The organism is Priestia sp. Y58 (genome assembly GCF_029522095.1).
Lineage (GTDB): Bacteria > Bacillota > Bacilli > Bacillales > Bacillaceae_H > Priestia > Priestia megaterium_E.
Map to the genome: position 1 here is coordinate 680,982 of NZ_JAKWFL010000002.1, position 84,094 is coordinate 765,075.

Here is an 84,094-nt window from a genome sequence, read left to right on the forward strand (position 1 = left end):
GAAAAAGAAAAAATCGACAGCAGTCACGTGATCATAATGAAAAAGCGTGAAGTCAAGCTCCACGCTTTTTCATTATTTACGGGATTCTTTTTGCAAAGGCGATTTTTCAATGGAACGCGTAAAGCGGTAAACATCAAGTTCTTGTCCTACCTCTGAAGGCAAATACCCAAACGTTGTGAAGCTGTCCACTGATTCCGGCTCAAGCGATAGAGACAATAAATTGTTTTGAGGCTGAGATGTTAAAAAGACGTAGCTTCCTTTTGGGAACGTCACCGTTTTTTGCTTCACGATTGTTTGCACGTCTACATTTGGTTTGTTTTCGTAGGCTTCATTTTCAATGCGGCTGCTCACATTATACGCTTCTACTGAAAGAGCTGTTTCTTTCGTTAACTTGAAGCCTTTTACCCCTTGTCCCTGCAGTTTTGCTGCTAAATCTTCATGTCCTGGCTTTAAAATATAAGCAGTTGGACGTTCGCGGACAAGCGTCGGCGTTGCTTTCTTTGCACTGTAGTACGTCACAGGAATCTCTTTAACAGACGCGCTTTCCACATCAACCATTTCTAACGTGGAGTTTGGTATTTTTTTATTTTCGCTGTTCACAACAATTGGGTCATGGTCATTTACATTTTTTCCTTTTTTGACAAGCGCCGCTTTTTCTTTTTCAATCAGCGCTTTAATTTGTTTGGCATGAGCGGCTGTTTGCGTAATCAGCTTTTCTTGCGTAGCAATTTGCGCACTCACTCGCCGCGGAAAATCTTCTCGTCCAATGCCAATTCCTCTGCTTTCCACTAAAAACGAAAACGATGGATACAAGCCTAGTGAGTTTCGGCCAATTCGCGGTTCAACTGAGCCTTCTTCTACTTCAAGCTGCCCTTGTTTATTCACTTGAGACGTATAGTATACTTCTCCTGAATATCCTTGCTTTTCAATTGCTGTAAGCGTGCTGTTCACAAACAGCTCATCAGAAACGTCGCGAATGCGCTGCGGAATATTTAAGTTTCGACCGGACTGCAGTAAAATATCGTGATACTTCCACACGCCTTCTTTACCGATATTTTTAAATCCGCTGCTGTACGGCGTATATTCATGAGCGTCAATGACGACTTCTGGTGAAAAACGGTTAAATTCAGCTCGTACGCTTTGCACTTCCGGACTTTCAAGCTTTATGTAGTCGCGGTTTCCATCTAAATTATTTGCTAGCTGACGCTTGAATGCATAAGATCCGTCTGGATTAATGCGCGGCACAATCACGATGTTCACTTTATTTAACACATCTTTTCCAAAGTCTTCTGTCAAACGCGTTGCCACAGCGAGTACGGATTCACCGCTTGCCGGTTCATTACCATGAATTTGACTTTGAAGCCAAATCGTTGGCTTTTTGGATGTCTTTCCATCAGCAAACTTCTTTTCCTTTGAAAAATATAGAGCCGGAATGTCTCGTCCTTGCTGTGACTTTCCGATAATCTTCAGCTTTACGTACGGACTTTTATGAGCAAGCTTTTGGACATAGCTCATCATTTCTTCTTGAGTCGTAAATGCGTCTTGTCCTTTCATAAATGCCGGCGTTGCTTCATTCACCTTTATTTCCGGATAAAGCGCTTTAATTTTTTCCGGCTGACTATAGTCTTTTCCGTAATAAGGCATCTCAGCTTGTACCGCAAGCGGCGACAGCAATAATCCAATCGACAAAAGAGCCGGCACGGCCGTTCGTTTTACAGTTTTTTTCATTCATTTACTCCTCCCCATCCCCTTGATTATACATTTTAAATTTTTGAAATATTTAAAATGTTACATAAATAATTATACCGTTTAAGGAAATAACTTCAAGATAAGGGAGCTGAACCTTTTTGACTATTTTAATATAGGAGACGAGTTCTGTTTTATAACAAAAAGATTGGAACATAACGAAATCAACTCCATATGAAGACGACCAATCAGGGTAAATGATCTACCGCAGGAGTCTTCGCCTTGCCCTTCAATCAACTGCTAGAAGCAACTACATACATGAGACCTACGTTCACCATCTTAATAAAAAACAAGAACTATTAATCAATTTTTGATAGATAGTTCGTGTTTAAATTCACCTAAAATAATTTTTTCAGTCTCTACTCTATCACAAAATCCGTTTCTGCTTTTACCACTCCGTTTACAATAACAGAAAGCGTATGCGTGCCACTATAATGTTTTCTTGTACTTAAATCTTTAAATGCATGCTTTTTTGTGACGGTAAGCGTTTGGCCTACTTTTGCTTGAACATTTTTTAGCATAAACACTTTTTGAGTGCGGTTTCCTTTTGCTTTTACGTAATGAACTCCGTACTCTATGCGAAGCGGCATGTTTTTTTCTACCGATAGTTCAAAGGAAAAGTTAATGCTATCACCAATCGTAATGACATGCGGCTGTAAGCTAAGCCCTGTGACACTCACGCCCGGATCATCTCCATAGCCAAAAAGAGACAGAGCTTCAGGCTCTCCTTTTTTCAGCAGTGAACGGCACGCATGTTTAACAATCCAGTCGGTTTTAACGTCTTTTCCGTACCAGCTTTTCATCACATTAAGCATCCAGTCTTTTTCTATGTAAGAAATATCATTTAAATGATTGGCTACGCTTTTTCGGACATAGAGCGATTCATCGAGTTTTAACTGTTCTAAAATCGGCAGCGTTTGCTTCGGATCTTGCTTTAACGCAGGTACTGATTGTCCCCACGGAAGTCTAGGACGACTCCCTTCGCTTGCTAATCTTCGAATATGATGGTTTTCATCCCCTGCCCATTCAATCATTTGCTGGAGCATTCGGTTTTTATCTTGAATCAAAAACGGACGCACCGCAAATTCTGACGTGGAAAACGGCGTAAAAAAAGCGAGTGCTTTCATTGAAGCTTCCCAAACGTTCAATCCGTAAAGTTCAACATAATCTGGAAAAATCGTGCCTTGAAGTCCTCCTACTGTTGGAGCCACTTTATAGAGAATATGAAGCGCTTCTTCATAATCCGCCGGCAGCACTTCATGCATGGAAAGCGTAATTCTTCTCATGCGCTCTTTCAGCGCTAAGTCTTCCCAGTCCTGTTGAAAAACCAGCTCATGAAATGCTTTTTGATCAAATGAACTCATTTCACGTGAAAAAGCGTCGCTTAAGTGCGTAATCAATTCTTCATTAAACACGCTTTTACGTAATTCTTCAGCCATACTTATCCCTCTTTTCCAGGCAGTATTTTATTTTCTTTTGAATAAATCGCCCGCTCGTACATGCCTTTTTTAAAAATTTGCATAAACAGCTGCTTATTTTTGACTTCCTTGAATCCGTACTGACTGTACAAACCGTGAGCATCTTTTGTTGCCAATAAAATTTTTCGTACGTCTTGAATCGGCTGATAGCGAATCATCTCTTGTATCAGCGCTTTTCCTAGCCCGTTGCCTCGCGCGTGCGGAAGAATAAACACATCCGCCAAATAAGCAAACGTCGCAAAATCTGAAATAATTCGTCCAAACCCTACTTGTTTATCGCACTCATCATACACGCCAAAACAAACGGAGTGTTCAATAGACGTTTGAACAAGATGAAGCGGAATTCCTTTTGCCCAGTACGATTCATGATGAAGGTACGAGTAGATGACATCTATATCAAGTTTTTCTTTATTCGTATGTATGGTAAACTGTTGTTTTTCTTTCATGCTGTATCCTCCTTGCTTTTCTATCATAGCACAAATGTTCGCCATAGAAAAAAGCCTTTTATAGAGAAAAGGCTTTTTTCGTTAGTATGATATTTTTTTAGTAACGGAAGGTTTTTTTCGATAGCGTCTTCCCACTATGTAAATAAGCGGACTGCAAATAAATCCAATATGCTCTCTCCTTTTACGTCCTTCTCTTTTATCTCTTCGGTTAACATATCTGTTTTTTAACAAAATACCCCTTTTTATTTGCCAACTCTTTACTTACATGATGCATATGCTCCATATTAACAAGCGCATACTAGCTGTAGAAAAGGAGGCGAATAGTCAGTGGAAAATGCTCGAATTAGCGGATGGCAACTGTTTGTGTTAATTACGCTCTTTGAGATTGGCAGCGCCTTTTTAGTCGGCTTAGCGATGGACGCTAAGCAAGATGCTTGGGTTGCCATTTTAGTTGGTATGATCAGCAGCTATGCACTCATTTTTATTTATTATCGCTTGCACCGCTATTATCCAGATTTAGCTCTGACGGAGTACATTGAAAAAATTATTGGAAAAGTGCCGGGACGCGTACTGGCTTTTCTTTACGTATTATATTTTGCTAACGGAGCCGCGCGGGTACTGCGCGATTTCGGCGCGATGCTTCTTACTTTTGTCTATCCTGACACGCCGCTGTTTATAGTGAACGCTTTACTGATGCTCGGAATTATCTATACGGTTCGCCAAGGAATTGAAGTGATGGCACGTTCGGCGGAACTGCTGTTTTTCTTCATTTACGTACTCGCCGTCGCTGGCTTTATTCTTATCTTCGTTTCTGGCCTTCTTGATTTTTCAAGCCTAAAGCCGATGCTTGAAAACGGTATTTCTTTAGTGCTGAGAGTTGCCTACAGCCAGACGCTGTATTTTCCTTTTGGAGAAGTCATTGTATTTGCCATGATTTTTCCTTATACAAAAAATGTAAAAAAGACCGCATTCATTGTATTCAGCGCAATTACGTTAAACGGTATTAACCTTATGATTACAATGATTGTGAATATAGGTGTGCTGGGCGTTACCTTAACATCGAGATCTGCTTTTCCACTTTTAAGCACTGTTCAAAGCATTCAATTCGCAGGTTTTTTAGAACGGCTTGATGTGTTTTTTATGGTGGCTTTAATCACAGGCGGCTTCTTTAAAATCGGTCTGTTTTTCTATGCCACTGTGCTGGGGCTTTCCCACGTGTTTGAGCTTAAAAACCCGTCACCGCTTGTATTTCCAGTCGGCTTAGTCGTCTTGTTTTATTCATTGTCTCTTGCTCAAAACTATTTCGAACACGTATATGAAGGGTTAAAAATCATTCCGTTCACTTTACATCTTCCGTTTCAAATTGTCATTCCTGCTCTTTTACTCGTAATCGCATTTTTAAGAAATCGAAAAAAATACAGTCCGTCCCTGTGAAAAATACCGCAGAAAATTCATAGTATGTCCATTTCTCTATTGGATTTAATCTCCTAAAATTATACAATATAGTCAAGAAGCCAAAAGGAGAACCAATATGATTGGATTAATTCTTTCTATTTTAATATTTAATATTCTTGCTTTTAAAACAAACAAGCGCTTCACAGCAAATCAAATTGTACACATTTGGATGTTCACCATTGCTGCTCAGCATATCTTTGACGTCTTCATTAATTTCAAATTTCACGGCTACTGGTATTTTACACAAGAGACAGACTGGCAAGGTATTTTTGCCTATACTGTTCTCATTCCGCCTGTAAACATGCTTTTTCTTACCTACTATCCTTTTGCCGGGACACTCACAAAAAAAGCCGCCTATATTTTACTTTGGTCGGTTGCCGTTTTACTTTATGAAGTAGTGGCCCTTCTCCCTGCTCCATGGGGTTATTTTCACTACGGATGGTGGACGTGGTGGTATTCGCTTCTGCTAAATCCGCTGCTGTTTTGGATGGTGGTGCAGTATTACCGGTGGATGTGTAAGTTGGAGAGGAAAATAACAAAAAGCCTTTAGAAAATAAAGGCTTCTGCATCTTATTTAGCAGTAAAAATTTCTTTATCCACTAATTTATTCACGTCCACTTCTTTTGACAATACATCTTCTTCTTTAAATACATCGGCTACTTTCTGTACAGCACGTATATCCTTTTCTTCAACAGGTCTTACTTCAGCATTTACTCGTCCATTAATTGTTCTTGAAACGTCATTAGGCAACCTCGTAATATTAGAATACAGTTTAACGTACTTCTCTTTGTTTTGATTTTCCCATTCCCATGCTTTTGAAATTCGTTTAATGACGTCTTGAAGTGCTGCTTTTTTTCCAGGATCCTGTAGTGCTTTGTCTGAAGCTGTGATAAACCCTAATCCTGTATTAATACCTTTGCCATTACGCAATACTCTTCCTCCGTTTTTCTCAGCAATCGCTAAATACGGATCAAAAGTAGCCCATGCTTCTAGCTGGCCAGCTTTGAAAGCTGCTGCGGCATCAGTAGGAAGAACAAACTTGACATTAACATCTTTCGTAGACAGGCCTTCTTCTTTTAGAGCTTCAATTAATAAATATTGTGCAATGCTACCTTTTGCAGATGAAACTACGACTGTCTTTCCTTTTAAATCCTTTATCGACTTAATTGAAGAATTTTTCTTAACCAATATTCCTACAGCTTCGGGAGAAGATACGCTAGTAGCAATAATTTTTAATGGCACTTTCGAAGCTGCGGCTGCGAGTACCGGCGTATCTCCGGCAGGAGCTGTATCTACTGATCCAGCTTTTAATGCTTCAAATAAGGGAGCCGCACCTTGAAAACTCGCCCACTTTACTTTATATGGTGTACCTTCTAGCACTTTAGAAGCTTCTACTTTGGCCTTCGTCATTCCAGCTTGATCTCCTAACACAATCGTTACTTTTGACAAATCTACCGTCTTTTTTCCTGCTGTTTCCTTTGTCTCACTGCAGCCAGATAAAATAGATATAGTTCCTATAGTAAGAATGCTTGCTACTAAAATCCTCTTAGATAGGTTTTTCTTTGCACAATCTAAAGCTTTTTGAAGGATGTTCATATGTACTTATTCTCCTTTTCATCATACTTACTTAGGCATTGATATTCTTATATCAATGCCTAAGCTTTTTCTTTTATTTAGTTTAATATATCCGGTTCCTCATCAAGTAGCTTATACCATAGCTGTTGAAAGTTGAACCAGCCTCCGGACGGACTGCTTACTTGAGAGTGCGTCAAAACAGCCGTTTCATGATCGATTGGAATAGGTTTTCCTGCTGCTTCGGCAAGAAGCTGAGCATGGCAAGCTCGGTCCATAGCAATAAACCAATAGGCTGCTTCATCTACGCTATCTCCAACCGTAAGAAGCCCGTGATTTCTTAAAATAACGCCCTTATGTTGCTGAAGTGCATCAGCAATGCGTTCACCTTCACTTTTCTCTAATACTACTCCAGTAAAATCATCAAATAAGCCGTGATCTTGATAGAATACACACGAGTCTTGGGTAAGAGGATCAAGCAACCTTCCTAAAGACGACCATGCTTTACCATAAAGGGAGTGAGAGTGGGCAGCAGCAATTACATCTGGTCTTGCTTGATGAATTTGCGAGTGAATTGCGATTGCTGCTTTGTTAATTGGACGATCTCCTATGACGACATCTCCGTTGTGATTAACAAGATGCAAATCACTAACTTTCATTTGTCCAAAATGTACACCAAGTGGATTTACCCAGTAATGATCTTTTTTCTCAGGATCTCGAACTGTTATATGCCCCGCGACCCCTTCATTAAATCCAAATTGATTAAAAATTCGAAATGCACCTGCTAGTCTTTCCTTACGATGTTGGCGCTCTTCCTCTACATTTTGAAATGTTGGCTGGTTATAAATTGACGCTGCTTTCGTTGACATAATCATCCACCTTTCCGAATATTCCGTTTTTTTATTTCGAATGTATTTTTTCTACGTCACTATTTAATTCACTTGTCCAAAACTTCTTAACATCTATTTCTTCCTTTAGAAGTGACTCTGAATAAAATGTATCTGCTACATCTTGTTCCGACTTAATTTGCTCAGTATTGATAGGAGTAATAATGCTTGGACGTTGTTCTTCCCCTTCTTTCAGTGTTGTCAATGCCTGGCTAACTGGCTGATGTGTATTTATTGCGACCACTTTTGCCCATTTCTCTTCGTTTTCTCGTGTCCATTTATGAGCTTTTTGTAATCGATCTAGCAGGTCAACTAATGCTGCCTTTTTATTTTTATCCTCGAGGAGCTTAGGCGGTACGGTAATAAGGAAGTTTCCAGACAGAATGTCTTTACCACTTGCTATCGTTTTTGCTCCTTTTTCATGAGCAGATATAATAGATACGCCATAGCTTGCAAATGCGTCTACATTTCCTCCCAAAAGCGCTGTAAGCCCATCAGATGTAGAAAGTTCCACTGGCTTAATGTCTTTCCACTCTAAACCCTCTTCTTTTAGCAGCTTGAGCAGAAAATAATGAGCCGTTGTATTTTTTACATAAGCAACTTTTTTTCCTTTTAAGTCAGCTACACTTTTTACTGAAGAATTTTTGGGAACAACTACTTCTTGATTTAATGTATTACCTTCTTGTACAGCAACTACCTTGAAGTTCCCGTTTCCTTCAGATAAATTAGCAAATATAGGAGGAATTTCGCTGGATAGTGAAAAATCAATATGACCGCCTGCCATTGCCTCAAGCTGAAGGTTCCCACCTTGAAATACGCTGTAATCGATTTTATATGGTGTATTGTCTAGCCCAGCTGCCTTTAACTCCTCTTCAATACTGCTCCATCCTGTTTGCGCTACTCGTAACGTTACATCAGAGAGTTCATTTTTTTCTGGTTGACTAGCAGAGCTTTTTTGATCACAAGCAGTCATCAAGCACCCTATAAATATGGTTAGTAACAGAAGCACGAACCGAAGAAGAAAAAGTCGTTTTTTCATTTGAACACTGGTCACCCCTTTAACCTTCATACTTTATTGCACGCTCCTTTTATATTCTCTTCTCATTTTTTAGGAGACCAGTACGAATTTTGAACGTCAATTTTTTTTGTAATTAATTTCATTTCTAAAAGGTCATTTGCCTGATCTTGAAGGTCATCTGCAGCTTTTTGATTCATAAATTGAACATCAGCTGGCTTTTTCTTTAATATCTCTTGCCAAGTTTCAACTGGAATCTTGGTAGCATCGGATACTAATTCAGCTGCTTCCTTAGGATTTTTATTGATTTCTTTTCCAACTTTTTGAAGTTCTAATACAATTTGTTTTGTTGCTCTCGGATTATCTTTTACAAAATCCTCGCCAGCTACATAGAAGGAACGAAAGGAAACAAGCCCAGTAGCATCAGATAACACGCGATTTCCCTTATTTGCAGTTGTTGTAAAGTAAGGTTCCCATATAACCCACGCATCTACTTGTCCTTGAGAAAAAGCAACACTGGCTTCTGGTGGATTGAGATAGACTGGATTTATATCGCTCTCTGTCATCCCTTCCGACTTCAGCGTTTTTAACAACAAGTATTGGGAGATTGAAGCTTTATTAAAAGCAACCTTCTTACCTTTAAGATCTTTAATAGTTTTAATAGACGAATCATTCTTTACTAAAATGCCTTCGGATTCAGGCACAGAAGGTTCACTTGCAATATATACAAAATCAAGCCCTCTTGCTTTTCCAAATAAAGAAGGAGAATCACCTAAACTACCAATATCAATACTCCCTGCATTCAACGCTTCTGCTACTGCAATTCCTGTATTGAACTCATACCATTTCACTTTATATCCTAATTTCCCTAAGTTCTTTTCCAGCAGCTGCTTTTTCTTTAATAACAGCATAGGTGCAGACTTTTGATATCCTACTTTTACGACACCTTTTCCTTCTACTGATTGATTTCCTGCTGTTGTTTCTTTACCTCCTCCACATCCGGTTAAAGCTAGGAGCAACAGCACAATAATGGTTGTTGCATAAAATCTTTTTTTTGGGATCATCTTAAATCTCCTCTAGCTTTTCAGCATTTATTTTGCCTAGTGACGTACTTTTTTCTTATTATTTTGCACATATCGACCGAATCGGTCGATAAAATCTCCTTCTAGCACAGAAGCACGCGTCAGCTCATGAAAAGACTCGCCTGAATGACAAACCTCTTTTATTGTTTGAGTTGTGTACGCTGGAACATTTGCTAGGATTTTTGCCCATTTTAAAGAACTCTTTTGACCAGTTTCTTTATCCGCACACAGTTCGTGAACTAAGCCATACTCTAAAGCTGTTTGTCCATTTATCTTCTTACCTGACAATGCTAAAAAACGAGCTTTGGAAGAGCCAATTTCATTAACCAAACGCTGTGTCCCTAAAACCAATCCAAACTGCGGACCGGGAAATCGAAAGTATGCTGCTTCACTGGCAATGCGTACATCGCATGAAATGGCAAGATCAGCTCCTGCTCCAAAGGCATACCCATTTACAAAAGAGATCGTGGGAACAGATAAATGGATTAGTATATCAAATAGCTCCGATAGTTTAGTGAAAAAATTGCTTGCTTCTTCATTGCTTAACCCTTGAATAAACTGTAAATCCACGCCTGCACTAAAAGCATTAGATACTTCACTGTTTAAAATCAGTGCACCTACTGTTTTATCTTCTGAAACCTCCTCTAGGGACTGCTTAAGTTCTTCATATAATTCTTGATTAATAGCATTAAGGTTATGAGGCGCGTGTAAGGATAAAATAACAATTTTTTTAGATGATGGCTGGTGATTTACCGTTACATTGACATATCTCATAGCTTCTCCTTTTTAACCTTTACTCGTTGGGTAGTACAATTGCACTGGGCTCGATTTCAGTCAATGGTAAGTCCGTGACTAACTGAATATTTTTGTCCTTTAACAGCTGTTTAAACTCTGCAAATCCGGTATTAGCACTTACTCGGTAATAATGAAAACCTTTCGACTTGGCGCTGTCGTAAGATAATTCACAAAGCATGCTAGGAGGTGCTGCTAGAACTGTTATACCCTGACTTTCAGCCCATTTGACAACCGCGCCTCTCTTTCCTTGGCTCAAATAAATAGAGGGATTTGTAAAATCTTCCGTTTTTTCTGTTTCAGTATTGTATAACCGGATAATGTCCCCTTCCACAATAGGAACAATTTTTTCTGTCTTGCTATTAAGTACAACGGCTACTTGCATTACACTCTTCTCCTTTTATACGGTCGTAGCATCTTCTAAAAGCGACGACGTTTCTTTTTTCATAACTCTTGCTAATACTTTACTTTCTAGTTTCCCAAAGGAATGACTTCCTCTTTCACGAGGCCTTGAAAGGGGAATGCGTAAATCCATCGCAATCTTTCCTTCTTCAATTAAAATAACTCGATCAGCCAGTGTAATAGCTTCTGATACATCATGAGTTACTAAAAGAGCTGTAAAGCGCTGTTCTTGCCATATTCCTTCAATCAGTTCCTGCATCTCAATACGTGTTAACGCATCTAATGCACCCAACGGCTCATCTAGTAACAGCAGCTTAGGCTGAGTGGCTAATGCACGGGCAAGTGCGACTCGCTGGCGTTGCCCACCAGACAAAACAGATGGCCACTCATTTGCTCTGCTCTCTAGTCCTACTTGCTTAAGAGAAGTTAATGCCTTCTCTTTCCACTCGCCTTTCAACCCTAAACTAACACCTACATTGGCTACAATCTTTTCCCATGGCAATAGTCTTGAATCTTGAAACATAAACCGAGCATGGGGATTAATTGAATGTAACTTTTCCCCATTTTGAACGATCTGTCCACTTGTTTCTTTTTCTAACCCTGCAATATGCCTTAATAACGTACTTTTTCCACATCCACTTTGTCCGACGATAGCGACGAATTCGCCAGGCGCTATATCTAAATCAATGCCTTTTAAGACTTCAACATCTCCAAAGAATTTCTTTAAATGCTGTATTTGTAATTGAATTCCTCCACCTTTATATTTCATATTTGCTCGCTCCTTACTTTACGATTTTTGATAGTTTGGATTCCATTTCAATAGCTTTACTTCTAATAGCTTTGCTAAAGAATCAGCAACTTTTCCTAAAATGGCATATAGCAAGATAGCAACAATAACAATATCAATTTGCATGAATTCACGGGCATTCATCGCCATGTAACCAATGCCAGAATCAGCTGCTACGGTCTCTGCTACAATTAATGTCAGCCACATAATCCCTAAGGAATAACGGATACCAACTAAAACGGATGGAAGAGCTCCTTTAAAAATCACTCGTACTAGAAGTTTATTTTTACTTAGGCCATATACTTTTCCCATTTCAATTAGAGATTTATCAACAGAAATAATTCCATGATACGTATTCACATAGATTGGGAAAAACACACCAATTGCTACCAAAAAGATTTTTGCCTCTTCTCCAATCCCTAACCACAAAATTACTAAGGGAATAAGAGCTAAATGCGGAATATTCCGAAACATTTGAATGGTTGTATCCAAGTGTTTTTCTGCAATGGGATATACTCCGTTTACAATTCCTAAAATAAGACCAATACTTCCTCCAATGGCGACACCGATAAATGCTCGACTAAAGCTCACTTTAATATGATTAAACAGCTCTCCAGTTTGAACAAGATGAATTGCACTATATAAAATATCAAGTGGAGAAGGAAGTGTTTCTTTTGATACAATACCTGTAGTCGAAAATAATTCCCAGAGTGCAATTAATAGAATTGGTAAAACCCAAGGAGCTATTCGCTTGCTGTAAATGTTTGTTTTTTTGTTATTCACAATTAGACCTCCTTTACTTTACCATCTTACAAGCGAACGCTTGATTGCTTTTCTTTTAATCGATCGTTCACTTTTGGAATAATTTCTTTACCAATTGCTTCAATGACTTCTAAATGAGGAAACCCTCTTAGTAATACTTTTTCGAACCCTAAATCTACATACTCTACTACTCGATCAGCTATTTGATCTGGCGTACCCACTAATGCAATAGAATTACCACTTAAAACTTGGGTTAATCCAGCCCACAGATTGGGGCCAATAATAAAATCTTTTTCTTTTGCTTCTTCCATTAATTTATCTAACCTTTTATGACCGACAGATTCATCTTTTAATCTAAATTTCTTTTTACTTTCTAAGCTACTTTCACTTACTTTACTAATCAGATTGTGGGCTTTCTCCCATGCTTTTTCTTCTGTCTCTGCTGTAATAACTTGAAGAGAAACTGAATACTTCAGCGTTCTTCCTTCTTTGGCTGCTAAATGTTTCATCTCTTCGATTCGAAGCTTTGTATCTTCTAATGTTTCTCCCCACAACATATAAACATCAGCTAATTTAGCAGCCACTTGCTTACCAGCTTCAGATGCACCACCCATAAAAATTTCAGGTCTTGGTTGTTGGACGGGCTTTGGAAAAAGAGATGCATTTTTAATGGAGTAATATTCCCCTTGATGATTTACTACATCTTCGGTAAACAAACGTTTCAAAATATGAACAAATTCTTCCGTTCTTTTATAGCGTAAATGGTGTGGAAGACTATCTCCATCTCTTTCTAGATCAGCTTGTGAACCTCCAGTAACAACATTAATAATAGCTCTTCCGTTCGATAGATAATCAAGTGTAGCAAATTGTTTTGCAAAAACTGTTGGGCTAATAAAGCCTGGCCTTGCTGCATATAAAAACTTTAAATCTTTAGTTGATTGTATTAAAGAGGAAGCTACAATTGATGCATCTAGACATTCTGCTCCTACTGGAAGAAGCAGCGCTGAAAACCCGGTCTGCTCAGCCATTTGCGCAATTTGATGATTGTATTTAAAAGAGGGTTCAATGTCCCATGGAACTCCAACATATTTTCCATCTCCTGCTGTAGGAGACATAGTAAGTATTTCAACCATTTTTATTCCTCCAATATCATATTATTTATATAAGAATAGTGTGTTTTAAAATAAACTTAGACCTTTATTGATGTTTTCTTCCATTCTTGTAAAACCTCACTTGTGTGTTCGCCAAGTAAAGGAGGCTTTCGATATACGGAGAATTCGTAACCTTTAACTTTTACCGGAAATCCTACTGTTGGTATAGATGAACCATTTGGTAGTGGTAAATCTCTAACAATATTTAATGACTGTGCCATAGGGCTAGCTAATGCTTCAGAAAAATCATTTACTGGAGCTGATGGAACGCCTCTCTGGTCAAACTCGGCTATCCATGATTCAGCTGGCTTTGTGCTAAACACTTTCTGCAAAAGGGCTGCCAGTTCTTTTTGATTTTTAGCACGTGCTGTTTGATTCACAAATCTAGGATCTGTAAACAATTCTTCTAGCCCAGTTACTTCACATACTGCTTTCCAAAGTTTATTATTACCAGCCGCAATGACAAATGGTTTGTCACTTCCATAGAATCCTTGATAAGGAGCATTGCGGGGATGCGCAGTTCCTAATCGTTTTGGCGATTTCCTGTTGCCAAAGTATTCACTCGTTTGCAAAGCTGAAATACCTAATACACTTCCTAACATAGAACAATCAATTTGAGTACCTTCTCCTCCTCTTTCAACATTTAAAACGGCTGCTGTAATTGTATATGCAGCGTACAATCCTACAGCAAAATCGGCTACTGGCACACCGCATTTAACTGCTTCTCCATCTTCTTCACCAGTGACGCTCATTAATCCACTTATTGCTTGAACCGTTACATCAAAAGCACCTTTATTAGCATAAGGACCTTCTTGCCCATACCCTGAAATAGAGCAATAGATTAGCTTAGGATGAACACTAGCTAAACTCTCATAATCCAATGCAAACTTCTTTAATACTCCTGGACGAAAGTTTTCTATAATTACATCAGCTTGTAAACAAAGTTCCCTTAAAGTTGCTAATTGCTGTTTATCTTTAAAATCAATACTAATACTTCTTTTATTTCGGTTTAGTGATGAAAAGTTAGCACTGTACTCTTCTTCTTCATTTTTTACAAATGGTGGCCATAGCCTCATGCCGTCTCCTCCATTTGGATTTTCAACCTTAACAACGTCTGCCCCCAAATCAGCTAACAACATTCCTGTATATGGACCGGCTGCAATTTGGCCGAATTCGAGAACGCGTATACCAGATAGTGGTTGTTTACTAGGTAACTTCATTTCACTGTTCCTTTCTTTTCATAATTTGACTATCTCTTAATTCAACTTAATCAATCAACTTACTGTGTTTTCACAAAGTATATATTACTTTCCTGGATTTGTATAATTGATAAATTCGAATAGTTAATTCAAAAAAAATGAATTAACCAAAATAGAGCTATTAAAAATGAGTCTTTATAAGACGAATTAAATTCTCGACGGCCGTTCCATTGGTTACTGTGTTTATTTTTCTTAAGATACCTGTGGTTACACCAATTTTGAGATCAGAGATCTTTTTTATTTCTGTTCCTGGCGGTGGATTTTTCACCATAACATCAGGCACTACAGCAATCCCAAACCCCACTTGTACATATTCTTTTAATGCAGACATGCTGTTCACTTCAAGTCGAATGTCAGGACTAACACCAGCTTCCACCAACGATTTCTCCAAACTGATTCGGTAATTGCACACAAACCCGCTCAAAAGAAGGCGTTCTCCTTTGAAATCAGCAAGTTCTACTTGATTTTTCACAGCTAACGGATGGTTTTTAGGTACTAACAGGGATACTTCTTCAATAAAAAGCGGCTCAAATAATGTTGTATGATCCAAATTAGGCGTATTGCAGATAGCCAAATCAAGCTCTCCTTCTTTAATCATCTTTGTTAAGTTCTGTGTATTATCAATTTGGATACTTAATTGAACATTAGGGTATCTTTCATTAAACGGCAGTAAGATGCTCGGCAAGCGAAAAATCGCCATGGGCTCAATGGCTCCTACCCGCACTTTACCAGCTTCTCCATGAAGCCATTGCTGCATAGTATCTTGTACGTACTCCAAATCTCTTAATAAAAGGTCTGCTTTCTCATGAAAAAGCCTCCCTGCTTCTGTTAAATGTATTTTTTTCCCTCGTTCAATGAGCTTTACGCCCAAATCTGATTCGAGTTTTTGTATTTGCATCGTAACCGTTGATTGTACGTACTTTAACTCTTCTGCTGCTTTTTGAAAACTTCCTAAGCGCGCAATAGTTTGGAATGTTTTAATCGTTCGTAAATCCATTTACTTGCTACCTCCTCCTTTATAGATAGCTCAAAAACCTACAGCAACTACTTCGTTATTAGTTATCTAGTAAGTAAGTTTTATCACTTCTTTAGCTATTTACTTTATAAGTCAAACCCCTTTGATGTCTACAAAAATCACGTTTGAATTAGGTATTAAAATAAAACAATTCATTTTTATTGAATAATCAATTCTTTTTTTTCAATTATACAAAAGGTTCTTTTCCCTTTATCATGTTAACTAAGTTTTTGGTTTTATATGACATATCTCTACTCAATTAAAGCTTAAGGAGGAATAACATATGCCAATTCATTCCCCTATGAAAAGATCAATACAAGAACAAGCTTATCTATTAGCAGCTGAATTTCAGAAAACGGCCATTCAGCGCGACAGGGAAGGTGGAAATCCGAAATGGGAGCGAGACCTTATTCGAAAAAGTGGATTGCTGAACCTTTTAACTCCCGAAAGGCTGGGTGGAATGGGTAAAACTTGGGGAGATGTGTGTGAAGTTGTACAGATTTTTGCTCAAGCAGACAGCTCGCTAGCGCATGTATACGGCTATCATTTCCTTAACCTGACAACTCCTTACTTTTATGGAACATCGGAGCAATCAGATTTTTACTACCAACAAACAATTCAACAAAATCTCTTTTGGGGCAATGCCTTCAATCCTATTGATTTAAATCTTTTTGCTACAAAAAAGAATTCAAGCATTTTGTTAAACGGAAAAAAAACCTTTTGTTCTGGAAGTGCAGACTCTGATTATTTAATTGTATCTAGTATTTTTGAAGAGACCGAGATTCCATTAATTGCAGTCATACCAACTAACCGTCAAGGCATTGAAGTTAACGGTGACTGGGATCATTTTGGACAGAGGCAAACAGACAGTGGGTCCATTACATTTAAAAATGTGCCTGTTTACAAAGAAGATATTCTAGCAGCTGTTCCACCGAACGATGAATTTTTAAGCATCCGATCAAGCATTGCTAATTTTCTTATTTCACACATTATGTTAGGGGTTACAAAAAGCGCCATCAACGAAGCCCTACAATACGTTTCAACGAAGACGAGAGCTCGTTTTGCCCAACATTCATCTGCCATAGATGACCCTTACATTCAAAGACATCTTGGAAAATTCCACATTCAATACGAAGCAGCTGAATCGTTAATTTCCCAAACTACTGCTGCATTTCAAGAGGCTTGGGAGAAAGGTTGGAACCTTACAGAAAAAGAAAAAACCAGCATTCAAAATTCTATAGGGGTAGCTAAAGCATTTATTACTACAGCAGGATTAGATATTACCTCAAGAATCTTTGACGTCATGGGTAGCAGAGCAACGTCTAACACGTACCGCTACGATCGCTTCTGGAGGAATATTAGAACCCTATCCCTGCACGCCCCTATCGATTATGAAATTCAGCGCCTTGGCACCTGGACGCTGCAAAATTATAAAAACCACCTTGACCTGGAGGAAAATCAATGACTATTTCAACATACATTAAAAAATTAGAAGTTGCCATTCGCAACGTCTTACAGCAAACAAGCTTAGAAAAAGAAGTTGTGGAACAACTCAAACCTCACTTTGACTTATTTTTAAAAACAAAAGATTTATTGCCCGCTACATATAGACAGCCTAAGAAAAATAAATATAGCCAGTTCTTGTTATATAAACCAGAGGATGAAGCTTTTTCAATCGTTGGTTTCGTATGGGGACCTGGACAAACCGCTCCTATACACGATCATTTAGTATGGGGATTGGTTGGGATATATGAGGGAGCAATTGAGGAAACAAGGTACCAAAGAGTTAAAAGCGAACAAGACAGCTACGCCTTAAAGAAAGTGGAGGTAGTAACAGCTAAAGCTCAGGATATTTCGTATGTATATCCTCCGAATAGAGATATACACAGTGTCCGTAATCCATTTACTGAACCCGCTATTACCATTCACCTTTACGGAACAGATATTGGTTTACAGAAGAGACATATTTATGATGAATCTGCTTCTTCTAAAAATATCGTGACGGCTCATGAAAATGAAGTCCCACTGTACACGTAATATTAGTCTATAGAGCAATAAAAAAACGATAACCACAAGGGCTATCGTTTTTTTTATTATTGAGATACCATTACTTTTTGGCGAACGTGCTCTAAATGATCACGAACCGCTTCTGCTGCTTCTTCTGGCTCTCCATTTTTAATCGCTTCAAAAATACGCTCATGGTCGGCATCCGTTTGCTTACGATTTTCTTTTTGGCTTTTATTTAACGAATAAGCAAGCGCTTTTCGATACAAATGACCTAAATCTTCTACAGCATGAAGAAGGAATGAATTATGAGCTGCTTTCACGATATCATGGTGAAAACGATAGTCCGCTTCATGTCCAATTTCTTCACTGTTATGAACCGTCTTTTTAAATGCTTCTAACGATTCTTTAATTTCAATCAGTTCTTCATCTGTGCGGCGCAGCGCGGCTAAGCTTGCTGCCTGCGACTCAATGATAATACGCATTTCAATTAATTCAAGAACCTGATCTGCTTCAACCATTTCAAACGTCATTGGATCAAGCATGCCCACTAAGTTTACACGCTTTACGTAGCTTCCTCCGCCTTGTCGTGATTCAATCAATCCGCTTGCAGAAAGAACGCTTAGCGCTTCACGGATTGGTGCGCGGCTCACTCCAAACATTTTTGACAGTTCATGTTCCGACGGCAAACGAGACTCTGGCGGGAACGTTTTCTCTTTAATCATCTTTTTTAATTGATCAAGCACTTGACTAGACACTTTTTTACGCTCAATAGGTACAAACATACTTCTATTCCTCCTCCAAGTAATTATCTCTCTCTCTTTTTTTAGTTTTCATCGGACCCAGATTAACTATGTGTATTCCGATTTATGTAAACGCTTCAATCTTTGTATTACAAGTATACATTATTTCAATTCAAATGTGTTGATAAAATTTTACTATTATTGTTATTATACCATGAAAACAAGTTATAAATGAATAACGATTCATGGTTTTTTGACATAATACCACTATCTTACATATAATCCGTATACAATCATAATCGCCGCATCCGCTAGCGCATGGCTGATGATGGCCCCTTTGATACCATATCGCTCTCTTATATACGCCCACATCATACCTGCTGAAAAGACGCCTATTACCGAGATCACATTAAACGGAAATACAAAAACAGGAAGGATAATGAATACGTGACAAAGCGTATAAAAGCTTGATGTAACAGCGCTTGAAGCAAGTACAGAAACATGCTTTTTCACTTTATTTTGTATATACACCCGCCAATACATTTCTTCTAAAACAGGATTAATAAAAATCAAAATGACGGCTAAAACGGTAACTTTCCATCCGCTAAATCCCCATATTTGCAAAACCGCTTGCATATCTTCTACATGAAAGATTTTACCAGAAAAAAGCAGGCTGCTTCCAATTATAGCAGCGGCACATAGAACTCCGCTGAGAGTTCCCACATACAGAGATTTCTTTGTAAGCGATACCTTAAAGTTAATTTTATTATTCGCATATAAAATCATAAACATCCAGCCGTAAAAGCAAACAAATGTTACCAACACATTTTGGATAAGCCACAAACCGAAAAAAACAAAGATTGTAGGCATGAACAGCAAAAACAAAAATTTTATCATGTTTATGGCGCACCTTCTTTAAAAGCCGCTTTTCTTTTACCTAGTAAACCTTTCGTATTCAAAAGGTTTACTATCTTTTATCTTATAAAAGTCCGGGGGTATTTTCAATTATTTTTTAATTCCTGCTCCAACTCACGAAGACTTTCAGCAAGCTTTTTCTTTTCTTCTTCAAAGTGAGCATCGTCTTTAAAAGCAGGAGCTGGAGGTTCTAGCTCTTCATTTTCTTTTAGCCAATCCGGTGTCATTTCCTTGCGAATGAAGCGCTTTTTATTAGCGTAGGAAACCGGCTTTTCAGCCTGTTGACTCGCTAGCGTACGCTGTGATGTTACATAATGCTTATGAAAAAGATGCTGTTTAATATAAGCAAACGCTCGAATGGTATCACCGCTGTATTTAGGTACGTAGTGATCGAATGCTTCATGCAGTCCTGATAGCGCCGTTTCTATTGGTATTTCGCTTTTTGCGACTTCGTACATATGCTTTAAATCACTGGCTGAAGGATACATCCCTCGGTTTCTTCTAGCAATAAAAGCGGCTTCCAACGTTTGGACGTAAGCGTCATGCGCGTCTTCTTCTCTTTTTATTTGATTTGTATTTTTTGCTGTAGTCTCTGTTAATGAAGCCTTCACTGTGACCGGCTCCGCTGCTTCAATTTGACTTTCCCCTTCTGTCAAATTGACATCTTCGAGCTCTTCAAATTCATCGCTTGGCATAAGCTTTTCTAATTGCTCATAATCAATTCGGTACCAGACCGTGTTGTTAAATTTAGAGCGGTTGTATTTCCCTTTTATAATCAAGCCTTCTTTTTCAAGTTTTGAAATGATGCGTTGAATCGTTGAAAGCGACCAAAACGGAAACTGCTGCAGCCACTGCTGATTGGTATTGTATACCCACGTATATCCGTCCTGCACGTTTACGCTTTTTTCAAGCCAGTAGTGAAGCTGCTGAAGAAACAGCGCTCCGTTCACTCCTACTTTGACTGCAAGCGCCGGCAGTACAAGTAACGGCTGATCTTTTAATAATAATTTACTCATTACGTCATCTCCTTTGTTATGTAAAATAGCTACTATATATATACAAAGAAAACGGAAAAACGGGGATGCCACCTTTAAATTTATGTTAAAATATAGAAAAAAACGAGGTGAGCAGATGATACGTCAAGGGAGAATTGGTGATGAAGCGGGCATTACCCACGTACACGTAGAAAGCTGGAAATCGACTTATAAAGGACTTGTTCCGGATTTTTTTTTAAATTCGTTGAACGCTGAAAAGCGAAAAGCCGTCTGGAAAAAACAGCTGGAATCAAATTCTGTTTTCGTTGCAGAAGAAAACGGTCAAATTGTCGGCTTCGCTTCTTATGGTAAAGAAAGAACCAACAAGCATCCTTCCTATAACGGAGAACTGTATGCCATGTATTTACTCACAGAGCATCAGCGAAAAGGAATTGGAAAAGCGCTTATGCATAAAATAGCGCAAGAGTTGGCAAACCAACATATACATACGATGCTCACATGGGCTTTCGAAGAGAACGGCGCCTGTCAATTTTACGAAGCGCTCGGGGGAAAAAGAATCGATCAAGCGGACGTGATCATTGACGGCAGATCTCTATCTGAAGTGGCTTTTGGATGGAACACGCTTAAAAATTTGTAAGACAACTCTCTGGACAGATTTTTTTCTTCACGGTAAACTGTTTAGTTGGTATAAAAAGAAAGGATGACTTACCGTGACGAATTCTACTTATCGAAATATTATTTTGCTCGTTCTTTGTGTCACAGCGGGTATCGTCGATGTGATTGGCTACTTAAGCCTTGGCCATATCTTTACGGCAAATATGACCGGAAACATCGTGCTGCTTGGATTAGCAATTGGAAACTCGCTTGAAACAACTGTTTTTCATTCCCTCACAGCTTTAGGAGGCTTCATTGTAGGAGTTGTAGGAGCTGCAATCCTTGTTGGAAACAAAGAAAAAACGTTTTGGCCTAAAGCCGTAACGATCGCGCTTGGAATAGAAGGATTACTTTTACTTGTTTTTGCACTTTTATCTTCGTTTTCTCCTTCTTTACATGTAACTTACTTATTTATTTTCTTATTAAGCTCAGCAATGGGACTTCAAACAACGGCGGCTCGAAAGCTTGGCGTAGCCGGAATTTCAACAACTGTATTAACAGGGACGCTTGCTAACTTTTTTGAAGACGTAACGGCACGTTTGCGCAGCCCTCGCTATCGCAAAACGTTTACAACCGACGCCATTCTTCGCGCGCTGTCTCTTGTACTTTACTGCTTTGGCGCTGTTATCGCCGCACTTGCAGAGCCTGCTTATAAATTTGAAATTATTTGGCTGCCCATTGTTATTTTGTTAGCTATTATCATTTTTGTCAGCACGAAGTTTCGTTCTGATTCAGAAAAAAAATAATAATGATAAAGACCCGTTTCGATAAAGAAACGGGTCTTTTATTTTCCTGACAGTGCCGCTAAAACGCCAAGAATGATTGCCGCTGCAGGTCCTACAATGAATAGTCCAATTAAAATCGATCGTATGGCTTCCCATAATGACCGCAAAGGACCTTGCTTAGACTCTGCTTTTTCCACTCTTTCCTCTAGGTGTTCGACTCTTTGCTGAAGCTTCGCTAATTCCTGCGTAACATCTATTTGTTCGCTCATCGCTCAAGCTCCTTTTTACTCTACATTACCATATACTTCCTTACTAAAACTACTATTTATTTGTGATTACTTCAATGCCGATTTCGCGGTAAGCATTTAACACGGTTTCGTTCACATGTTCTTCTGTAATGAGCCAATCTAATGAGTTTGCTGAACTGAAGGTGTACGTTGACGATGTATTGAGTTTTTTAGCTGTTACAATAGCCGCTACTTCACTCGCACTTTTAATCATTTGGCTTTTAATGTGCATTTCTTCAAGCAAAGGAATGCTCATGCCGATTTTAGGATCGATTGCGTATACGCCTAAAAAACAAAGATCCGCTCGAATTTGTTTAAGCGTATCAACCACGCTTTGTCCTACCGTGACCATCGACTCTTTTCGAAACGTTCCTCCAAGAGAAACAACTTCTACAAAGTCATGTTCCGCTAGTGCAACGGTAATTAACGGACTGTTTGTAATGACGGTAACCTTCAAATTCTTTGGAAAAGCTTTGACAAGCTGAATATTTGTTGTACTTCCGTCCATCAAGAGCACCTGCCCGTCTTTAATTAACGGAAGCGCCGCAACGGCAAGTGAATGCTTAACATCCATCAATTCACGTTTTCGCTCCCTGTAATCAACCGCAGACGTGGAACGCGGAAGCGCTCCTCCGTGTACGCGCTGCAGCAGACCAAGCGCGTCCATTTCCCGCAGATCTCTGCGGATTGTATCTTCTGAAACATTCAGCGTTTGGCTAAGCGTGGTAGCCACAATTCGCCCTTCTTTTTCAAGCAAATTCATAATTTGTTTGCGTCTTTCTTGTTTTAACATTGCTTGTTCACCTGTTTTCTTTCTGCTTTTTACTTTATTATACTTGTTTCTTTTGTAAAAACAATGTAAAAACGCTTGATTATCAGTGTTTTTTCGTTTATTGTAGGATAAACAAGATAAAGCACGTAAAAACAAGTAACAATAGTCAAAGGGAGAGATAGTTTATGAAGATGATTTTTACAGATTTAGATGGAACGCTTTTAAATAGCAGCAGTGAAATTAGTACAATTAATGCAGAAGCAATTAAAAAAGCGCAAAAACACGGAGTTGAAGTCGTGGTTGCTACAGGGCGCGCTTATTTCGACGTGCAGGAAATTTTAAAAAAAGCTGAGCTTTCAAACCTGTGGGTGATTGCCGCAAACGGAGCGACTATTCATGACCCGAACGGACACCTCAGACATTCTGTTCCAATTGATGCACATCACGTAAAAGAGGCGCTTCAGTGGCTGGATGCAAACGAGTTTTACTATGAAGTGTTTGCAGAGCACGCGATTTATACGCCAAACTCAGGCCGTGAGCTGCTGGCCATTGAAATTGACCGAGTCAAAAGCGCCAATAAAAATGTGGATGAAGAAAGACTTCATCACGCAGCGGCTAAGCAGTACAGCCAAACGGGGTTTGCCTTTGTTGCATCCTATGAAGATATTTTAAATACAAACGCTGAGCTTTATAACGTACTAGCTTTTTCATTTGATGATGAAAAACGACAAAAAGGCTGGGATCACTTTAGCAAGCAGCATGATATGACGCTTGTCTCTTCCGCTGATCATAACTTTGAACTGGAACACAAAGACGCGTCAAAAGGAAACGCATTAACATACGTGGTAAAAGAGCTTGGCGGCTCTCTTCATGATACCATTGCCATTGGAGACAGCTTTAACGACGTATCGATGCTCCAGACGGCTGGAAAAGGAATCGCTATGGCAAATGCGCATGCGGAAATTAAAGCGTTAGCTGATGATGTTACATTAACGAACGATGAAAACGGAGTAGCTTCCGTTATTGAAAAAGTGTTAGAAGCACAGCTGGAAGCACATTAAAAAAACGCTTGGCATTTGCCAAGCGTTTTTAACTGATCATGCGGTAAATACCGACAAACCAGCTAAACAGCGCAACTAGAAACAGCAGCCATGCGCTGGTTTTTTTTCTTTTTTGCCACTCAATTGCTCCTAAAACTAGCATGGTAAACCCGAGCAGTATATTTAAAAACGAAAGGAACTGGTAGCTGTGAGTAAGCATAATATAAAGAGCCAGTCCAACGGTAATAATTGAAAAAATAAGCTGTAATGCTTTTAACAAAAAATCTCTCCTTACTTGTAATTCACGTCTTCATTCACACACGTCACTAAAGGCTTTTTTTCAAGACCTAAAAGCAGGTTCTGGACGGCTAAATCCGCCATGCGATTGCGCGTCTCGTACGTAGCACTTCCAATATGAGGTGTTACCAGCACATTTGAAAGCTGCAGCAGCTTATGATCTGCCGGAAGCGGCTCTGGGTCTGTTACGTCTAGAGCGGCATACGCAATTTCTTCATTTTCCAGCGCTTCGTACAGTGCTTCAGTATCCACTAATCCTCCGCGCGCTGCGTTCACAAAATACGCGCTGTTTTTCATGGCTTTAAACTCCGCTTCTCCAAACATCCCTTTGCTTTCATTTGAAAGCGGCACTAAGCATACGATACAGTCAGCTGTGTGAAGAAGTTCTTCAAACGAAAGGTATACGGCATCAAGCTCTTTTTCTGCTTCATGCTTGCGGCTTCGGTTGTGGTAAACGATGTTCATTCCGGACGCTTTTGCTCGTCTGGCAACGGCGCTTCCAATATCGCCCATTCCAACAATACCAAGCGTTTTTCCAAATAAATCAACGCCGAATACCGTTTCCCAGTTTCCTTGCTTCACTTTTTCATAGCCTTCATGAATGCGGCGAGCTGCTGACAGCAAGAGACCAAACGTTAAGTCTGCCGTTGCTTCTACTAGCACGCCTGGCGTATTGCTAAACGGCACCCCTTTTTTGGTGCATGCTTCGACATCTACACTGTCATACCCGACGCCCCATTGAGAAATAACGCGCAGATTCGGCGCTGCTTCTAACAGCTCTTCGTCCACTGTGATGTGGCCGATATTAAAAAAGCCGTCGGCATCACGAAGCCAGTCGCGCAGCGTTTCTTGTGGAATCTTTTCTTCTCCTTCCCACATTTGAATATCGCAGTACTCCGCTAGCTTCTCATAAGCGTTTGGCCACGTTTTTCCAGACATAACAACTTTGTATTTCCCCATGTGTATCTCTCCTTTTCCTTGTTCACTCATATGTATGAATAGTAACTAGCTATCCTATCATAAGCCTACTATAAAGATGAAACTTTTTCCATTCAGTAATCGTATTTATAGTAAGGGGGAATACGAATGTTTGAAGATGAAATGATATTTGAAGATGATCCGTCCGGAGATGACATTGTTTTTGAAGGTGATGCTGACCTCAGTGGAGGCGCTTTTTTTACAGATGACGCGTTATTTAACGGAATGCCTGCGTTTGTGATGCTATTTTTTGTTATTGTTATTGGTATTTTTCTATTTTCTATTTTTAAAGGGATCGGCACATGGAGTAAAAATGAGCAGTCTCCCCGTCTTTCCGTAAAAGCAAAAATTACGGGCAAACGTACAAACGTTCATCGCCATGGGGGTCACGCTCACGAACATCATCACTCTCACACGTCTACAACTTACTACGTAACCTTTCAGTTTGAAAGCACCGACCGCTCTGAATTTACTGTTTCAGGCCGTGAATACGGCATGCTAGCAGAAGGCGATGAAGGAATGCTGACCTTTCAAGGAACTCGTTTTTTGGATTTTCAAAGAAATCTCAGTGAAGAACATACAGATGCTTAGCCTATGATCTCTTGCTTTTAGAGGTCTTTTTTACTGTAGGAATGCATTCCGACCTATTTGTGCCCTTTTTACATGATGGAAGAACGTTATTGACCACAAAAACATACCGTGTAACACATTCATGTAAACAGGCAGGTGATTTTATGTATTCTCCTTATTCAGGCAGCGGCCTCTACTACGGACATTACGGAGAAGCCCCTCATTCGCATCCTATTCAAACAATACTGGCGCAATACTGGCATGAAACCCACTATCCAGGTCCACACAAAAAATATGTACACGTGTATTATCTTAACCCGGCTTCTCTTCATTATTATCAAACCTACTAAACTATTTTTGTAAAAAATTGGTGATTTATAAACTTTTTTATTGTAAAATTAATCCATATACTTGTTTTTTGGAAAGGAGGTTAAAAACAGTGCGTAATTCTACAGCAAAAAATAGTGTGATAGTCACCACTTTGCTTTCCGCCCTATTTTTCTGCTTCATTTTGGTTCTTGGTTCGCTTTCTCCTCTAGCAGATTCAGGTCCCAACGTTAATACGTTCGGCTCAACTGGGCTGTGGTTATCTCTTGGCATGGTTCTATTTTTATACCTATTGCCCTTAGCTTTTTATATGTTGGGAATGCATTTCTTAAAATTTGTGATGGCCGCTTTTTGCAGCATTGGCCTTTTAATCGCTGCTAGTACTCTATTACTGATGCCGGCTCTGTTTTTATTCGGATTAGAAGATTTTTCAGGAAGCTTATCTTCAATTATAGGAATAATGATTTCTTGTTTAGGCTTGCTGATCACGAATATTGTGTGGTTTGTTGCTGCGTTTAAAAGACCGTCAGCCACCGTGCAGGAAAGCGTTTAAAATGATGAAGAGGTTGAGGCATCTAAGTCCATTTTGCCTAAAGAAGAACAAATTGGAGAGATGAGCTGAACTTCTTGTTACACCGCTGCTGATTTCCGTGCAAGACTTCGCTTTCCGCGGGCGGCCGGTGAGCCTCCTCGTAGCTTCCGCTTCTGCGGGGTCTCACCTGTTCCGCTTCCCCCGCAGGAGTCTTCGTCTTGCCCTCCAATCATCAGATAGAAGCAGCCATATACATGAAACCTTCCAATAAAAAATTCCAACGAGTTGGATTCTCTACCAAGAATCTCAATTCATCGTTCTAATCTTGCTTCAACTAACATACTTTTGTCACAACCTCTTTTTATAGCTCGGTAGGCAAGTAGTGTAAATACATATCTAAGCAGTCTTCGTACTGCGACAACACGTCCATTGTTTTTTTATGAGGTTTTGTATAAATAACTGGGTAGTCAATTTCACCCCGTATAGAATTCGCTGGAAAAGCCAGTTTTTCTTTTTTTAGCGAAAAGTCGGCCTGCACTCCTTCTTTATTTCCTCTCGCGTCTAATCGAATCCATCTCTCTTCACATTTAATGTAAACTGCATTTAAGGCATGAATACAGTAGCCTGTGTCTATCGTATCTCCAAGTATCAGCCTTTGATAACAAAAGCCTGCAGGAATCCCTTCTGCACGCAGCAAAGCGGCTAATAGATTACACTTGCTGTAACAAATTCCTTCCTTTTCTTTTACAGCCTCTGAAGCGGTTTTCGTGATGATTTTGCTTTGAATATCCCAGGAATGAGATACTTCATCTCTCACAAACTCATAGGCTTTTTTTATGTACGCTAGGGGAGAATGAGGCAAGCTGCTTTTGAGTTCACGTACCTTTTGTTGAATCAAAGGATGTGTAAAGTTCACTTCTGGAAGTTCTTGCGTGTAGTCTTCTTTTTCCAACGATTCACAAATCAATTTCATTTACTTTTTCCTCCTCTTATATTCATCATGTTTTTTTATACATAATATTGAATTTTATTACATATTTTTATATAATGAAAGATCACTTAGACGGAAAATGTTAGTAGATACGAGATTGAAAGAGGTTTTGTTTTTGGTGACGTTATTTTTAGCAAATGTGCTGCTTGGTCTTTCGATTGCCCTTCCCGTTGGTACGGTGACGATTGAAATGACAAAACAAGGTTTAAAAAACGGGTTTCTTCACGGATGGGTTGTTGGACTCGGAGGAATGACGGTTGATTTATTACTAATTGTGCTTCTTTACTCTGGACTGGCTTCTGTTTTATCGGCTCCTTTTATCCAGCTTATGATGTGGCTTATAGGAGCGCTTTTTTTACTTTACATTGGCTATGACAGCATTAGACACGCGGATCATGACATAACGGCTCCTGGAGAACAGGTAAAAAAGTCCTTTGCATCTTCTTATGTGAACGGAATCTTTGTTGCGATTTCTCCTAGCAATCTCATTTTTTGGCTGAGCGTGTTTGGGACGGTGCTGACAAATTCGCTTCAATCCTCTCACTCTTTTCATTTCCTAGTAATTGCTGCGGGGATATTAACAGGGATTTTAATTCATGACTTAGGCTTAATGACGATTGTCTCTGGAACTAGAAAAGTGCTGAATCAGCTTTATATCAAATGGGTTTCTATTGCAGCTGGGTGTATCTTAATTGGTTTTTCATGCTACTTTCTTTACCGGTTTATTGGGAATCTGCGCATGTACTTTTAATGTTTCTACATATTTTATGACTTATTATGCCCCCTCTTTATCTAGTATAGAGAGGGGTTTTTATAATCTAGCAGGAACTATTAGACAAAAAGTTCACAATTTCGTCACATTTCTATTGATTTTTTTCTCTTTTTATACGAAAATATAAAAAAGGGAGGAAATATCATGAAAATCAAAAAAGCACTTCGCATCTTTATTGGATCAAACGTTCTTGTATTATTAACATTCGGCCTTCTTCCAGCACTATTGGTTAACCCTGATATTGACCTAATTCAATCATTTATTAATTATATAGGCAAGGATTAATTCCGCTTTGAATAGTCATAATTTTCAATCTATTATTTTTATAAAAAAAGACAGCGCAGGCTGTCTTTTTTAGTAGGCTTGAGAAAACTTATTTCACGTTTATTTAGTTGAAAACAGCTTTTTAACATCTACTTTTTGATCTTTAACAATCGTATATGTCGCCTGCTTTTTATCTTCAAAGTTAAACGCTTTTATGTAATCATCATCGTAAATCGTCAAACCATACGCATCTTTTCCGTTTTCAACGATTTTTACCCAGTAAGCCTGGTCAAACTTTGGGTCGAGCTCCTTGCTTTTTTTTACTTCTACTTTTGCCAAAGAATGTACGATTTGCTTTATCTCTTTTTTATCATCTACTACACGTTTTCCTTCGTCCGTATCTATTTCAATACGCGTAACGTTTGCTTCATCTACTTTTATGACGTCTTTTAACTGATAGGCTTGCCCGGTATATGTAAAATAAAATACGACGATAAATAAAAGTGCAGCTATAATAATCGTTCTTTTTTTCAAAAGGAACCTCCTTTTCTACATCACGCTGCATTCACGTGATACACCTTTTTATTCCTCCTGTTCCGCAGCCTTTTAGTAGAATGCTGCTTCCTACAAGTAAACTATACGTTAATCCCGGAACAGGAAGTACTAACGTTACCATCAACAGTAACATGCCCATACTTGTAAGAGCTACTCCGGCAGCTCGATTTTTCATTCATTTCACCACCGTTGCTCTGTAAATCTTTTATATAAAGCGATCAAACTATATTTGATTTCTTATTCGCTTATTAGCTATGTACTTTTCGCTTGTAATAAACGAGGGTCCAAAAATATACGCATATTCCTACTAGTAAAATTGTGGCTTCCCAGCCTCTTTCACCGGTTTTAATAAAATCATAGGAGGACCAAATTAACAGCGCTACCGTATAAAATAAAAAGCCGTTTCGCGCCGCTTGCTTAATTTCAAACTTTTCCATTTCATCCGCTTTTTTTACTTTCACATTATCTTCTCCTTTTCAACTAAATCATGATTTTCTAAATAAAAACAGCTCATCTACCGTTGCTCCCAGCTCCTCAGCCAGCTGAAAAGCAAGGGTCAAGCTTGGATCATACTTATTGTTTTCAATTGCATTAATCGTTTGTCTCGATACGCCGCATACTTTTGCCAGTTCGTCTTGAGACATCCGTTTGATTTTACGCAGTTCTTTAATTCGATTTTCCACCATTCATCACTCATCTCTAAAATGTAAAAAACTTTTTACATCCATATCTTATATTATTTTTCTTGTTACTGTCAAATATGTTTGACAAAGTAGAGTCTTTTACATAACTGAAATAGAGGTTAGAACAAGTAGGTTAGTTGAAGGACAATGCGAACGAGTTTGATTAAGAATTCACCTCGTGCTAATTTTTTATGGGTATGGTAAACGTAGGTTTCGTGTATGCAGGTGCTTCTAGCTGATGATTGGAGGGCAAGGCGAAGACTCCTGCGGGAAAAAGCGGAACAGGTGAGACCCCGCAGGAGCGCAAGCGACGAGGAGGCTCAGCGGCCGCCCGCGGAAAGCGAAGCCTTGCACGGAAATCATTAGCGGTGTAACAAGCAATTCATAGTAGTAACATTAAAGCTTCTTACTCATATTAAACCACTGGACGCCTGCATGCTGAGACTCGGCAACGCCTTGATTCACATATCCGTTTTTTTCGTAAAACGGAATCAATTCTTCTTTGCACGTTAAGGTAATCGTTAAGCGCTGTTTGTTCCGCGCTTGTTTTTCAAATTCTCTTAACAGCATACTGGCAATTCCTTTGTGATGATGCTTAGGATTTACAACGATACCTAAAATACTTTGATGACCGCCTGTCTCAGGGTTCGAAATCGTTTTTTCAAACAAATCATCCGTAATAAACGGAGCTGAAATGACGGGACCGTTCACATATCCGATTATTTCTTCATTTTCTTGGGCGATGATAAACGTATCAGGAATGGTTTTGATCCGCGTGATAAATGCATCTTTTGAGGCAGCTTCTTCGGGTGTAAAGCCTTTGTTTTCTAACGTAATTAATTGATTTAAATCTTTTTCATCCACTTGTCTTATAATCATTGGAACGTTTCCTCTCATTATGTATTTCTCTTTTTTCTCTAAAAGCTTCTATTACATATAACTATCTCTTTCTACTATATATAAAAACGCCCAAACAAAAAAGGATTGACCTCTGCATCATACAGAATTCAACCCTACTTCGCTTTTTAATTAACGTCTTGATTATTTGATAAATGCACCAAACGGCTTGCCCACCGGAAGCACAACTCGACCGTAGTGAGTATTTAATACAGCCGCTGCAGATCCATAGAATGAAAACAGAGCAATCAATAGCTCTGACACTGCTGCTAGTAAGTGCGTGTACTCATATGCCACACCAAATGTACTTAGCGATAATCCAATGAATAAGAAATCGATTAACACAAAAATAATAAATAATACTTTATGAGTGCCCATTGCTCCAACTGTCATAAAAACGCTGAAAATCAAGTAGCCGACAAAAGCAAATGCGAGCTGCTTCGGATCCGCTTCTTTTGCGAGCGCTTCCCCAAATGCTCCAAGCTGAATAAGCCATGTCATAGCTACACCTAGCCAAAATAACCCGAAGGCACCAAAAGCAGTTGCGCCGAAGGTATTATTATGTTTGAAATCTTGCATAGACGCGATTAACTGTCCTATTCCGCCTAAAAAAATCGCCCATGGCAATACCAATGAAACACCATCGGTTACCCCAAGCTTTTGAAACGATGCAACAAGTGTTACCATGGCAAGTCCGAATAGACCTAGCGCTGATGGATCCGCTGTTACAATTTTAACGTGCTGCGTGCTGTTGTTACTCATGTTGTACCTCCCTGATTTTAAAAACACCTTTAAAAAGATACAAAAATGTACGGGAAGTGTCAATGGATATTTTTGGCCTTTTAAAATCCCATAAGACCAAGCAGTGTAGCGGTTACACTGCTTGGTCTTTAATTTCTTATCATTAAACGTTTTGTAATAAATTTTGTCTGGTTTGTTTTGCAGACTCAACCATCACTTTTAAAGCTTCAACCGTCTCGCTGATTCCTCTTGTTTTAAGGCCGCAGTCGGGATTAATCCAAAACAATGCAGGATCAAGTACCTGCAGAGCGCGGTCAATGTTTCGCTGAAGCTCTTCAAGCTTCGGTACGCGCGGGCTGTGGATATCATACACGCCAAGTCCGATTCCTTGATTGTACGTATGTTTTTCAAACGCATAAATTAATTCACCGTGGCTTTTAGACGTTTCAATGGAAATCACGTCGGCATCAAGCGCTTTGATGGCATCAATAATCTCTTCGAATTCTGAATAGCACATATGCGTGTGAATTTGCGTCTCGTTTTGCACCGATACCGTTGCTAGCTTGAACGCATACACCGCAGCGTTTAAGTAGCTGTTCCAGTTTTCTCGTTTTAACGGCAGTCCTTCACGCAGCGCCGGTTCATCTACTTGAATCATTGAAATGCCCTGACTTTCAAGTGCTTCTACTTCTTTTCTAAGAGCAAGCGCAATTTGATTTGCGACGTCGTAGCGCGGGATATCATCACGCACAAACGACCAATTTAAAATCGTAATCGGACCCGTCAGCATTCCTTTAACCGGCTTATTTGTTAGAGACTGTGCGTAGACCGTTTCTTTGATCGTCATCGCCTGCTCATACGATACATCTCCGTAAATAAGCGGCGGCTTCACGCAGCGAGAACCGTAAGATTGCACCCAGCCAAACTTCGTAAACTGAAAGCCTCCTAATTTTTCACCGAAGTACTCAACCATGTCCGTACGCTCAAACTCTCCGTGCACAAGGACATCTAAGCCGATGTTTTCTTGAATTTCAATCCATTTTTTGATTTCATCGTTAATGTACGCTTCATATGCTTCATCGCTTAACTCGCCTTTACGCCACTTTAGACGCTCTTTTCGCACTTCTTTTGTTTGCGGGAAGCTTCCAATCGTTGTCGTGGGAAGAAGCGGCAGTTGAAAAGCTTCTTGCTGAACGCATTGACGTACGTCAAACGGCGCTTGTCGCTCTGCTTTATAGCTGTGCAGCTGCTTCAGCTCTTTTTGCACGTCTTGATGATTTCGAAAAGATGATCCATTTAATGCTTGAATCGCTTGTTTGCCTACGCTTATTTCTTCTTCTATTTTTTCTTTTCCTTGCTGCACCGCTTTTGTTAAAAGCGTGATTTCTTTTAGCTTTTCATCTGCAAAAGACAGCGCATTTTTTAACACTGGCTCAATGGTTTCTTCATTTTTTACCGTGACAGGAACATGTAATAAACTCGATGAAGGCTGCAGAATCAAACGATCTTTTGATACGGCTTCTTCAATTTCACTGATCGTTAAAAGCTGTTCGTCCAAATTTTCACGCCAAATGTTTCGTCCGTCAATCACTCCCGCTGCCAGCACTTTATCCGTTGGAAAACCATATTTATTAAGCGCAGTGAGATTTTCTCCTCGGTCATGTACAAAATCTAAGCCGATTCCTTCAACAGGAAGAGACACAACTTCTTTATAGTGATCAACGCTGTCAAAATACGTTTGCAAAATGACTTTTACATTCGGTGCCGCTTTTTTCAAAGTTTGATAGACTTCTTTGTACAGCGCCAGGTCTTCTTTTGATAGCGTTGTAGCTAAAATTGGCTCATCTATCTGCACCCACTCTACGCCTTCTGCCTGCAGCTCCGCTAAGATAGTTGCATAAAGCGGAACAAATTGTTCAACTGCTTCTTTAAACTCACTTTTTTTATATCCTTTTGACAGCTTCACAAATGTTACTGGACCTAAAATCACGGGCTTACCTTCAATATTCAGCTTCTGTTTTGCTTCTTTGTAAAATTGAAGCGGGCGATTTTCTACAAGTGCCGGCGTACATTCCTCAAGCTCCGGTACGATATAGTGATAATTTGTGTTAAACCATTTTGTCATCGTAGAGGCTACCGCACCTTTTGTTCCTCGCGCAATATCAAAATACGTTTCAAGCGATACCGGGCCTCCGTCATAATCAAAGCGCTTTGGCACTAAACCAAACATAGCGGCTGTATCTAACACGTGATCGTATAAGCTAAAATCACCGACTGGAATTAATTCAATTCCTGCATCACGCTGTTTTTTTAGATGCCCTAGACGAAGAGCTTCAATTTCCTGAAGAAAGATATCTTTTTCCAGCTTTCCTGCCCAAAACTGCTCAAGCGCTTTTTTCCATTCTCGTTTTTCACCAATTCTTGGATAACCTACGTTTGAACTTTTTACACTGCTCATTTTTTCCACTCCCTGTATATTTTTTATCGGTAAACTAAAAAATCTCTCTTTTCGAAATGAAAAGAGAGATGATACGCATACTTAACTAAGGTTGAGACAGCCTGTTTTTCTCAACACGTATTCCTCACTCCTCTCTATATCCCGTAGAGCTTAAGTGCATACAACAGGCAGGTCTCCTGACTTAGGTTCATCGCTTCCTACCCCTTCCCATTTCAACATGAAACAGTGGTTAATAAGTTGCTCCCCATTACAGTGGCGGGACCGCGCCGGCTTTTCACCGGTCTTCCCTTTTAAGCTGCGTACATTCGTTACACAGCACCTGATGCATTTTTATAAAATTGTTCATTCAAAACATATTCACATAAAATAAAAAGCCTCTCTATCATGAATAGAGAGGCATAGTATCTATGAAATCCTCTCTTATTTTTCAAAGCTGTACGCTTTGCAGGATGTAGCACCTTTTCAACAAGACTGTTAAATGGTTGCCGGGCTTCACAGGGCCAGTCCCTCCGCCTCTCTCAATAAGAGTTTTAATTATTTATAATATTTTGAATGTAGAGTCATCTTAACACCTTACATTTATGTTGTCAAAAGAAATTTCAAAAAAATTAGTTTTTAGGAGGCGTTGACGCTAATTTTTGCCTTAACAATTTGTAATCATCTTTTCGATGTGTTTCGATCAAGTCTTTTGCTCCTTGGTGATATCCTGACGAATAAATGTACTCTACCGCTGTTTCGATAAGCTTTCTCTTTTCCTCAGCACACTCACGATCCATTAAAGGGAACAGTCTACCTAAAAGGTCATTTAAATCTTCCTTAATAAAACGATCAAGTCCTTCTTGCATCTTTTCGTTTGCCATTGTAGCTCCTCCATTTGCTGTGTATGTTCTAAGCCTCTATAAACAGGCATTTCACTGTAAATTTTGAGATAAAGTTAAGTCATTAAACAGTATATCAAGTGAATGTTTTTCTTCAATTACATATGTAATACAAATATATGACAAATATAGAGAATATATCATCATTCATTATCTATTATAACGTTTGACTGAGCCTTCTGCTACAAGGTTTCGTACGGTTTCCCAAAAGAGGTTGAGACATAACGAAATGAATCTAATCTAAAGGCAAATGGGATACATGAGCTGAATCGCTTGTTGCCCCGCAGTTGATTTCCGTGCAAGGCTTCGCCTTGCTCTCCAATCAACTGCTAGAAGAAATGAAACAGCTGAAACCTGCGTTCACCATAAAAAAACGAACCACTAATCAAACACTTTGATTAGTGGTTCGTTTTTCACTTCAGCTAAAATACTTTTATCTCAGCACCTTACAATTAAAACATTTACGACAATCAAACATATTTATTACGCTCAACCGGACTTAAAGAATTTCTTTCAGAACGAGCTGCCATGTCCGTTTCAATTTGCTCTAGGCTGCGTCCTTTTGTTTCAACAACTACAAAACGTATGAAGAATAATCCGAGAATACAAATGATCCCGAACGTTGAAAAGATAACGCCCAAACTAAACTGATCAGCTAAAATTGGGAATACAAGCCCTACTGCAAGCGATCCTGTCCAGTTAAAAGCAGATGAAATCCCAGCACCGATTCCGCGTACAGAAAGCGGGAAAATTTCTCCTACAATGATCCACGTAAGCGGCGCCCAAGAAAACGCATAGCACAGGATAAAGCAGCAAAGTGCAATTAACGTAACCCAGTTCACGACGGATTCATTAACGCCTACTGCTCCAAGAATAGCCGGTGTGAAAAAGGAAAGAGCCATTCCCGCTCCGCCAATTGTAAGAATGGTACGGCGGTTGAATTTATCAACAAACTGCAGAAAAATAAGTGTTGTCACGACAAAGATTACCCCAACAATGACCGTAAAACCAGCAGCTACCTGTGGCGCTAAACCAACTTGACGGGCAATGCTTGTTGCATAATAAACAATTGAGTTTGAGCCTTGAATCTGCTGAAAAGTTGCCATTCCGACACCGATAATTAAAGCTAGACGAAACTTTTTCTGAAACAGCTGTTTAATGCCTGATTGTTCATGCACAGCTACGCTTTCAATTTCAGATACTTCAGCTTCGACTTCAGCTGCTGAGGAACGAAGCGTGCGCAGTACTTCACGCGCTTTATCTGCCATTCCGTTTTTAATTAAGTAGCGAGGTGACTCCGGAAGCTTGATCATTCCGATGCATAAAACGATCGCAAAAATACCGGCACTGCCAAGCATAAGTCGCCAGCTGTTTGGAACCGGCTCAAAAATAAAGGCTACGATATAGCTTAATAATAATCCAATTACAATCATTAGCTGATTTAAACCTGAAAGCTTTCCGCGAATATGTGCAGGTGCGATTTCTGACATATAGGCAGGAACTAACGAAGAAGCCGTTCCTACTGCTGTACCTAAAAAGACGCGCGCAATCGTTAACGTAATTTCCTCTGGTGCAATCGCGGAACCGATGGAGCCTAAAAGAAAGATGATAGACGAAATTAAAATTAACTTTCTTCGTCCAAACTTATCGCCTAATAATCCGCTTAAAATGGAACCGATAATGGCTCCTCCCATTAGCGACGAAACCACAATTCCCAGCCAGAGCGGACTTAAATGAAACGCTTCACGGATATGACCTTCTGCACCAGCAATAATTCCAATATCATAACCGAATAAAATACCGGCAAATGAGCCGAAGAAGAAGATAAACTTACTTGATACTTTACTCATGATTATAGATCCCCTTTGTATTGTCTTAGTTTTGCTCCCTACCACACAAATTTAAAACGCTTTCATTTATTCTTAAAAACGGCGTTCTTTTACTAACGCTATATTTTCACTTCCAAGGAAGCAGCGCTCCCTCGGAAATGTGAATGCTTACTTAATAATGACGTACTCTAGATCAACAAGCTTTGCATAGCTGACGATTTGATCCGTCGTCAAATTTAATGAAAGAACCGTATGATGGCCTCCTCCGTTTTCAATCCACGCTTTAACGCCGTCTTGGAAGTTCGGCTTAATGTTCCAAAGCACGCGCGCTACCGGAAGATTTGGAGCTGGAACTTCCGGCTCAAATGCCGATACTTCGTTAATTAACAGCTTGTAATGCGTACCGAAGTCAGCCATGGAAACGACTACGCCTTCTCCTTGTTTACCGTCAAACACTAAGCGGGCTGGGTCTTCGCGGTTACCAATACCTAGCGGAGAAACGATTAGTTTTGGCTTGTTTACGGCTAGCGTCGGGTCTACTTCAAGCATGTGTGATTGAAGCACTGACTCACGTCCGGGTGCTAATTCATACGTGTAGTCTTCCATAAAGCCCGTTGACTGATTACGGCTCATTACTTTAAGCAAGCGGTCAAGCGCGGCTGTTTTCCAGTCTCCTTCACCGGCAAATCCGTATCCCTGTGCCATCAAACGCTGTACGGCTAGACCAGGAAGCTGTTTCATACCGTATAGATCTTCAAAGTTAGTCGTAAAGGCGCTGTAGCCTCCTTCATCTAGAAAACGTTTAATCGCAATTTCATAGCTTGCCTGTACTTTTACGCTAGACTCCCAGTCTTCTGCAGAATAATCACCGTAGACAAATTCGTACGCGTCGGCATATTCAGCAAACAAATCATTGATTTCTTCTTCTGTAACGGCATTTACATATTGAACAAGGTCACCGATTCCGAAGTAGTCAACCGTCCAGCCAAATTGAATTTGTGCTTCAATTTTGTCTCCTTCCGTTACGCCGACGTTGCGCATATTGTCACCGAAACGCGCAACTTTAATGTTGAAGCTTTCGTTATAAGCAGCGGCCACGTCCATCCACTGTGCAATTTGCTGCTGTACGTCGGGGCGCTCCCAGTAGCCTACTACGATCTTATTTTGCTTGTTCAAACGCGCGTTGATAAAGCCATATTCACGATCACCGTGAGCGGACTGATTCAAGTTCATAAAATCCATATCAATCGTTTCCCAAGGAATGCTTTCGTTAAATTGTGTTGCCAAATGAAGCAGCGGTTTTTGCAGTAGCTTGGTACCGCGAATCCACATTTTTGCAGGCGAGAACGTATGCATCCACGTGATTACACCGGCAACTTCATCTCGGTAATTCACTTCTTTCATCATGCTTGTAATTGTATCAGCACTCACAGCTAAATCTTGCAGAACAATCGGATAAGGCAAGACACCGCTTTCATTTAAAGCATCAGTCATGCTTTGCGCGTGTGCTTTAACTTCTGCTAGTGCTTCTTTTCCGTAAAGATGCTGTGAACCAACAATAAACCAAAATTCTTTTTGAGCTGTTTTTAACATGATAATCCCCTTTTCTGTATGTAAGTCTTTTATTGTCCTTGCCCGTAATACGCATTTTGTCCGTGTTTTCGTAAATAATGTTTGTCTAATATACGCTGCGGCAGCTCTTCAGCCAGCCCGTTTAATTTTTGTGTAAAGAAGTTCATTTTGGATACTTCGTCTAGTACGACGCTGTTCATTACCGCCGATTTGGCATCTTTTCCCCACGTAAACGGCCCGTGCCCTTGAAGTAAAATACCAGGAACCGCTAACACATCTAAGCCGCGCTCTTCAAATGTTTCGATAATCACCTTGCCCGTTTCCACTTCATATCCGTCATTCACTTCTTTTTCGGTCAAAAAGCGTGCGCACGGTACGGAACCATAGAAGGTATCGGCATGAGTCGTTCCCATTGCCTGCACATCAAGCCCTGCTTGAGCCCAAATGGTCGCCCACGTTGAATGCGTATGGGCAATACCGCCAATTTGCGGATAATGTTTATAGAGTACCGCATGTGTCAGCGTATCAGATGACGGATTAAGCTCACCTTCTACCACGCGGCCATCTAAATCAACGACTACCATGTCTTGCGCCGTCATTTTCTCGTACGTCACACCGCTTGGTTTAATCACAAACAAACCGCTGTCTCGATCAATGGCACTTACATTTCCCCACGTGTACTTGACCAGTCCGTGTTTTGGCAAATCGACATTTGCTTGAAATACTTCTTCTTTTAATTTATCTAGCACACTAACTCCTCCCGTTCTTCGCTATGGTGCTCTGCGGCTGCTTTTTCAATCACTAGCCCTTTTTTATATCTTTTAATAAATGCTTCAAATCCTTTTACGTCGAGTTCGTCAGGATAAATTTCTTGTGCGGTCACTTCTTTAAAGACTTTATCATCCAAGAAATCTTCTAAACTTTCATTCTCACTTTTATTGAGCATATAAGAAGAAAGAATAGCCATTCCCCACGCGCCGCCTTCTCCAGCTGTGTCCATGACGGAAACAGGCGTGTTGATTGCCGCTGCCATCATTTTCTGACCGACTACCGGCGTTTTAAATAATCCTCCGTGCGCTAAAATACTGTGAATCTTTACGTTTTCTTCTTTGACTAAAAGATCCATCCCTATTTTTAAAGCGCCAAAAGCTGTAAAAAGATGTGTACGCATAAAGTTTGCTAGATTAAAATTGCTTTTTGCTGAACGGACAAATAGCGGACGTCCACTTTCTACTCCGGTAATATTTTCACCTGAGAAATAACCGTAGCTTAGCAAGCCCCCTCCATCAGGATCAGCTTCTAGCGCTTTATTTAACATCACTTCGAATAATTTATCCGACTCTATTTTTTGCCCCATCGCCTCCGAAAATTCACGAAACAATCCGAGCCAGGCGTTTAAGTCGCTTGAGCAGTTATTCGCATGAACCATGGCAACTGGACTGCCGCTTGGCGTAGTAACTAAATCAATTTCTGGATAAACGTTTGCAAGCTTTTTGTCTAGGACAATCATCGCAAAAACGGACGTTCCTACCGAAACATTTCCCGTGCGTTTTCTTACGCTGTTTGTCGCCACCATTCCCGTTCCCGCATCTCCTTCTGGAGGACAAAACGGAATGCCCGGCTGCAAATTTTTTGATTGATCTAAAATACTAGCCCCAATGGCTGTTAATGTACCTGCTTGCTCGCCTGAAGTATGAACTGCAGGCAGAATATCTGATAGTTGCCACGGATATCCTTTGTAAGAAATGAGCTCATCAAACTGCTTCATCATATCTTCACTGTAATTTTGCGTGCGTTCATCAATTGGAAACATTCCCGAAGCATCTCCAATGCCAAGCGATTTACTGCCCGTCAGCAGCCAGTGAATATAGCCGGCTAGCGTTGTTATGTAATGGATGCGCGGCAGATGTTTTTCTTGATTGATAATTGCCTGATAGAGATGCGCAATGCTCCATCGTTCAGGAATATTAAATTGGAAATGTTCAGTTAATTCTTTTGCTGCTGCGCTTGTTGTTGCATTACGCCACGTTCGAAACGGAACAAGCAGCTCACCCGTTTTATCAAACGCCATATATCCGTGCATCATAGCTGAAACGCCGATGGAGCCAACTGTTCGAATCGTGATTCCGTAGCTTCGTTCTACTTCTTGCTTCATTTCACGGTAAGCACTTTGCAAACCTGTAATAATATCGAGTAAGTTGTACGTCCAAAAACCGTCTTCTAAGAGATTTTCCCATTCATAACTTCCAGATGCGACCGTTTCAAAGTTTTCATCAATCAGCACCGCTTTAATACGAGTAGATCCAAGTTCAATTCCAAGAGACATTTTCCCTTTAACAATTGCTTGTTTTATGCTTTCTTGAGTTGTTTTCACATTTAATCTCCTTTCTGATAGCTATAACAATACCTATAGCAGCAAGGAAGCGCTTTCTATTTTGTGTAACGCTGTTTGAATTTGTTAACAACTTAAGTATATTTATTTGTACGTACATTTGTCAACATAAAAATTATATATGCACACAAATATTCAAAACACCCTACTCTTCCCTTCTTGAACTTTTAAAAAGCCGGTATCCAATCCTTAAATCGTTTCCCTTTCGATTAAAAACCAAGGAAATCTTTTCATTTATTCACGTTCATGATAAAATATGTCCATACAAATTTTACACATAAAAAAGTTGAATGTATACAACTACGAAAGAAGTGAAAACATGAAGCCAAAATATCAGGTGATTATTGAAGATATAAAAAGCAAAATTCTTTCAGGCGATTACAGCATCGGCGAACAAATCCCGACTGAATCGGCCATGCAAGAAACGTATGGTGTCAGCAGACATACGGTTCGAAAAGCCATTTTAGAGCTGTCGAATGAAGGATTTTTAAGAAGCGAAAAAGGATCTGGCACCTATGTGAGCAATCAGTATCAATCCAAATCTAGCGGGGCTTCTGCCAACAAAACAATCGGTGTAATTACCACGTATATTTCCGACTATATTTTCCCTTCTATTATTCGCGGAATTGAAAGCAGGTTAAATAAAGATAATTATTCGCTGCTGCTGGCGAGCACGAATAATGATGTGGAACAAGAAAAAAAAGCGTTAGAAATGATGCTTTCCTACGGAGTAGACGGCTTAATTGTTGAGCCTACAAAAAGTAATTTGTACAATCCAAACATCTCGTATTATTTATCATTCAAAGAACAAGACGTTCCGTTTACAATGATTAACGCTTACTACGAAGAATTGGACGTTCCGTTTTTTTGTCTAGACGACGTTCAGTCAAGCTACCTTGCCACAAATGAATTAATTTCAAAAGGACATACACAAATTGGGCTTATCGCAAAAATGGATGACCTGCAAGGAAAGTACCGAATGAAAGGCTACATAAAAGCGCTTGGTGAAGCAAAGCTCCGCTTTCAGCCTGAGCATATTTTGTCTTTTAACACCGAAACTAAGCTTGATTTGTATGCTAATTTAAAAGAATTTCTTACTGAAAATCAGGACGAAATGACGGCTCTTGTCTGCTATAACGATGAAGTCGGATTAGAAGTTGTAAATGTATGCAGACAGCTTGGCATTTCCATTCCGGACAAGTTGTCAATTATTGGTCAAGATAATTCGTACATCGCTAAAAATGCAACGATTAATTTAACAACGTTAACCCATCCGCAGGAACAATTGGGACACGATGCGGCGGATTGGATTATTAAAAAGCTGCAGGGCAAAAAAGATTTGCCAAACGAAACCTACTATCAGCCTGTGCTAGTTGAAGGAGAAACGATTAAAGAATTAACTGCGAAGCGCGATGAAGTTCGTTAAGAAAAGGCTTCTTTAGAGGTCTATAAAACTTCTTATGAGAGAAAGGGATGCACATTATTATGCATCCCTTTCTTTGTGTACTGATTCCCTTTATAACGGAGCCTGAATGTTGAGATATACTCCTTTTTCTATCCTTTGTTTTGCGTCTTTTATTACTCTTTTAGCGGTAAGTGATAACTGAGATACGGGAGTCGCTCCATCTGAACCAATAATAAGAGGATCAACCCACCGCATTTTTGTCGTTTGGTGAACATCATAACAAGAAGCAGTGCCTTTTTGTACTTTGCTGTTAAAAAGAGCAGATAACATCCCTTCAATGCTGCTATCTCCAGCATTTTTCAGCAACCGAACCACATCGTCATCCTGCTTTAAAAAATCTTCTATAGATAAAATATCTTTTTGCAAAGCGAGCTTGATAATTTCCGTCAGCTGATGATTTCCAAACATATTAAGCGGATTCATAAAAAAGCCAATCACTTCTTTGTAGTAAGCATCCACAAACCACTCTGCCGCTGCTAAATTACTGCATGCCATTTGTCCATTAAATACGACAAGCTGATCCAAAAAAGCATGCACTTCTTGTAAAGTAATCTCCCCGCATACGTACAAATCCCGCAGCGTATAATCCACGCGGTCAGCGCATAAGTGCGGAGCGTTCTGTTCGAGCAGCGTCCACTGGCTTTCATCAAGCAAGATATCTCGCCAGTTTAAACCGGCGCTTTTTAAAATAGGAGGAATAGATGACCCGGTCACAATTTGTTCGTAAATCGTTTCATGATAATTTTCTTCTTTTTGTTCCAAAACATAGTCAATCACATGAGAAAATGCCGTATGTGAAACATCATGTAATAAAGCCGCTATTTGCTCTTCCAAAGAGCCTCCTAGCCTATGTACAAGCATCATCGCACCAACGGAATGATCATATCGAGTAGTATTCCATTTTTTATTTACAAACCGGCTCGCTCCGCCTTGATAAATTCCTTTTAAACGCTGTACGGGATCACTTTGAATGAGTTCTAAAAGAACGCCGTCTGCTTCAAATTTCCCGTACAGCTCATCATAAAGTATGAGCATATTTCTCTCTCCTTTTACTAGCTATTTTGGACGTATTTTAATCTAACATGAGACATCGCAGGGTTCCATTTGCCTGTAACTGAAAACGACCTCGTCTTACCAGAGGTCGTTTTTTATTATTCACTTGACGCTTTAATTCGATCAAAATACTGCTTCGCAGGAAGCAAACCAAGATTTTTTTCTTTACGTATATATTTAATAACATCAACGTCTCTTCTGCCATTTCGAATCAAAAGATTGACTTTATTTTCAAAAGCCTCGTCTTTCTCTATTTCTAGCTGCTTCCACTCTTCATCTAAATCACGTTTAGGTGTTTTGAGCAGGAATATCACTAGTATAACAAGAACGCTACTTGTGGTGATATAAAGCCAAAGCCAATCGAGAAACCAGCTGTTAATCACATTCACTATGATAAGAATGGTGAAACAAGAGTATAGCCTTGTTTGATACTTATTAGCTTTTTTTGAATTTGTTTTGCTGAAAAATAACCCCACAGTCAGTCCCCTTTTAGCAATCTATCTGCACGTTTTGTCTATTAATTTCTCTTGTACACGAAATGAATCTACATCATACAAATTACCATTTAACCTAACAAATAGCAATCAAGTTCACCCTATCATACTCTTTATCTCATTGACTACTCATAAAAAATACAGGGCTTTTTGCAAAGCCCTGCACTTTTATATCATATTTAAATAAGATTGAATGCTTTTACCACTTGAGCAACCGCAAACGTAACCCCAATCGCAATCACTGTTGGAATCGCAAAAGCAAGAAACGTCCACTTGACATTTTTGGTTTCTTTATAAATATTCACAAGCGTCGTTCCGCATGGAAAATGCAGGAGCGAAAACAGCATCATATTAAGAGCCGTTAGCCACGTCCAGTGGTGATCAAGGAAAATTTGTTTCAGTCGAGTCGCATCTTCAATTTCAATTAATGAACCCGTTGATAAATACGCCATCAGTAGAACTGGTACAACAATTTCATTAGCTGGCAAGCCAATGATAAAAGCAGCTAGTATATACCCGTCTAGCCCCAGCGACTTAGCGAACGGATCAAGAAACTGAACGAAGTGCATTAAAATACTTGTGTCACCGATATAGATATTAGCCAATACCCACGTTAACACCGCTGCGGGTGCTGCAACAATAATTGCGCGTTTTAACACAAACAGCGATTTATCCAGCGTCGCACGCACAATTGTATCTACAAATTTTGGCTTACGGTAAGGCGGGAGCTCTAGCGTATAGTGTGTTGGTACTCCGCGCAGCGCCGTTTTAGACAGTGCCCATGATACGAACAGCGTCACAACAATTCCAAATAACACCGTTCCGACTACCACAAGCGCCGTTACGAAAGTTTTAGCGCTTCCTGTAAAGCCTGTTGCCATAAATAAAGAAGCTAACAAAATCAGCGTAGGCCATCTGCCGTTACACGGAACAAAGTTATTTGTTAAAATCGCCATCATACGTTCACGCGGCGATTCAATAATACGCGTCGACATAATCGCTGCGGCGTTACATCCAAATCCCATCGCCATCGTCAGTGACTGCTTGCCGTGTGCGCCTGCTCGTTTGAACAGACGATCCATATTAAACGCTACGCGAGGCAAGTAGCCGTAGTTTTCTAAAAGGGCAAACACCGGGAAAAAGATGGCCATTGGAGGCAGCATCACGCTAATGACCCATCCGGTACCGCGAAACAGTCCTAGTACAAGAATTCCGTGCAGCCATTCCGGCGCATGCATCGCTTGAAAGAAAGCTGTTAAATACCCTTCCGCCCAGCCAAATCCTTGTGCGATTAACCCAGAAGGAACGTTTGCGCCGGCTATGGTGATATAAAAGATGACCGATAAAATGCCAAGCATAATTGGAAATCCCCAAATTGGCGAGGTAAAGACTTTATCTAACTTTTCTGTGCGCTGAAGCTTTGAGCGGTCTTGGTACACAACTGATTTTTTACATATTTGCTGTGAAGACTGATAAATACTTGCGACCATATTTGAACGATGATCTTTTTCTTTTTCCTGCTGCGCATAGCGCGTTAATTGTTCCATTGCTAATGAGTTTTCAGGAGTTAACGGATTTCCCATATGCGCTGTTCCTCCTTTCTGTATGACTGATGTCTTGCTGACGTTGCTGAATCGTTTCTAAAAATGACGTGTCTCCATCAAGAACCCGTAAAGCAATCCAGCGCAGAGGAAATTGATTTCCCACAATAGAAGCGACTTGAGGTTCTAGCTCCTTTAGTGACGCTTCAATTTCTTTTGTGTACTGCACCTGGTAAGGATTAAGCTTTACTTGCCCTCGCACGACTCCTTCAATCGCATCTAGCAAATTTGTAATCCCTTTTTTATTGCGAGCTGATATAGGCACAACCGGTACGCCTAACGATTCAGCGAGCTTTTTTTCGTTAATTACAATTCCTTTTTTCTTTGCTTCATCCATTAAGTTCACGCAAATCACGACGTTTTCCGTCATTTCCATCACTTGCAGCGCTAGATTAAGATTTCGTTCCATCGCCGTTGCATCGACCACAACAACCGTCACGTCAGGTCTTTCAAATAAAATATAGTCACGCGCTACTTCTTCATCCGCCGAGTTTGAATAAAGTGAATACGTTCCAGGCAGATCGACGATTGTGTAGAGCTGCTGGTGATGTTCAAACGTCCCTTCTGCTTTGGCCACGGTTTTTCCCGTCCAGTTTCCCGTATGCTGCTTAAGACCGGTTAATCCATTAAATAACGTACTTTTTCCTGTGTTCGGATTTCCCGCTAATGCAATACGATACTTACTCATCGTCGTCACCTACTTTTTTTACATAAATTTTTGAGCTTTCTTCTTTTCTGAGACCAATCGTTGTATGACTGACTTGATAAGCAACAGGATCTCCTAACGGGCTTTTTTGAAGCACTTTGATAATTGCTCCTGGAATAAATCCTAAATCTAACAAGCGTCGCTTTAAGGCACCTTCGATTTCGATTCGCTCTAGCTGTACCGTTTCACCTGTCGTAAATGTAGACAATGGATAATTATTTACACTAGCCATCTATTTTTCGTCCCTTCTCATTTTTTACCTAAGGTTATGTTTTTTTCATCAGACCAACTTTTAAGGTAAAAAAATATGCTCGTTGATTTTTAATAGGGTATTCTGCTGGTGCAGAAAAATGAACATGTCAGCATCATTTATTTAAAATTTTCAGTTTTCACTTGTCATGATACCGAAAGTTTACCACAGGAAACTTTTTTAGTCTAGGATAAAATACTGTGTTTTTTCTTATTTCTACTGAAGGCATAAAGTGCGCCGATCTATTTTATTTAATCATTTAATAAGAGGAATCAAGTCGAAAAATAATTTAGTAAAAACGAATTGATAAAAGTGAAAAACTGTAAAAATATGCTATACTAGTGAATGGGTTTTTTTGAAAATAAAGTATTGATTAGTTTTAAAACCTACAAAAATCACTTTAGGGGGCTTTTATGAAAAGGTTCAAAAGGGTTAGCGCAGTTGTTTTAGGTTTGGCTTTGTTATTCTCACCGCTTGCTCCGCAAACAGTTGCAGAAGCAAAAGTCGTGTGGGGCAATCAGGAACTGGTTAAAGGGCAAATAGGACGCGTTACCGTTTTAAAGAACACGAATCTTTACAACCTTAAAAACAACAAGTTAGTAGCAGCTAGAAAAGTGACAAAAGGGCAAGTATTCCGCGTGTATTCTGAGTCCAGCAAATTTGGTGGTCTGTATGGGGTATCAAAGGGTACCTATGCTCAAAAGTCATCAAGTATTAAGTATGAAAAAGCGCCTAGTGACAAAATTCAAGCATTAGGAGTAACGGTTACGAAGAAATCTTTAGCAAGCAACATTAGCTATCCGCAGGTATCCGGCCTTATCAATAAACCATTTGAGGCTAGCTATAATCGAAAATTTTTAAACATTGCTAAGGAAGCACAAAAAGAACATAACGAACTAAAAGAACAAGAGAAGGAAGACCGCAAAAACGGTTGGGCACCAGGTCCTTATTCTCGTAATATGACATACTCTGTACCTTACAACCAAGATAATATTTTAAGTGTTGCTATTACGAATGATGCGTACGCTGGCGGCGCTCACGGCAACACTTGGATTGATACTTATAACTACGATTTGTTAAAAGCTCGACAAATCAACTTAAAGGATATTATTAACAATAACACTAAGTTAAATAAAGTTAATAACTATATTCGCAATGAAATGATCGCTCGTAATAAAAAAGGTGCTCAATTCTGGGTTAATGAATTTAAGTCTGTAAACTTAAAAGAAGATCAGTTTTACTACACAAGTGGTGGAATTGCCATTATATTTGGTGAGTATGAGTACGGCCCGTATTCTAACGGCATTCATACGTTTAAAATTCCATCCAGCGTTTATAAATAAGATCGTCGTACAAAAAAACATGAAAAAAGAAGCCTGCGAACCATCAGTTCACATGCTTCTTTTTCTTTTTTTCTGCAGAATAAGCGGAGCAAAAAAGAAAGGTGAGCCCTATTCCGCTTCTTATAGCCTAGGAAAAACCGCTTTTAGAAGTATTTTTATAGCGTTTGAAAAAGTGAAATGGTCAAAACTAACGTCAGCAAGGAGCCTGCGGATGTTAACATCATTATCTTTCGGTTACTCTGATTTTTTTCAGGTTTTAAAAACTCTTGAATGGCTACAAACCAGATAACAAAAGTGATTAAAGAAAGTATCCCCATAGACATACGAGCATCTCCATTCATATATGTATTTAAATTTTTAACGCATCTACTTAACTACCAAATTGATCGTATCTTCCTGTATTGTATACCGCCCCTTTATTTCTCCAATACCGGCGATTAAAAGGGAATCACCAGCTTCCAATGGTTTATCCTTTAATACGATGAGTAATTTATTTATCTTTTTTAACCCATCCTTACAATAGGTAAGAGATGGGTGTTGGACAAGATATTCTTGGTTATTTATCTTTACTTTTATATAATTTTTATGTAATAACCTGCCTTCAAAAGGGACAATATTCATCGGATCAAAAGATAAAGCAATTATTTCTCCTGCGATAAAAAGATGGGTTCCTATCTGTGCTTCGAATTCTTCAAGTTCTTTCTTCCTTGACTCAACCGCAAAATTTACTGCTGCTTCTGTTTCCGGGCTTATTTGAATCTCTTCAATTGCCTGTTTTCGAGGGGCAATATCAAGAAGTTTAATTAACTCAAATAGTGTTGTTTTAGTCCCCAAAAAACTTTCTTTCCAATCAGGTGACAATTCATCCAGCAGCAAACACGTAAATAAACCTGAACTATAACAACTCCGCCTTATATTAGAAGTGGATTCCAGCACGTCCATTAGATTTTTCCCATATCTTTTTAACACCAACTCAGTAGGGAGCGAAGATTTTTCTGAAAAAGCCTTTAGTTCAACGTACCACGCAGGTCCTTCAACAGATTTAATTAAATTTTCATATGTTAGATGCTCTTTTATTCCTTCTGACCTTTTTTCCCTTAGGCTGATAAACTCGTTCAAATACTGCTTCTTTTTACTGATATCAGTTTCTAACAATGCATTATAAAGATTTTTTCTTTCCCGATTTCGAATTTCTATATTCTCTTTTGTTAAGGGATAGGTTATTCCCAGCGTTTCATCAGGAAAGCGTTTTTCCCCTTTTACATATTGATTTCCGTGGAATAATTCATGAACCAATATCGAAAAAAGTCCTTCATAGTCATCGTACAGTTCCATATCAGCAATAGCAGTAGGATAGCCATCAAATAGAATAAGCGTATTTCCCACAAACTGCTCGTCCCGTTTTAAAATTTCATATGATTTAGGAGGAATGTTATTATACCTAGGATGATTGAACAGGAATACACTGTTTTCGTCGTACAATGCATAGGCAATAAGTTCAAAATTTGGCCAATACCTTTCTACGTTCGTATTAGTTAAGTCCTTGGCAATTTGATTCAGAAAATGATTCATTCTTTTCCTCCCCAATTGTTAATTCCCTAAGGAAAGAGAATATTCTTTTTTTGGAAAAAAAGGGCTTGTTCAACTTTACTTCCTAGTCAGTTGAACAAGATTACTATTATTATCCTAATTTTAACATAAGTTTCCTAACGTTTGGTTTGCTGTCTAGGAAGAAACGAAATGATTAAAAAATTAAACCATTTTGTGTCAACGGTAAAAGACATTGAAGAAGCGACCTTATGAAAAAAAAAGAGAATGCACAAGGCATTCTCTTTTTAAATGGCTATATAAGGTACTACTCTTTAGACTTGCCTACCTCTACTTTTTTCGTAAACATTTTCATGTCACCGTCTACCGTAACGTGAGCGGTAATCATATATTCGCCGTCTTCTTTAAACGTATAGTCCGTGCTGTATACACCTTTTCCTTCGTGCGGTGCTTTTGTCATTTCTTGATTGATGTAGCCTTCTTTTTCAACTTGGAACTGCACGTCATCGGCGTTTTCCACTTTTTTATCTCCTTGCGTCACAAGGACTTTAAGCTTGACTTGTTCATTTGCTTGAATGGATTCCGGTACTTCAATCGTTCCTTTTACTTCTTTTGAACGTGAATCATTTGCCTTTGAACAGCCTACTATAGCTATCATTAAAACGAATAATACGATGCTGAGTTTTTTCATTATGTTGTTCTCCTTTGTTATGTAAATGTGAAGTCTTCCTGCAATTTCATATTATACCCATTTATCCGGTAAAAAGAGAAAAAATGCTTATTGTCCACATAAAGTTCTTATTTCTACAGTAGCTTTTGCATCTTTTCATTTCTCTACTCGCCCTTCGCTTCACAAAAAAAGCTGAAGAAGCTTATTGCCTTCTCCAGCTTTGCCTTTATCTCTGCGGTTCTTCTAACGTGTACGATGAGAGTGCGTTTTCTACCCATCTTACAAAATCTTTACTTGCTCCCCAATCAATATTTAATATTCCTTCTGCGCTTCCTGAAGGAATACACTTTACTTTGTTTGGACCGGACACATTTTCTAAAATAATCGTTAGTGATCCCCTGCCGCCGGTGCGGAAAAAATAGCGTTCAAACACAAGCGTACACATCTGCTTACCGTCTCCGAGATCATAATATTCCTTGTATAATAAGTCACTTTCGGAATTATTTGCGTTCACAAGCTTCTTTGCTCCATCAAAAGGAAGCAGCGTCGTTTTAAACTCAATTACTTTTTCCATCACTCAATCCCCTTTCTATCGCAACAGATATGTACTACTTCTCTTTTTCCCACTAAAAAACCTGCCGCTTCTCTTTATGTACAATATGGTACAATAGAAGAAAAAGAATTGTTTGAACGGAAAAAGGAGCATGCAACCTCTATGAATACACGAGATCAACTTATCCAAAATGTGGTTTCCACGATGCGAAACCAAACGAAAAAAATGCAGCTATCGGTTATCCCCACTTTAAAATCATATATTCCTTTAAATGAATTTTTAGCGCTTCGCCTGCTGTATAAAGAAGGCAATCATATCGTTTCTGAGATTGCAGAGCATATGCACATCTCAAACAGCAGCATGACGTGCGTCAGCGACCGTCTCATGGAAAGAGAATTTGTCACGCGCGTACGCAGTCAAAAAGACCGCCGCGTTGTCTACTTATCCATTACGGATAAAGGAAAAGCGTTTGCAGAAGAAATGGAAAAAGTACTCACCCAAGAATATGGTGAAAAGCTTAGCCATTTTACGGATGAAGAATTACAGACGTTTCTTCGCTTGTTAAATAAAATGGATATCTAATACAAAACCAGATGCACGCTAAGCAGGCATCTGGTTTTTATTTTGGTTAGTTGTTGTTTACCTTCAAATTAAAGGCGTCTGAAGTTAAATCTTTTGACCAGCCTTTTTCATGATCACTTACATATGGAATAAATCTAAGCATAATGACGTCTTTATCATTTCGGTACTCTCCGTCCGTCTCTATCACTCTGTCTGTTCCTCCTCCACTGCCGCTTTCAGAAAGATTTCTTCCATTTTGGTCTTTTATGTCTACACCGACATCCGTTCCTCCTCGGATGCTTCCTTTTGATGCTGTAAACGTATAGTGCATTTTAATGGAAACAGGCGATACGCGAACTTCTTTGATCGACAATACGCCTTCTATTCCATTTTCGTTAATCGGAATTTCTTTATTCAACGGATACACTTTTGTATCAGCAATGATTTTTGAGCCGTTTACGCTTGTATGAACCGTCCAATTTCCTTTAATTTCTCCGTAGGAATCCCGGTAGTTCCCGCTTTTCGTCTGGCCAGGATTCTTTTCAAATTCAAGGCTCGTGAACTGAGCGCTGATTTGATAGTTTTTATTCGGATCAATATGATCTAGCACACTGTAGCCTTTCACATCGATTTTCCCGTCTCCGTTCGTGTCCGCTTGCGTTAGTTTTAAAGCGTACAGATAGTTCCAGCTTCCGTCTTTGTTTTTGATTGGTTCCTCTCTAATACTTGAAGCCGAATCAAAAAACGACATATTGCCAATTTCCACGCGAAGCTCTCCTGGTCGAATTGGCGCGTCTCGGTCAAGTCCTAGTGCAGTTCTTCTAAATTCATCTGCGCTGATCGTTAAACCAAGCAGCACCTGTCCGTCATCCAGCATCAGTTCATTTACTTTCACTTGAATGCCTTGGTCCGTTGCCGTTTCATTTACCGTTTTTTTATAACTGCTCAAACTGCCTTCAGGTTTGTTCATAAGCAGCTCGATTTGCTGACCAAGTTGCTGACTGATTCGCACAGCCGATGCCCATACCGTTTCGTTTTGCATCATCACAGGCGTCACAGCAAGCAGCAGCACCGCAGCGGCAATCAGCGGACGCGCTTTTTTTCGCGCCGGCTTTATGTCACGTTTTAAGCGCTTTTTCATTCGCTTTTTCTCGCTTGCCGTTAGCTCAATTTCTTCATATTCATCAAAATCTACAGAAGATCCGTTTAATAAGTCGTATTGATTTTTCATCTTTGTCCCTCCTTATTTCTCATTTAAAAATCGCTTTTAATTTTTTTCGTCCGCGCGACAGCCGGTTGTATAAATTGCCGATGGTGGTCTGCTGTTTTTCAGCAATTTGCTTCAGCTCGACTTCCTGTAAGTAATACGCTTTAAACAGCTCGCGGTCTCCTTCACTTAAGTGACCTAAAAGTTCTTCCACGTCGTCCCTTTGAACATTATGAACTTCTGACGTTTCACCCACTCCCGCTTCGCTAAGCGCTTCGTGCTGCGTTTTTATGTATTTGCGCTGATAGTCAATCGCTTTGTACTTAGCAACAGCCGCCACCCAATTTTCGAACGTATTTTTTTTCGAATCAAAACAATCAATATGATGCCACACCGCTAACAATACATCGTTTACACACTCTTCTTCATAGCTTTTCAGCGTGCCTAGATGCTTACGTACAATGGCCGTAATTAATCCTCCGTACTGATCGATTAACAGCTCTAATCCTTTTTCTTTTTTCTGCGTTATACACGCAACAATCCAGTCATCTTCCATGACATTGCTCCTTTCCGCTTGTTTTTACATCTATTAATACGGATTCTTTTTACAAAACCTATCAATCTTTCTAAATTAAATGAAAAATAAGCTTGTTCAGCATTTCTCTCGCTGGTAAAATAAGCTAAAACCTTTGAAGGAGGCCGCTATGATTACCTATCCTTTTCTTACATCCAACCCCACTATTGGCGTAACCGCACCTTCTTCTGGTGTACCTCAAGCTCTTCATTCCATGTTTTCTTTATCGTGTGAACGCATGAAGGAAAAAGACTTTTCTGTTATACCAAGAGAAACCGTTTGGACGCAGCATAAAGCAAAATCCGCTTCTCCTAAAAAACGTGCAAATGAGCTTCAAGCCATGATTACTGATAAAAACATTAATATCATTATCCCGCCTTGGGGAGGCGAGCTGCTGATTGAAATTCTTGAACATCTCGACTTTACGAAATGGAAAACAAAATGGGTGCTTGGTTACTCTGACACCAGCGTTCTTTTACTGGCTATTACACTTAATACCGGGATTGCAACGGCTCATGGAACCAACTTTGTGGACTTGCGAGGAGAATACTGGGACCCAACAACTGCGATGTGGCAGCAGGTGCTGACGACCAAAAAAGGAGAAAGCGTGGTTCAAGTTTCTTCTGATCGCTATCAAAAAGAATGGCAGCATGACAACCCGTCACCGTGCGTGTTTCATTTAACCGAACAAACCGCTTGGAAGCATACAGGATCGAGCGACGTTCACATCGAAGGGCGACTGCTCGGAGGATGTATTGACGTAATCAGACATTTAGCGGGCACTCCTTTTGGAGACGTAAAAGCTTTTCGAGAAAAACATATTCCTGCTGAGCCGGCCATTTGGTACTTTGACAACTGTGAACTCACGACCGCTGACCTTCGCCGTTCACTTCTTCAGCTTAAGTTAGCGGGCTGGTTTGATAACTGCTCGGGTATTTTATTTGGCAGAAGCAGCGCTAATAAGCCCGTTGATTCCTACACCGCTGCAGATGTATATCATGACCTTGCCTCTGACTTACATATTCCAGTTGTCTATGACATCGACTGCGGCCACCTCCCGCCTCAGCTCACGCTTATTAACGGCGCGTATGCGAGTGTTAACGTAGAGAAGAACAAAGGCACAGTTGTCCAATACTTTACGTAAAAAAAGAAGCTTGTATAAAAGTAGTTTGATTGAAGGAAGATCCGAACGAACTTGATTCTTAATGGAGAATACAATTCGTTCGGGTTTTTTTATGAGTATAGTGAACGTAGGCTTGTTTCATATTTCATATATGTAGGTTTTTCTAGTGCTTGATTGGAGGGCAAGACGAAGACTCCTGCGGGAAAAGCGGGACAGGTGAGACCCCGCAGGAGCACACGCGACGAGGAGGCTCACCGACCGACCGCGGAAAGCGAAGTCTTGCACGGAAATCAACAGCGGTTCATTTCGTTATCTCTGATTTACATATCTCTCATCAACACTAAAAACGAAGCAAACATGAAAAAAGTTGCACCAAGCCACGAGTGATAGTGCTCTTTTTGATTTCTGTCAAACTTCCATTCTTCGAAACCTCGAAGCACGTACAGGAGAAACAAGAAAAGAAACATAAAAACGGAGGTGTAGGCTGGAGGTATAACAAAGATCAGCACTAAAAACGAAGCAAGCATCACCATTTCAATTGTGATAAACAGCGGACGCCTTCCTTTAAAACTTCTCCAATAACTTTTTGTCATCTTTGTATGCAGCTTTTTTCGCAGGCAAAAATCCAGAAAGACATAGACGAATGCCAGAATCAGCAAATACACAAGCGTCATTTCCGTCCCTCCTTCCGACTTAAAATATCCTTATACTTCCATTTTAAAGGACTTTCCATAAATTTCAAGTCTCTAAAAAACTTTATCCAACTTATTAGTGCAAGCATTCATATATTTAAAAATCGCTAATATATTGACTAATGTACAGGTTAAATTCTCTGTATAAACTCACCTAGAGGGGGACATCAAGTTATGAGAATAAAAGAAGTGAAGCAAGGTGCACTCACAGCGCTGAAAAACCGCTGGGGATTCGCCGTACTGCTTACGTTCGTTACGTATCTAATTGCTGCCGGTATTCCAGGACTTATTGACTTTCTTGTTAACGGATTTCCAAGTGGGTCTGAAACCGAATACTCACAGTCTACCTTAGCTAATATTGTATCCCTGCTGCTCGTACCGCTCTTTTTTTCTTACTACTGGGTACTATTGCGTCTGGTGCGAGGAGAAAGTGTACGTGTAGGAAACGTGTTTGATTCATTTTCATCTGCAGGATTATACTTTAGAACCCTCGGACTTTACTTGCTAACGATTATTTATACCGTGCTATGGAGTATTTTATTAATCATTCCTGGCATCATCAAAAGTCTTGCCTATTCACAGGCTTACTACGTATTCCGCGATAACCCAGATTATTCGGTGAACCAGTCTATTACTGAAAGCAGACGGTTAATGAACGGCTACAAGTGGACCTACTTTTTACTCGTTTTAAGCTTTATCGGCTGGGGAATTTTAAGCTTGATTACGCTTGGCATCGGGTTATTATGGCTTGTTCCGTATGTAACGACTTCGCTTGGCGTCTTTTATGAAAAGCTAAAAGCAAATGAAGCAGAAGTCGCTGAATAAACGAAAAACCGTATTCGGGTTGCGAATACGGTTTTTTTATAGCTAGCTTTAAGCCGCCTGGTCTCCTCCATCAGAGGGCTTTGACTTATGATCCTTCGCTTTTTTATTCACTAAATAAATACTGACAATAATCAGCACCAAGCCTACAAAAAGGGAAGACGTAAACGGTTCATTTAAAAAGAGCGTGCCGATGATAATTGAAATAATGGGCACAAGAAAATTAAACGACGCCACTTTGCTGGCATCTCCTTGACTGATTAAATAAAAATAAATGAGCCATGCAACGGCAACAGAAAACAGTGCTAAAAATAAAAGCAGCAGCACAGATGATGAATTCCACACCATATGAGACCATCCTTCCACTCCGCTTCCGGTCGCTGTCATAACCACTCCGCCGACAAGACTTTGAATGGTAATAAGCCAAATGCCATCTACACTGTCACTAATACGTTTGATATAGACAGTTCCAATCGCCCAGCTCAGTGCCGTAAGCACAGCAAGAATAATTCCAACGGCTGAAGCATTAGCAGATAATTCTCCCATGCTGATGGTAGCTACACCTACAAAACCAAGAAGCAAGCCCCCTATCTTCACAACGTTCATGCTTTCTCCAATCCACAGCCATGCAATGATGCCGATGAGCACCGGCTGCAAGTAGACAATCACACTGAAGACGCCTGCTGGCATAAACATAAGTCCAATTGTTTGAAGGCCGTAGAATAAGATTGAATTAAATAGACCTGACACCATATATTTACGCCAGTTCTGCTTCCAGTGAAGCTGTTTAGCTCTTGGCAGTGCGACTGCTAATAAGATGATTCACGCACTTAATGACCGCAGTCCAGATAACAAAATAGGCGATGAATAGCCAAGCGCCAGCTTCGACATCGGCCACGTTAATCCCCAAATCAGTACAAGAGCAGCTAAAAGAATTCCATTAATAAAAGATGATGACTGTTTCATACAACAACCACTCCTACATATATGAATGTAAATGATTCACGCGTTCATTCCTCCTTGTATACTACGCTTCTTTTTTACTCGCTTCAACTGGATGCTTTTGATGTAATTTATGTATAGCAGTTATAGTAACTGAGTTTCTTTTATGACAGCGTATCTTTCTTCTCTAATGTGTTCATTTAGAAAAAAATAAAGTGCATGGCTAGTGGCGATATCAATTTTTGCCTATAGCTTTTATACATCCTAAAAGCCTTGAAGCCATTCAGCTGCTGGGTTTCTGCTCCCTTTTTTCATTTAGCTTACATATTTTCTAATAAATCTATGAATCTCCTAAACATTTCTACCTAGATAAATTGTCAGAATTATTACAGAGAAGGTGACAATTCTACTTATATCGCCCTTTAATATTAAAACTATGTTACAAAATGTCGTAATTTGGAATTAGATGTTTACTTTTCCTGTCAGGATTGATAGACTCACAGTTGTGAATAAAACAAGTTATGGAAAGGGAGAAAGAACATGCTAAAGAAAGCAAATCGTACAGTTATGAATATGGGGTTAGCAGCATTACTTGTTCCCGCTGCCCTAACATTTAGCACAACTTCAGCAAGTGCAAATGACGGAGGCGCTGCACCAGCACCCGTACAAGAAAAGGTAACGCCAAGCGTACCTCAACAACAAGCAACTACTACTACTAATCAAAAAGTCATCGTAAACGTGAGTGCGTTAAATATTCGTCAAGGAGCTAGCTTTTCATCTCCAGTCGTTGGAACTGCAACACAAGGCCAAGAGTTTGCTATTTTAAAAGAAGCAAACGGCTTAGTTGAAATTGCACCAAACAAATGGATTTCAAAAAGCTCAAGCTACGTAACAATTGCATCAGGTAATCCAAGTACAACAAGCCAAGTAAAAGGTGTAAGCACATCAACTCCTTCTACTTCTACAGCATCTGCATCTACATCTGCAGCAAAAGAAACAAGCACACCAGCACCTGCTCCAACAACAAGCACGGCTTCTGGAAGCACAGTAAATGTTGCACGTAGTTTAGTAGGATCACCTTACCAATGGGCAGGAAACACACCAAGCGGATTTGACTGCTCAGGCTTTATCGCATACGTGTTCAACCATAGCGGTCACAGCATTTCACGTACAAGCGTAGCAAACTACTGGAACATGGCGACAAAAATTTCGTCTCCACAACCAGGAGATCTAGTATTCTTCCAAAACACATACACAAGCGGCCCATCTCACATGGGAATCTACATCGGAAACGGCCAAATGATTCATGCTGGTTCACACGGCGTAGCAGTAGCTGACCTAGATGTTTCTTACTATCAAGATCATTTCTTAGGATACGGACGCTTCTAAGAAAAAAATGCCCTCCAATCGTTAGATACGTTCTAACGATTGGAGGGCATTTACTTTTTATCGCTGCGCGACAGAAAGAGCCTTTTCAATACGCGTTTGAAATTTATTTTTCCAGTCTTCCGCAAGTTCAGAAACTTCTAACGCCCGCTTCATCCCTTTTACATCTTTTGAATGATGGAAATATAAATCAAGCGTGAACCACACAGATACTTGATCTGGATGAGCTTGAATTAATTTCACTTCCGCGTCTTGCGTAATTGCGCCTTCTTTCAGCACGCGGCAAAGGTAGCCGGTATAGCTTGTCTCAATCATTCGTTTTAAAAGACCTTTAACGCCCGTTCTCTTTGTAATCGTGTCGCATGGATTTCGACCTTGCGTCACTTGAATAACAGCGTCCCCCACTTGATAAACGTCTCCAATGCATACGTCTTTTTCAACCATGCCCGCTAGGACAAGATTTTCTCCAAACGCAGACATCGGCAGCTCCGTATCAAATTCTTCGTTCCATTTTTTGTAGTGTTCATACGGATACACGCACACCGCACGATCCGGTCCGCCGTGATACTTTAAATTCGCAACGCCGTCGCCTTGAAACCCTTCTTTTGCTAAAAAGGTCTCGTCTACTTGCTTCTTGCATATGCCTGTGCGCATTTCTTTGTCAGGGCGGTATGCCATTTGCTCAGGCATACCGGTTGCTAAATGAATTAGCTTTCTCTCGGGTGTTGTCATTATGTTTACACCTCTTTTATCATTTTTACTAGTTTACCACATTTATAGAGCGTTTTATTTACTGGATGTACTTATGAGCTGTCTCAGCGGTTTCCACTTAAGTCCTAATGCATAATTAATAGCGGTAGCTGCGACAAATCCAAGCAGCACTCCTGAAACGGTCGGCATAAACAAAGATGGAAACAACGCTACGCACACCAGTGTTACAACAAAATTTCCAGTGTACGACCATTTTGGATGCTTTGAAAAAAAGGTTTGAATACTATTCATTGTTAACTCCTTTGTACTTTTACTTTGTCATTATTCATGAATATTCTACCATTAAAAAGGAAAAATTTCTCTTAAACAGCATATGATAAGTGATTTTGTCTCTTTTTTACTTCTCATGCTGTAATTCCAAGAACCGGAAGTATCATAAATTTTTAAAAATATTTCACAATTATATTAAAAATATCTTCATTTCCCCTTTTTCTTTTGTTCGAAATGATTTAAGATAGTAGAGGCTGTCGAAATATAAGTTATTATGTCAGCTCTGCATGTTTCTTTACATAATAGCACATAGTAAATATTATTTTACCATTACGTCATTTTTTACAATGGCCTAAAAAATTTTGCCCATTTTTAACAAAGTTGGCGTAAAAGTTCCGTTTTTGTATAAAATAGAGGCCGATTTACATAGTCATTTCTATGCACGTCCCTCTTTTATAAATATAGAATACATGTAAGGAGAAAAGTAAATGTCAATTTTAATGGGAATTATCGGGATTGTAATTATCTTAGCAGTTGCATTCCTCATGTCAAACGACAGGAAACTTATCAACTATAAAGGCATCGCAGTTATGCTTGTCATCCAGCTTGCGATCTCTGCTTTTATGATGAATACATCGATTGGTCGCAAGGTGCTTGACTTTATCACAAGTGTATTTACAAAGATCTTATCATTTGGTAACGACGGAATTTCGTTCGTGTTTGGAGATCTTGCAGGAAAAGGCATTTTCTTTATCCAAACGTTAGTTATGATTGTATTCGTTTCAGCATTATTAAGTATTTTAAACTACTCTCGTATTTTACCCTTTGGGATCAAATATATCGGAGGACTTGTTTCAAAAATTACCGGACTTCCCCAAATTGAAAGCTTCACAGCCGTGAACGCGATGATTTTTGGTGATACAACGGCATTAATTGCGGTGAAAAACCACATCGGAGGTTTAACGCCAAACCGTTTATTTATCGTTACTACAACGTCTTTAGTATCCGTTTCTTGTTCGATTTTAGGCGCATACATGCAGATGATTCCTGCTGAATACGTATTAATTGCCCTTCCGCTAAACGTATTCTCTGGCTTAATCGTTTCTTCTATCGTTGCACCTGTAAAAGTGGAAGATGAAAACGAAGTCGATATTAAAGCGCCTGCTAAGCAAGGCACGCTGTTTGAAGCAATCGGTGACGGTGCCCTAGACGGCGGACGCGTTGCGTTAATCGTAGCAGCTATGCTTGTAACGTACGTTGGTCTTTTAGCATTAGTGAACTACGTATTAAACGGCGTAATCGGATTAACGGTTCAAGACATTTTAGGCTATATCTTCTACCCAATTGCCTTTATCATGGGTATCCCGGCAGACGAACTGATGAGAGCCGGTGGCGTAATGGGAACAAAAGTAGTGGCAAACGAATTCGTTGCGATGCTTGACTTCCAAAAAATGATGCCTCACCTTTCTGAAAAAACAGTCGGTATCGTATCAGCTTACTTAATCTCATTTGCAAACTTCAGCTCAATTGGTATCGTTCTTGGTACGATCCAAGCAATCAACGGCGAACAAGCTTCACGCGTTGCGAAGTTCGGCTTGAAGATGCTGTTAGTCGCTACAATGGGATCGATTTTAACAGGTATTATGGTTGGATTGTTTATTTAATGGAAAAGCACTCACTTTTAGTGAGTGCTTTTTTGTTGGGGGTGGTTCTTTTTGGGTTATATCTGGAGCGTTTCTACAATGTTGAAATTTATTAAATATCTCTGTTGACATACTCCGAGTTATCGGCACTATTATCAAATGCTTTTCTTATCTTTATTCTAATAACATTTAAATTAGTTTTACATAATGGATTAAAGCAATATCTCTTATCCAATAAAAAGACAGCTTGCTTTATCAGCAAACTGCCTTTTTTGTAATGACCCGTCCGGGATTCGAACCCGTGTTACCTTTTTAAAAGGATAATCTCTTGACCACTTGGCCAACGGACCAGATAAAATTATAAAATGGCAGAGAAGAAGGGATTCGAACCCTCGCACCGCGTTAACGATCTACTCCCTTAGCAGGGGAGCCCCTTGAGCCACTTGGGTACTTCTCTGTATGGATCTCCCACTGAGATACTGTGGAATAATGGTAGGCCTAAGTGGACTTGAACCCCCGACCTCACGCTTATCAGACTTGAGCTCTACCAAAATGAGCTGCTTCTTGTTTATGGCGCGCCCGAGAGGAGTCGAACCCCTAACCTTTTGATCCGTAGTCAAACGCTCTATCCAATTGAGCTACGGGCGCTTCCTAAAATGGTGCGGATGAAGGGACTTGAACCCCCACGTCATAAGACACTAGATCCTAAGTCTAGCGCGTCTGCCAATTCCGCCACATCCGCATGTGAAAAATGGTTGCGGGGACAGGATTTGAACCTGCGACCTTCGGGTTATGAGCCCGACGAGCTACCGAACTGCTCCACCCCGCGATAATAACAAAGATATAATGGAAGAGGAAGAGGGATTCGAACCCCCGCGGGCTTTGACACCCCTGTCGGTTTTCAAGACCGATCCCTTCAGCCAGACTTGGGTATTCCTCCATATGTCAGGTTCAATGGTGGACCTTGTAGGACTCGAACCTACGACCGGACGGTTATGAGCCGTCTGCTCTAACCAGCTGAGCTAATGGTCCTTTCTAAACTCTCTATTAGAATGTGGATACGGCAATCGGATTTGAACCGGTGACAAAGGTATTGCAGACCTTGACTATGCCACCAATAAGTATGGAAATTATTTATAGTCAGTTACATTTATCCGTATGCTACCCCTTCATATGAAACATGGACTAGTCATTTAATAACTAATATCTGTTTCGCTACCAACAAAAATTATTTTACCTTATAATTTCGTAGAAGTCAACATCTATGTAAGTGGTGTTTTAATACTTAATTTTGCAATTATTAAGTAGGAACATACACCTAAATAAAAAAACTCTGTAACAAGAATCATGATTCTTGTTACAGAGCTTATTTTTATAAAAAGGTTTGCGTAATCGCACTTTCTAAATCTCTTGTAGAAGATTTTAGGTATCGTTTTGTAACATTCACATCAGAATGGCCTGCTAGTTCGGCAACTGTTGCAATATCTATCCCTTTCTTAACTAACTCATGACAGAAAGTGTGGCGTAATTTATGAGGATTTACATTATATTTTTTTAACATGTACTGAACCGTACGTGCAGACATTCTTCTATCAAAATTAGAGACAAATAAAGCTTCATGATTAGAATCAAGTGAATCAATATATTTCTTCAAACTATTCCTTGCTTCTGTAGAAAGAGGAACAAATCGTTTTTTACATCCTTTAGCATTACGGATAATTAAAAAACCGTCAGATTTGTTAATCTCTACGTCTTTACGATTCAAAGCACAAATCTCTGATACCCGAATCCCTGTATGTAATAAAGTATATACAATAGCAATATCACGAAGGTTTCCCTGTTGCTTTACTTCAGATAAAAGGCGGTCACGCTCACTTGCTTCTAATGACTGTGGTACAGCCTCGTTATTTTTCTCTTTTTGTTTACGTTCAATATTTTGAACAATTTCTGATTTTTCAAGAAAGCGTGCAAAAACGCTAATTGTTACAAAAGCTTTTTCTATAGTCGACGCACTTTTATTATTAGATTCAAGGTTAATCATATAAGTTTGGACATTATTTCTTGTTACTTGATCTAAATGTTTACCTTCACTTAGAAGCCATTCATGAAATTGGTTTAGCACTGCTCGATAGGTTTTAATCGTATTATCAGATTTGCCTGATTCTATTAACCATTGGCTAAAGTCATCAATCAACGGAATAACTTCTAGGCTATTTTTTTTCACTCTAAATCCTCCTACATATACTAATAAATTACGTAAAACATAACATTTAATTTCGTAGAAATCAATTTAAACGAAATTAATATACAAAAAAACAGCCCATCATTGATATGATGGGCTGTTTTTTGCCTGACAACGTCCTACTCTCACGAGGACAAAGTCCCCACTACCATTGGCGCTAGAGAACTTAACTTCCGTGTTCGATATGGGAACGGGTGTGACCTCTCTGCTATCGCCACCAGACCTATTAAAGATAGTTTTCTTAACACTAAATAAAAATTGCTAAGTAAAAACACCGTGCACCCGTCATTGACATGATCAAATAAGCGTTACTTGTACAGTTAGCTCGACCGGGTTGTGCTGCAACACACAGAAGAATCTACTTATGGCTGCTTCCTTCCGGACCTGACCATGTTCATAGGTTTCTGTTGTGCAGGACCTAGTTGTCAACACCACTTGTCCAAGTCAGACCTTACCTGACTCATACCTCTGTTAGGAATTAAACCCTGCTAAGGCGGATTGCAGGTTACAGGGCACCGCCATCTCCCCGTCTAGCACGGTATGTATAGTTAAGGGATTCCCACCTATGTCGTCCTCCCAATCTGTTTTGTGAACCCGCGATCTCGCAGGTGGGTTTCCGCATATTAACGTTCCAGCGATCCTGTGTCAAAGACAGGCATGGCATCCGTCAACAAATGTAGGAATCCCAAATAAACAGTACGGTTCAAAACAAATAGGGCATAACGTACATCGTAGGATAAGTATTTAATGTGTTTATTGATGATATAGATTATCCTACAATAAAATTTCGTAGAAGTCAACATAAACGAAAAAACAACTTCTAACCTGCAATGTTTTCTTATTTGCTTGATTTACTGTTGTTGGGAAGGGATTTCTTTGAAAGATGGAAGTTATAAGGAGTCGTGTTTCATTATATTGAGTCCTCCATTTAAAAGTAAAGTTCATTACGGTTAGATTTTTATACATCCTTGATCTAACAACACTTTTCTAATGTGGTTATTTTTTCTTCTTATCCCCTCTCCATAAAAATGAGAGAAAAATAAAAAAAAGCCTACATAAAACGGCTTTTTTATTCTAAGAGTAAATTATTGTTCTGCTAGTTCAGTTATAGAAACACTTTGCTTATTATTTGGTTCATCCAGGTTATGGATTGTAGCTACCCCATTTTGTTGGTCTACATGCTCAATGTAAATACTTTTCCCGTTATGTATTACATTGGCCATGTCCACTGAATTGGCAATTTCTTGTGCTCTTTGTGCATCCATCTTTATCTAGCCTCCTTTTTATTTATGACAGTGAAAGTATTTGTTTTTAATTAATTTTTATGCATTTAATCCCTCTGTATAAAATCAATTTTAATTTTTCAAATGAAACATAGAGCAGTAAAAAAGCTATCTCGTTCATAATTTGAGATAGCTTTTCATTTTATTATTCAGTTTAATCTTCTTCTGGAATCTTAATTAAAATGGCTATAGCTATTGTTGACAAAAATATAACCCCTAAAGTTAGTAATAGACTCGTACTCATATGCCTCATCTACCCTTCTCTTTTCATCCCTATGATTCCATTTTAGCAGAGGAAATTAGTTAATAAAACTGGAAATGATAGCGTTTTACTAAAAATTTTATACATGTTAAAATAATGTAGTTGTTTTAACTCAACCAATGTATTCAACTTTTTGCTTGAATAGAGCAAGCTACCTCTTTCCTATTTTGGCGTAGCCCTTATTTTATCGTGATAAAATAAAATGTTGTTTTGGATCTATTTCTTCCTACCCTCGGTTTACATTCGTTATTTACGAATCTGTTCAATCTCTTCATCTGTAAGCTCCGTTAATTCAGATATTGTTTGATTATCTATATCTTTTTGTAGCATTTTTAACGCTACTCTCTTAATAGCTCTTTTTTCCCCTTGTTTTTCAGCTTTTTTTAATGTCAATATTTCATCTACTTGGAATTCCTGGTTTACTTCATAAGTCACTAACATTTGTGGATCCTAAGTTACACGTGCCCATTCATTCATCGCATTTTTCAACGTTTGATCATTCTCCATTACAACTTCCTCCAAAAATGAGTAAAATCTTCATTTCCTGACATATTAAACAACAGTAATTGTTTTACTAATTATGTGTCCTTTTTACGATCCTATTCTCACTTATTCCAAAATCAAGTTAATCCCATAAAGCTTGTTCCTCCACCCTAAAACTAAAAAAGAAAAATTACTGTATTAGGTAAGGAGTGCTCGTTTTTTATATGCTGGGGTTAGTTAGCCTAGTGACAAATAGGGCTTCAATTCAGAAGCAACTAACAAATTATTTATTTAATTTATATGTTTTTTCTTATAGTTGTACATATTAAAAACAATACTAGATGAAAGCGAGATGAGATAAGTAATGTCAAAACAAGGGATGCAGAAAAAGAATCAGACAAGAGAGCAAGTAGAGAAGCAAGATAAAAGAAATGATGTTGAATTAGGGAATGAATTTCAAGCTGGCAACACAAGTTCCCAGAGCCAGAAAAAAAGTGGAAGTCAAGTAAATAAAAAATAAATTTAACCTTTCGAGGATAATAAAAAACCTCAGTTCAAATGTATGACTTGAACTGAGGTTTCTTTTATAGAGTGAGGAAGACTTATGTGCAAAAAAGGCACCAAGCTAAAGAGAATTTGAATTCTATTATGAAAACAGAATTCAAATAAAAAAGTATCTCACATTAGATAATCGTTAAGTAATGTAACAAAATAAAAAAGTGAAACTTAACATAACCACTCTTTCCGAAACTTATAATAAAACGATTTTTTATAAATACGGTATTATCTTATATCTCTTGCTATATTTATCCTCAAATTTTCTAACCTGATTTTCTGTATAAAAATGTGCTACTTTATACCCGTCGTTATTATAGGCTTCTGCGATTCTAAGAGGTTGTTTAACATCTTTTTTTGGATAGTAAGTCGGCATTATGCTCGATATACGATTATAAGTCAGAACACCTGTATTTTTGCTTTTTTCACGATTTAATTGAAGAAAAAATTGCGCACTATAAAAAATTAGAGACAGTGGAAAACCAACAATCTTAATAAATATAAAAAAGAACTTGAAACACATTTTTCAAGTTCTTTTCATAGTACCTAGGCTAACATCAAACAGAAGGTGCTGGATTTATATATTTAATAGAGACCCACCTAATACTCTATCTATAACTTCTTGACTAGATGTATGACGCTTAACAGCCTGTAGATGTAAATATCGATCTCCATATGGAAAATCTGAACTAAATTAACGTTCTCTGAGGTATTTCTTTTATAGCCAAAGACAAGGCGTATATTGTATAAAATTGCTTTGCTATAGGACTAATATAAAATGATGTCTAGTTATTGTGTTATTACTGCTAGGCTGTTTATACACTAGTAATTTCTATTTCTTCAATATTTGGCAGTGCTTCAATTGCTCCTATCTTTGTACATACCAGCGCTCCAACTCGGTTTGCAAATGCAATAATGTCGAGTAACTGCTCGAAATCATTTTTAATGGATTTGATATTCTGTGTATTAGCTAATTTGAACAACGTTGCACCTACAAAAGCATCCCCAGCTCCTGTAGAGTCAATTGACTTAATAGGAATACTCTTCACTAGTTCCTTTTTTCTACTATTAGATATCAATGTTCCCCTTTTTCCAAGAGTAGCTGCTACAATTTTAGCTCCCATTTTATGTAGGGTATCAACACCTACTTCATGATTCTCAATGCCTGTGATAATCTCTAATTCTTCATCACTTACTTTTACAAAATCACTTAAAGCAATAGCTTTCTTTGCGATTGAGATGAAATCAATTAATCTTCCTTTCCATAAATCTCTTCGATAGTTAGGATCAAAAGAAATAAACTTTCCTTCCTCTTTAGCACTAGAGATAAGGCTTAAATAAGTTTCACGGAATGGAGAAGTTAACATTGCCGTAGCTGAACCAAAATGAAGGATTTCAGCTTTATTTATTTCATTTAGGTTAATGTCCTCCATTGTCATTAAAGCGTCAGCTCCCCTATGAAATACAAAGTCTCGCTCACCATTTTCTTGTAGGGACACAAAAGCTAGGGTAGTTGCTACCTTTTCATCCCAAGCAAGCATCGAAGTATCTACGTTTAATGAATTTAAGGTTTCTTCTAAAAAGTAGCCAAATGGGTCTTTACCTACTTTACCACTAAATGATGCATTACCCCCTAGTTTTGCTATGGTTGCGCATACATTTGCTGGTGCTCCACCGGCATTTTTTAAAAATTGGCGTCCCTCTATTAAATTGGAATTAATATTGCTACAAAAGAAATCAATTAATAATTCTCCTACACAAACAACTGGAGCATTTTCACTTATGCTATTTTGCACTTATATCACACTCATTTACTTAGATTTTTTCTCTAAATCCAAAATCATTTTATTATATATTTTTTCAGTTAAAGGATAAAAGCAGATTATTAATACAGAAAATAAAATGAAAATTCCTGGCACTAGAGCATTCATATTTTTTATAGCATTTAAGGAAGCTACGGTTTGTTCTGCATTAGCTACATAGCCTGCTATCCCCAAATAGATGGCTGAGAATGATCCAGCAAGTGCAACCCCTAACTTATTAGTAAAACTCATTAAGGAAATAACAACACCATCTGCTCGAACTCCAGTTTTCCATTCAGCATAATCTACACAATCGGCAACCATCCCCCAAGCTAGTGTGTTTAGTGGAGTAGTAAAGAATCCCGAAGCAAACAGCCAAAATAAAATTAAAGCAATTGAATCAAAAGAAGTAAATTGGAGTCCTATATATGAAATAAGAGATACTGTAGCTGATACAATCATTACACTCTTTCTACCCCATTTATCCGAGAATAAAGGAATAAATAAGTTACTAATTAGCGCAGCTCCAAAAAATAAAACAGTGCCCCAAAATACTAATTCCTTTTGATGAACATTGTAAGTAAAATAGTAAACCATTGTACTAAGTTTAATATTAAAACCAATAGCAAATGCCAAGAAAGACGAAACTAGTACTAGTAGTGGTTTGTTTTTAAACAAAACAGATAAAGTTACTTTAAGTCCATGTTTTTTACTCTTTTTAGGAGCAATGCGCTCGCGTACTGTAAAGAAGCTAAACAGATTTAAAATTATACTTACAGCAGCATAGACTAGAGCAGTCATCTGAAATCCAAATTCTTGATTTTTGCCTCCAATAGCTGTTACAAGAGGGGTTGCGCATGAAATGGAAAGGAGGATTCCTACATAAACCAATATCATACGAGTAGTTGTTAAAACTGTGCGTTCCTGAACATTATTAGTAATTCGTCCTGTTAAGCTATTAACTGGAATCGTTTGCATACTAAACGTCATCCCTAATAAGATATAGGTAATATACATATATATAATATTTCCAGTTGACCCTAAGTGAGGGTTGGTAAAACATAGGATAGTGAAGAAAGCAAAAGGAAGTGAGACCCATAACAAATATGGTCTTGCTTTTCCCCAACGTGTATTAGTTTTATCTAAAATAACTCCCATTATAGGGTCGCAAATAGCATCTAGAACTCGTACTACTAAAAATAGCGTTGCAACAGCTGCAGGATGGATACCTCCGACATCAGTATAATAAAAAAGTAGATAGGCATTAACGAATTGAAAAACAATATTATATGCCATGTCTCCCGATCCATATCCAAACCGTTCTAACCAGGATAACCTAGGAATAGAATTAGGTTTACCTTTACTTTCAGCCTCTAATATTTGTGATTGTTCTGCGTTTAACATAGGTAATACCTCCAGAATGCGTTTTCAAAAATATGTTAAGAAAGCTAGTAGAGAGTCCGTATTATAAACATTTACCTTAAAGAAAAAACAGATGCGGTTTAGTTGCAAATGTCCTATTTTAACTCCCCATCTGAAAATTAAAAGTTCAAGAATCTCGTCATAAATATCAACTAGAAATCTAGCTTTCAAGTATAATGTTTTTATTCGTTTGGATACACTATAATTTTTAAACATTCGTTTTTAAAATTTAGTGCTCTCTCCATCGCTTCACGTGTGCCGGCTAACGGATATCTATCTGTTACAAGATTCTTTGTGTCAATTGCACCGGAAGTAAGAAATTTAATTCCTTTTGGATAAGTGTTGGCATAGCGGAAAATACCATATATATCAATCTCATTATCAGCAATAAATGGTACATCGAGTGGAATATCGCTTTGAGAAGGTAAACCTACGATTGCTAATTTCCCACCACGACGAATTGAAGATAGTGAAGATTGTAATGCTTTTGGATTCCCTGCAGTCTCCCATGCAACGTCAACGCCTACGTTTTCAGTAATATTTTTAATTTCATTAAGAGGATCTTGCTCTCTGATATTAATAACGTGAGTTGCCCCCATTCGTTTTGCTGCCTCAAGACGCAATGGTTCTAAGTCTGTTGCTATTATTGTACTTGCTCCAAATGCTTTCGCTGCTGCTACAGCCATTAACCCTACCGGCCCCATTCCCATAATCGCAATCGTTGACCCAGGCTGAAGTTTTGTTCTCGTCGCTGCATGGATACCAACTGAAAAAGGCTCTATTAAGGCAGCATCTTCATAGGAAAGGGAATCCGGGATTAAAAAGACAAAATCCTGACGCATTTTTATATATTGAACAAAGGCACCATCAACTGGTGGTGTTGCTAAGAATTGAACATCTGGACAAAGGTTGTACCTTCCCTCTTTGCATGCTTCACAATGTCCACAGGTTACTCCTGGTTCAACGGCTACGCGATCCCCTACTCTAAATCTTTCAACAGTTGGTCCAATAGCTACAACCTCACCTGAGCACTCATGTCCAAGGATAAATGGTTTTTCTACTTTGTATTTACCAATTCTACCCTGGGTATAATAATGTAAGTCTGAGCCACAAATTCCTACAGCCATTACTTTAATTAAAACTTCATTTTCATCAATTTGTGGTATAGGCAATGTTTCAATACTGATTTCTCTTGTGCCGTGCATGACAGCTGCTTTCATAGTTTTAGGTAAGTTGTTATTCATCAATAATTTTCCTTTCTTTAATAGAAATTCTATATAAATCCATAACGTAAAAATAAATATGAATTTACTTTCAACTCATAAATTTCTAATGCACTTGACTGTTCCTTAAACATATTTTTATTATTATGTAAATGCATACATTTTAGAGTTTTTTATTACATGAGCTAATTTTACCTGCTAACATCACACCATTAATAGCCTTTTATACTGTCTAAAAGTACAGTAACACTGTACTTTTCTTTTTATATACATACAAAGATATAGCGTTAAAATAAAGATAATAGGAGGTGTAAGATTCTCATGGCTGAAATTGAAGATCGGAAAACATTTGCAGAACTGTTATCTTTGGGTGTTAAAGAACTAAAACTTCACCCTGATTATAAGATTAAAAGGAAAAAAGGCGAAGATAGCTTACTAGGACAATCTTATATAGCTAATATCGCAAATGAACTAGGTGTATCTCCCAATACAATTAAAAGTTGGATAGGTCAGATGGGATTAAAATATATTCCTGGTCGTATTGACGATGGAAAGCTCTTCGGCATCATATGGATAATATTTAAAAAAACGGATATAGATATCAGTTGGTTCTCAAAGCTGATGGAAACAACTTCTATACCCACTCTTAAACCTGCTTTACCAGCTTGGGTGTCTTCGTGTCTGGAAAAGGCAAAAATATTAGGGGCAGACAACTCATTTGGTGCACCCCTTAATAAAGATATTGAGGAAGTAGTAAAAAAAATATTTCATAATAAACTTCAGACTGAAGCTGCTACTCCAAAGGAACATTTTACAATACATAACTTACCAGCACGCTGGTCAGGAGTTTTTATTGGAAGACACTTTGACCTGGAGGCAATTCGTCAGTGGGTAATTTCCCCTTCTCCATTATGTTTAATTTCCGGATGGGCTGGTATTGGAAAAACAACTCTTGCTCTTGAAATAGCATATGCGTGTATTCAGAAGAATTATAGGGAAACAGAAAGCCTTGAGATGGATTGGCCAAACCTCAATTCTATAGTATGGTTTAGTGCTGACTGGAAGGGACTAACCTTTAGTGATTTTCTAAATACAATTGCTTACCAACTTGGACGGATAGAGCAAATCAACCGATCCATTGACGAGAAACGTTTTGTGGTTCGCAATGCATTAGCTAATTATGCAAAAGAAAAACCTGTATTACTTGTGATTGATAGCATCGATACAGCTGAAAGTGAAATTTATGAATTTATTACTAATCTTCCACAAGGCGTTAAAGTATTACTCACATCTCGCGAGAATCTACAGCAAAAATATAGAAACAACTTTAGAGATATAATAACCATTCAACTAAAGGGACTGGAAAAGGACGATGCTCTTAACTATCTTTCTTACGAAGTAAAACAACATATGAAAATGTCTAATTCATCGAACAAACAAGAACAAATGAAACAGTTATTAAATAGCCCTCTTGCAACTCGTGAACAACTCATTTCAGCTACTGCTGGAAATCCTAAAGCTATCGCTCTTAGTATAGCTTACATTGCAGATGATGACATTCCTGCTCAGCAACTTATTCAGGAACTAGGAAAAGCCGGTTACTCACTGTTGGAATTATTTGATTTTCTTTTCGGACGCACATGGGAGAAATGTAATGAAGATACTTTACATCTTTGGAAAGTGTTATGCTTTTTCAGCAAACCTCCTGACGAGAAAAGTTGGGCAACAGCGGCTGGACTAGACGCTCGAAAATTCCATTTTGCTGTTGATCAAATGAAATTATTTGCGCTTATCCAAGGAGAACGTATAGAAGGAAAAATCCATTATCTAGGTCATCAAACCGTAGTAACATATGGTGAACAACGATTGTTAGAAGATAAACAATTTGAAAATGTAGCACGTAAGCGTTGGAGCCAATACTATATCCAATATTTAGACAACTATTTAAAACGGGATCTTCCGGATTCGATTTATTGGAGTTATTTGCTTGGTCGTGATTTAGAGGAAATTAAGAAAGAATGGCCAAATATACTCAAGGTTATAAAATGGGCAAACGAATCCGATCAAAAAGAGCTTTTGATTGAACTGGTATTTCGCATAAGCCATTTTCTAAGTCGAATTAATTTACCGTTAAGGATTAAATATGGAAAAATAGCAGCTGATTATGCAAAACAACTTAGAAAACATACCTATGAGGCATTTTTTAGAATTGATACATTGGGTTGGGCATTGATGGAGGTCGATAACCTAGATGGTTCCCTACTACAAATAGATTCCGGTCTAAAGACACTAGATCAGTTAAGCTCAGACAGGTCTGATGTTTACGATTTGAAAGCTTGGGGACTTGCCTTAAAAGCAAGGCTCTTGTTGAAGAAAAATAATCCTAACAAAGCAGAATGTATTCTTGAAGAAGTTAGGGAGATCTTCACTACACAGGTGATTCAACATAGAATTTCATTAGTGCGAGGTGATCTATGTATGGTCTATAAAAATTATGGAGCAGCAATCCGATTATATGAAGAAGCTAATGAAATCAGTTTAATATATGGAGGAGAAAAGACCATTGAAGCTTACTTTAATTTAGGTGTAGCTTATGTCATTTGTGATATGCTTGAGGAAGCAGAAAAATGCTTTAATAGCCTTCTTTATCAGAAAGACAAAGCCAACCAAATTGAATTAATATACTATCACTATGGGATGGCCCAATTGCTATTACGAAAAGGAGAGAATATAGAGGCTTTACAATCTATCCAAGAAGCTATAAACCTTATCGATTCTTGGGGACCAACCATTAGTATTCGAAAAGAAGTAGAAGAATTCAATGAAGTTATTAAACATAATATTAGAGAGAATTAAGTAAAACAGCCACTTGTATGAAACAAGTGGCTGTTTGTTTGAATGTAGTGCTTCAATTAGGTTGAAATTTATCTGGCCTCTTATTTCTTCCAAGTTGATCACTCTTTTCTATTTGGCTTTCATTAGACTAACGCAATTACATCTATATAAAAGGATTATGTTAAAATTACTCTGGTTTCTCCACTAGTTGCATCTGAAAAATTTGAGTTGCTTGAATACCCCTTAAATTTGCTCGTGGTTATACTTATAGAATTAGTTACACTTTGATATATAGCTTAATTAATGGCTTCAAGGGCTTGTTTCAAATAATCCATTTCAGAGGTTATATCATCTATTTTTTGGTTTAACTGACTTACTTTATCAAGAGTATTCTGTGCATCCAATAAATTAATTTCTAACATCAAACGGCTTGCTTCACTCTCGAGTTCTAGTCTCTTTGCAAATAATACCTCACGCTTTTTTATAATTTCAGATTTTAAATTTTTAATATTGCTTTCTTTCATACTTCTACCTCCCTAACTTGTAATAACAGTATTTTATTGAGATGTAAATTTCCCTATATAATTTAATAATTACCTACGGAGACGGTTTATGACATAGTTAAAATTTCCTTTTTCACTTACAGGAAAACCACATTTATTTTGTATTTACATAAGATAAATAATAGATACCAATTAAAATAAATTCCATTATTCACGTTCCTTGGATGGCGTTCATAAGTTCTTGGTGTTGACATTCAGATACATACTGAGCGCTCAAAAGCTTCTCTAACTGTTAAAAACAAATGCGACATTCCAAAATAAGGGAAAATTCAAATCGTTTTGTTTTTTTGCAGGAAAAGAAAGCGCAGTATATAAAGATAACAGTATACATCAAAAAGTGTTGAGAACATTTTATTATTATTTTCTATCAGCACGAGAGCCATAATTTGAGAAAAGAGCTTATATAAGTCCGTGTTTTAAGTATGTCTATTATATAAAATAGGTTACTTAGTAAATAAGGGAAGGTGATTTATATGTTTGGGGAAGAAGATTTAAAAGTAAATTGTATATCAGCTGCTATAGGTTTACTCATCCAACATAACATTATCACTCACCAGGAACTGGACAAACTAACTAGAACAAATTATCAAGTTTTTTACGATTTTCTCATGGATAAGCTAATTGAACAAGAGTTTAATAAGGATAGAGTTGTACAAACATAAATGCTTCAACAAAGAAAGAAACGCAAAATTAAAAGAAAAGATCTCCTATTTCAAATGTAATTCTTATAGGACCCCTTACATATTAGACATATATAATATGTAAGGGCTTTCTCTTTTAGCAAATCCTCCTATAGTTTAAATGTATTTCTTCACAATCTAGCATTTGATCAAAGGAAGTCTGCCAGTATTGTTACCAAAAAGTCCTCTCCTCGTTTCAGGAAAAGAACGTATATTCAGTGAATTTTATAAGCTACTTCCAAGTCTGATCTAGTTTATCTGAATAGAAATGTAAGGCTTTTTTATAACTTAGTATTTTATTGTCATTTGTCGTATGTAGTAAGCATTTCAGTAACAGTTCCATCGCTTGACTATGTTCTTTTAAATTGTACAAGGTCATGGAATAAAACACTTTAATTACATGATTATCTGGGAATAATTCCATCCCTTTTAAAAATATATCTTTTGATTTTTCATATTCCCCCAAGGCTCTATATGTGCTGCCCAATCCCAACATTGCACCTTCCATATCCTTAGAAGGTAATCCTATCTTTATGGCATTTTCGTAAAAGGGCACTGCCTTTTCTTCTTCTCCTAATATGTCAAAGCTCCAAGCACACTGATAGTTATATAAAGCATCGTCTGGGAATTCCTTAACTAATTCACTTAGCAATTCGTTAGATTCTTTGTGATTTCCATTCTTTCGTAACGCCAATGCTTTATCTAGTTTGTTATTCAACTTAAATCTCCAACCCTTCTTTTCCCCACTACTTTTTTATCTTTTAACATCCTTTCATATCCAGAAATTCAGCGTATTCGTACACTTTATCCAGATCTATTTCTTGTTTTAACTATCCTTAATGTTCAATCTTTAAAGGCTAACCCATTGGCCTGCAAAGCTGCTCTAAGTTTAGGTAAAGAAGCAGGACCCATACCATGAAATTGTAATATCTCTTTTTCACTAAATTTTGATAACTGCTGTAAAGAAGTTATCCCGTTGCTTTCCAATGCTCGTCTTGCTGGTGCTGATAGCATGGAGAGAAATCCATTGTCAGGTTTGTTTTCTTGCTCACAGGTTGGGCAGGTCGGACAGTTACTGCTTTTATAATATTTGTGTCCTTTATGACAGATTCTTAGATTTCCCTTTTGGATTTTCATTTTTATTCTCTCCTTTTCCCAAGAATTTTTTTAGTTTTTATCCCCTGCCACTTCTTCAATGGATGGTTTATGAAGGAACAAAACATCCTACGTATAGTAAGATCATTACCATTAAATACTTATGAGTCTCGTTTCAGGTAGTGCAGCTCCATTACAAATCATGCTAACACCTTACATGTTTGCGTTTGAAACCAAGCCGTCCTCTATCTATATCCTTTTGAATGTTTTCGGAGGCAAGAAGAATACTACTTTTTTTCTTATCCTTCTTAACTTCGACTGGACCTACTGCCTTTGCAGTTTCAAGCGCCTTCTCATGAAGCGGCAAATATGAAACACCGACTGTATAGATAAAATTATTCATAGCCGATTTCGTTCGATCTGGAGAATCGTGAATCGTATTTTCCACTTGATTAAGCATACCGGCAATCTTGCTTTTGCTAAATTCATCGTCAGGACGATTACCCAAAAGCCAGCAGTAACAACTCCAACCTGCCGACATTTTAAGTTCTTCACCGCTTGCCACCCATCTATCAGCAACAGCTTGCGCAAAATCGGTTTCTGACAAAGTGACTGAAACTACATAATCGGATAGCATGTAGAAATACGCTTTATCAATCCAACGCTCAAAATCCTCCGCAGTCATCTCTGTTGGGTCTGCAATGATACCAGCAAAATACATAGCGTCGTAATTGCCAGACGCATAAAGCTGCTCAGCCAAAGCCTGATTTTTCTTGATTTTCTTTGCAATCGGCTTCATTTTTCCTGTTGCCACTCCAAAAAGCGGATCGTGTGCGCCATTATTTATGTAAGTCTTTTTAATTCGTTCCGTACCAAGCGCTTCAAGTTCTTTCATCACCATTTCAAAATTCATCGTTCTGTACCCTCCTTCTTCTCCGTTCATAATCTACTTTTTATTTTCGCCAAAAAGTTGAACAGTCTTTTTTATCTAAAATATTAAACTCGATTATTTTTTTAAGTAATTCATAGTTTACTGGCTCAGTCCATAGAATTCGAAACAGACCTTTGGTAGCGCCGTATCCAGCCTGGGCAATGTCATGCTTAAAGTGCACAATGCCTGTTTCTTCAGGTGAAACGCTCAAATGATGTTTCGCTGAGGCAAAGCCGACGATGAATGTTCCATGATCAGTAAACATTGGCGTATTCCATTTAATTTGTGGTTCCAGATTCGGGAAAGTATTAGCAACCCAATCCAAAACTTCCTCTATTCGGTCACGGTGGTCAGGGCTATCTATACGCGCTAAATATTCTGCAAAAACTTCCATAGCATTTTCTCCTAAAATAAAAAATTTTTGAACGCTGTAATTTTTTAATCTACTCTACTTTTACACAAATGGAACATCAATCAGTTCACTTAAACTTATTTAATTTTCAATTCGAAATTGGCCATGTTTTAAATAAAATGTACTAATCATTTAATCCTTTTCCATTGAGAATGTTCGGAATGCATTTTTCAATCCTTGATTCTCGAGTCTTAGATTGTTTGGCCGCAGAAAAATAAAGAATATATGCTCTTTGCCGTCCTGGAGTCAATGTAGTAAAAGCCGTTTTTAAAGCAGGTATTTCATCAAATTTATGCTGTAGCTCTTCAGGAATAATGAGTTCTTCAGGCTTTTTAGCTTTGACTTTTAATCCGGCTTTTTCCACCTCAATAGCCTCATAAATATAAGCTTTCAAGATGGCTTCCTTTTCAACTATTTCTTGCACATTGGCAAACCGAATTTGTCGCGCCCCTTGTACATTCTCCGTTTGCTGGATTAGAATACCGTGAGAATCTTGTAACAGAGCACCTTTAGGAAACAGCAGTGCACAGTATTCTTTGAATCCATGTATCAAAACAATGTTTTTTTTCTCAAACGTGTAACAAGGGTTCATCCATTTATAATCTTCGCTCAACTCACAGTCAAGAACAATCTTTCTCAACGTCTCATATTCTTCTTTCCACTTTTTAGCTTTAGTTAAAAATTCATCAACCTTAGGATTCATTTTACTATTTGTCATCAAGAAACACTCCTATTCAATTTTTTAATCTGTCGCTCTAGAAATCATACAGTCAACCTTCAATTCATTTAATGGTGTTACTATTCTTCAAATGTAGGAAATGCCCTTCTTCAATTGACTTGATAGTTATTAAAATTATAAACATTTTAAGTGAATTTGCTCACTATAAAAAACGAACATCAATTAGTTTACTTAACCGCATTTTATTCTTTAATTTACATATGTCAGCTATGAAGATAAATAAATTACTAAGAGAACCAACAAACTGAATAAATCCTGTCTTTGTTATGCATTGGCCTCTCTTATAGTATGTAAGATAGACTTGTTTATTTGTATGTTAGGCTTCAACCGATACCACTCTAGGAGTACAGTTTTAAGAATTTTTGGTGGGACAAATTATTCAGTTCAACAAAATATTCTAATTGCCATTTTTGTGTTTCTATAGCTTGTGTGCTAGTTGGTTTATCCCATATTGGATACACTCTAATAGCCATTTTACCTTTTGTGGTCTCCGTTTTAAGGATTTTTTGTTTTAAAAGAACTTCTTTTGGAAAAATGAATTGTCCAAATCTATTTGTACTAGTGAAGGTATTAATAACTAATAGATCGGTAGCTTTTCCATACGAAAAGGCCTGGTTTTTATGAGTCGCATCTTTTTCCCAAAAGGATACAAACTGCCCTACCTTGTTAGGGGTAGTTTTCGCCACCCTAAATCGTACAGATTTTGAATTTAACTGAAAGATACCAGCGCCATAAGCTGAATTCTGAGCTTCTTCTCGAATAGCTTTTATAGCGAAGGGATTGGGTTTATAAAAATTCTCATTTACATAGGTTAACGCCTCATAAAATTTCATTGTTTTTACCTCTTATGTTTATAGGCTTCTTCAATTAATAATAAGTGGTTTGTATGTCTTTCCTCGAAATTGCGTCTAAATATCTTAAATATTCCAAAATGTTATAGCAAAGCTATCCTCACCCTATAACACCTCTTGATCCCTCAAGCGTTGCTACCCTCTTAATGTAGTGAATATGCTACATATTAACTACATTTTTTTACTCTTGTTCTTGATCTCTTTGTATTACTGAAATACTTGGAGGTTCAGTTGAAACCACATCAATTATGTGATTTAAAGCATGTATCCCATAGTGTTTAAACGGGCCAGGATGTATATCGTCAGCTATGGTACCAACTTCAATAAAATCTAGATATCTGGACTTTGAATAAACTGCAAAAGCGCTTCCTTTATACATTTCATACTCATCTATTACAGTAAAACTTTCGTTTCTAACAGAGTATGCAATGTACCAATCAAATGTAAGTCGAATGATAGGAAGTGCGTAATCCACATCAATAGAGGCATATGAAGAAAAAGTGCTTTCTCCTGTTATCTCTTCAGCTGCATTTCCATTAATTTTGCAACGTTCAATATCCACTATTAACGCGTTATCCTCAGGTTCAAATATAGAGTTTAAATAAATACAGCCTTGATATTGAAGCAGTTTAGAGTAATTCATAAAGCCCTCCTTTTTTAAACTAAAGCATCGAGTGAGTTCAATAACAAGTAAAAAAGCGTTCATTCTTGGATTACATCTATTCAAAAATCCCTAACTTTAAACGAACTAGCAAAAAAATGACGCGTTATTGGTTCGCGGCAAGATTGTCTAAACTTTAGAAAATTATAGGCAGGAAGTTAGGATTTATTTTATCTTGAATATGATCTTTCTATGATCCTGCTTTATACGTTTCAAGCGCAGCTCTATTTTTCTATCTAACATTTTATGTGCGGTTTGGAAAGTTACACATATGAACAGTAAGATAATAGCAATAATTATAGCGTCTGGCACTTGAAAGCAAAAACATAATACTGCTAAAAGAAAAGATATAGTACAAGTAAAGTTGATTATCCATTTTTTATTTCTATGAGCTTGAAGACTTTTTTCAAGCAGCTGCTTTTGTCCTTCTTCCCTTTTTATATCTTCTGAATTATTGAGTGTAGAGTTCAATGTTATTTCTCCTTAGAAAACTAATTTTGTATAATTTGTATATTGGTTATCTTTTCCCTTTAAGATGATAGTATAGTTGGGGCTTCTAAAGAGAAAGCCAAATTTAATCAATCGTTTTGGCAAGCACATAGGCTTCTTTTACGCTGATTACAATATCCTCCAACAAGCTCATTTTCTCCTCTTCTTCAACGTTTGCGTTTAATAGAAAAAAATAAAGCACGGAATACCTTCATGTCGGTGCATATAATGACTCTATTTGGCAGCTACTCTTAATCGATCCAAGGAAACCATCAAAAAAGAACATTCGTTCTCTATATTATACAAGAACAAATGTTCTTTTTTCAATAAAAACTCTAAAGTTTTCCGAATTATTCCTATGAATAACGTCGAATTTATTATTTTATTAAAAAAGAAACACCTTATATATCTAGAGAAAGATATCGAGATAACGAAAACAAAAAAACATGAGAAAATGTTCTACAAAGCAAAATTTCGGAATGAAATAATCAACAAAATTTGCCATAATAAGTGAAGTAAGGAGGTGTATTATGTTTCGATTGTATGGAGCCTTAATTGGGCTTAGTTTAATTTGGGGTTTATCTTTTGTATTTATGAAGTGGCTGCTCCCCTCAGTTGGTATATGGGGAATTGTATTTTTTCGTTGTCTAGCAGGTGCAATCATCTTGCTCCCGTTTCTATGGTGGAAGCGTAGAGAAGTTAAAGAGAAACTGCCCTGGAAAGCGTTGATTGTTGTTGGTATATTTAACTGTGGTTTAGCCTGGGGATTAATTTCTTTAAGCGAAACTGAGATAAACAGTACGACTGCCTCCATTCTGAATGCAACCACTCCAATCTGGACAGGTCTTATCGGATTTATTCTTTTTTCTTATCAACTTACCGGACGTCAGTGGATCGGTATTCTTATCGGTTTTTTCGGGATACTCGTCCTTATGGATTTTCAATTTGGTCAGATTTTCGGGAAAGGGTTTGTTGGAATTGGAACAATGCTTGTTGCTTGTATCTGCTATGGGCTTGCTGGGCAGCTAACAAAACGGTTTCTGTCTGAGGTGAGCGTACTAACTATAACAACCTTCACCTTACTAACAGGTGCTATCATCGGTTTAGTTGGGATGTTGATTACCGAACCATTCAAATCAGATTTGTTGATTCATCCACTTCCGATTCTGGCAATTGTAGGTCTTGGCTGTTTTGGCTCAGGATTGGGTCAGTTAATCTATTTTTATATCAATAAAAATGGTGGCCCTGAATTAGCAGCGACGGTTACTTACCTAATCCCTGCCTCCGCCATGGTATGGGGTTATGTACTACTGGGAGAGACAATTACTCCAAACGTAATCGTTGGACTACTTATTATCTTTACTGGCGTTTATCTTTCATCTAGGAAATCAAAAAGCAAAACTTCGCATGTCACTCTCGTTGGCACTAAACCAAATTAAGTAAGTAGATTTTATAATGTGAGTCTTTAAAGTTATCTCCGAGAGAGGAATTAAGAAACTGGAGGACTACAGAATACGATATATTTTAAACGGAATTCTAGAATTCCGTTTAAAAGGCAGCCCTTTGGCTGCCTTTTTTTATTTCAAGCCATAAAATAATTTTAAAATTCACTGCTAGTTATCCCATACAACACAACATCAAACAAAAATCGCTGAATTTATAGATGTAGCAGATTCGAGATATTCCCACCTAACACTCTGTCTGCAACTTCTCCGCTAGATGTATGACGCTTAACAGCCTGTAAATTTAAATATGGATCTCCATATGGAAAATCTGAACTAAATAACGTTCTTTCAGGTATCTCTTTTATAGCCAAAGACAAGGCATATGTTGTATAAAATGCTGATATATCTAAGTAAGCATTTTTAGTATCTTTTATCATTTCTATCGTTTGTAGCCAATGAATTCCGCCCATATGCCCGTATATAACCGGCACATTTTCATATTTTTGAGTGAGAAGAAATAATTCTTGAATATCCTTTAAATTCAAAGGATGAAAAGTATGTACCCAGATAGGCGAAGACGTATAGTCACTTGCTGCTTTAAATATAGGTTCTAACAATGGAATTTGACTTGGGGCAAGAGTAAATTCTCCGAGACCTTTCATCTTTTGCTCTTTGACAAGTTTCTCTACCCAGTCGTTTAAGGTGACATCACCAGGAGAATAAGAAAGTGGAACCGAACCAAATCCGACAAACCGATTTGGATATTGCTTAATCGCACCGCTTACTTCTTCTAGCGCATTTAAGCGTGCTTGTACGGGATTTACCTCGTTATTTAGAATTTGATTTAGTTTATTCATTTCGGTTGTAAATTCTTTAACGTTGCTGCTTTTTTCTGGATGAACAAGAGTAGAAAACAATACGGTTTTATCTATTCCACTGTCATCCATCATTTTAATATGTTTTTCTATAGGTAAAACCACATGTGCATGACTATCAATGATCATTTTGTTTCTCCTTTTCATTTCTTTCTGTTCTTTCGGAAAAGACTTCATTGGCTACTGTCAAAATAGTATTTAAAGCTACAGGGAATCCAGCATAAATGACCATTTGTAACATTGCTTCTAAAATTTCTTCCTGTGTCCATCCAACGTTCAGAGCCCCGTTTATATAAAATTTCAGCTGTTCCGTATTGCCTAATGCAGTTAGGCCAGCCACTGCAGCAAGAAGGCGTGACTTTAAGTCTAAACCTGGTCTCGAGAAAATTTGTCCGTAATTAAACTCTACAGCTAGCATTCCTAAATCAGGGAGAGCTGACTGTTCAAAGCCTACCATTATATCCTCATAATTCTCTGGATCAATCTTAGCTAATATATCTAATCCTCGTTGAAAGTTATCTGTATGTGTTCTCATTACATATTACTCCCTTTCTTATTCATGAAATTTCCTATTGTTTTTTTAGGAATGTTCATTGGAATTAAAGAACAAAAGCTAATGACTATCATCAGTATGGCTATGGCACACACTCCATGCCACTCCCATTTACTCCATGCAAGTAAACCCACATAAGATCCTAGGGACCCGCCTAAAAATATGGAAACCATATATAATCCATTTAATCGACTTCTTTTCTCTTCTCCTAGTTGGAAAATAGTAAACTGACAGGCAACTTGGTTCGCTTGAGTCCCTACCGTTATAAGGAGAGCTCCTAAAATTAATCCAGGTAACCAGTACCCTGCGCGTATAAGACCTATAAAAGCAAATAAAGATATGGACATACACAAAAGACTTGCAAACTTTGCCCCTTTTGTATCAATTAAACGTCCGATAATCGGCGTAGCAAACGCTCCCGCTATTCCGACTAACCCTATTCCCCCCACCATGTCACTTCCATACGAATAGGGATGTGTATGTAATAAAAAGACAAGCGTGGTCCAAAATGCGCTAAAAGAACAAAACATCATTCCCTGACTTACACATGCTTGTTGCAGAGCTCTTTCTTTTATAAACAGCGGACCTAGCGACATGAGTAAGTGTTTATAACTGGTCGTATTTCCTCCTTTACTTCTTGGAAAATAGACGTAAACTAACAAAATCATAAAAAGTGTAGCCACAGCGGACGTCCAATACACCATTCGCCATCCAAAATGTACATCAATAAAACCACTAGCAAGCCGAGCGCCTAAAATACCACAAACTAATCCAATGGCGACATTTCCTAAAACTTTTCCTCTATTATGATCTGAAGCGATATTGGCAGCCAATGGAACAATAATTTGAGGAACAACCGTTACGATTCCTAAAGCTAAACTTGTAACCATCATCCACGTTTTGTTGATAGATAAAGCGTTTAAAGTGAGAACAATACATATAGCGAATAATAAAAACAAAATCATTTTTTTTCGTTCAAAGATGTCTCCCAACGGTACTATCAAAAGATTTCCTAGTGCGTATCCAATTTGAGCTAAAGTAGCTATAATGCCTATGCTGGCTGCTGAAACATGAAAACTGGCGGACATGCTTACTAAAAGAGTTTGGTTCAAGTAGACGTTAGCCACTGTAAACCCGCAAACTGTAGCCATTAAAAGAACTAATCCTTTTGATAGACCAGACGTCTTTTCGCTATCTTTTACTATCATCTGTTTCACCTCCCTTACCTAGATCATAAAATAAGGATTATAATGGTAATAGGAGTCTAGTTATACTAGTAGTAAAAGTACTACCTACACAAAGGAGTAAAAGCATGGTAAGCGACAAAGAAAGAAGAAAAGAATTAGGAGATTTTCTTAAGATAAGACGAGCACGATTGTCTCCAAAAGATTTTAATTTGCCTATTGGACCGAGAAGAAGAGCTAAAGGATTACGTAGAGAAGAAGTTTCTCAACTAGCAGGAGTCGGCATAACTTGGTATACGTGGCTGGAACAAGGACGAGATATACAAGTATCTTCCGAAGTATTAGAAGCCATATCCCGTATTTTTAAATTAAACAAAGAAGAAATGGAGCATTTATTTTTACTAGGCAATCAGCCGCTTCCATCTGCAACCGTGCAGAATGAAAGAGAAAATATAGATCGTGTCGTAAAAAATCTATTAAGCCAATTAGCTCATTGCCCTGCCTATGTAACAGACGAAAAACTTAATATCGTAGACTGGAATAAAGCTGCTGTGATGGTATTTGGAGACTTTCATGAAATGGATGAGCGAAACCGCAATGCAGTGTGGCGCTGCTTTACTTCCGCAGAATATCAAAATCTTTTTCAGAATTGGGAAGATCATGCCCAACGACTAATTGCCCAATTTCGCCTAGCTTACACACGCTTCGTCGGAGATGAGTGGTTTAAAACCATGATTAGTGAACTTAGCGAGAAAAGCCCTCAGTTTTACAAGTGGTGGTCTAATCATGAAGTTTTAGGTACACCGTGTGGAAAAAAGACCATTATTCACCCTGTGGCAGGAAAAATGATTATGGACCATATTACGCTTCAAGTATATGATGCACCCCAATTAAAAGTAACCGTTTATCAACCTCGTCAGGAGAATGAGACAGAAGAGAAGATGAAGCAGTTATTGAGGTAATAGTAGTATCGTGTATATTCATAGTTTTCAATACTAGAAGCCTATGTACTGCTGATGAGTACATGGGCTTTTTCTTTTTGAGTTGAGTCGGGTAGGCAGGCACTCTCACGAGCGCCCGCCCCCCTAAGAACCGTACGTGACAGATTTCCCGTCATACGGCTCAAGCCTTCTTTTTATCAAAACAACTTCTTTATTTAATACATGGTACATGTA

Annotated in this window: 96 protein-coding genes, 7 tRNA genes, 1 rRNA gene, 2 other RNA genes and 2 riboswitches (1 of these 108 running past the window's edge); of the genes, 27 read left to right on the plus strand and 79 right to left on the minus strand. The window is 38.4% G+C overall.

Annotation, left to right across the window (positions count from 1 at the left end; genetic code table 11):
- Positions 1–50: the 3' end of a hypothetical protein gene (locus tag MMB68_RS09575; protein WP_277447472.1), read on the plus strand. It extends 112 nt beyond the left edge of the window; only the last 50 of its 162 coding nucleotides appear in the window; the start codon falls outside the window, past its left edge; the stop codon is at positions 48–50.
- A gap of 22 nt (positions 51–72) precedes the next feature.
- Here MMB68_RS09575 and MMB68_RS09580 read toward each other — a convergent pair whose 3' ends face one another.
- The 3 genes from MMB68_RS09580 to MMB68_RS09590 all read right to left on the minus strand — a co-directional run bounded on the left by MMB68_RS09580 (position 73) and on the right by MMB68_RS09590 (position 3,670).
- Complete coding sequence (locus tag MMB68_RS09580; protein WP_277548707.1) at positions 73–1,728, minus strand: M14 family metallopeptidase; 1,656 nt, start codon at positions 1,726–1,728, stop codon at positions 73–75.
- Between the two features lie 377 nt (positions 1,729–2,105).
- Positions 2,106–3,185, minus strand: a complete 1,080-nt coding sequence (locus MMB68_RS09585) for a DNA alkylation repair protein (RefSeq protein WP_264408167.1) — start codon at positions 3,183–3,185, stop codon at positions 2,106–2,108.
- Between the two features lie 2 nt (positions 3,186–3,187).
- Positions 3,188–3,670, minus strand: a complete 483-nt coding sequence (locus MMB68_RS09590) for a GNAT family N-acetyltransferase (RefSeq protein ID WP_221785379.1) — start codon at positions 3,668–3,670, stop codon at positions 3,188–3,190.
- 327 nt (positions 3,671–3,997) lie between these two features.
- Here MMB68_RS09590 and MMB68_RS09595 point away from each other — a divergent pair, with 327 nt between their 5' ends.
- Together MMB68_RS09595 and MMB68_RS09600 are read left to right on the plus strand one after the other, a co-directional pair.
- On the plus strand, positions 3,998–5,104 hold the full coding sequence (locus MMB68_RS09595; protein ID WP_221785378.1) for a GerAB/ArcD/ProY family transporter: 1,107 nt from the start codon (positions 3,998–4,000) through the stop codon (positions 5,102–5,104).
- 97 nt (positions 5,105–5,201) lie between these two features.
- On the plus strand, positions 5,202–5,675 hold the full coding sequence (locus tag MMB68_RS09600) for a hypothetical protein (RefSeq protein ID WP_221785377.1): 474 nt from the start codon (positions 5,202–5,204) through the stop codon (positions 5,673–5,675).
- A 20-nt stretch (positions 5,676–5,695) separates the two neighbouring features.
- Here MMB68_RS09600 and MMB68_RS09605 read toward each other — a convergent pair whose 3' ends face one another.
- The 11 genes from MMB68_RS09605 to MMB68_RS09655 all read right to left on the minus strand — a co-directional run bounded on the left by MMB68_RS09605 (position 5,696) and on the right by MMB68_RS09655 (position 15,831).
- Positions 5,696–6,721, minus strand: coding sequence for an ABC transporter substrate-binding protein (locus tag MMB68_RS09605; protein ID WP_221785376.1), 1,026 nt, complete (start codon positions 6,719–6,721; stop codon positions 5,696–5,698).
- A gap of 77 nt (positions 6,722–6,798) precedes the next feature.
- Positions 6,799–7,608 carry a class II aldolase/adducin family protein gene (locus tag MMB68_RS09610; RefSeq protein ID WP_264409257.1) on the minus strand — a complete coding sequence of 270 codons (810 nt, stop codon included), beginning with the start codon at positions 7,606–7,608 and terminating at the stop codon, positions 6,799–6,801.
- On the minus strand, positions 7,598–8,623 hold the full coding sequence (locus MMB68_RS09615; protein ID WP_277548708.1) for an ABC transporter substrate-binding protein: 1,026 nt from the start codon (positions 8,621–8,623) through the stop codon (positions 7,598–7,600). The genes MMB68_RS09610 and MMB68_RS09615 overlap by 11 nt, the downstream gene beginning before the upstream one ends.
- 62 nt (positions 8,624–8,685) lie before the next feature.
- Positions 8,686–9,663 carry an aliphatic sulfonate ABC transporter substrate-binding protein gene (locus tag MMB68_RS09620; RefSeq protein ID WP_221785374.1) on the minus strand — a complete coding sequence of 326 codons (978 nt, stop codon included), beginning with the start codon at positions 9,661–9,663 and terminating at the stop codon, positions 8,686–8,688.
- A 36-nt stretch (positions 9,664–9,699) separates the two neighbouring features.
- Positions 9,700–10,455, minus strand: coding sequence for an enoyl-CoA hydratase/isomerase family protein (locus MMB68_RS09625; protein WP_221785373.1), 756 nt, complete (start codon positions 10,453–10,455; stop codon positions 9,700–9,702).
- Positions 10,456–10,474: 19 nt separating this feature from the next.
- Positions 10,475–10,858, minus strand: a complete 384-nt coding sequence (locus MMB68_RS09630) for a hypothetical protein (RefSeq protein ID WP_146274387.1) — start codon at positions 10,856–10,858, stop codon at positions 10,475–10,477.
- Between the two features lie 15 nt (positions 10,859–10,873).
- On the minus strand, positions 10,874–11,644 hold the full coding sequence (locus MMB68_RS09635; protein ID WP_098548964.1) for an ATP-binding cassette domain-containing protein: 771 nt from the start codon (positions 11,642–11,644) through the stop codon (positions 10,874–10,876).
- An 18-nt stretch (positions 11,645–11,662) separates the two neighbouring features.
- The gene (locus tag MMB68_RS09640) at positions 11,663–12,445 is read right to left on the minus strand and encodes an ABC transporter permease subunit (protein WP_277548711.1); all 783 of its coding nucleotides are present in this window, start codon (positions 12,443–12,445) and stop codon (positions 11,663–11,665) included.
- Between the two features lie 26 nt (positions 12,446–12,471).
- Complete coding sequence (locus MMB68_RS09645) at positions 12,472–13,557, minus strand: LLM class flavin-dependent oxidoreductase (RefSeq protein ID WP_221785372.1); 1,086 nt, start codon at positions 13,555–13,557, stop codon at positions 12,472–12,474.
- 56 nt (positions 13,558–13,613) lie between these two features.
- The gene (locus MMB68_RS09650; RefSeq protein ID WP_264408178.1) at positions 13,614–14,795 is read right to left on the minus strand and encodes a CaiB/BaiF CoA transferase family protein; all 1,182 of its coding nucleotides are present in this window, start codon (positions 14,793–14,795) and stop codon (positions 13,614–13,616) included.
- 160 nt (positions 14,796–14,955) lie between these two features.
- Entirely contained in the window at positions 14,956–15,831 is an 876-nt protein-coding gene (locus MMB68_RS09655; RefSeq protein WP_264408179.1) for a LysR family transcriptional regulator, read from the minus strand.
- 301 nt (positions 15,832–16,132) lie between these two features.
- Between MMB68_RS09655 and MMB68_RS09660 the strand changes: the two genes are divergently transcribed.
- Together MMB68_RS09660 and MMB68_RS09665 are read left to right on the plus strand one after the other, a co-directional pair.
- The gene (locus tag MMB68_RS09660) at positions 16,133–17,314 is read left to right on the plus strand and encodes an acyl-CoA dehydrogenase family protein (RefSeq protein WP_221781425.1); all 1,182 of its coding nucleotides are present in this window, start codon (positions 16,133–16,135) and stop codon (positions 17,312–17,314) included.
- Positions 17,311–17,886, plus strand: a complete 576-nt coding sequence (locus MMB68_RS09665; protein ID WP_264408183.1) for a cysteine dioxygenase family protein — start codon at positions 17,311–17,313, stop codon at positions 17,884–17,886. Before MMB68_RS09660 ends, MMB68_RS09665 begins: the two co-directional genes overlap by 4 nt.
- Positions 17,887–17,942: 56 nt before the next feature.
- Here MMB68_RS09665 and MMB68_RS09670 read toward each other — a convergent pair whose 3' ends face one another.
- The 3 genes from MMB68_RS09670 to MMB68_RS09680 form a co-directional block, all read right to left on the minus strand.
- Complete coding sequence (locus tag MMB68_RS09670; protein WP_013058211.1) at positions 17,943–18,638, minus strand: FadR/GntR family transcriptional regulator; 696 nt, start codon at positions 18,636–18,638, stop codon at positions 17,943–17,945.
- 225 nt (positions 18,639–18,863) lie between these two features.
- Positions 18,864–19,493, minus strand: coding sequence for a CPBP family intramembrane glutamic endopeptidase (locus MMB68_RS09675; RefSeq protein WP_277548713.1), 630 nt, complete (start codon positions 19,491–19,493; stop codon positions 18,864–18,866).
- Between the two features lie 104 nt (positions 19,494–19,597).
- A complete protein-coding gene (locus tag MMB68_RS09680; protein WP_277548714.1) occupies positions 19,598–20,527 on the minus strand; it encodes a hypothetical protein in 930 nt (309 codons plus the stop codon).
- A 115-nt stretch (positions 20,528–20,642) separates the two neighbouring features.
- Here MMB68_RS09680 and MMB68_RS09685 point away from each other — a divergent pair, with 115 nt between their 5' ends.
- Entirely contained in the window at positions 20,643–21,143 is a 501-nt protein-coding gene (locus MMB68_RS09685) for a GNAT family N-acetyltransferase (protein ID WP_277548716.1), read from the plus strand.
- Between the two features lie 73 nt (positions 21,144–21,216).
- Positions 21,217–21,906, plus strand: coding sequence for a YoaK family protein (locus MMB68_RS09690; RefSeq protein ID WP_264408191.1), 690 nt, complete (start codon positions 21,217–21,219; stop codon positions 21,904–21,906).
- A 38-nt stretch (positions 21,907–21,944) separates the two neighbouring features.
- On the opposite strand, the gene MMB68_RS09695 is transcribed toward MMB68_RS09690, so the two are convergent.
- Both MMB68_RS09695 and MMB68_RS09700 read right to left on the minus strand, forming a co-directional pair.
- A complete protein-coding gene (locus MMB68_RS09695) occupies positions 21,945–22,154 on the minus strand; it encodes a hypothetical protein (protein WP_264408194.1) in 210 nt (69 codons plus the stop codon).
- 52 nt (positions 22,155–22,206) lie between these two features.
- Positions 22,207–22,965: a DeoR/GlpR family DNA-binding transcription regulator gene (locus MMB68_RS09700; protein WP_221785365.1), complete on the minus strand. Its 759-nt coding sequence runs from the start codon at positions 22,963–22,965 to the stop codon at positions 22,207–22,209.
- Between the two features lie 164 nt (positions 22,966–23,129).
- Between MMB68_RS09700 and MMB68_RS09705 the strand changes: the two genes are divergently transcribed.
- Positions 23,130–24,005 (plus strand): Cof-type HAD-IIB family hydrolase, encoded by an 876-nt coding sequence (locus MMB68_RS09705; RefSeq protein WP_277548718.1) that lies wholly within the window; start codon positions 23,130–23,132, stop codon positions 24,003–24,005.
- Between the two features lie 28 nt (positions 24,006–24,033).
- Here MMB68_RS09705 and MMB68_RS09710 read toward each other — a convergent pair whose 3' ends face one another.
- Both MMB68_RS09710 and MMB68_RS09715 read right to left on the minus strand, forming a co-directional pair.
- The gene (locus MMB68_RS09710) at positions 24,034–24,264 is read right to left on the minus strand and encodes a YczI family protein (protein WP_277447458.1); all 231 of its coding nucleotides are present in this window, start codon (positions 24,262–24,264) and stop codon (positions 24,034–24,036) included.
- Between the two features lie 11 nt (positions 24,265–24,275).
- On the minus strand, positions 24,276–25,241 hold the full coding sequence (locus MMB68_RS09715; RefSeq protein WP_277548719.1) for a 2-hydroxyacid dehydrogenase: 966 nt from the start codon (positions 25,239–25,241) through the stop codon (positions 24,276–24,278).
- Positions 25,242–25,367: 126 nt separating this feature from the next.
- On the opposite strand from MMB68_RS09715, the gene MMB68_RS09720 reads away from it, so the two are divergent.
- From MMB68_RS09720 to MMB68_RS09730, 3 genes are all read left to right on the plus strand, one after another.
- Positions 25,368–25,850, plus strand: coding sequence for a DUF2500 domain-containing protein (locus MMB68_RS09720; protein ID WP_277548720.1), 483 nt, complete (start codon positions 25,368–25,370; stop codon positions 25,848–25,850).
- A gap of 89 nt (positions 25,851–25,939) precedes the next feature.
- Positions 25,940–26,179, plus strand: coding sequence for a hypothetical protein (locus MMB68_RS09725; RefSeq protein WP_277548722.1), 240 nt, complete (start codon positions 25,940–25,942; stop codon positions 26,177–26,179).
- 89 nt (positions 26,180–26,268) lie between these two features.
- Positions 26,269–26,709 carry a DUF5391 family protein gene (locus MMB68_RS09730; RefSeq protein WP_098791775.1) on the plus strand — a complete coding sequence of 147 codons (441 nt, stop codon included), beginning with the start codon at positions 26,269–26,271 and terminating at the stop codon, positions 26,707–26,709.
- Positions 26,710–26,786: 77 nt separating this feature from the next.
- Here the strand turns inward: MMB68_RS09730 and MMB68_RS09735 are convergent, their stop codons facing one another.
- Entirely contained in the window at positions 26,787–26,921 is a 135-nt protein-coding gene (locus tag MMB68_RS09735) for a hypothetical protein (protein ID WP_277548724.1), read from the minus strand.
- A gap of 128 nt (positions 26,922–27,049) precedes the next feature.
- Positions 27,050–27,661: a transglutaminase-like domain-containing protein gene (locus MMB68_RS09740; RefSeq protein ID WP_264408200.1), complete on the minus strand. Its 612-nt coding sequence runs from the start codon at positions 27,659–27,661 to the stop codon at positions 27,050–27,052.
- Between the two features lie 136 nt (positions 27,662–27,797).
- On the opposite strand from MMB68_RS09740, the gene MMB68_RS09745 reads away from it, so the two are divergent.
- Complete coding sequence (locus MMB68_RS09745) at positions 27,798–28,430, plus strand: LysE family translocator (RefSeq protein WP_277548790.1); 633 nt, start codon at positions 27,798–27,800, stop codon at positions 28,428–28,430.
- A 165-nt stretch (positions 28,431–28,595) separates the two neighbouring features.
- Positions 28,596–28,736 (plus strand): hypothetical protein, encoded by a 141-nt coding sequence (locus tag MMB68_RS09750; protein ID WP_013058226.1) that lies wholly within the window; start codon positions 28,596–28,598, stop codon positions 28,734–28,736.
- 99 nt (positions 28,737–28,835) lie between these two features.
- Here MMB68_RS09750 and MMB68_RS09755 read toward each other — a convergent pair whose 3' ends face one another.
- The 4 genes from MMB68_RS09755 to MMB68_RS09770 form a co-directional block, all read right to left on the minus strand.
- Entirely contained in the window at positions 28,836–29,249 is a 414-nt protein-coding gene (locus tag MMB68_RS09755; RefSeq protein WP_277548726.1) for a DUF5301 domain-containing protein, read from the minus strand.
- A 31-nt stretch (positions 29,250–29,280) separates the two neighbouring features.
- On the minus strand, positions 29,281–29,445 hold the full coding sequence (locus MMB68_RS09760) for a hypothetical protein (protein ID WP_165918644.1): 165 nt from the start codon (positions 29,443–29,445) through the stop codon (positions 29,281–29,283).
- A 73-nt stretch (positions 29,446–29,518) separates the two neighbouring features.
- Complete coding sequence (locus MMB68_RS09765; protein ID WP_028414716.1) at positions 29,519–29,731, minus strand: hypothetical protein; 213 nt, start codon at positions 29,729–29,731, stop codon at positions 29,519–29,521.
- Positions 29,732–29,755: 24 nt separating this feature from the next.
- Entirely contained in the window at positions 29,756–29,956 is a 201-nt protein-coding gene (locus MMB68_RS09770) for a helix-turn-helix transcriptional regulator (RefSeq protein WP_129703309.1), read from the minus strand.
- 239 nt (positions 29,957–30,195) lie between these two features.
- Between MMB68_RS09770 and MMB68_RS09775 the strand changes: the two genes are divergently transcribed.
- Complete coding sequence (locus MMB68_RS09775) at positions 30,196–30,327, plus strand: hypothetical protein (protein ID WP_259345520.1); 132 nt, start codon at positions 30,196–30,198, stop codon at positions 30,325–30,327.
- Positions 30,328–30,349: 22 nt separating this feature from the next.
- On the opposite strand, the gene MMB68_RS09780 is transcribed toward MMB68_RS09775, so the two are convergent.
- The 8 genes from MMB68_RS09780 to MMB68_RS09815 all read right to left on the minus strand — a co-directional run bounded on the left by MMB68_RS09780 (position 30,350) and on the right by MMB68_RS09815 (position 40,654).
- Positions 30,350–30,850 carry a GNAT family N-acetyltransferase gene (locus MMB68_RS09780; RefSeq protein ID WP_269871892.1) on the minus strand — a complete coding sequence of 167 codons (501 nt, stop codon included), beginning with the start codon at positions 30,848–30,850 and terminating at the stop codon, positions 30,350–30,352.
- A gap of 144 nt (positions 30,851–30,994) precedes the next feature.
- On the minus strand, positions 30,995–31,612 hold the full coding sequence (locus MMB68_RS09785) for an acetate uptake transporter (protein ID WP_013058231.1): 618 nt from the start codon (positions 31,610–31,612) through the stop codon (positions 30,995–30,997).
- A 142-nt stretch (positions 31,613–31,754) separates the two neighbouring features.
- Positions 31,755–34,049, minus strand: coding sequence for a 5-methyltetrahydropteroyltriglutamate--homocysteine S-methyltransferase (gene metE / locus MMB68_RS09790; protein ID WP_269871893.1), 2,295 nt, complete (start codon positions 34,047–34,049; stop codon positions 31,755–31,757).
- Between the two features lie 149 nt (positions 34,050–34,198).
- Positions 34,199–34,387: riboswitch (cobalamin riboswitch) on the minus strand.
- A gap of 79 nt (positions 34,388–34,466) precedes the next feature.
- A riboswitch (SAM riboswitch) is annotated at positions 34,467–34,577 on the minus strand.
- 80 nt (positions 34,578–34,657) lie between these two features.
- Complete coding sequence (locus MMB68_RS09795; RefSeq protein WP_057273687.1) at positions 34,658–34,909, minus strand: hypothetical protein; 252 nt, start codon at positions 34,907–34,909, stop codon at positions 34,658–34,660.
- A gap of 488 nt (positions 34,910–35,397) precedes the next feature.
- Positions 35,398–36,777: a sugar porter family MFS transporter gene (locus MMB68_RS09800; protein ID WP_269871894.1), complete on the minus strand. Its 1,380-nt coding sequence runs from the start codon at positions 36,775–36,777 to the stop codon at positions 35,398–35,400.
- 147 nt (positions 36,778–36,924) lie between these two features.
- Positions 36,925–38,349, minus strand: coding sequence for an L-arabinose isomerase (araA, locus tag MMB68_RS09805; protein ID WP_269871895.1), 1,425 nt, complete (start codon positions 38,347–38,349; stop codon positions 36,925–36,927).
- A gap of 29 nt (positions 38,350–38,378) precedes the next feature.
- Positions 38,379–39,077, minus strand: coding sequence for an L-ribulose-5-phosphate 4-epimerase (locus MMB68_RS09810; protein WP_013058237.1), 699 nt, complete (start codon positions 39,075–39,077; stop codon positions 38,379–38,381).
- Positions 39,071–40,654 carry a xylulokinase gene (locus MMB68_RS09815; protein WP_416234904.1) on the minus strand — a complete coding sequence of 528 codons (1,584 nt, stop codon included), beginning with the start codon at positions 40,652–40,654 and terminating at the stop codon, positions 39,071–39,073. The genes MMB68_RS09810 and MMB68_RS09815 overlap by 7 nt, the downstream gene beginning before the upstream one ends.
- A gap of 385 nt (positions 40,655–41,039) precedes the next feature.
- Here MMB68_RS09815 and MMB68_RS09820 point away from each other — a divergent pair, with 385 nt between their 5' ends.
- A complete protein-coding gene (locus MMB68_RS09820) occupies positions 41,040–42,146 on the plus strand; it encodes a GntR family transcriptional regulator (protein WP_277548730.1) in 1,107 nt (368 codons plus the stop codon).
- Positions 42,147–42,236: 90 nt separating this feature from the next.
- Here the strand turns inward: MMB68_RS09820 and MMB68_RS09825 are convergent, their stop codons facing one another.
- From MMB68_RS09825 to MMB68_RS09845, 5 genes are all read right to left on the minus strand, one after another.
- The gene (locus MMB68_RS09825; protein WP_221785351.1) at positions 42,237–43,220 is read right to left on the minus strand and encodes an HD domain-containing protein; all 984 of its coding nucleotides are present in this window, start codon (positions 43,218–43,220) and stop codon (positions 42,237–42,239) included.
- 116 nt (positions 43,221–43,336) lie between these two features.
- A complete protein-coding gene (locus MMB68_RS09830; RefSeq protein WP_221785350.1) occupies positions 43,337–43,714 on the minus strand; it encodes a hypothetical protein in 378 nt (125 codons plus the stop codon).
- Positions 43,715–43,911: 197 nt separating this feature from the next.
- A complete protein-coding gene (locus tag MMB68_RS09835) occupies positions 43,912–45,279 on the minus strand; it encodes a nucleoside recognition domain-containing protein (protein ID WP_481861940.1) in 1,368 nt (455 codons plus the stop codon).
- 13 nt (positions 45,280–45,292) lie between these two features.
- A complete protein-coding gene (locus MMB68_RS09840; protein WP_277447438.1) occupies positions 45,293–46,021 on the minus strand; it encodes a FeoB small GTPase domain-containing protein in 729 nt (242 codons plus the stop codon).
- Entirely contained in the window at positions 46,014–46,271 is a 258-nt protein-coding gene (locus MMB68_RS09845; RefSeq protein WP_013084241.1) for a FeoA family protein, read from the minus strand. Before MMB68_RS09845 ends, MMB68_RS09840 begins: the two co-directional genes overlap by 8 nt.
- 431 nt (positions 46,272–46,702) lie before the next feature.
- Here MMB68_RS09845 and MMB68_RS09850 point away from each other — a divergent pair, with 431 nt between their 5' ends.
- On the plus strand, positions 46,703–47,632 hold the full coding sequence (locus MMB68_RS09850) for a DUF3298 and DUF4163 domain-containing protein (RefSeq protein WP_277548733.1): 930 nt from the start codon (positions 46,703–46,705) through the stop codon (positions 47,630–47,632).
- 155 nt (positions 47,633–47,787) lie between these two features.
- On the opposite strand, the gene MMB68_RS09855 is transcribed toward MMB68_RS09850, so the two are convergent.
- The 4 genes from MMB68_RS09855 to MMB68_RS09870 form a co-directional block, all read right to left on the minus strand.
- The gene (locus tag MMB68_RS09855; RefSeq protein WP_013058248.1) at positions 47,788–47,955 is read right to left on the minus strand and encodes a hypothetical protein; all 168 of its coding nucleotides are present in this window, start codon (positions 47,953–47,955) and stop codon (positions 47,788–47,790) included.
- A 43-nt stretch (positions 47,956–47,998) separates the two neighbouring features.
- A complete protein-coding gene (locus MMB68_RS09860) occupies positions 47,999–49,204 on the minus strand; it encodes a hypothetical protein (RefSeq protein WP_277548735.1) in 1,206 nt (401 codons plus the stop codon).
- A 283-nt stretch (positions 49,205–49,487) separates the two neighbouring features.
- Positions 49,488–49,871 (minus strand): FixH family protein, encoded by a 384-nt coding sequence (locus MMB68_RS09865; RefSeq protein WP_028414740.1) that lies wholly within the window; start codon positions 49,869–49,871, stop codon positions 49,488–49,490.
- 205 nt (positions 49,872–50,076) lie between these two features.
- Positions 50,077–50,424: a DUF6054 family protein gene (locus tag MMB68_RS09870; RefSeq protein ID WP_028409537.1), complete on the minus strand. Its 348-nt coding sequence runs from the start codon at positions 50,422–50,424 to the stop codon at positions 50,077–50,079.
- A gap of 141 nt (positions 50,425–50,565) precedes the next feature.
- On the opposite strand from MMB68_RS09870, the gene MMB68_RS09875 reads away from it, so the two are divergent.
- A complete protein-coding gene (locus tag MMB68_RS09875) occupies positions 50,566–50,985 on the plus strand; it encodes a MarR family winged helix-turn-helix transcriptional regulator (RefSeq protein ID WP_154990043.1) in 420 nt (139 codons plus the stop codon).
- Between the two features lie 46 nt (positions 50,986–51,031).
- Here MMB68_RS09875 and MMB68_RS09880 read toward each other — a convergent pair whose 3' ends face one another.
- Both MMB68_RS09880 and MMB68_RS09885 read right to left on the minus strand, forming a co-directional pair.
- A complete protein-coding gene (locus MMB68_RS09880; protein ID WP_277548737.1) occupies positions 51,032–52,195 on the minus strand; it encodes a DUF4179 domain-containing protein in 1,164 nt (387 codons plus the stop codon).
- Positions 52,196–52,214: 19 nt separating this feature from the next.
- The gene (locus tag MMB68_RS09885) at positions 52,215–52,727 is read right to left on the minus strand and encodes a sigma-70 family RNA polymerase sigma factor (protein ID WP_277548738.1); all 513 of its coding nucleotides are present in this window, start codon (positions 52,725–52,727) and stop codon (positions 52,215–52,217) included.
- A 148-nt stretch (positions 52,728–52,875) separates the two neighbouring features.
- On the opposite strand from MMB68_RS09885, the gene MMB68_RS09890 reads away from it, so the two are divergent.
- Positions 52,876–53,889 (plus strand): S66 family peptidase, encoded by a 1,014-nt coding sequence (locus tag MMB68_RS09890; RefSeq protein ID WP_277548740.1) that lies wholly within the window; start codon positions 52,876–52,878, stop codon positions 53,887–53,889.
- Positions 53,890–54,038: 149 nt separating this feature from the next.
- Positions 54,039–54,212 carry a hypothetical protein gene (locus MMB68_RS09895; protein ID WP_264408225.1) on the plus strand — a complete coding sequence of 58 codons (174 nt, stop codon included), beginning with the start codon at positions 54,039–54,041 and terminating at the stop codon, positions 54,210–54,212.
- Here the strand turns inward: MMB68_RS09895 and MMB68_RS09900 are convergent.
- Positions 54,189–54,542: a DUF4181 domain-containing protein gene (locus MMB68_RS09900; protein ID WP_277548742.1), complete on the minus strand. Its 354-nt coding sequence runs from the start codon at positions 54,540–54,542 to the stop codon at positions 54,189–54,191. The two genes, MMB68_RS09895 and MMB68_RS09900, sit on opposite strands and share 24 nt — an antisense overlap.
- A 192-nt stretch (positions 54,543–54,734) precedes the next feature.
- Here MMB68_RS09900 and MMB68_RS09905 point away from each other — a divergent pair, with 192 nt between their 5' ends.
- Positions 54,735–55,385, plus strand: coding sequence for a DUF975 family protein (locus MMB68_RS09905; protein ID WP_277548745.1), 651 nt, complete (start codon positions 54,735–54,737; stop codon positions 55,383–55,385).
- Positions 55,386–55,433: 48 nt separating this feature from the next.
- On the opposite strand, the gene MMB68_RS09910 is transcribed toward MMB68_RS09905, so the two are convergent.
- On the minus strand, positions 55,434–56,204 hold the full coding sequence (locus MMB68_RS09910; RefSeq protein ID WP_346780475.1) for a DMT family transporter: 771 nt from the start codon (positions 56,202–56,204) through the stop codon (positions 55,434–55,436).
- Positions 56,205–56,348, minus strand: a complete 144-nt coding sequence (locus tag MMB68_RS27475) for a hypothetical protein (RefSeq protein WP_346780473.1) — start codon at positions 56,346–56,348, stop codon at positions 56,205–56,207.
- A 516-nt stretch (positions 56,349–56,864) separates the two neighbouring features.
- Between MMB68_RS27475 and MMB68_RS09915 the strand changes: the two genes are divergently transcribed.
- On the plus strand, positions 56,865–57,713 hold the full coding sequence (locus tag MMB68_RS09915; RefSeq protein ID WP_277548747.1) for a C40 family peptidase: 849 nt from the start codon (positions 56,865–56,867) through the stop codon (positions 57,711–57,713).
- A gap of 57 nt (positions 57,714–57,770) precedes the next feature.
- Here MMB68_RS09915 and MMB68_RS09920 read toward each other — a convergent pair whose 3' ends face one another.
- A complete protein-coding gene (locus tag MMB68_RS09920) occupies positions 57,771–58,442 on the minus strand; it encodes an MOSC domain-containing protein (RefSeq protein ID WP_277548749.1) in 672 nt (223 codons plus the stop codon).
- A 54-nt stretch (positions 58,443–58,496) separates the two neighbouring features.
- Positions 58,497–58,712 (minus strand): hypothetical protein, encoded by a 216-nt coding sequence (locus tag MMB68_RS09925; protein ID WP_277548751.1) that lies wholly within the window; start codon positions 58,710–58,712, stop codon positions 58,497–58,499.
- A gap of 467 nt (positions 58,713–59,179) precedes the next feature.
- On the opposite strand from MMB68_RS09925, the gene MMB68_RS09930 reads away from it, so the two are divergent.
- Positions 59,180–60,355 carry a NupC/NupG family nucleoside CNT transporter gene (locus MMB68_RS09930; protein ID WP_025750788.1) on the plus strand — a complete coding sequence of 392 codons (1,176 nt, stop codon included), beginning with the start codon at positions 59,180–59,182 and terminating at the stop codon, positions 60,353–60,355.
- A 345-nt stretch (positions 60,356–60,700) separates the two neighbouring features.
- On the opposite strand, the gene MMB68_RS09935 is transcribed toward MMB68_RS09930, so the two are convergent.
- From MMB68_RS09935 to MMB68_RS09995, 13 genes are all read right to left on the minus strand, one after another.
- Positions 60,701–60,791: transfer RNA gene (locus MMB68_RS09935), tRNA-Ser, on the minus strand.
- A 114-nt stretch (positions 60,792–60,905) separates the two neighbouring features.
- Positions 60,906–60,982, minus strand: a tRNA-Arg gene (locus MMB68_RS09940).
- A 9-nt stretch (positions 60,983–60,991) separates the two neighbouring features.
- Positions 60,992–61,076 (minus strand) — tRNA-Leu (locus MMB68_RS09945).
- Between the two features lie 10 nt (positions 61,077–61,086).
- Positions 61,087–61,163 (minus strand) — tRNA-Met (locus MMB68_RS09950).
- 18 nt (positions 61,164–61,181) lie between these two features.
- Positions 61,182–61,274: transfer RNA gene (locus MMB68_RS09955), tRNA-Ser, on the minus strand.
- A 15-nt stretch (positions 61,275–61,289) separates the two neighbouring features.
- Positions 61,290–61,366 (minus strand) — tRNA-Ile (locus tag MMB68_RS09960).
- A 23-nt stretch (positions 61,367–61,389) separates the two neighbouring features.
- A tRNA-Cys gene (locus MMB68_RS09965) sits at positions 61,390–61,493 on the minus strand.
- 213 nt (positions 61,494–61,706) lie between these two features.
- The gene (locus MMB68_RS09970; RefSeq protein WP_274862722.1) at positions 61,707–62,558 is read right to left on the minus strand and encodes a tyrosine-type recombinase/integrase; all 852 of its coding nucleotides are present in this window, start codon (positions 62,556–62,558) and stop codon (positions 61,707–61,709) included.
- 124 nt (positions 62,559–62,682) lie between these two features.
- Positions 62,683–62,798: ribosomal RNA gene (rrf, locus tag MMB68_RS09975) — 5S ribosomal RNA — on the minus strand.
- A 52-nt stretch (positions 62,799–62,850) separates the two neighbouring features.
- Positions 62,851–63,115: signal recognition particle sRNA large type (gene ffs / locus MMB68_RS09980), an RNA gene on the minus strand.
- 13 nt (positions 63,116–63,128) lie between these two features.
- Positions 63,129–63,317: non-coding RNA, 6S RNA (ssrS, locus tag MMB68_RS09985), on the minus strand.
- Between the two features lie 344 nt (positions 63,318–63,661).
- Positions 63,662–63,841 carry a small acid-soluble spore protein H gene (locus MMB68_RS09990; protein WP_277548753.1) on the minus strand — a complete coding sequence of 60 codons (180 nt, stop codon included), beginning with the start codon at positions 63,839–63,841 and terminating at the stop codon, positions 63,662–63,664.
- Between the two features lie 526 nt (positions 63,842–64,367).
- Positions 64,368–64,562: a hypothetical protein gene (locus MMB68_RS09995; RefSeq protein ID WP_277548754.1), complete on the minus strand. Its 195-nt coding sequence runs from the start codon at positions 64,560–64,562 to the stop codon at positions 64,368–64,370.
- A 406-nt stretch (positions 64,563–64,968) separates the two neighbouring features.
- Between MMB68_RS09995 and MMB68_RS10000 the strand changes: the two genes are divergently transcribed.
- On the plus strand, positions 64,969–65,124 hold the full coding sequence (locus MMB68_RS10000; protein WP_277548756.1) for a hypothetical protein: 156 nt from the start codon (positions 64,969–64,971) through the stop codon (positions 65,122–65,124).
- Between the two features lie 850 nt (positions 65,125–65,974).
- Here the strand turns inward: MMB68_RS10000 and MMB68_RS10005 are convergent.
- From MMB68_RS10005 to MMB68_RS10015, 3 genes are all read right to left on the minus strand, one after another.
- Positions 65,975–66,955 carry a carbohydrate kinase family protein gene (locus MMB68_RS10005; protein WP_277548758.1) on the minus strand — a complete coding sequence of 327 codons (981 nt, stop codon included), beginning with the start codon at positions 66,953–66,955 and terminating at the stop codon, positions 65,975–65,977.
- Between the two features lie 15 nt (positions 66,956–66,970).
- The gene (locus tag MMB68_RS10010; RefSeq protein ID WP_221812780.1) at positions 66,971–68,365 is read right to left on the minus strand and encodes an MFS transporter; all 1,395 of its coding nucleotides are present in this window, start codon (positions 68,363–68,365) and stop codon (positions 66,971–66,973) included.
- A 200-nt stretch (positions 68,366–68,565) separates the two neighbouring features.
- Complete coding sequence (locus MMB68_RS10015; RefSeq protein WP_221812781.1) at positions 68,566–69,627, minus strand: NAD(P)-dependent alcohol dehydrogenase; 1,062 nt, start codon at positions 69,625–69,627, stop codon at positions 68,566–68,568.
- Between the two features lie 300 nt (positions 69,628–69,927).
- Between MMB68_RS10015 and MMB68_RS10020 the strand changes: the two genes are divergently transcribed.
- Complete coding sequence (locus MMB68_RS10020) at positions 69,928–72,462, plus strand: NACHT domain-containing protein (protein WP_277548759.1); 2,535 nt, start codon at positions 69,928–69,930, stop codon at positions 72,460–72,462.
- Positions 72,463–72,737: 275 nt separating this feature from the next.
- On the opposite strand, the gene MMB68_RS10025 is transcribed toward MMB68_RS10020, so the two are convergent.
- On the minus strand, positions 72,738–72,965 hold the full coding sequence (locus MMB68_RS10025) for a hypothetical protein (RefSeq protein ID WP_221812783.1): 228 nt from the start codon (positions 72,963–72,965) through the stop codon (positions 72,738–72,740).
- A gap of 512 nt (positions 72,966–73,477) precedes the next feature.
- On the opposite strand from MMB68_RS10025, the gene MMB68_RS10030 reads away from it, so the two are divergent.
- Positions 73,478–73,666 carry a hypothetical protein gene (locus MMB68_RS10030; RefSeq protein ID WP_221812784.1) on the plus strand — a complete coding sequence of 63 codons (189 nt, stop codon included), beginning with the start codon at positions 73,478–73,480 and terminating at the stop codon, positions 73,664–73,666.
- Positions 73,667–73,916: 250 nt separating this feature from the next.
- Here the strand turns inward: MMB68_RS10030 and MMB68_RS10035 are convergent, their stop codons facing one another.
- The 8 genes from MMB68_RS10035 to MMB68_RS10070 all read right to left on the minus strand — a co-directional run bounded on the left by MMB68_RS10035 (position 73,917) and on the right by MMB68_RS10070 (position 78,844).
- Positions 73,917–74,402: a tetratricopeptide repeat protein gene (locus tag MMB68_RS10035; RefSeq protein WP_221785311.1), complete on the minus strand. Its 486-nt coding sequence runs from the start codon at positions 74,400–74,402 to the stop codon at positions 73,917–73,919.
- 125 nt (positions 74,403–74,527) lie between these two features.
- Positions 74,528–74,821, minus strand: coding sequence for an RNA polymerase alpha subunit C-terminal domain-containing protein (locus MMB68_RS10040; protein WP_221812785.1), 294 nt, complete (start codon positions 74,819–74,821; stop codon positions 74,528–74,530).
- 163 nt (positions 74,822–74,984) lie between these two features.
- Positions 74,985–75,692, minus strand: a complete 708-nt coding sequence (locus MMB68_RS10045; protein ID WP_221812786.1) for a DNA alkylation repair protein — start codon at positions 75,690–75,692, stop codon at positions 74,985–74,987.
- A 40-nt stretch (positions 75,693–75,732) separates the two neighbouring features.
- Positions 75,733–76,104 carry an iron chaperone gene (locus MMB68_RS10050; protein WP_277548763.1) on the minus strand — a complete coding sequence of 124 codons (372 nt, stop codon included), beginning with the start codon at positions 76,102–76,104 and terminating at the stop codon, positions 75,733–75,735.
- Positions 76,105–76,246: 142 nt separating this feature from the next.
- Entirely contained in the window at positions 76,247–76,840 is a 594-nt protein-coding gene (locus tag MMB68_RS10055) for a YdeI/OmpD-associated family protein (RefSeq protein WP_221812788.1), read from the minus strand.
- Between the two features lie 359 nt (positions 76,841–77,199).
- Positions 77,200–77,694: a MepB family protein gene (locus tag MMB68_RS10060; RefSeq protein WP_221812789.1), complete on the minus strand. Its 495-nt coding sequence runs from the start codon at positions 77,692–77,694 to the stop codon at positions 77,200–77,202.
- A 199-nt stretch (positions 77,695–77,893) separates the two neighbouring features.
- Positions 77,894–78,355: a hypothetical protein gene (locus tag MMB68_RS10065; protein WP_264408270.1), complete on the minus strand. Its 462-nt coding sequence runs from the start codon at positions 78,353–78,355 to the stop codon at positions 77,894–77,896.
- A gap of 183 nt (positions 78,356–78,538) precedes the next feature.
- Entirely contained in the window at positions 78,539–78,844 is a 306-nt protein-coding gene (locus MMB68_RS10070; protein WP_064471965.1) for a hypothetical protein, read from the minus strand.
- A 548-nt stretch (positions 78,845–79,392) separates the two neighbouring features.
- Between MMB68_RS10070 and MMB68_RS10075 the strand changes: the two genes are divergently transcribed.
- Positions 79,393–80,301, plus strand: a complete 909-nt coding sequence (locus MMB68_RS10075) for a DMT family transporter (RefSeq protein ID WP_277548766.1) — start codon at positions 79,393–79,395, stop codon at positions 80,299–80,301.
- 218 nt (positions 80,302–80,519) lie between these two features.
- On the opposite strand, the gene MMB68_RS10080 is transcribed toward MMB68_RS10075, so the two are convergent.
- The 3 genes from MMB68_RS10080 to MMB68_RS10090 are packed head-to-tail and all read right to left on the minus strand — an operon-like array spanning position 80,520 to position 82,943.
- The gene (locus tag MMB68_RS10080; protein WP_277548768.1) at positions 80,520–81,311 is read right to left on the minus strand and encodes an amidohydrolase family protein; all 792 of its coding nucleotides are present in this window, start codon (positions 81,309–81,311) and stop codon (positions 80,520–80,522) included.
- The gene (locus MMB68_RS10085; RefSeq protein WP_277548771.1) at positions 81,301–81,717 is read right to left on the minus strand and encodes a carboxymuconolactone decarboxylase family protein; all 417 of its coding nucleotides are present in this window, start codon (positions 81,715–81,717) and stop codon (positions 81,301–81,303) included. Before MMB68_RS10085 ends, MMB68_RS10080 begins: the two co-directional genes overlap by 11 nt.
- Positions 81,717–82,943 carry an MFS transporter gene (locus MMB68_RS10090; protein ID WP_277548773.1) on the minus strand — a complete coding sequence of 409 codons (1,227 nt, stop codon included), beginning with the start codon at positions 82,941–82,943 and terminating at the stop codon, positions 81,717–81,719. Before MMB68_RS10090 ends, MMB68_RS10085 begins: the two co-directional genes overlap by 1 nt.
- 104 nt (positions 82,944–83,047) lie before the next feature.
- Between MMB68_RS10090 and MMB68_RS10095 the strand changes: the two genes are divergently transcribed.
- Positions 83,048–83,881, plus strand: coding sequence for a helix-turn-helix transcriptional regulator (locus MMB68_RS10095; RefSeq protein ID WP_277548775.1), 834 nt, complete (start codon positions 83,048–83,050; stop codon positions 83,879–83,881).
- Positions 83,882–84,094: the final 213 nt, after the last annotated feature.

Excerpts from the sequence above, each read along its gene's own strand:
- MMB68_RS10040 (WP_221812785.1), bottom strand. The coding sequence starts at position 74,821 with ATGAAAATCCAAAAGGGAAATCTAAGAATCTGTCATAAAGGACACAAA.
- MMB68_RS10075 (WP_277548766.1), top strand. The coding sequence starts at position 79,393 with ATGTTTCGATTGTATGGAGCCTTAATTGGGCTTAGTTTAATTTGGGGT.
- MMB68_RS09890 (WP_277548740.1), top strand. The coding sequence starts at position 52,876 with ATGATTACCTATCCTTTTCTTACATCCAACCCCACTATTGGCGTAACC.
- MMB68_RS10080 (WP_277548768.1), bottom strand. The coding sequence starts at position 81,311 with ATGATCATTGATAGTCATGCACATGTGGTTTTACCTATAGAAAAACAT.
- MMB68_RS09630 (WP_146274387.1), bottom strand. The coding sequence starts at position 10,858 with ATGCAAGTAGCCGTTGTACTTAATAGCAAGACAGAAAAAATTGTTCCT.
- MMB68_RS09865 (WP_028414740.1), bottom strand. The coding sequence starts at position 49,871 with ATGAAAAAACTCAGCATCGTATTATTCGTTTTAATGATAGCTATAGTA.
- MMB68_RS09670 (WP_013058211.1), bottom strand. The coding sequence starts at position 18,638 with ATGTTTGTACCTATTGAGCGTAAAAAAGTGTCTAGTCAAGTGCTTGAT.
- MMB68_RS10095 (WP_277548775.1), top strand. The coding sequence starts at position 83,048 with ATGGTAAGCGACAAAGAAAGAAGAAAAGAATTAGGAGATTTTCTTAAG.
- MMB68_RS09920 (WP_277548749.1), bottom strand. The coding sequence starts at position 58,442 with ATGACAACACCCGAGAGAAAGCTAATTCATTTAGCAACCGGTATGCCT.
- MMB68_RS10030 (WP_221812784.1), top strand. The coding sequence starts at position 73,478 with ATGTTTGGGGAAGAAGATTTAAAAGTAAATTGTATATCAGCTGCTATA.
- MMB68_RS10060 (WP_221812789.1), bottom strand. The coding sequence starts at position 77,694 with ATGAAATTTTATGAGGCGTTAACCTATGTAAATGAGAATTTTTATAAA.
- MMB68_RS09770 (WP_129703309.1), bottom strand. The coding sequence starts at position 29,956 with ATGGTGGAAAATCGAATTAAAGAACTGCGTAAAATCAAACGGATGTCT.
- MMB68_RS09665 (WP_264408183.1), top strand. The coding sequence starts at position 17,311 with ATGACTATTTCAACATACATTAAAAAATTAGAAGTTGCCATTCGCAAC.
- MMB68_RS09905 (WP_277548745.1), top strand. The coding sequence starts at position 54,735 with ATGAGAATAAAAGAAGTGAAGCAAGGTGCACTCACAGCGCTGAAAAAC.
- MMB68_RS09750 (WP_013058226.1), top strand. The coding sequence starts at position 28,596 with ATGAAAATCAAAAAAGCACTTCGCATCTTTATTGGATCAAACGTTCTT.
- MMB68_RS10065 (WP_264408270.1), bottom strand. The coding sequence starts at position 78,355 with ATGAATTACTCTAAACTGCTTCAATATCAAGGCTGTATTTATTTAAAC.
- MMB68_RS09885 (WP_277548738.1), bottom strand. The coding sequence starts at position 52,727 with ATGGAAGATGACTGGATTGTTGCGTGTATAACGCAGAAAAAAGAAAAA.
- MMB68_RS09715 (WP_277548719.1), bottom strand. The coding sequence starts at position 25,241 with ATGGGGAAATACAAAGTTGTTATGTCTGGAAAAACGTGGCCAAACGCT.
- MMB68_RS10020 (WP_277548759.1), top strand. The coding sequence starts at position 69,928 with ATGGCTGAAATTGAAGATCGGAAAACATTTGCAGAACTGTTATCTTTG.
- MMB68_RS09720 (WP_277548720.1), top strand. The coding sequence starts at position 25,368 with ATGTTTGAAGATGAAATGATATTTGAAGATGATCCGTCCGGAGATGAC.
- MMB68_RS09780 (WP_269871892.1), bottom strand. The coding sequence starts at position 30,850 with ATGAGAGGAAACGTTCCAATGATTATAAGACAAGTGGATGAAAAAGAT.
- MMB68_RS10025 (WP_221812783.1), bottom strand. The coding sequence starts at position 72,965 with ATGAAAGAAAGCAATATTAAAAATTTAAAATCTGAAATTATAAAAAAG.
- MMB68_RS09735 (WP_277548724.1), bottom strand. The coding sequence starts at position 26,921 with ATGATTGGAGGGCAAGACGAAGACTCCTGCGGGGGAAGCGGAACAGGT.
- MMB68_RS09625 (WP_221785373.1), bottom strand. The coding sequence starts at position 10,455 with ATGAGATATGTCAATGTAACGGTAAATCACCAGCCATCATCTAAAAAA.
- MMB68_RS09740 (WP_264408200.1), bottom strand. The coding sequence starts at position 27,661 with ATGAAATTGATTTGTGAATCGTTGGAAAAAGAAGACTACACGCAAGAA.
- MMB68_RS09635 (WP_098548964.1), bottom strand. The coding sequence starts at position 11,644 with ATGAAATATAAAGGTGGAGGAATTCAATTACAAATACAGCATTTAAAG.
- MMB68_RS09695 (WP_264408194.1), bottom strand. The coding sequence starts at position 22,154 with ATGAGCGAACAAATAGATGTTACGCAGGAATTAGCGAAGCTTCAGCAA.
- MMB68_RS09925 (WP_277548751.1), bottom strand. The coding sequence starts at position 58,712 with ATGAATAGTATTCAAACCTTTTTTTCAAAGCATCCAAAATGGTCGTAC.
- MMB68_RS09875 (WP_154990043.1), top strand. The coding sequence starts at position 50,566 with ATGAATACACGAGATCAACTTATCCAAAATGTGGTTTCCACGATGCGA.
- MMB68_RS09685 (WP_277548716.1), top strand. The coding sequence starts at position 20,643 with ATGATACGTCAAGGGAGAATTGGTGATGAAGCGGGCATTACCCACGTA.
- MMB68_RS10050 (WP_277548763.1), bottom strand. The coding sequence starts at position 76,104 with ATGGAAGTTTTTGCAGAATATTTAGCGCGTATAGATAGCCCTGACCAC.
- MMB68_RS09580 (WP_277548707.1), bottom strand. The coding sequence starts at position 1,728 with ATGAAAAAAACTGTAAAACGAACGGCCGTGCCGGCTCTTTTGTCGATT.
- MMB68_RS09795 (WP_057273687.1), bottom strand. The coding sequence starts at position 34,909 with ATGGCAAACGAAAAGATGCAAGAAGGACTTGATCGTTTTATTAAGGAA.
- MMB68_RS09880 (WP_277548737.1), bottom strand. The coding sequence starts at position 52,195 with ATGAAAAATCAATACGACTTATTAAACGGATCTTCTGTAGATTTTGAT.
- MMB68_RS09915 (WP_277548747.1), top strand. The coding sequence starts at position 56,865 with ATGCTAAAGAAAGCAAATCGTACAGTTATGAATATGGGGTTAGCAGCA.
- MMB68_RS10045 (WP_221812786.1), bottom strand. The coding sequence starts at position 75,692 with ATGAATTTTGAAATGGTGATGAAAGAACTTGAAGCGCTTGGTACGGAA.
- MMB68_RS09660 (WP_221781425.1), top strand. The coding sequence starts at position 16,133 with ATGCCAATTCATTCCCCTATGAAAAGATCAATACAAGAACAAGCTTAT.
- MMB68_RS09900 (WP_277548742.1), bottom strand. The coding sequence starts at position 54,542 with ATGACGCTTGTGTATTTGCTGATTCTGGCATTCGTCTATGTCTTTCTG.
- MMB68_RS09990 (WP_277548753.1), bottom strand. The coding sequence starts at position 63,841 with ATGGATGCACAAAGAGCACAAGAAATTGCCAATTCAGTGGACATGGCC.
- MMB68_RS09705 (WP_277548718.1), top strand. The coding sequence starts at position 23,130 with ATGAAGATGATTTTTACAGATTTAGATGGAACGCTTTTAAATAGCAGC.
- MMB68_RS09675 (WP_277548713.1), bottom strand. The coding sequence starts at position 19,493 with ATGATAAAATTTTTGTTTTTGCTGTTCATGCCTACAATCTTTGTTTTT.
- MMB68_RS09785 (WP_013058231.1), bottom strand. The coding sequence starts at position 31,612 with ATGAGTAACAACAGCACGCAGCACGTTAAAATTGTAACAGCGGATCCA.
- MMB68_RS10010 (WP_221812780.1), bottom strand. The coding sequence starts at position 68,365 with ATGTTAAACGCAGAACAATCACAAATATTAGAGGCTGAAAGTAAAGGT.
- MMB68_RS27475 (WP_346780473.1), bottom strand. The coding sequence starts at position 56,348 with ATGAAACAGTCATCATCTTTTATTAATGGAATTCTTTTAGCTGCTCTT.
- MMB68_RS10090 (WP_277548773.1), bottom strand. The coding sequence starts at position 82,943 with ATGATAGTAAAAGATAGCGAAAAGACGTCTGGTCTATCAAAAGGATTA.
- MMB68_RS09845 (WP_013084241.1), bottom strand. The coding sequence starts at position 46,271 with ATGGCTAGTGTAAATAATTATCCATTGTCTACATTTACGACAGGTGAA.
- metE (WP_269871893.1), bottom strand. The coding sequence starts at position 34,049 with ATGAGCAGTGTAAAAAGTTCAAACGTAGGTTATCCAAGAATTGGTGAA.
- MMB68_RS09760 (WP_165918644.1), bottom strand. The coding sequence starts at position 29,445 with ATGAAAAATCGAGCTGCCGGAGTAGCTCTTACAAGTATGGGCATGTTA.
- MMB68_RS10000 (WP_277548756.1), top strand. The coding sequence starts at position 64,969 with ATGTCAAAACAAGGGATGCAGAAAAAGAATCAGACAAGAGAGCAAGTA.
- MMB68_RS09850 (WP_277548733.1), top strand. The coding sequence starts at position 46,703 with ATGAAAAGGTTCAAAAGGGTTAGCGCAGTTGTTTTAGGTTTGGCTTTG.
- MMB68_RS09995 (WP_277548754.1), bottom strand. The coding sequence starts at position 64,562 with ATGTTAGTGACTTATGAAGTAAACCAGGAATTCCAAGTAGATGAAATA.
- MMB68_RS09820 (WP_277548730.1), top strand. The coding sequence starts at position 41,040 with ATGAAGCCAAAATATCAGGTGATTATTGAAGATATAAAAAGCAAAATT.
- MMB68_RS09680 (WP_277548714.1), bottom strand. The coding sequence starts at position 20,527 with ATGAGTAAATTATTATTAAAAGATCAGCCGTTACTTGTACTGCCGGCG.
- MMB68_RS09855 (WP_013058248.1), bottom strand. The coding sequence starts at position 47,955 with ATGTCTATGGGGATACTTTCTTTAATCACTTTTGTTATCTGGTTTGTA.
- MMB68_RS09835 (WP_481861940.1), bottom strand. The coding sequence starts at position 45,279 with ATGGAACAATTAACGCGCTATGCGCAGCAGGAAAAAGAAAAAGATCAT.
- MMB68_RS09600 (WP_221785377.1), top strand. The coding sequence starts at position 5,202 with ATGATTGGATTAATTCTTTCTATTTTAATATTTAATATTCTTGCTTTT.
- MMB68_RS09825 (WP_221785351.1), bottom strand. The coding sequence starts at position 43,220 with ATGCTCATACTTTATGATGAGCTGTACGGGAAATTTGAAGCAGACGGC.
- MMB68_RS09700 (WP_221785365.1), bottom strand. The coding sequence starts at position 22,965 with ATGTTAAAACAAGAAAGACGCAAACAAATTATGAATTTGCTTGAAAAA.
- MMB68_RS09870 (WP_028409537.1), bottom strand. The coding sequence starts at position 50,424 with ATGGAAAAAGTAATTGAGTTTAAAACGACGCTGCTTCCTTTTGATGGA.
- MMB68_RS09645 (WP_221785372.1), bottom strand. The coding sequence starts at position 13,557 with ATGGTTGAAATACTTACTATGTCTCCTACAGCAGGAGATGGAAAATAT.
- MMB68_RS09800 (WP_269871894.1), bottom strand. The coding sequence starts at position 36,777 with ATGAGTAAAGTATCAAGTAAGTTTATCTTCTTCTTCGGCTCATTTGCC.
- MMB68_RS09620 (WP_221785374.1), bottom strand. The coding sequence starts at position 9,663 with ATGATCCCAAAAAAAAGATTTTATGCAACAACCATTATTGTGCTGTTG.
- MMB68_RS09655 (WP_264408179.1), bottom strand. The coding sequence starts at position 15,831 with ATGGATTTACGAACGATTAAAACATTCCAAACTATTGCGCGCTTAGGA.
- MMB68_RS09585 (WP_264408167.1), bottom strand. The coding sequence starts at position 3,185 with ATGGCTGAAGAATTACGTAAAAGCGTGTTTAATGAAGAATTGATTACG.
- MMB68_RS09650 (WP_264408178.1), bottom strand. The coding sequence starts at position 14,795 with ATGAAGTTACCTAGTAAACAACCACTATCTGGTATACGCGTTCTCGAA.
- MMB68_RS09930 (WP_025750788.1), top strand. The coding sequence starts at position 59,180 with ATGTCAATTTTAATGGGAATTATCGGGATTGTAATTATCTTAGCAGTT.
- araA (WP_269871895.1), bottom strand. The coding sequence starts at position 38,349 with ATGTTAAAAACAGCTCAAAAAGAATTTTGGTTTATTGTTGGTTCACAG.
- MMB68_RS10055 (WP_221812788.1), bottom strand. The coding sequence starts at position 76,840 with ATGACAAATAGTAAAATGAATCCTAAGGTTGATGAATTTTTAACTAAA.
- MMB68_RS09605 (WP_221785376.1), bottom strand. The coding sequence starts at position 6,721 with ATGAACATCCTTCAAAAAGCTTTAGATTGTGCAAAGAAAAACCTATCT.
- MMB68_RS09860 (WP_277548735.1), bottom strand. The coding sequence starts at position 49,204 with ATGAATCATTTTCTGAATCAAATTGCCAAGGACTTAACTAATACGAAC.
- MMB68_RS09815 (WP_416234904.1), bottom strand. The coding sequence starts at position 40,654 with ATGTCTCTTGGAATTGAACTTGGATCTACTCGTATTAAAGCGGTGCTG.
- MMB68_RS09615 (WP_277548708.1), bottom strand. The coding sequence starts at position 8,623 with ATGAAAAAACGACTTTTTCTTCTTCGGTTCGTGCTTCTGTTACTAACC.
- MMB68_RS10085 (WP_277548771.1), bottom strand. The coding sequence starts at position 81,717 with ATGAGAACACATACAGATAACTTTCAACGAGGATTAGATATATTAGCT.
- MMB68_RS09840 (WP_277447438.1), bottom strand. The coding sequence starts at position 46,021 with ATGAGTAAGTATCGTATTGCATTAGCGGGAAATCCGAACACAGGAAAA.
- MMB68_RS09590 (WP_221785379.1), bottom strand. The coding sequence starts at position 3,670 with ATGAAAGAAAAACAACAGTTTACCATACATACGAATAAAGAAAAACTT.
- MMB68_RS10015 (WP_221812781.1), bottom strand. The coding sequence starts at position 69,627 with ATGAATAACAACTTACCTAAAACTATGAAAGCAGCTGTCATGCACGGC.